The organism is Candidatus Enterococcus moelleringii, from assembly GCF_017377575.1.
Lineage (GTDB): Bacteria > Bacillota > Bacilli > Lactobacillales > Enterococcaceae > Enterococcus_A > Enterococcus_A moelleringii.
This window is the reverse complement of the sequence record NZ_JAFREM010000020.1, coordinates 1-95,673: the sequence shown is the minus strand read 5'-3', so window position 1 is coordinate 95,673 and position 95,673 is coordinate 1. Positions and strand designations below refer to the sequence as shown.

103 protein-coding genes, 1 pseudogene and 1 CRISPR repeat array are annotated in these 95,673 nt (G+C 43.0%); of the genes and pseudogenes, 82 read left to right on the top strand and 22 right to left on the bottom strand.

Annotated features, from left to right (window positions below):
• A pseudogene (locus tag JZO70_RS13765) lies at positions 1-585 on the bottom strand (hypothetical protein); the annotation flags it as partial.
• 1,080 nt (positions 586-1,665) lie between these two features.
• Between JZO70_RS13765 and JZO70_RS13760 the strand changes: the two are divergent.
• Entirely contained in the window at positions 1,666-2,778 is a 1,113-nt protein-coding gene (locus JZO70_RS13760) for a helix-turn-helix domain-containing protein (RefSeq protein WP_207674165.1), read from the top strand.
• A 53-nt stretch (positions 2,779-2,831) separates the two neighbouring features.
• Positions 2,832-3,665 carry an alpha/beta fold hydrolase gene (locus JZO70_RS13755; protein WP_207674164.1) on the top strand — a complete coding sequence of 278 codons (834 nt, stop codon included), beginning with the start codon at positions 2,832-2,834 and terminating at the stop codon, positions 3,663-3,665.
• 72 nt (positions 3,666-3,737) lie between these two features.
• On the opposite strand, the gene JZO70_RS13750 is transcribed toward JZO70_RS13755, so the two are convergent.
• A complete protein-coding gene (locus JZO70_RS13750; RefSeq protein WP_207674163.1) occupies positions 3,738-4,028 on the bottom strand; it encodes a type II toxin-antitoxin system HicB family antitoxin in 291 nt (96 codons plus the stop codon).
• A gap of 19 nt (positions 4,029-4,047) precedes the next feature.
• Positions 4,048-4,845, bottom strand: a complete 798-nt coding sequence (locus JZO70_RS13745; protein ID WP_207674162.1) for an alpha/beta hydrolase — start codon at positions 4,843-4,845, stop codon at positions 4,048-4,050.
• 585 nt (positions 4,846-5,430) lie between these two features.
• Here JZO70_RS13745 and lepB point away from each other — a divergent pair.
• The 7 genes from lepB to JZO70_RS13710 all read left to right on the top strand — a co-directional run bounded on the left by lepB (position 5,431) and on the right by JZO70_RS13710 (position 14,640).
• The gene (lepB, locus tag JZO70_RS13740; RefSeq protein ID WP_207674161.1) at positions 5,431-5,973 is read left to right on the top strand and encodes a signal peptidase I; all 543 of its coding nucleotides are present in this window, start codon (positions 5,431-5,433) and stop codon (positions 5,971-5,973) included.
• A 62-nt stretch (positions 5,974-6,035) separates the two neighbouring features.
• Positions 6,036-7,250 carry a DUF7601 domain-containing protein gene (locus tag JZO70_RS13735; RefSeq protein ID WP_207674160.1) on the top strand — a complete coding sequence of 405 codons (1,215 nt, stop codon included), beginning with the start codon at positions 6,036-6,038 and terminating at the stop codon, positions 7,248-7,250.
• Between the two features lie 24 nt (positions 7,251-7,274).
• Positions 7,275-8,228 (top strand): class B sortase, encoded by a 954-nt coding sequence (gene srtB / locus JZO70_RS13730; RefSeq protein ID WP_278252612.1) that lies wholly within the window; start codon positions 7,275-7,277, stop codon positions 8,226-8,228.
• Complete coding sequence (locus tag JZO70_RS13725) at positions 8,212-8,934, top strand: hypothetical protein (RefSeq protein WP_207674158.1); 723 nt, start codon at positions 8,212-8,214, stop codon at positions 8,932-8,934. The genes srtB and JZO70_RS13725 overlap by 17 nt, the downstream gene beginning before the upstream one ends.
• Positions 8,927-13,159: a DUF7601 domain-containing protein gene (locus JZO70_RS13720; protein ID WP_207674157.1), complete on the top strand. Its 4,233-nt coding sequence runs from the start codon at positions 8,927-8,929 to the stop codon at positions 13,157-13,159. Before JZO70_RS13725 ends, JZO70_RS13720 begins: the two co-directional genes overlap by 8 nt.
• A 153-nt stretch (positions 13,160-13,312) precedes the next feature.
• The gene (locus tag JZO70_RS13715; RefSeq protein WP_207674156.1) at positions 13,313-13,762 is read left to right on the top strand and encodes a GNAT family N-acetyltransferase; all 450 of its coding nucleotides are present in this window, start codon (positions 13,313-13,315) and stop codon (positions 13,760-13,762) included.
• Between the two features lie 83 nt (positions 13,763-13,845).
• Positions 13,846-14,640, top strand: a complete 795-nt coding sequence (locus JZO70_RS13710) for a DUF4931 domain-containing protein (RefSeq protein WP_207674155.1) — start codon at positions 13,846-13,848, stop codon at positions 14,638-14,640.
• Positions 14,641-14,726: 86 nt separating this feature from the next.
• Here the strand turns inward: JZO70_RS13710 and JZO70_RS13705 are convergent, their stop codons facing one another.
• Entirely contained in the window at positions 14,727-15,785 is a 1,059-nt protein-coding gene (locus JZO70_RS13705) for a helix-turn-helix transcriptional regulator (RefSeq protein WP_207674154.1), read from the bottom strand.
• 174 nt (positions 15,786-15,959) lie between these two features.
• Between JZO70_RS13705 and JZO70_RS13700 the strand changes: the two genes are divergently transcribed.
• Complete coding sequence (locus JZO70_RS13700; protein ID WP_207674153.1) at positions 15,960-16,334, top strand: ASCH domain-containing protein; 375 nt, start codon at positions 15,960-15,962, stop codon at positions 16,332-16,334.
• A gap of 75 nt (positions 16,335-16,409) precedes the next feature.
• Positions 16,410-16,631 carry a hypothetical protein gene (locus JZO70_RS13695; RefSeq protein WP_207674152.1) on the top strand — a complete coding sequence of 74 codons (222 nt, stop codon included), beginning with the start codon at positions 16,410-16,412 and terminating at the stop codon, positions 16,629-16,631.
• A gap of 89 nt (positions 16,632-16,720) precedes the next feature.
• Here the strand turns inward: JZO70_RS13695 and JZO70_RS13690 are convergent, their stop codons facing one another.
• Positions 16,721-17,350, bottom strand: coding sequence for a DUF998 domain-containing protein (locus JZO70_RS13690; protein WP_207674151.1), 630 nt, complete (start codon positions 17,348-17,350; stop codon positions 16,721-16,723).
• A 336-nt stretch (positions 17,351-17,686) separates the two neighbouring features.
• Here JZO70_RS13690 and serC point away from each other — a divergent pair, with 336 nt between their 5' ends.
• The 6 genes from serC (at position 17,687) to JZO70_RS13660 (ending at position 23,356) form a co-directional block, all read left to right on the top strand.
• Positions 17,687-18,769 carry a 3-phosphoserine/phosphohydroxythreonine transaminase gene (gene serC / locus JZO70_RS13685; protein ID WP_207674150.1) on the top strand — a complete coding sequence of 361 codons (1,083 nt, stop codon included), beginning with the start codon at positions 17,687-17,689 and terminating at the stop codon, positions 18,767-18,769.
• Complete coding sequence (locus JZO70_RS13680; protein WP_207674149.1) at positions 18,770-19,954, top strand: 3-phosphoglycerate dehydrogenase family protein; 1,185 nt, start codon at positions 18,770-18,772, stop codon at positions 19,952-19,954.
• Positions 19,954-21,180, top strand: coding sequence for a DUF1015 domain-containing protein (locus JZO70_RS13675; protein ID WP_207674148.1), 1,227 nt, complete (start codon positions 19,954-19,956; stop codon positions 21,178-21,180). The genes JZO70_RS13680 and JZO70_RS13675 overlap by 1 nt, the downstream gene beginning before the upstream one ends.
• Before the next feature lie 186 nt (positions 21,181-21,366).
• Positions 21,367-22,248, top strand: coding sequence for a DUF362 domain-containing protein (locus JZO70_RS13670; protein WP_207674147.1), 882 nt, complete (start codon positions 21,367-21,369; stop codon positions 22,246-22,248).
• A 9-nt stretch (positions 22,249-22,257) separates the two neighbouring features.
• Positions 22,258-22,791: an ECF transporter S component gene (locus JZO70_RS13665; protein WP_207674146.1), complete on the top strand. Its 534-nt coding sequence runs from the start codon at positions 22,258-22,260 to the stop codon at positions 22,789-22,791.
• 1 nt (position 22,792) lies between these two features.
• Entirely contained in the window at positions 22,793-23,356 is a 564-nt protein-coding gene (locus tag JZO70_RS13660; protein WP_207674145.1) for a uridine kinase family protein, read from the top strand.
• Between the two features lie 210 nt (positions 23,357-23,566).
• Here the strand turns inward: JZO70_RS13660 and JZO70_RS13655 are convergent, their stop codons facing one another.
• Positions 23,567-24,076, bottom strand: coding sequence for a DNA-3-methyladenine glycosylase I (locus JZO70_RS13655; protein WP_207674144.1), 510 nt, complete (start codon positions 24,074-24,076; stop codon positions 23,567-23,569).
• A gap of 120 nt (positions 24,077-24,196) precedes the next feature.
• Between JZO70_RS13655 and JZO70_RS13650 the strand changes: the two genes are divergently transcribed.
• Complete coding sequence (locus tag JZO70_RS13650; protein WP_207674143.1) at positions 24,197-24,532, top strand: PadR family transcriptional regulator; 336 nt, start codon at positions 24,197-24,199, stop codon at positions 24,530-24,532.
• Positions 24,533-24,534: 2 nt separating this feature from the next.
• The gene (locus JZO70_RS13645; RefSeq protein WP_207674142.1) at positions 24,535-25,566 is read left to right on the top strand and encodes an HAAS signaling domain-containing protein; all 1,032 of its coding nucleotides are present in this window, start codon (positions 24,535-24,537) and stop codon (positions 25,564-25,566) included.
• Positions 25,567-25,612: 46 nt separating this feature from the next.
• Here JZO70_RS13645 and JZO70_RS13640 read toward each other — a convergent pair whose 3' ends face one another.
• Positions 25,613-26,410: an MBL fold metallo-hydrolase gene (locus tag JZO70_RS13640; protein ID WP_207674141.1), complete on the bottom strand. Its 798-nt coding sequence runs from the start codon at positions 26,408-26,410 to the stop codon at positions 25,613-25,615.
• A gap of 132 nt (positions 26,411-26,542) precedes the next feature.
• Between JZO70_RS13640 and JZO70_RS13635 the strand changes: the two genes are divergently transcribed.
• The 14 genes from JZO70_RS13635 to JZO70_RS13570 all read left to right on the top strand — a co-directional run bounded on the left by JZO70_RS13635 (position 26,543) and on the right by JZO70_RS13570 (position 39,210).
• Entirely contained in the window at positions 26,543-27,436 is an 894-nt protein-coding gene (locus tag JZO70_RS13635; RefSeq protein WP_207674168.1) for a MurR/RpiR family transcriptional regulator, read from the top strand.
• A gap of 215 nt (positions 27,437-27,651) precedes the next feature.
• Positions 27,652-29,496: a beta-glucoside-specific PTS transporter subunit IIABC gene (locus JZO70_RS13630; RefSeq protein WP_207674140.1), complete on the top strand. Its 1,845-nt coding sequence runs from the start codon at positions 27,652-27,654 to the stop codon at positions 29,494-29,496.
• A gap of 24 nt (positions 29,497-29,520) precedes the next feature.
• Positions 29,521-30,975, top strand: coding sequence for a 6-phospho-beta-glucosidase (locus JZO70_RS13625; RefSeq protein WP_207674139.1), 1,455 nt, complete (start codon positions 29,521-29,523; stop codon positions 30,973-30,975).
• A gap of 64 nt (positions 30,976-31,039) precedes the next feature.
• Entirely contained in the window at positions 31,040-31,642 is a 603-nt protein-coding gene (locus JZO70_RS13620; protein ID WP_207674138.1) for a histidine phosphatase family protein, read from the top strand.
• A gap of 5 nt (positions 31,643-31,647) precedes the next feature.
• Positions 31,648-32,628 carry an aldo/keto reductase gene (locus JZO70_RS13615; protein ID WP_207674137.1) on the top strand — a complete coding sequence of 327 codons (981 nt, stop codon included), beginning with the start codon at positions 31,648-31,650 and terminating at the stop codon, positions 32,626-32,628.
• 272 nt (positions 32,629-32,900) lie between these two features.
• Positions 32,901-33,347, top strand: coding sequence for a hypothetical protein (locus JZO70_RS13610; protein WP_207674136.1), 447 nt, complete (start codon positions 32,901-32,903; stop codon positions 33,345-33,347).
• Between the two features lie 29 nt (positions 33,348-33,376).
• On the top strand, positions 33,377-33,835 hold the full coding sequence (locus JZO70_RS13605) for a hypothetical protein (protein WP_207674135.1): 459 nt from the start codon (positions 33,377-33,379) through the stop codon (positions 33,833-33,835).
• Between the two features lie 27 nt (positions 33,836-33,862).
• On the top strand, positions 33,863-34,345 hold the full coding sequence (locus JZO70_RS13600) for a hypothetical protein (protein WP_207674134.1): 483 nt from the start codon (positions 33,863-33,865) through the stop codon (positions 34,343-34,345).
• Between the two features lie 19 nt (positions 34,346-34,364).
• The gene (locus JZO70_RS13595) at positions 34,365-34,823 is read left to right on the top strand and encodes a hypothetical protein (protein ID WP_207674133.1); all 459 of its coding nucleotides are present in this window, start codon (positions 34,365-34,367) and stop codon (positions 34,821-34,823) included.
• A 36-nt stretch (positions 34,824-34,859) separates the two neighbouring features.
• On the top strand, positions 34,860-35,306 hold the full coding sequence (locus JZO70_RS13590) for a hypothetical protein (RefSeq protein ID WP_207674132.1): 447 nt from the start codon (positions 34,860-34,862) through the stop codon (positions 35,304-35,306).
• A 170-nt stretch (positions 35,307-35,476) separates the two neighbouring features.
• Positions 35,477-36,493, top strand: a complete 1,017-nt coding sequence (locus JZO70_RS13585; protein ID WP_207674131.1) for a cyclophilin-like fold protein — start codon at positions 35,477-35,479, stop codon at positions 36,491-36,493.
• A 206-nt stretch (positions 36,494-36,699) separates the two neighbouring features.
• Positions 36,700-37,908, top strand: coding sequence for a GHKL domain-containing protein (locus tag JZO70_RS22715; protein WP_207674130.1), 1,209 nt, complete (start codon positions 36,700-36,702; stop codon positions 37,906-37,908).
• Positions 37,909-37,910: 2 nt separating this feature from the next.
• Positions 37,911-38,642: a LytTR family transcriptional regulator DNA-binding domain-containing protein gene (locus JZO70_RS22710; protein ID WP_207674129.1), complete on the top strand. Its 732-nt coding sequence runs from the start codon at positions 37,911-37,913 to the stop codon at positions 38,640-38,642.
• Positions 38,643-38,802: 160 nt separating this feature from the next.
• Entirely contained in the window at positions 38,803-39,210 is a 408-nt protein-coding gene (locus tag JZO70_RS13570; protein ID WP_207674128.1) for a hypothetical protein, read from the top strand.
• Here JZO70_RS13570 and JZO70_RS13565 read toward each other — a convergent pair.
• Positions 39,167-40,045, bottom strand: a complete 879-nt coding sequence (locus tag JZO70_RS13565; RefSeq protein WP_242703942.1) for an IS3 family transposase — start codon at positions 40,043-40,045, stop codon at positions 39,167-39,169. The two genes, JZO70_RS13570 and JZO70_RS13565, sit on opposite strands and share 44 nt — an antisense overlap.
• Positions 40,046-40,062: 17 nt before the next feature.
• Positions 40,063-40,503: an HTH domain-containing protein gene (locus tag JZO70_RS22450; protein WP_242703941.1), complete on the bottom strand. Its 441-nt coding sequence runs from the start codon at positions 40,501-40,503 to the stop codon at positions 40,063-40,065.
• A gap of 285 nt (positions 40,504-40,788) precedes the next feature.
• On the opposite strand from JZO70_RS22450, the gene JZO70_RS13560 reads away from it, so the two are divergent.
• Genes JZO70_RS13560 through JZO70_RS13550 form a run of 3 tightly spaced genes read left to right on the top strand, consistent with a single transcriptional unit; the run spans position 40,789 to position 43,060 of the window.
• Entirely contained in the window at positions 40,789-41,700 is a 912-nt protein-coding gene (locus JZO70_RS13560) for an ATP-binding cassette domain-containing protein (RefSeq protein WP_207674127.1), read from the top strand.
• A 1-nt stretch (position 41,701) separates the two neighbouring features.
• A complete protein-coding gene (locus tag JZO70_RS13555; RefSeq protein ID WP_207674126.1) occupies positions 41,702-42,406 on the top strand; it encodes an ABC transporter permease in 705 nt (234 codons plus the stop codon).
• Positions 42,407-42,418: 12 nt separating this feature from the next.
• Positions 42,419-43,060, top strand: a complete 642-nt coding sequence (locus JZO70_RS13550) for a DUF4097 family beta strand repeat-containing protein (protein ID WP_207674125.1) — start codon at positions 42,419-42,421, stop codon at positions 43,058-43,060.
• Between the two features lie 176 nt (positions 43,061-43,236).
• On the opposite strand, the gene JZO70_RS13545 is transcribed toward JZO70_RS13550, so the two are convergent.
• Positions 43,237-44,379 (bottom strand): hypothetical protein, encoded by a 1,143-nt coding sequence (locus tag JZO70_RS13545; protein ID WP_207674124.1) that lies wholly within the window; start codon positions 44,377-44,379, stop codon positions 43,237-43,239.
• A gap of 444 nt (positions 44,380-44,823) precedes the next feature.
• Between JZO70_RS13545 and JZO70_RS13540 the strand changes: the two genes are divergently transcribed.
• From JZO70_RS13540 to JZO70_RS13530, 3 genes are all read left to right on the top strand, one after another.
• Positions 44,824-45,402 carry a TetR/AcrR family transcriptional regulator gene (locus JZO70_RS13540; RefSeq protein WP_207674123.1) on the top strand — a complete coding sequence of 193 codons (579 nt, stop codon included), beginning with the start codon at positions 44,824-44,826 and terminating at the stop codon, positions 45,400-45,402.
• Between the two features lie 137 nt (positions 45,403-45,539).
• The gene (locus JZO70_RS13535; RefSeq protein ID WP_207674122.1) at positions 45,540-45,878 is read left to right on the top strand and encodes a GNAT family N-acetyltransferase; all 339 of its coding nucleotides are present in this window, start codon (positions 45,540-45,542) and stop codon (positions 45,876-45,878) included.
• Positions 45,879-45,905: 27 nt separating this feature from the next.
• A complete protein-coding gene (locus JZO70_RS13530; protein WP_207674121.1) occupies positions 45,906-46,064 on the top strand; it encodes a hypothetical protein in 159 nt (52 codons plus the stop codon).
• A gap of 99 nt (positions 46,065-46,163) precedes the next feature.
• On the opposite strand, the gene JZO70_RS13525 is transcribed toward JZO70_RS13530, so the two are convergent.
• Entirely contained in the window at positions 46,164-46,772 is a 609-nt protein-coding gene (locus JZO70_RS13525) for a histidine phosphatase family protein (protein WP_207674120.1), read from the bottom strand.
• A gap of 111 nt (positions 46,773-46,883) precedes the next feature.
• On the opposite strand from JZO70_RS13525, the gene JZO70_RS13520 reads away from it, so the two are divergent.
• From JZO70_RS13520 to JZO70_RS13505, 4 genes are all read left to right on the top strand, one after another.
• Positions 46,884-47,762, top strand: coding sequence for a LysR family transcriptional regulator (locus tag JZO70_RS13520; RefSeq protein ID WP_207674119.1), 879 nt, complete (start codon positions 46,884-46,886; stop codon positions 47,760-47,762).
• 99 nt (positions 47,763-47,861) lie between these two features.
• Entirely contained in the window at positions 47,862-48,212 is a 351-nt protein-coding gene (locus JZO70_RS13515) for a MerR family transcriptional regulator (RefSeq protein ID WP_207674118.1), read from the top strand.
• 28 nt (positions 48,213-48,240) lie between these two features.
• Positions 48,241-49,203 carry an aldo/keto reductase gene (locus JZO70_RS13510; protein WP_207674117.1) on the top strand — a complete coding sequence of 321 codons (963 nt, stop codon included), beginning with the start codon at positions 48,241-48,243 and terminating at the stop codon, positions 49,201-49,203.
• A 33-nt stretch (positions 49,204-49,236) separates the two neighbouring features.
• Complete coding sequence (locus JZO70_RS13505) at positions 49,237-49,611, top strand: MerR family transcriptional regulator (protein ID WP_207674116.1); 375 nt, start codon at positions 49,237-49,239, stop codon at positions 49,609-49,611.
• 261 nt (positions 49,612-49,872) lie between these two features.
• On the opposite strand, the gene JZO70_RS13500 is transcribed toward JZO70_RS13505, so the two are convergent.
• The gene (locus JZO70_RS13500; RefSeq protein WP_207674115.1) at positions 49,873-50,064 is read right to left on the bottom strand and encodes a hypothetical protein; all 192 of its coding nucleotides are present in this window, start codon (positions 50,062-50,064) and stop codon (positions 49,873-49,875) included.
• A 204-nt stretch (positions 50,065-50,268) separates the two neighbouring features.
• Here JZO70_RS13500 and JZO70_RS13495 point away from each other — a divergent pair, with 204 nt between their 5' ends.
• The 5 genes from JZO70_RS13495 (at position 50,269) to JZO70_RS13475 (ending at position 55,155) form a co-directional block, all read left to right on the top strand.
• Positions 50,269-51,438 carry a trans-sulfuration enzyme family protein gene (locus JZO70_RS13495; RefSeq protein ID WP_207674114.1) on the top strand — a complete coding sequence of 390 codons (1,170 nt, stop codon included), beginning with the start codon at positions 50,269-50,271 and terminating at the stop codon, positions 51,436-51,438.
• 144 nt (positions 51,439-51,582) lie between these two features.
• Positions 51,583-52,209: a hypothetical protein gene (locus JZO70_RS13490; RefSeq protein WP_207674113.1), complete on the top strand. Its 627-nt coding sequence runs from the start codon at positions 51,583-51,585 to the stop codon at positions 52,207-52,209.
• A gap of 146 nt (positions 52,210-52,355) precedes the next feature.
• The gene (locus tag JZO70_RS13485; RefSeq protein WP_207674112.1) at positions 52,356-53,099 is read left to right on the top strand and encodes a LytR/AlgR family response regulator transcription factor; all 744 of its coding nucleotides are present in this window, start codon (positions 52,356-52,358) and stop codon (positions 53,097-53,099) included.
• Positions 53,092-54,390 carry a sensor histidine kinase gene (locus tag JZO70_RS13480; protein WP_207674111.1) on the top strand — a complete coding sequence of 433 codons (1,299 nt, stop codon included), beginning with the start codon at positions 53,092-53,094 and terminating at the stop codon, positions 54,388-54,390. Before JZO70_RS13485 ends, JZO70_RS13480 begins: the two co-directional genes overlap by 8 nt.
• Before the next feature lie 84 nt (positions 54,391-54,474).
• A complete protein-coding gene (locus JZO70_RS13475; RefSeq protein ID WP_207674110.1) occupies positions 54,475-55,155 on the top strand; it encodes a hypothetical protein in 681 nt (226 codons plus the stop codon).
• Positions 55,156-55,431: 276 nt separating this feature from the next.
• Here the strand turns inward: JZO70_RS13475 and JZO70_RS13470 are convergent, their stop codons facing one another.
• Complete coding sequence (locus JZO70_RS13470; RefSeq protein ID WP_207674109.1) at positions 55,432-56,202, bottom strand: ABC transporter permease; 771 nt, start codon at positions 56,200-56,202, stop codon at positions 55,432-55,434.
• Positions 56,195-57,130, bottom strand: a complete 936-nt coding sequence (locus JZO70_RS13465; protein ID WP_207674108.1) for an ABC transporter ATP-binding protein — start codon at positions 57,128-57,130, stop codon at positions 56,195-56,197. The genes JZO70_RS13470 and JZO70_RS13465 overlap by 8 nt, the downstream gene beginning before the upstream one ends.
• 324 nt (positions 57,131-57,454) lie before the next feature.
• On the opposite strand from JZO70_RS13465, the gene JZO70_RS13460 reads away from it, so the two are divergent.
• The 6 genes from JZO70_RS13460 (at position 57,455) to JZO70_RS13435 (ending at position 60,573) form a co-directional block, all read left to right on the top strand.
• Positions 57,455-57,658: a hypothetical protein gene (locus JZO70_RS13460; protein WP_207674107.1), complete on the top strand. Its 204-nt coding sequence runs from the start codon at positions 57,455-57,457 to the stop codon at positions 57,656-57,658.
• 169 nt (positions 57,659-57,827) lie between these two features.
• Positions 57,828-58,316 carry a helix-turn-helix transcriptional regulator gene (locus tag JZO70_RS13455; protein ID WP_207674106.1) on the top strand — a complete coding sequence of 163 codons (489 nt, stop codon included), beginning with the start codon at positions 57,828-57,830 and terminating at the stop codon, positions 58,314-58,316.
• A gap of 113 nt (positions 58,317-58,429) precedes the next feature.
• A complete protein-coding gene (locus tag JZO70_RS13450) occupies positions 58,430-58,582 on the top strand; it encodes a hypothetical protein (RefSeq protein ID WP_207674105.1) in 153 nt (50 codons plus the stop codon).
• 12 nt (positions 58,583-58,594) lie between these two features.
• Positions 58,595-58,735 (top strand): hypothetical protein, encoded by a 141-nt coding sequence (locus tag JZO70_RS13445; RefSeq protein ID WP_207674104.1) that lies wholly within the window; start codon positions 58,595-58,597, stop codon positions 58,733-58,735.
• Between the two features lie 211 nt (positions 58,736-58,946).
• Entirely contained in the window at positions 58,947-60,059 is a 1,113-nt protein-coding gene (locus JZO70_RS13440; protein WP_207674103.1) for an NADH-dependent flavin oxidoreductase, read from the top strand.
• Positions 60,060-60,186: 127 nt separating this feature from the next.
• Positions 60,187-60,573: a type II toxin-antitoxin system HicB family antitoxin gene (locus JZO70_RS13435; protein WP_207674102.1), complete on the top strand. Its 387-nt coding sequence runs from the start codon at positions 60,187-60,189 to the stop codon at positions 60,571-60,573.
• Between the two features lie 156 nt (positions 60,574-60,729).
• Here the strand turns inward: JZO70_RS13435 and JZO70_RS13430 are convergent, their stop codons facing one another.
• Positions 60,730-61,614, bottom strand: a complete 885-nt coding sequence (locus JZO70_RS13430; RefSeq protein ID WP_207674101.1) for an AraC family transcriptional regulator — start codon at positions 61,612-61,614, stop codon at positions 60,730-60,732.
• 75 nt (positions 61,615-61,689) lie between these two features.
• Here JZO70_RS13430 and JZO70_RS13425 point away from each other — a divergent pair, with 75 nt between their 5' ends.
• From JZO70_RS13425 to JZO70_RS13345, 17 genes are all read left to right on the top strand, one after another.
• Entirely contained in the window at positions 61,690-62,466 is a 777-nt protein-coding gene (locus JZO70_RS13425) for a Cof-type HAD-IIB family hydrolase (protein ID WP_207674100.1), read from the top strand.
• 16 nt (positions 62,467-62,482) lie between these two features.
• A complete protein-coding gene (locus JZO70_RS13420) occupies positions 62,483-63,703 on the top strand; it encodes an MFS transporter (RefSeq protein WP_207674099.1) in 1,221 nt (406 codons plus the stop codon).
• Positions 63,700-64,317 carry a sugar O-acetyltransferase gene (locus tag JZO70_RS13415; RefSeq protein WP_207674098.1) on the top strand — a complete coding sequence of 206 codons (618 nt, stop codon included), beginning with the start codon at positions 63,700-63,702 and terminating at the stop codon, positions 64,315-64,317. The genes JZO70_RS13420 and JZO70_RS13415 overlap by 4 nt, the downstream gene beginning before the upstream one ends.
• A 19-nt stretch (positions 64,318-64,336) precedes the next feature.
• On the top strand, positions 64,337-65,158 hold the full coding sequence (locus JZO70_RS13410) for a histidinol-phosphatase HisJ family protein (protein WP_207674097.1): 822 nt from the start codon (positions 64,337-64,339) through the stop codon (positions 65,156-65,158).
• Between the two features lie 359 nt (positions 65,159-65,517).
• Positions 65,518-65,784, top strand: a complete 267-nt coding sequence (locus JZO70_RS22635) for a type II toxin-antitoxin system Phd/YefM family antitoxin (RefSeq protein ID WP_207674096.1) — start codon at positions 65,518-65,520, stop codon at positions 65,782-65,784.
• Complete coding sequence (locus JZO70_RS13400) at positions 65,781-66,038, top strand: Txe/YoeB family addiction module toxin (RefSeq protein WP_207674095.1); 258 nt, start codon at positions 65,781-65,783, stop codon at positions 66,036-66,038. Before JZO70_RS22635 ends, JZO70_RS13400 begins: the two co-directional genes overlap by 4 nt.
• 518 nt (positions 66,039-66,556) lie before the next feature.
• Complete coding sequence (locus JZO70_RS13395) at positions 66,557-67,297, top strand: flavodoxin (protein WP_242703940.1); 741 nt, start codon at positions 66,557-66,559, stop codon at positions 67,295-67,297.
• Between the two features lie 66 nt (positions 67,298-67,363).
• On the top strand, positions 67,364-67,783 hold the full coding sequence (locus JZO70_RS13390) for a MerR family transcriptional regulator (protein ID WP_207674093.1): 420 nt from the start codon (positions 67,364-67,366) through the stop codon (positions 67,781-67,783).
• A gap of 222 nt (positions 67,784-68,005) precedes the next feature.
• Complete coding sequence (locus tag JZO70_RS13385; RefSeq protein WP_207674092.1) at positions 68,006-68,701, top strand: response regulator transcription factor; 696 nt, start codon at positions 68,006-68,008, stop codon at positions 68,699-68,701.
• 2 nt (positions 68,702-68,703) lie between these two features.
• Positions 68,704-69,606, top strand: a complete 903-nt coding sequence (locus tag JZO70_RS13380) for a sensor histidine kinase (protein ID WP_207674091.1) — start codon at positions 68,704-68,706, stop codon at positions 69,604-69,606.
• 68 nt (positions 69,607-69,674) lie between these two features.
• On the top strand, positions 69,675-70,601 hold the full coding sequence (locus JZO70_RS13375) for an ABC transporter ATP-binding protein (RefSeq protein ID WP_207674090.1): 927 nt from the start codon (positions 69,675-69,677) through the stop codon (positions 70,599-70,601).
• Positions 70,594-71,319 (top strand): ABC transporter permease, encoded by a 726-nt coding sequence (locus JZO70_RS13370; protein ID WP_207674089.1) that lies wholly within the window; start codon positions 70,594-70,596, stop codon positions 71,317-71,319. Before JZO70_RS13375 ends, JZO70_RS13370 begins: the two co-directional genes overlap by 8 nt.
• Before the next feature lie 217 nt (positions 71,320-71,536).
• Positions 71,537-73,321 (top strand): penicillin-binding transpeptidase domain-containing protein, encoded by a 1,785-nt coding sequence (locus tag JZO70_RS13365; RefSeq protein ID WP_207674088.1) that lies wholly within the window; start codon positions 71,537-71,539, stop codon positions 73,319-73,321.
• 57 nt (positions 73,322-73,378) lie between these two features.
• Positions 73,379-74,074, top strand: coding sequence for a flavodoxin (locus JZO70_RS13360; protein WP_207674087.1), 696 nt, complete (start codon positions 73,379-73,381; stop codon positions 74,072-74,074).
• Between the two features lie 138 nt (positions 74,075-74,212).
• Positions 74,213-74,929 carry a dihydrofolate reductase family protein gene (locus JZO70_RS13355; RefSeq protein WP_207674086.1) on the top strand — a complete coding sequence of 239 codons (717 nt, stop codon included), beginning with the start codon at positions 74,213-74,215 and terminating at the stop codon, positions 74,927-74,929.
• Positions 74,930-75,024: 95 nt separating this feature from the next.
• Positions 75,025-76,374 carry an MFS transporter gene (locus tag JZO70_RS13350; protein ID WP_207674085.1) on the top strand — a complete coding sequence of 450 codons (1,350 nt, stop codon included), beginning with the start codon at positions 75,025-75,027 and terminating at the stop codon, positions 76,372-76,374.
• 472 nt (positions 76,375-76,846) lie between these two features.
• A complete protein-coding gene (locus JZO70_RS13345) occupies positions 76,847-77,113 on the top strand; it encodes a hypothetical protein (RefSeq protein ID WP_207674084.1) in 267 nt (88 codons plus the stop codon).
• A 243-nt stretch (positions 77,114-77,356) separates the two neighbouring features.
• Here the strand turns inward: JZO70_RS13345 and JZO70_RS13340 are convergent, their stop codons facing one another.
• Positions 77,357-78,220, bottom strand: coding sequence for an aldo/keto reductase (locus JZO70_RS13340; protein ID WP_207674083.1), 864 nt, complete (start codon positions 78,218-78,220; stop codon positions 77,357-77,359).
• Positions 78,221-78,266: 46 nt separating this feature from the next.
• Positions 78,267-78,701 (bottom strand): MerR family transcriptional regulator, encoded by a 435-nt coding sequence (locus JZO70_RS13335; RefSeq protein ID WP_207674167.1) that lies wholly within the window; start codon positions 78,699-78,701, stop codon positions 78,267-78,269.
• Between the two features lie 360 nt (positions 78,702-79,061).
• Between JZO70_RS13335 and JZO70_RS13330 the strand changes: the two genes are divergently transcribed.
• Genes JZO70_RS13330 through JZO70_RS13320 form a run of 3 tightly spaced genes read left to right on the top strand, consistent with a single transcriptional unit; the run spans position 79,062 to position 81,253 of the window.
• Positions 79,062-79,769, top strand: coding sequence for a DUF4405 domain-containing protein (locus JZO70_RS13330; RefSeq protein WP_207674082.1), 708 nt, complete (start codon positions 79,062-79,064; stop codon positions 79,767-79,769).
• 41 nt (positions 79,770-79,810) lie between these two features.
• Positions 79,811-80,227: a hypothetical protein gene (locus tag JZO70_RS13325; protein WP_207674081.1), complete on the top strand. Its 417-nt coding sequence runs from the start codon at positions 79,811-79,813 to the stop codon at positions 80,225-80,227.
• 15 nt (positions 80,228-80,242) lie between these two features.
• Positions 80,243-81,253, top strand: a complete 1,011-nt coding sequence (locus JZO70_RS13320) for an alpha/beta hydrolase (RefSeq protein WP_207674080.1) — start codon at positions 80,243-80,245, stop codon at positions 81,251-81,253.
• Between the two features lie 139 nt (positions 81,254-81,392).
• Here the strand turns inward: JZO70_RS13320 and JZO70_RS13315 are convergent, their stop codons facing one another.
• Positions 81,393-82,445 (bottom strand): alpha/beta hydrolase, encoded by a 1,053-nt coding sequence (locus JZO70_RS13315; RefSeq protein ID WP_207674079.1) that lies wholly within the window; start codon positions 82,443-82,445, stop codon positions 81,393-81,395.
• Between the two features lie 553 nt (positions 82,446-82,998).
• On the opposite strand from JZO70_RS13315, the gene JZO70_RS13310 reads away from it, so the two are divergent.
• Positions 82,999-84,300, top strand: a complete 1,302-nt coding sequence (locus JZO70_RS13310; protein WP_207674078.1) for a DUF1576 domain-containing protein — start codon at positions 82,999-83,001, stop codon at positions 84,298-84,300.
• 16 nt (positions 84,301-84,316) lie between these two features.
• Here JZO70_RS13310 and JZO70_RS13305 read toward each other — a convergent pair whose 3' ends face one another.
• Positions 84,317-84,973: a CPBP family intramembrane glutamic endopeptidase gene (locus JZO70_RS13305; RefSeq protein ID WP_207674077.1), complete on the bottom strand. Its 657-nt coding sequence runs from the start codon at positions 84,971-84,973 to the stop codon at positions 84,317-84,319.
• A gap of 143 nt (positions 84,974-85,116) precedes the next feature.
• Here JZO70_RS13305 and JZO70_RS13300 point away from each other — a divergent pair, with 143 nt between their 5' ends.
• Entirely contained in the window at positions 85,117-85,968 is an 852-nt protein-coding gene (locus JZO70_RS13300) for an arginase family protein (protein WP_207674076.1), read from the top strand.
• A 53-nt stretch (positions 85,969-86,021) separates the two neighbouring features.
• Here the strand turns inward: JZO70_RS13300 and JZO70_RS13295 are convergent, their stop codons facing one another.
• The gene (locus JZO70_RS13295; protein WP_207674075.1) at positions 86,022-86,696 is read right to left on the bottom strand and encodes a CPBP family intramembrane glutamic endopeptidase; all 675 of its coding nucleotides are present in this window, start codon (positions 86,694-86,696) and stop codon (positions 86,022-86,024) included.
• Between the two features lie 170 nt (positions 86,697-86,866).
• Here JZO70_RS13295 and JZO70_RS13290 point away from each other — a divergent pair, with 170 nt between their 5' ends.
• The 5 genes from JZO70_RS13290 to JZO70_RS13270 all read left to right on the top strand — a co-directional run bounded on the left by JZO70_RS13290 (position 86,867) and on the right by JZO70_RS13270 (position 91,444).
• A complete protein-coding gene (locus JZO70_RS13290; protein ID WP_207674074.1) occupies positions 86,867-87,787 on the top strand; it encodes an ABC transporter ATP-binding protein in 921 nt (306 codons plus the stop codon).
• A complete protein-coding gene (locus JZO70_RS13285; protein ID WP_207674073.1) occupies positions 87,771-89,378 on the top strand; it encodes an ABC transporter permease in 1,608 nt (535 codons plus the stop codon). The genes JZO70_RS13290 and JZO70_RS13285 overlap by 17 nt, the downstream gene beginning before the upstream one ends.
• A gap of 1 nt (position 89,379) precedes the next feature.
• The gene (locus JZO70_RS13280; protein WP_207674072.1) at positions 89,380-90,018 is read left to right on the top strand and encodes a TetR family transcriptional regulator; all 639 of its coding nucleotides are present in this window, start codon (positions 89,380-89,382) and stop codon (positions 90,016-90,018) included.
• Positions 90,019-90,194: 176 nt separating this feature from the next.
• Positions 90,195-90,881: a hypothetical protein gene (locus JZO70_RS13275; protein WP_207674071.1), complete on the top strand. Its 687-nt coding sequence runs from the start codon at positions 90,195-90,197 to the stop codon at positions 90,879-90,881.
• A 197-nt stretch (positions 90,882-91,078) separates the two neighbouring features.
• Positions 91,079-91,444 (top strand): hypothetical protein, encoded by a 366-nt coding sequence (locus JZO70_RS13270; RefSeq protein WP_207674070.1) that lies wholly within the window; start codon positions 91,079-91,081, stop codon positions 91,442-91,444.
• Positions 91,445-91,489: 45 nt separating this feature from the next.
• Here JZO70_RS13270 and JZO70_RS13265 read toward each other — a convergent pair whose 3' ends face one another.
• Together JZO70_RS13265 and JZO70_RS13260 are read right to left on the bottom strand one after the other, a co-directional pair.
• Positions 91,490-93,178 (bottom strand): putative polysaccharide biosynthesis protein, encoded by a 1,689-nt coding sequence (locus JZO70_RS13265; RefSeq protein ID WP_430748899.1) that lies wholly within the window; start codon positions 93,176-93,178, stop codon positions 91,490-91,492.
• A 221-nt stretch (positions 93,179-93,399) separates the two neighbouring features.
• On the bottom strand, positions 93,400-94,095 hold the full coding sequence (locus tag JZO70_RS13260; RefSeq protein WP_207674069.1) for a TIGR00266 family protein: 696 nt from the start codon (positions 94,093-94,095) through the stop codon (positions 93,400-93,402).
• A 94-nt stretch (positions 94,096-94,189) separates the two neighbouring features.
• On the opposite strand from JZO70_RS13260, the gene JZO70_RS13255 reads away from it, so the two are divergent.
• Positions 94,190-94,972 carry an ABC transporter ATP-binding protein gene (locus JZO70_RS13255; protein ID WP_207674068.1) on the top strand — a complete coding sequence of 261 codons (783 nt, stop codon included), beginning with the start codon at positions 94,190-94,192 and terminating at the stop codon, positions 94,970-94,972.
• 226 nt (positions 94,973-95,198) lie between these two features.
• Positions 95,199-95,617: direct repeats of the CRISPR family, unit length 29 nt; unit sequence GTCTTAATCTAAAAGAGTGGAATGTAAAT.
• Positions 95,618-95,673 lie beyond the last annotated feature (56 nt).

Here is a 95,673-nt window from a genome sequence, read left to right as displayed (position 1 = left end):
TTCCGTAAAACGCCGCACGCCGTCTTTTTCAAAAATTGTTAACGTTGTCAAAATAGATAAAAGCTCAGTGGTTTCTTCGGTGGTGTAGCAAGGATCGACATCCTTAAAGGTAAAGCGGTGTTTTTTGCCGTTGGCATCTTTATAAACTGTGGCAATGTTCATCAGCTCTTCAGGCTGGCGCGCGCCACAGTGGAGTATTTTATGTAAGTGATCGGCTGTTTTTTGGGTGGAGGCAGTAACTGCTAAAAATTCCTTTTGGTTCTTGAATAGCCGGGCAATGACCTTCGCCCAATCTGCTTCAGAAAAATAATGCTTAAAGTAGACGCAAAGATGGCGTACTGGGGCCAAAGCTTTGACGTCGCCCTCCAACAATAGTCTGCAAATCAGATCTTTAGCCATGTTGGAATAATCAAGAGGAGACAGGGCGTTTTTCACCAGCACCATCACTGCACATTGCAGCAAATAGGCCACGTCCTGAACCTCTTCAAAGTGATTTTGGAATCGTTTGGCCATGCCAGCTGGTTTTAGGGAAGTAAGTTGAGTGAATTTAAGGGTGGATACTTTTGTTTTTGTTGACGGTTTCATTTTAGCAGCTCCTTGTCTATATGTGTAATCGATAATCATAATATATAGTAAGAGATAATCATAATCAAGTGGTAATTTAGAAAAAAACAAGCTGTTTTTATAACCGTAATTGGTGAAATAAAATAATATGCTATTTTAAAATGGTCGGTTGAAAAGAGCAAACGGTTGAGCAGTACCGAGATAGACACGAAAACAGAATTGGCGTCCCCTTCCATTGGTGTTATCTTAATATTCAAAAGGGGCTGGTGCTTCATAACAAAATAATTTGATCTGTCTTCTTCTTGAAATGCATGTTGTGATGACTATGCTGCGCACCAATTCATGTGTTGTTAAAGAATAAAAAAATTTACTTCGTTGATTTTGTTAATAAGTAAACTGTCTGAATCGTTAATCAAGTTGTTTTTTTACATAGAATCGTTATGATGTACCAATCTGGGCTGGATTTACTTTAGAATGCTTAAAAATTAAAGTGACTTCCAAATAAATTAATAGATAACAACTTGATTATCTACTCCTAAGTAAGTAAATCTACTTCTTTTGGGGCGACAGTCGGCTGAAAAAATACGCATAAAAAAAGGCGCAGCTAAACACTGCGTCTTTCGTGCGTCAAAAAAAATAAACTAAATCAATAGTTTCTCCCAATTCAAACTCATTTTGACAAAAGCTCCAAAAATCCCGCACGATAGCGGTATGGAGATGCTACCTTCAGCATTGGAATGAGCGACCTCCGCGATTTGATCGACACTTAAAATACCATCCACATCCAAGGTATTCTGCTGGTCATTCTGATCTCTTTCAGTTTCCGAGAGGTTTCCTTTTGATACTTCAAGATATTGTTGGCTGGAAGAGTGAAATGTAATATTTCTGAGTAAATTTCAATTTTTTTGAAATTCGTCATCATGTATTTCAGCGGTATCAACAGCACTAAGTTCGTAAACGACAGGACGATACGTACTGAAATTGCACCATCCATTCAGTTAAAGTATCGCAAAAGTTGATTTTGTTTTACCTAAGTTAACCATCACTCCATTGATTGATCTGCAAGTCATCGCTACAATGAAGATGAAAGGACGTGAGCACATGCGTATGAATCTTGGTTTAGTAATTAGTGAAAAACGCAAAGCCAAAAAAATTACCCAACAGGAGCTGGCGGATTTTATGAATGTCTCCAAAGCATCGGTATCTAAATGGGAAACGGGGCAAACGTATCCGGATATTACTTTACTGCCATTGCTGGCGGCTTATTTTGATATCAGTATCGATGAATTGTTGAATTACGAGCCGCAACTGAGCAATAAAGAGATTCAACACATTTATACTTCGCTGAAGAAATCTTTTGAAACGAAAGCGCCGGAAGAGGTGTTGGCTTCGATCCACAGCTTTGTTCGCCGCTATTATTCCTGCTATCCGTTTGTTTTGCAGATGGGCATGCTGATTATTAATCATCTGGATCTTTTTCCTGGGGAGGATCTGCAAGAGAAAATGCAAAAATATTTGAAGGAAGCTTTGGAGTTATTCGTTCATGTGCGAAGACATGCTAAGGAACCGGATTTGATTCTTCAAGCATCGCGTTTGGAAGCCTATGTCCTGCTGCAGCTGAAGGAAGCCGATCAGGTGTTGGGAATTTTAGGGGAGCAGGTGCCGGTGTGCTATCCGATTGAAAGTATGATAGCGGCCGCTTTTCAGTTGAAGGGTCAAAATGATCGTTCGGTGGCGATTTTGCAAAGTGCCTTGTATCAAAATGTGGCAGTGGTGATGAGTTTATTCACTAATTATTTGCATTATTTAATCAAGCAACCGGAAAAATTCGACGAAACCGTCAAACGGGGAACTGCGTTTGCTGAACTATTTGATTTGGATCGATTGAATCCGATGAATTTGATGAACTTCCAACTGTCGGCCGTTTTCTGTTTGGCTCAGCAGCATAGAGAAACGAAAGCATTGGAGATGCTGGAGGAATTTGTCACGGTATTTGAACAGACGGAATTTCCGATTGAGCTGCATGGGGATGACTATTTTGATCAAGTGGATTCGTGGTTTGAGACGCTGGAAACTGGCAATCAGCTGCCGCGGGAGTCAAAGATAATGAAGGAAAATTTGATTGCAATGGTCTTGGAGAGCTCCTTTTTAACAGCTTTCAAGAATCAAGAGCGAGTTCAGCAGATTTATCAACGTTTGGAGGACTTATCCTAAAAAGCAAGAAGGTATAGTATACTGAAATAAATCGAGAAACACCGGGAGAAAAAATGAAGACACCAGGGAAACTAGTCACTGTCAATCAGCACCAGATGCATGTGTATTATCATGAAGCAAATACGGATCGACCCACAATTGTTTTGCTGGCGGGCTCAGGAACCGCTTGTCCAACTTATGATTTCAAGCCTTTGTGGCGGCTGCTGGAAGGTCACTATTCTTTTGCTGTAGTTGAACGTCCTGGTTATGGCTGGAGTGAGATCACTGATCGGCCACGGGATGTTGATACGATGCTGGAGGAAACCCGGGAAGCCTTGAATCAAGCGGGAATTAGTGGTCCCTTTATCCCAACCGCCCATTCCATGTCTGGCTTAGAGGCCATTTGTTGGGGGCAAAAATATCCCAAGGAAGTTTCGGCGATTATTGGTCTGGACATGGCCGTTCCGGCAGCTTATGAAGAAGTCGCACTGCCGAAAGCTTTTGCGCTGATGATTGGGATTGCTCATTTGCTGAAACGACCGATCGCAAATGCAAGAGTAAAAAGCCATCCGGCAGTGAAGCAAGGGCTGTTAACCAAGGAAGAAGTAGCAGCAATGAAACAGATTACCGCTCAACAACTTCTAAGCCAAAACATAGTCGATGAAACGAAGTTCGTATATAAAAATGCCAAAAAAGTTGCGGCGGGCAATTGTCCACAGGTTCCGGTTTTATGTATTCTGGCTAATGATAAAGGCGTACTTAAGAATACGCCCAGCTGGGGGAAGGTTCACCAGGAATATTTTGCTGATAATCGACAAACCGAATTTCTTGAGTTGGACTGCGGGCATTATGTTCATTGCGAAGAGCCTGAGAAGGTGGCGAAGGCGATGAAAGAATTTATACATTAGAAAGCTGACTAGATGGGGATTAGCCATTTAGTCAGCTTTTTAGTATGCGATTGTTTTCGTTTGAATTGGATATCAACTGCTTGGAGGAGAAATTTTTATCTCAATTAATCGAACAAAAGAACCTTTGTCATACAGCACGTTATCCATAGCTGTCGGCACTGGCAAGCTCTCGCCATGATCCAGCATGTCAGCTAAAACCATTTGCAGTACTTCCTCGGCCATAGCAACTCCTTGAGGTATATCGGAGTCGTTAATCCCTGTATAAGCACCAGGTATATCAGGGAATTCAATCATAAAACCGCCATTTTCCTCCGAGTGAAATATTGCCGGATAGGCGAAAGTTCCAGGGACTATTTTATTCATCCTTTCTCAATAAAATCGCCTAACGTTCCAATCGTCTTTCCATCCACTCCACACACAACGGCAACCATTTCGCAACTGGTGGATTAAGGTGCTGAGCTTTTTCTGATTCGGCTGAAGCACGGGTGGCTAAGGACAAGCCGTGTTTGCCGCTTTCGAACAGATGACACTCAAAAGGAATCGCTTCTTTGGTTAATCCTTCGCAATATTTCAAGCTGTTTAGTACCGGAACGCCGCGGTCGTTGGCGGTGTGCCAGATAAAGGTATCCGGTGTTTCCGAATTGACTAAAGCAGAGGTGTCGTAATCTTTTAAGCTGCTTGGATCTAAGACATCTCGTGCTGGCCAGCCATAATTAAAGCTGATAACCGGGTAGCAAAGAATAGTTCCTAAAGGTTTTGAGCAAAGCGGGCTATTTGTTTGAATGGTTGTTTGCCATTTGTTGGCATACAAGGAAGCCATATGGCCGCCCGCTGAACAACCCAGTAAAAAGATCGCTTTCGGGTCCATTTCCCACTGGTCGTGATGGGTCTCAATTTGTTTGAAAATTTCTGCCAGCAGACGGGTATTAGTATCCAGATAATCCGGCGTTACTTGAGAAGTATCTGGCAACACCGGGTAGTCCACGACAATTGCGTGGTAACCATGAGACAAAAAGGCTAAAGCGATAGGCTCGGATTCACGACCGGAGACCATGCGATACCCGCCGCCGGGACAAATCACGACAACCGGCAACTCCTTCCGGTCAGTAGACACATTTTCCCGCAGGTAAAGCTTGTAAGATGCGGCAAATTCTGGTAATTGAATTGTTTCTAGTTTCATTTTTTCACTCCTTTTTTTGGTTGTTCAACGATAAATGATTGGGTCAGTTTTGGCAGAGATTTTGTCTGCCTCTTTGTTAAAAGTATAAATCATTCTGGGCGTTGGAACAAATGGTGTAGAGAGTTTTATTTTAGAATAATTGTTAGTGAAAAGGGTCACAGCTCATTGAAAGCGTGGTCAGATTGAGTTAAAATAATTAATATAATAGTATAAAAATAAATTAGTGTTGCGAGGTTCGAAAACTGTTACATAAGTGTTGTCGTGCTAAGGGAAATCTCAATTTTTTCTCTCTTATACAACTTATCTAAGAACAAAAAATTGCTCTATTGTTGGACGTGGAAATTATAAATACAATATTTTGCAGACTGTTTTCTTTGAGAAATTCTAACAATTTATTCGCAGAAGCATGTCGATACACTCTATAAAATAATTATTACCGCAATAAGGGCAATAATTTTCAAAATATTCCTGATCAATCGTGTCATAATTCGACTTATGGCAGGCTTGTTTTGAGGTTTTCTAGACGATTTTGGACATGATGAGGCAGTACTAATAATCAAAATAACAGGAACAGGAAATGAGCTTATGGACAAAGAGGTACACGAGCAAGAGCCACCAAAGGAGAAAAAAACACTGCAGCCTAGTTTGCTGCAGGATATTCTGGCATTGTTGATTAAGATATTTGCGATTTTGACTGTTTTGTCGCTGATATTTATTTTTATTTTTGGAGTATTTACTTCAAACGATCTGACTATGCAGCCGGCGGTACAGGCTTCAGACATAGTCATTTATTACCGTTTGGCAAATGAGTACAAAGAGTCGGATTTAGTTGTATTGGAGTACGAGGATAAGCCGCATATACGCAGAATTGTTGCCGTTGCAGGTGATACCGTGGATATCACGGAAGAAGGACTATTTATCAATGATCACCTGGTCATTGACCAAAACAATCAGGAAACGCTGCTCTACACAGATGGCGTTGAATTTCCGTTGACGGTACCAGAAGATCATGTGTTTGTGTTGGGAGACAATCGGATGGAGACAATAGACAGTCGGATGTATGGAACGGTTGCTATTGAAGATGTACGGGGGAAGGTGTCTACGTTGATTCGCCATAGGGATTTATAGTATCTGAGTAGGATTTATTGGGGGAAGTTGAGTTCAGAGAAAAGAAAGGGATGTGTTGAAGAATGAGAAGAATGATGAGGCAATTGGCAAAAGGAGTCGGAGTTTTTGGTTTGATGGTAGTGGCGATGGTGGCGTTTGCGGGGACGGCGTTTGCGGCGAATCCACCAATCGGATTGATTCCGGGAGAGGATCCTGGAACTCCAGCAGCACCTGCAGAACCAAAAATCACAAAACGGGTAAGAGTTGCTGAAGGACTTAATGTTCCAGCCAACACCTATAAATTCACGCTTACGCGGGAAATAATAGAGGATAGCGAGACCAATGAAATGTCACCGATTGTCAATAACCCAATTGAAATAAATATGTCAGCAAGTGCTCCAGGTACAGTTAAGGATGCGGATGGTTATGTTTATAAAGAAGCAACTTCAGATAACGTTTTAAAGGATATAACATTTCCGCATGCTGGCATTTATTCTTATTTGGTGAGAGAGGGTACAGGCAGTAATCCGATAAATGAAGGCACCATGACATATTCTAGTGAGTCCTACAGGATGCGGGTATATGTAGACAACGAACCTAGTACGAGCAATGTATATGTTAAATATGTAACGTTCCATTTAGTAACTAGGGTAAATGGCATTACTACTGAAACGAAAGCTGACCCAGTGTTTACGAATACGTATACAAAAAAAACTACTTTCGAAATTAAAAAAATGGTTGCCGGAGATTATGCAGATAAGAAAAAGGATTTTACGTATACCTTAACACTATCCAAAGTACCAGGAGTTTCCGGAAATCAAAGTTATATAGCCCAGTATTATTTAGCTAACGGGACAAAAGGCCGACAAGGACAATTTACTGTAGACAGACCAGTCACTTTCACTTTGAAACATGGAGAATCAATAGTATTTGAGGATAATATAGAGGTCGGTACAAAATATAAACTCGAAGAAAATCCATACGCAAATTACAAAGCTGAAGTTGTTGTCTCTAATGCAGACGGCGAAATTGGAACTGAAGTAGGTGCCGACAAAAATACTGCTGTTACGATCGGTGATCCGATAGCATCAAATACCAATTTGCAAGCACCAATTCTTTTAACTGAAAAGAGTGCGAGTGCTACCAACAAAGCTGAATGGACAAATACCTATGCTGAGCCGCCAACACCAACGGGTATCTTCTTGAACAACTTACCGTTCATCCTGATGATCGTCATCGCAATCTCTGGTTTTACTGGCTATATCGTGATGAAACGTAGAAGTCGCAGGACTGAATAAAGCATTTGGTTAGGATAATGCATAATGGAGAACAATAAGAAATCCATAGTAGCGGGGCAATGGATCGTAAAGGGTCTGAATAGCTCGATCAATTTGGTAATGCTGAGCGCATGTTTGATTCTTTTGCTTTTCGGCAGCTTTGTGCTGTTTCTGTCGGATTCGGTTTATCGGCAGGCGGATGCCAGTGCTTATAACATGTATAAGCCAGTTGCCGGAGAACCAGATGGCGGACCGTCATTTTCGGAACTTCAGAGTATTAATCCGGATATTTCAGCATGGCTGACCGTCTATGGTACCCATATTGATTATCCGGTGGCCCACGCTGACAACAATGACAAGTATATAAATACTGATCCGTTGGGAGAGTATTCTCTGTCGGGCAGTTTATTTTTGGACTATAACAATGCGCCGGGATTTACTGATTTCAGTAATATCATCTATGGGCATCATATGGAAAAAAACAAGATGTTCGGCGAGTTGGCGTCTTTTCTGGATCAAGAATATTTCAATGCTCGTGAGTATGGGGAGCTTTTTTACGAAGGCGAAAACCACGGCATCAGATTTTTCGCAGCTTTGGAAGCAGATGCTTATGACGATACGATCTATCGGACAGATGTTCCGGCGGGTGAGGAAGAAGCCTATGTTTCGCATTTGATTGCGGTCAGCAAAAACAGCAGAAGAGTAGAGATCAAACCAAACGATCGCCTTGTTCTGCTTAGTACCTGCACCACCGGCAGCAGTTCGGAACGACATATCTTGGCAGGAGTAATTACTGATGACACTTATGGCAATCCGTTTGCTGCAGGTGAAACGGGTGGCACTTCGACGAATAAACATCAGGTGGACCATCGAAAAAGTGGTTTGCTTGGTGGAATCGACTGGCAGCTACTGGTATCACCAATCATTCTGGTTCTGTTAATTGTGCTTTACTGGCTTTGCGGTAGGGTGAGGAGAGGCCGATATGAAAATAATGAATAATTTAATAAGGCTGTTCTTCTGTCTATGTGTGTTTGGAGGCACCAGTATTTACTGCTATGCAGAAGAGTTAACGGCAGTGACCTTGACAATGGATCAGAGTTTTGTCGATTTGGATGGCGCAAGCTACCCAGCAGAGGCTGAGGTGACTTATCTATTGACGGCTGACACACCGGATTCACCGATGCCCGTGGGCAGTGTGGGTGGACAGTATCGCTTTAATCTTAAAGGGAATTCCAGCGGTGTTACAGCGCCGATTCTATTCGAACATGCTGGTATCTTTTCTTATCAGCTTCAGGCATCAATCCCGGATTCTTTTCCATATCAAGGAACTCCACCGGTGTACTATATTCAAGTGTATGTGAAGAATGATGGCAACAGTTTGATGAGTGTCTACAATCAGGAGCGAACTAAAGTGTCGGCGATGTCGGCTGTGTATACCTCTCCTACCAGAAGGGTGATTGCTGATCAGAATGTTCGTGAAGACAACAGGAGAATCCCCGACACACGAATACTTTCTGGAAATGTGCCAGCGAATCAAGCAACGTCGCGTCGCTCTCTACCTAGAACTGGAGACAGCAGTCAGACAATCATCTGGCGGGTATTGGGAATTATTTGCTTAATGGGTGTACTAATTGTGCAGGTAAAAAAAGAAAGCAGATCACAGACTATGCTTATACAAAATAGAAAGAAGGGGAGCGATGAATAAGAAGAGATTATTTGCCAAAGTACTAAGTATTATGCTCGTTTTCTCGTCAATCTTATCCTCTCCAGGCTGCGTTTTAGCTATTCAGAGTGAAAACACAGTGTCTAGTAGTGAACAAGAAATAGCGCCATTACTTCAGGATGAGATACCGATTTTGTCGGAGGAGACTAACGAGCCCGAGTATGTTGACGCCAATGTCAGTGAGAGCGCAGCATCTAGCGAGCAGGAAGTAGAGCCATCAGTGCAGGAAGAAACGCCGATTTTTTCAGAGGAGAAAGTCGAGAACGAGGACGATGAGCTGTTGGAGGAGACAAGTCAGACAACAACTCAGAGTGAAGAGGTTTCTGAGGGCAGAGTTCCAGAAGCTGCGGATTTTGCACTGTCGAGATCGAATCGAGCGACTGGAAATGGTCTGACAGTACAAGTTACCGGTCCGAGAGATGATGATGCTACAAAGGATGGTATTCAGACTAAAATGCGGACATTTGTCGATGGGAATAGTACTCAGGTACCTGATTTTATTCTTGGTTTGCAAGTTACTAATAGTAATGATGAGAGTCTGAATGGTACCTATATAGATATTCCGTTGGACTGTGTTCCTGATGGAGTGACCGCACCATATGAAACTTATACTGATAGTGATGTCCCAATCTATATTTTCGATGAGGCTGGAAGCACTCTGACTGATGTTATTAAAGAGTGTGAAACAATATTGGACAATGGCACACCAGAAACTTTGCGCCTGCATATCAAAGAAGATGCAAATCAAGGAGTTTACCACCTGTTTCTTAACTTTAAGTTAAATGAAGAATATTACGGCAGGATTCCTCCAGGAGGGATGTCTTGGATTGTGAAACCATCATATCACGATAGTGTTAATGATGAGAGTCTAACGATTGTTGAGATTCTTACCACGGCGAATCCGATTGAGTCAGTAGAATTTGAACGACAATCACCGACCGGTAATGAGTTTTCTGGTACATCAGTAGTGACGCTTCTTACCCTTAACAATCGTAATCAGTATGAAGCTTTGCTGAAACCTGGAAGTTATTCCTATGTTAAAGTTCCAGCTGAATTTTCAGTGTCAGGCTCAATCACGACAAGCGGAGCAAAAGTGCCATTGCCGGCGCTGGGTTATGTGGGGCGGGAAGAAGAAACGATTGATGGAATCCTATATCACGTGTATAAAAAGCAACATGGAAACACCCAGGATACCTGGACTAACTGGAACCATAACTCTGTTGCGGGGTACACGTTCAACAGACTGTATCTTGATATAACTGTACCTTCAACTTACGCAGTGGGTAATAAATTCAACGTGTACTTTGGAGCAGAATTGACACGGGAAAATGGTGTTAAGAAGAAGCTGGAAGAGGTAGTTGATTATAAGAAAATAGAAGCATTATCGTGGTCATTGGAAACGAATCGATATCACGCACATAGTAGCGGATTGCCATCAAGCTGTGGAATTGAAGATACTGCTGTTGGAACAAAGGCACTAAACAGTGATTGGATTTATGCTGGTTACGGATCGTATAACCATAACTCCTCAACCAGAAACATGGGAATGGGGACCGCACAGGGTACACGTCTGGAGCTATATAGTACGAGTAACGGCCCAGCTCGTCTGAACTATAATCAGGTAGAAGTAGTCGTTGCTACGGGGCCATATCCCAATCGGGCTAGCGGGCCGGAGACTGGAAAACCATGCTGGTTTAAAGTCGAGTTCATGATTGGAAATGAAAATGGAACGCCTGATAGGAAATCTAATGTCATAAAAAGCGATAACAAGACATTTACAGTATCGCCGGATGAAATGCCTGAATTGCAATCAGGAGAATATATCAGTAAAGTAATCGTGACGCCAATGGGAGCGAATGGTACCCAAGAGGGTGAGTGGCTACCTGGTAATCTTATCTCATTGAAATACCAGCCCAAAGCCTGGCCGAATCAAACATGGCCAGATGGGACACGGGTACCTGACAGGCCATCAACGGTTACGATGATGTGGACCTTGCATTCGGATAATAAGACGACGCCGGAACAAAGTGGCCGCGCTAGAACGGTGACCTATCTTCCGCAGAATACAGTTTCCGCAAGAGCACAAATGATTAGTACCGATTCGACAGACCGGGGACCAGGAGATACGGTTACCTACAATCTGAATGGATACAATAATCTTGCTCAAATCGGTAATTCCTGGATAGATCCGTATTTGATCATCGCTGTACCAAAAGTCCTGAAACTTAAAGACCCGGGGTTGCCTAAAATTTACGAAGATTTGGTGAAAAATGGTAATGCACCAACAGAAGTATTTGTTAAAAAGATGTCTCAGAGCAGCAACAATGCAAAATATGATTTTTATGAAATTGACATGAGTGGAATCACCCAGGCACCATGGCGTAATGATCCGGCATTTAGGATACCACTTCAGTTTCAAGTTGCAGAAGCGGCGCCGGATGGAACTTACCAGATTCCTTTTGTTGTCGTGTCTCAGAAGAATAAAGGTGCATTTTCTCAAGTAGGTTTTGATCTCAATAATCTGGAGCCGAATCTAGCAGGAGTTAGTGCGGCGGGTCTTGGCTTCCACGATGCAGATAAATACACCGCGATTAAGAGCGGGCATACAGATTTGACGATCAGCCACCGGACGGGGATATCCGCAAATATTAATATAAAATCAGATACCTTAGATTGGTCGAATCTGAGGACGGTTTCTGTTTCACCCGGTGAGCAGGTAGAGATGAAGCTTACGCTGAAAAACACCGGAAATGTTAACTTGAATGGGATAAAATTGTATAACATATTGCCTTATGATAGTGACGGAAGAGGAAGCACAGGTAATGTTATTTTCAAGGGTATCGATGCGCCAGGCTCTGCGAAGGTTTGGTACAGTACCAAACCAGTAGCAAACCTGCCTCCCTACGATTCGATAGAACTTTCTGCATTTAACCCAAGCGGTAATCCATCTTGGTCAGAAACAGCACCATCAGATTTGAATGATGTTACTGCGTTTTATATTAATTTTGAAGACAGTATGATTAAACCAGGTGAAGAGTTTGCTCCGATTATCAAATTCGAAATCCCTAATGGCACTGAGGCATGCACAGCTTACAATCAATTCAAGTATATCGTTTATGACGAGACTACGAATAAAAAAGTTTTAGAAGCTAGCTGTCCTAGTAAAGGTTTTAGCACAGAGGCATTAAATCTCGAATTTACTACTGGTGTGGATGAATCGATTACGGTGAATAATATGCCGGCTAATGTTTCTAAACTGCGGGAACATACACCGGAAGATATTGTTATTCCGTCAGGGCCGGAAAACACACCAACCAGAACGGGATATACATTCAAAGGATGGGAAGATGGCTCCGACCAGTTATTTGAACCTGGAGGGACGATTCCCTTTGGAAAAGACGTTAACAAGATTATACTGAAAGCGCAATGGACACCGATAACAATTAAGGTGTCCTATGATGTCAATGGCGGGCAGCCGTTTGATCCTCCGTTAAGTTCGCTTCCATATCAATATGATCAGGTGCTCGAGGCAACAGATCTACCGACTGCCCCGGTTTGGGAAGGATATCGGTTTAAAGGATGGAGTACAAACTATGTATCGGAGACTGCGGACTTTGGTGTAGGCACTAAGATAAATTTTACAACTGATACGACAGTTTTTGCCGTCTGGGAAGAACTCTATACGCTTACGGTTAGTCAGCAAACAGCTGGGGCATTCGCAGATAAAACGCTGGTGTTTGATTATACGGTGAAATTTAGCAATGCTGATGGCAGTCCGTATACTAAAGAATTAAAATATAAAAGAGCAAACGGAGGTACAGAGGTGTTCCCTCTGGATAACGATGGGAAAGGAACTTTTTCACTCGGCGAAGGCGAAAGCATCAGCTTCCAGTACTTTGCGGAAGAGAATGGTGTTCAGTATGAAATTGTGCAGACTAAGAAAGATCTTTATCAGCCTTATGTCAATGCCACGATTGATTCTGAGGGGAATGTGGTCGGGGGTTCGGCAACCAACATAGCTAAAGGAACAATCGGAGATGACAAGAAACATGATGCGGAAAAGTTCATCAACGAAAGAGCCGATGTTCCAATCACCGGAGTTGATATTGATGACATTTCAAGCCAGATGATGGTTTGGATATCTATTTTGGGCTTGTTGTTGTTTGGTTGGCATCTTCAACGAAAAAAAGCAGATCGTAAAGATTAAGCATAAATCACGAGTTACGCTGATCAATCAGCGTGCTCGTGATTTTTTTGTGCTTCAAGAGAAGTCACGGATAAACGTGCTGCTCAGCTAATTTTTGCCGATTATTCCTGTGCTATAATTTACTAAACTGCTTAATTGAGGAGCGCAATTCAAATGGAAATAAAACTGATTGAATCCAATAAGAAGGATTTTCTTGATCTGTTGCTTTTAGCGGATGAGGAAGAAAAGATGATTGACAAGTATTTGGAGCGTGGGGATCTTTTTGCTTTGTACGACGATGATTTGAAAAGTACTTGTGTGGTGACGGCTGAAGGCGGGGGTGTTTTCGAGCTGCAAAGTTTGGCGACCTATCCGGCATTTCAAGGGCAAGGGTACGGCAAGCGGATCGTGAGTTATGTCGTGGATTATTATTGGGACAAAGGGAAAACGATGATTCTTGGGACAGGAGATGTGCCAGGGATTTTGGGCTTTTATGAAAGCTGCGGCTTTGTGATTTCTCACAAAGTGGAGAATTTCTTTGTTGAGCACTACGAGGAGCCGATCTTTGAAGAGGGGATTCAGCTGAAGGATAAGGTATATCTTACGATGGATCTTGGCGAATGATGGGTTATTTCAGCACAAAGCGCTTGATGGTGGGATCGATCAAGTATATGATGGTAAAAACAGGGAGAAAGGAACATCGATAAATGACCAAACCAAATCAGCAGCAGCCGTTGATTTTTTCTCATGTGGCCGCCCAAGGTAAGCCGCAGCACATGACGGCGGAGAAAAATGGCTGCCCATTTTGCAATTATGCCGATACCGAAAATATATTAACTGAAGCCGGGGACTTCACCTGGGTGCTGAACAAATACGCTACCTTGGAGAATACGCTGCAGACGATTATTATTGAAACGAAGGACCACGATGCCGATATCACCACCTACAGTCGTCAGTACAATCGGGACTTGATGCGTTTTGCCATTGATTGTTGGCAAGAGGTGAAGCATGATCCCAAGTATCAATCGGTGCTGTTTTATAAAAATCACGGACCGTTATCCGGCGGCAGCTTGAAGCATGCTCATATGCAAGTGGTGGGCTTAGAGGAACTGGACGGAGAAGAAAATCTGGTGGCGGAGAATTTTACTGGGATTGAAGTCTTTCAGCGGGGAAATTTGAGCATCAACTTTTCTACTGAGCCGGTGATGGGCTTTTTGGAAATTAACCTGATAGTGCCGGACAACAATGTAGAAGAATTGGATCACTTGGCGGATGGAATTCAAGATACGGTGCAATTTATTTTGAATGAATACTATCGCGGCCGCTGCGACAGCTTCAACCTGTTTTTATATGAGCGGGAAGGGCAGTTGATTGCCAAAATTACGCCGCGATTTATGACATCGCCGTATTATGTAGGCTACAAGCTGTCTCAAACTTTTACCAACGAACATTTGGAAGGAATTGGCGAGGAGTTTCGGGCTTTTTTGGAAACTAAAGATTAACAATCACAATTCTTCGGTTTGTCTATTTGATGAGTTGATTAAAGTGGAGTTCTCTCGCTTTGAGAGAACCATCCACTTTTTTTGTTTTAAAGTCTGTTTTTCATTTCCAACAGCAGCATCTGAAAATCAGGGGAATCCTTTACTAAGTCGTAGTCGTTCAGTGACGAATTTTCTAAGTCCTCTACCAGTTTTCTCAAGAGCGTTTTGCCCAAAAGCGGGTCCATCTCCTTATTGGGAAGATGGCGGTAGAGGTGTGACTGGTCGAAAGACCAAGGAGTTGTTAACAGCTGAAGCATATCCTGCAGAGTTTTTAGCAAGGTTGCTTGATCCTTCAAATAGATCGCTTGTTTAAGACGAAGGCCGAAAGAAGTCAGGGCTGGCGAATCCAGCAGTTTTTCCAATTGCTGACTAGTTTTGACCAGGTGGTCGACTGCTTCAGGTTGATCTTCGAGAATCGCTGTTTCTGCTAAGAGTGTCAAATAACTTTGGAGGTGCGCGGAATACTGCAAAATACTTGCCTCAGTCAGTTTGGCGGCCTCTTTCCACTTTTCTTGTTTTATATATAAGGTTGCTTGAATGTATGAACGATCAAAGCTTGGCTCTAAAGGGAGAATGTCTAGCAGATCTTGTGCTTTGTCGAATTCGGATCGCTCCATGTATTTATTGATTAGGCAGGCGTTTGCCTGATTACGGATCGCAGGATCATCGCTTTGTGCTGCCCGCAAGTACCAGTCTTCGATCTTTGTTAAGCTAGCGGCAGCAGTCTCTGATTCATACATATAGTACAGGCCGTTCATAATGATCGCGACATTAAGCAGCAATAAATGACAGGTTGGGTATTGCTGGATCATTTTCTCGGCCTGTTGAAATGCTTGTTCAGCACCAGACGTTGCGGCAATTTGGCTTAGCTGGTTCACAAAGTCAGCCACTTCTTGCCGGGATAATTCTTCATGAAAGGACAAGAGCGTGTTCACATCAATTCTAAGTAAGCGGGCTAAAGCAGGCAGAAGCGTGATGTCAGGATAGGACAAGCCGTTTGCCCATTTACTGACGGCGGCAGTGGTGACGCCTAGTCTTTCGGCGACGTCTTTTTGTTTTAAGTTTTGTTCGGACATTTTTTTGCGTAGAATTTGATCGATTTTCATGTTGATCCGCCTTCCTTATGTTTTGGTGGGGCTCCTATACTAAGTTTACAGCGTGATTCGCGGGTCTGACAAGGGAGGGATGATTAAGTTTCAGTGGAATTTATTAACTGGAGGTTGAACGTTGTTTTGAAGAAGGAACTGGACTAAAATGATGAAAAAGGAAGGGTGAATCCAGTGAAGGTGCTAATGTCCATTAAACCAGAATTCGTGGCTGAGATTGCGAAGGGCGTTAAAAAAGTCGAGTATCGCAAAACGATTTTTCGGCGTTCGGATATTTCCGTTGTGGTTGTTTATGCTACGAAGCCTTGCGGGAAAGTTGTCGGGGAGTTTACGATTGAAAAGATTATTGAAGATCATCCGGCTAAAATTTGGCAAGAGACGAAGGAGTTTTCGGCCGGAACGAAGGAAGCTTTTGACGAATATTTTAAAGGACGATCAAAGGGTGCGGCGATTATGATCAAGGATTTTGTCAGTTATGAGCAACCGCTGGAGCTGAGCGACTTGAATCTTAAGGCAGCGCCGCAGTCCTTTTGCTATATTGAAGAATAGGGAGCAAATAAATGTTGCAGCCGCTCACCAGATACTCTAGTATAAGAAGTGACTAAAGACAAAGGACCGATTTTGATGAAAAATTTTATACTCTCCCACGATATGCTGCTGTTAGTGATTTTGGCTGGCTTTGTGCTGGCAATGGTAGTCTTTGCAATTCTGGCAATTATTTCTTTTTTTAAAGATAGAAGTAAAGAAGATGGCTTGTTTTTCACTTTACTAGTGGTATTGCTGGTTTTTATGCTGGTTTCCCTGTATCTTAATTCCACCTTTCAGGAGCTGCCGCCGCCAATTTGAGTCGCGTTTCTTCTATTATATATACGCCGGTTTTCTTATCAGAAGACGGGCTTTTTTGGTGTGGATTGAAATAAGAAAAGTGAATGCGATCAGCTAAGTAAATTTTTTACAGCGATAAAAGCTAGCGGCAGGTACATAAATAGTAGATTTAGTCGTTGCCAGAGGCCCTCGCTGGCAATCATTGTTTCTTGAAATTGAGGTTTCTCAGCCATGATAAACAGGACAAAAAAGACCAGCGACAAAATGAATGAAACTACAGCAATTACTCCGGTGGTTCGATCTGCTGATTTGAAGGAAAGAATCGCCAAAAACAAAGGGACGAAAAGCAACAGCATAAAACCAATCACAGAACCGAAGCCATGAACGACGGAAGCAGTCGTAATTACATCTTTTGTTTCGTTAACACTGAAAAAACAGGTGAAGATACATGCACCCACTGCGAAGATACCGATAAACATCACGGTTGCGATGCTTAGTGGCTTGGAAACGCCGCGATAAAGTCGGTAAATACTAGGTGTCGCTAGTAAAAGCAAGACACCAGCTGTCAGCATCCATAAATTGAATGGAAGTCGAACCGGGCTGTTGGGATTGCCTAACGAACTGATGGCCATGGTTTTAGAATCATACCCGGGATAAAAGGGCGCAAGGATTAAGGGAACAAGCATTTCACCGATCACTGCAATCAACAAAAACAACCAACCTTTTGATAAAACCTTCATTTTATTTTCTCCTCCCAGCATTTAGCTCTATTTTATTATAGAAACAAAAGGATTAGTCAGCAGTATGAAGATTTTGTGTCAAAAGGCCTTTTTTTATTTTGTCAGGCTAGAATTTCGGGATTTTACCAGCCTAATGAAAGAGAAAGTGAAAATTTTCGGGATTTATACAAATTATATCGAGATGTCAGTAAAATTAGGCTTTTATCATTTTGCAACATCTGTTATAATTGTCTTCACATCTTGCGATAGATGCCAGTTTTCTCACATGGAGAAAATGACGGCGAAACGTGAGATGAATAGTTACCAATTTCAAAAAAGAAGAAGGAGAGAACAAAAATGACAATTTACAATTTTTCTGCTGGACCAGCCGTGTTACCGAAAGCCGTGTTGGAGAAAGCCCAATCCGAGCTGCTTGACTATAAAGGCAGTGGCATGTCGGTGATGGAGTTGAGTCATCGTTCCTCCTGGTTTGAAGATATAATCAAGGACGCCGAAAATTTGTTAAGAGAATTAATGGCGATCCCTGACAACTACAAGGTGTTGTTTTTACAAGGCGGCGCAAGCTTGCAATTTACCATGGTGCCGTTAAACTTGGCGCAAGGCAAAAAAGCGTTGTATGTAAGTACTGGTTCTTGGGCGAAAAAGGCCATCAGTGCAGCGAAGGCTTTGGATAACGTGGAAGTTGAAGTTATCGCTGCTTGTGAAAATGATAACTTTAACTACATTCCTGAATTACCGAAGGAAGTTGATCCGTCAGCGGCCTATGTGCACATTACGACTAACAACACGATTGAAGGAACGGCTTTCCAAACGATTCCGGATTACGGCGATGTGCCGATCGTGGCCGACATGTCATCGAACATTTTAGCTAATGACTATAAAGTAGAAGATTTCGGTGTGATTTACGCTGGGGCGCAAAAAAATATCGGGCCAGCTGGTTTGACGGTTGTGATTATCCGTGAAGATTTAATCGGCGATGCCAAAATTGCGGCACCAATGCTGGATTACAAAATCCAAGCCGACAACAATTCGCTTTACAATACACCACCAACTTTCGCGATTTACATGGCGAAGTTAGTCTTTGAATGGGTGAAAGAGCAAGGCGGCGTGGCTGGGATCACGAAAAAAGATCAAGAAAAAGCGGGTCGTTTATACGATGCTATCGACAACTCAGACATGTTCCAAAGTCCTGTAGCTAAGGATGCTCGTTCAATTACCAATATTCCATTTGTGACCGGCGATGCGGACTTAGACAAGAAATTCAACGCCGAAGCTTTGGCGGCTGGTTTTGAAAACTTGAAGGGTCACCGTTCTGTGGGCGGCATGCGGGCGAGCCTGTACAATGCATTCCCAGCAGAAGGCGTCGAAGCATTAGTTGACTTTATGGCAAAATTCGAACAAGAAAACGGAGGGAAATAAATGTTTCATATTAAGACATTTAACGCGATCGCACCTGAAGGTATGGAGCGTTTTGATAAAGAAAATTACCGCATCAACGAAAGCGATACGCCAGACGGTATTATTTTACGCAGCCAGAAATTGCACGATTACGAGTTTCCTGAATCTGTTTTAGCCGTTGCTCGGGCGGGTGCTGGAACCAACAACATTCCTGTCAAAGAGTGTACGGAAAAAGGCATCGTCGTTTTCAATACCCCAGGGGCAAACGCCAATGCGGTGAAAGAATTAGTGATTGCCAGCTTATTATTGTCGGTTCGCCCGATGATCCAAGGGATTCAATGGGTACAAACCTTGAGCGGCGACGATGTGGAAGAACAAGCGGAAGCGCAAAAGAAACAATTTGCCGGCACGGAATTAGAAGGCAAAAAATTAGGAGTGATCGGTCTTGGTGCCATTGGGGCTATGATCGCTAACGATGCTTACCGTTTAGGGATGGAAGTAACAGGTTATGATCCGTTTGTTTCTGTGGATACTGCTTGGAGCATTTCTCGTCGGGTGCGTCGTGCCAACGATATCAAAGAAATTTTTACCAATTGTGATTTTATTACCGTTCATGTGCCTTTGATGGATTCAACCAAGCATTTGATCGGGGCGGACGAATTGATCCAAATGAAGGACACGGCGAAATTGTTTAATTTCTCTCGTGGGGAAATTGTCGATACCGATGCAGTATTAGCAGCGGTTAACGAGGGCAAAATTGCTGGCTTCACTACTGACTTTGCGGAAGAAAAATTGCTGCACAATGATAAGATTACTGTTTTGCCGCATTTAGGCGCCTCAACTGAGGAAGCGGAAATCAACTGTGCTAAAATGGCGGCCCGCGGATTGAAGCGTTTCTTGGAAACCGGCATTATCAAACGTTCGGTCAATTTCCCAACCGTGGAAATGGCTTTCCATGCGCCTTACCGCATTACGATTATTAACAAAAATGTACCGAACATGCTGGGGCAGATTGCTTCAGACATTGCTTCACTAGATATTAACATTGCCAACATGGTGAATCGCGGACAAGATGAGCACGCGTATACCTTGGTAGATGTGGATGAAACTGATCCGGAGAAAATTCAGGCGATTGCTGACAAATTGATGGAAAATGACGGGATCGTTCGCGTACGCACCATCAAGAATCAGGAGGTGGGCTATTAATGGTTGAGGTTCATCCTTTTAAGGCCATCCGTCCGGCTGAAGCGCTGGCGGATCAAGTCGCTGAGCTTCCTTATGACGTGGTCAATTCAGCGGAGGCCAAAGAGTTAGCTCAAGGCAATCCTCACAGCTTTTTCCATATTGATAAAGCGGAGATTGATTTGCCAGAAGAGTTGTCACCTTATGATCCGCAAGTTTATCAAAAAGCTGCCGACAATTTAGCGGCTTTCTTAAAAGAAGGCTGGTTGAAAAAAGAAGACAGCAATTACTATTATTTGTACGAACTAATCATGGATGGCCGCAGCCAAACTGGATTAGTGGCTTGTACTTCGATTGATGATTATGTGTCTGGCAAGATCAAGAAGCATGAATTTACCCGTCCGGAAAAAGAAGTGGACCGGATTAATCACATCAAAGCTTGTGATGCCAACACCAGTCCGATCTTTTTAAGCTATCGCTCTGATGCGACGGTGCAAGGGTTGTTAGCTGAGTGGAAAGCAGCTCATGCACCAGTTTATGATTTTAAGAGCTATCATGAAGTGACTCATCGAGTATGGGTGATTGACGATGCGACGGTGATCGATCAATTGGAAGAAGCTTTCAAACTAGTGGATGCTTTGTATATCGCAGACGGCCATCACCGGACGGAATCAGCGGTGAAGGTTGGTTTGGAAAAACGCGAAAACGGCCAAGAAAGTCCCGAAAGCAGCAACTTCTTATCGATTATTTTCCCTGACGATGAATTAGCGATTTGGGAATACAATCGGGTGCTGAAGGTTGCGCCGCCAGCAGATTTCTTTGACCAATTAGCAGAAAACTACACGGTTGAAAAAAGCGGCGTGAAAAAACCAGCAGCTGTCGGTCAAGTTCAAATGTATCTTGGAAAAGACTGGTACACCTTGACTGTGAAACCTGACAAGGTTAACAACGACCCGGTGGAAAGCTTGGATGTTTCCTTGCTGCAAAATTACGTATTCGATCAAATTTTTGATATTAAAGATGTACGGACTGATAAACGGATTGATTTTATTGGCGGAATTCGCGGCACGGATGAATTGGAAAAACTGGTGGATTCAGGGGATTGGCAACTGGCCTTCTCGATGTATCCAACAGCGATCACTGATTTGTTGTCAGTCGCCGATGCCGGCAAAATAATGCCGCCAAAATCGACCTGGTTCGAGCCAAAATTATTAAGCGGCTTGTTCATGCATGATTTAGAAACGAAATAAAATTAGACCACCTGCAGGATGACGGAGATGTCGGAATGTGGGTGGTTTTTCTGTCATAAAATTGGTAAAAGGCTATTGACTTAAACCTTGCTTTAGGTGGTAGGCTTAATAATAAGTTCTAATGCGGCAATGATGGAATTTACACGGGATAATTGTTTCAAAAAATGAAGAAAGCGAGTGGTTCGTATGGAAAAAGATCAAGAAAAGGCTACAGTTTATATGACCAGCGATTTATCATCGGATGGATTGATGAAGGTTTACCAGGCGTTAAATTGGGAACCAGCTGGCAAAGTTGCAGTGAAAGTAAGCACTGGTGAAGCGGGGAATACCCACTATTTAAATCCAGAGTTAATTAAAGAATTGGTTCAATCAGTGGATGGGACCATTATCGAATGCAATACTGCTTACGGCGGCAAGCGGGCCAGCACGGAGGATCATTTGCAGGTAGCCAAAGATCACGGCTTTACGGCGATTGCCGATGTGGACATTATGGATGCGGAAGGATCCTTGTCGTTGCCGGTTCCTGATGGGCAACGTATCAATGAAAATTTGGTGGGTAAAAACTTAGCCAATTACGGTTCGGTGTTAGTTTTGTCTCACTTCAAGGGACACGCGATGGGGGGCTTTGGCGGAGCGGTGAAAAATATCTCCATCGGTATCGCTTCACGAGACGGGAAAATCTGGCTTCACAGCGGAGGCACCAGCAAAACACATGCGTGGGATGGGGAACAGGACGCTTTCCTGGAATCAATGGCGGAAGCAGCTAAGTCAGTTTCGGATTATTTCGATAATGGAGAGAAAATGACTTATATCAATGTGATGAATCATTTATCGGTGGATTGCGATTGTGACGGCAATCCGGCTGAACCGGATATGCACGATATTGGAATTTTGGCTTCTCATGATCCGGTGGCGCTGGATAAAGCCTGCGTGGATTTGATTTATGCTGCCGAAGATGGAGCTTCTTTGATTGAACGAATGGAAACTAGAAACGGCATCCATACGCTGGATCATGCTGTAGAGATGGGATTGGGCCAACAGGAATACGAATTGGTTTCAGTCGATTAGGAGGAAGTTATGTTGAATACGAAAAAATTGGTATTGGCCGCTCTATTTTTAGCGATGGGGATGGTCCTGCCATTTATTACCGGACAAATTCCGCAAATTGGCAGTATGCTGCTGCCGATGCATATTCCAGTGATTCTTTGCGGATTTGTTTGTGGTTGGCAGTATGGCTTATTCGTGGGCTTTGTTTCGCCTTTGCTGCGGTTTGTGCTCTTTGGGATGCCGCCGTTATTTCCAGTAGGGATCGCTATGGCTTTTGAGCTGGCGGCCTATGGTGTGTTAGTTGGACTGGTGTATCACAAATTGAAGCAAACGGATGTTAAAGGAATGTATCTTTCTTTGATCGTCGCGATGCTAGGTGGTCGAGTGGTTTGGGGATTAGTGATGGTCTTGTTAACCAGTGTTGCTGGTGGCATTTTCACTTGGCAAGTGTTCATGGCAGGTGCTTTTATCAATGCACTGCCGGGAATTATTTTGCAGTTGGTGATTATTCCAATGATTATGCTGGCCTTGGAGCGGACCCACTTAATTGAGTCGAAGGCGTAATATGGATAGTTTTGAAAATATCTGCCAGCTTATCAATGAAAAACTGAAGCAAAAGCAGCCGCTGTTTGTGGCGATTGATGGTCGCTGTGCTTCTGGGAAAACTACTTTGGCTAAGAAGCTGCAGGCGCACTTTAGTTGTCCCGTGATTGCGATGGATGATTTTTTTCTCCAGCCGCAGCAGCGGACAGAAGAAAGATTGGCGCAGCCGGGAGGCAATGTGGATCGCGAGCGTTTTTTTCAGGAGGTGTTAAAGCCCTTGAAGGAAAAACAGGAAGCTTGCTATCGACCTTATGACTGCCAGAGTCAAAGTTTTTTGCCGGCGATTGCTGTTGAAAAATCGGATTTGTATCTGGTGGAGGGCTCTTATGCTTGCCATCCGGAGATAGCAACTGAGTATGATTTGAAGCTGTTTTTAACGACAACTGTTGAAAAGCAATTGGCACGTTTAGAAAAGCGGAATCCGCAAAAGCTAAAACAGTTTCAGGAGCGCTGGATTCCATTAGAGGAGAGCTATTTTTCTGCCTATCCGATTGAGAAAGCGGCGGATTTGGTGGTTACAACTTAATATTTTAGGGAAAAGCAAAGTTCGCGGAGGACTTTGCTTTTTTGCTTGGGTAGGATTTGAAATAATATAAGTCAACTTAGTATAAGTTCATTTATACTAAGTTGACTTATACTATTTTTGGGATACCTTTTTTTTGTTTACCTCTTATAAAGATGAACTAGCCAAAATAAAATGATGATGCTGATTGGATAAATTGGGATCCTCGTTGTGCTACCGATCCAACACCTGATCTTGAATAATTCCCGCCGCCTTCAGAAACATGCAAGTCACCACTGGTCCCACAAAAGTAAAGCCGCGTTTCTTCATGTCTTTGGCGATAGTGGTGGCTTCCGGAAGGGTATTGGTGACTTCGTCAGAGGTTTCGTATTGTTTAACCACCGGCACACCGCCGACGAAATCCCACAAATAATCGGCAAAACTATCGTAATCCTCCAACAAACCAACAATCGCTCGGGCATTTTGTACGACGGCTTTGATTTTACGAGGATTGCGGATCATTTCCGGGTCTTTACAAATGCGTTCGACATCATCCGGGAAAAAGGCGGCAACTTTGCGAAAATCCATCCCGCAAAAATTCTTCATGAACACCTCTTTTTTGCCAGCCGCGGCTTTCCAGCTTAAACCAACTTGAAAAACGCCGACTGTTAATAGTAGAAAAAGCAGTTGATCGTCTTTAGTTGGTTGGCCCCAACGATCGCTGTACCACTGATATTTTTTCATGTGAACACCTTTCTTCAACGAAATCTCTTACTTTAATTGTATCATAGTGGAAAAACAAATGATGTGCTATTGACTATATTGTGTGACGTACAGTATAATTATAAGTGAAGAGGTGATGATATGCCAGAGAAGGATCTTGTTCAAAGTTACATCACTGAAATGAAGCGGGGCAGTTTGGTGCTGGCAGTTTTAGGGAGTTTACGGGAGCCCTATTACGGCTACGCTTTGCTGCAGCAGATGCAGGAGGCTGGCATCGAAATTGAAGCCAATACGTTGTATCCATTATTGCGCAGGTTGGAAAAGCAGGGATTATTGACCAGCGATTGGGACACCACTGAGAGTCGCCCTAGAAAGTATTATACGGTTAGTCAAAAGGGGATCGAAATCGGTAACGAATTGTTGCAGGAATGGGTGAGGATGCAAAAAAGCATCGCTCGGATTTATTTGGAGGAGTAATTATGAATAATTGGATCGATCGATATGTGGCAGCCGTTGTGGGACGTTTGCCGGAAGAAGAACGGGCAGAGGTTGAACGGGAATTGAAAAGCAGTATTTACGATATGTTGTCGGAAAATCCGACTGAAGCTGAGGTGAAACTGGTATTACAAGAGATGGGCTCACCGGCTGAGTTGGCAGAGGAATATCGTCAGAATCCTCGTTACTTGATTTCACCACGGGTTTACGATGATTATATACGGATGCTGAAGATACTGGTGCCTATCATCGCTGGGATTGCGGCGGTTATCGGTGCAGTTAGCGGAGGAATTGAAGCCTTTCAGACCAGCGGCATTCAAATCTCGGAAGTCTTTCAGCTGATCATTGGTGATGGCATCAGCAGCGGTGTCTCTGGGGCGATGCAGGCGTTGATCTGGATCACGATCGGCTATGTGATTGCTGAACGTACCGGCATGATTGGCGATAAGAAGAAAGAAGAGTGGAAGCTGGAGGATTTGCCGAAGCCTCAAGAAGGAGAGTTGATTCCACTTTCTGATCCGATTGGTGAATTGATTGCGGCCTTTTTCTTTTGCGGCTGGTTGGCCTTAATCGGGCTCGGACTTGCGCCGTTTGTGGCCTTTACCAATGATCAATCGGTGGAGGGCGTGGCGTTGTTTAGCGACAGCTTCGCCATGAAATTAGTGCCGATTATGGTGGTCATAATTCTGCTGACAGTGATTTCTAGTCTGAAAAAAATCACGCAGCGCCGCTGGACCAGCCAGGTTTGTTTCTGGGTGATCGTCGATAATTTAGTGTCGGCTTTGTTGTGGATCTTTTTGTTCATGCAGCGGGATATTTTCAGCGCTGAGCTGATTAATAAAATGCAGGAGCAGGAGTGGTCAAGCGGCGATGTGCTGCATTATATTTCGACGGGCAACACGACGAATATTCAACTGATTATTTGCGGGATTATCGCGCTGGTGACTCTGATTGAAATCGGATCGGCTATTTTTAAAACAGCGAAGAATAATTCGGTTCAGGCGACTGTGGCATAGAAAAAGGAATCCAAAGCGTGAAGTCGCTGAGGATTCCTTTTTGTCTTTAATGTTTGTTTAAGCGGAAAGGCTCGCCAGCCGCCAAAACACGAATGCGTTCTGGATTGACCACTTTGTCGTAAAGATCTTCAGGATCGCCGTTGAACACGTCCTTGTCGGGTGCATCCACCGTGCCCCAGTGAGACAAGAGCAGGTCGGCCTTAGGATAGGTGTTGGCCAACAAGATGGCGTTGTCCAAACCGATGTGCCATTCGTTGTCGGAAAAATCGTATAAAATTGCATCCGGTTGGGGCATTTCCAACTGCTCCGGCAACAGTTTAGAATCGCCTGGAATCCATAGGGTGCCGTCTGGTGTTTCGATCCAAAAGCCGCAGTAGTCTTCCATTTTGTAAACACGGTCGGGCTTGCTGCGGGCATTTTGCCACAAGTGATCCGCCGGCGTCAGGGTGACGGTGATGTCTCCGTCTTGGAAGGTTTCGTGGATCGCATGACCGGTTGCCGGATAATCAAAGGTTTCCTTCATTAAATCAGCCACAAAAATCGGTGCGTGGGCGGTCTTAGTCACTGGCAGGATTTTTTTCAAGGTATCCAGGCTGTAATGATCGTTGTCTGAATGGGTAATCAGTAAATTATCCAGATGAGGCACTTCGTCAGCTGGGATGGGCAGATCGATCAATAGTGGCAGGTCAAAGCCTTCCAGTACGGGGTCGGCCATCATGCAATAGCCGCGGCTGTTCATTAGGATGCCGGAATTGCCTAGCCAGCGAATTTCAGTGGTTTCAATTGGTTCAAAGGCTTCTTTGCCAAAGGGAATGGTTGTTGGTGGGGTTGCTTGTTTTTTCATGTTATCGAACTCCTTTTTAATTAGTATACCTCTTGATGTGAGCTTTAAGTCAAACTTTTTTAGTCTATGTTTTCCAGAGTCTGACTGGTACAATTAAAGGGAAGAATGAGTTCAGGTGAAAGGGTGAAGGACATGTATTTATTCCAACGAATTGAGGAGGCGGCCTTTAAGCAAAGTGATGCCCGCCGCACGATTGGTGAATTTATTTTGGAGCATCGGGATCAGCTGTCGGAACTAACGATGGAGGAAATTGCCAAGCAGACCTTTACCTCTAAGCCGACGCTGGTGCGCTTTGCCAAGTATTTCGGCTATTCCGGCTGGAAGGAGTTTATGTATGCCTTCAACCATGAGGTGGCCTATCACGATGATACGGCTTATGCCGATGTCGATCCGAACTTTCCTTTTGAGGCTGAGTCGGATACGCTGGAAATTGTCGAGAGTCTGGTTAATTTGAAAATGCAGAGCATCAAGGACACGGTGTCACTGATTGCGGTGGAGGATTTGAACAAGGCAGCTCAGCTGATCCAACGGGCGGAAAACGTGGTGATTTACGGCAACAGTCCCAACTATTTTTATGGCGAGCTGTTTAAACGGAATTTATTGACGATTCGCAAAAAGGCCTTTATGGCTAAGTCGGGGGAGTGCGGGATTACTTCCCATTCTTTAACCGAGAAGGATTGTGCGCTGATTATTTCTTATTCCGGTAATAGCCCGGACGAGAATCCTACCAGCAATGTGAAAATTCTGATGCGGAACAATGTGCCGATTATCAGCATCACCAGCGGCGGCGACAATTATTTGCGGGATTATTCGGATGTGGTGCTGAACATTTCCAGCAAGGAGAAGCTTTATTCAAAGATTTCCAACTTTGCCACCCAGGAATCGGTCATGATGATTTTAGATGCCTTGTTTGGGAAGGTGTTTGCCTTTGATTACGAAGCCAATCGCGAGAATAAAATTGCCAGTGCTAAAGTTTTGGAATCGAAGCGGCAGGCAACCTTCAAGGATTTGGAGGAGCAGTTTTAAAGGAAAAAGGCAGTTAAGGGTCATTTTTCTACAAATTCATAAAACGCATTTCACAAAACAGCTTGATTTTCCAAGTTTTGTGAAATGCGTTTCGTCTTGTCCTAAAGCTATTGGAAACGCTGCCTGAGCGTGGTAAAGTTCTATTACAGACAAGCGACGAATACACCGGTGAGATTCAAAAACAATCTGCTTGATCCAGTGAAAGGGGTAACAACATGAGTAAAAAATATCAATCGTTGGCTCGGGACATTGTTAAAAAACTTGGAGGCAAGGCCAACATTACTGAAGCCTACCATTGTCAAACGCGCCTGCGCTTTAAATTAGTCGATGAAACGAAAGTGGATGTGGCAGGTTTAGAAGATTTAGATGGTGTGACCAAATACATTTTCAACGCTGGGGTACATCAAGTTGTTATCGGCACCCACGTAAAGGATGTTTTTGAAGAGATTGAAAAAAATGTCGATACCGCTTCTTCCGGCGAACCAACCGGTGAGAAAAAAGGTATTATGACGACGATTATTGAGTTTGTGGCGGGAACCTTCCAGCCAGTTATTCCAGCCTTATCCGGCGCCGGAATGGTGAAGGCAGTCTTGGCCTTGCTGATGGTGTTCGAAGTAATTTCGGCCGATTCGCAAACTTACTACCTATTAAATATGTTCGCAGATGGCGTGTTCTACTTCCTGCCAATGATTTTGGCCTTTACGGTAGCACAAAAATTACGCTGTAATCCGATTTTAGCAGTTTCAGTCGCGGCGATTATGCTGCATCCAAACTGGGGCGCATTGGTAGCAGCCGGAGATCCTGTTCAATTTTTTGATATTATTCCATTCACCTTAGCAACTTACACAGGTTCCGTTATTCCGATTCTGCTGGTTATTTTCGCTCAATCCTACGTGGAAAAATTCTTGAATCGCGTGATTCCGAAATCAGTGGAATTAGTCTTTGTTCCGATGCTGACTTTCTTGATTATGGGTACTTTGGCACTAGCGGTCTTAGGTCCAATTGGTACGATTATCGGTGGTTACTTGGCAGACTTCTTTATCTTCTTAAGTGTCAATGCCAGCTGGGTACCGGCCGTCTTAATCGGTGGTTTCCTGCCAATTATGGTTATGTTCGGTCTCCACAATGGTGTGGCGCCGCTGGGTGTTATGCAAATGGCTGAGCTTGGCTACGATAGTATTTTCGGTCCTGGTTGTGTGTGTTCCAATATTGCTCAGGCAACGGCTGCAGCAGTAGTAGCGTTCCGCACAAAAGATAAAAAAATGAAACAATTGGCAACTTCTGGTTCCATTACAGCTTACATGGGGATTACTGAACCGGCTTTATACGGGGTCAACTTGCCGAAGAAATACCCATTAATCGCCGCAATGATCGGTGGGGGTTCTGGTGGATTGTTTGCTGGCTTAACCAATACGCACCGTTTTGCGACAGGTTCTTCTGGGATTCCGGCCATTCTGTTGTACATTGGCGATGACACCATGCGCTTTTTCTGGAACATCGTAATTGCCTTGATTATCTCAGTCGTAGTTACCGGCGCGTTAACTTACGTATTAAGCTTCAAATTTGAAAACGATGAAATTCCTGAAGTAAAAGAATTGATTTTAGAAGACACTCGCGTAATCAGCCCAATGAAGGGTCAAATTATTCCGTTGAGTCAAGTACAAGATGAAGCATTTGCCTCTGAAGCATTAGGAAAAGGCTTTGCGATTGATCCAACCGATGGACAAGTAGTGGCACCGTTTGACGGCAAGATTGCGGCAATTTTCCCAACCAAGCATGCGATTGGCTTAGTGTCCAACACTGGCGTAGAAATTCTAATCCATGTGGGCTTAAACACCGTCGAGTTGAAGGGTCAATACTTTGAAGTCCTAGTTGAAGCCGATCAAGAAGTGAAAAAAGGTCAGCCGCTATTGAATGTGGATCTGGAAAGTATTAAGGCTGCCGGCTACGTAACTCAAGTACCAGTGGTGGTGACGAACAGTCCGCAATATTCTTCAATTGAAACAATCGTCAGCGGACCAACCGATTGCCAGGAAGATATTTTGGCAGTAAGAGTTTAAAAACTAACCGAGGAGATGCTAATTATGGCTTTAGATAAAAACTTTTTATGGGGCGGCGCAACTGCCGCCAACCAAGTGGAAGGCGGGGTGTTGGAAGGCGGACGCAAGCTTTCCAACATCGATGTCCTACCCTGCGGCGAAGATCGCAAAGCAGTTGGTTTTGGCGAGATGGAAATGCTGGAATGGAAGGAAGGTTATTACTATCCAGCCAAAGAAGCAATTGATATGTACCATCGCTACATGGATGACATCCAATTGTTCGCGGAAATGGGCTTTAAGGCTTACCGCATGTCTCTTTCTTGGTCGCGGATTTTCCCTAACGGCGACGATGCGGAACCCAATGAAGAAGGTTTGGCTTTTTACGAAGGTATCTTTAAAGAATTGAAAAAGCACAACATCGAGCCTTTAGTAACCATCGCTCATTTTGATGTGCCGATTCACTTGATCAAGGAATACGGCGGCTGGCGCAGTCGCAAGCTGGTGGACTTTTACAGCCGCTATGCAGAAACCGTGCTGAAGCGTTTCAAGGGCTATGTGAAATATTGGCTGACGATTAATGAAATTAACATTTTACTGCATCAACCATTTGTAGGCGGCGGCATTATCTTTAAAGAAGGCGACAATAAGGAAGAGATCAAGTATCAAGCGGCTCACTACCAATTATTGGCTAGTGCCAAGGCGACAAAAATCGCTCATGAAGTTGATCCGGAAATCCAAGTCGGTTGTATGTTAGCAGGCGGCAGTCATTATCCGTACACTTGTCGGCCGGAGGATTATCAAGAAGCCATCAAACGGGATAGGGAAGGTTATTTCTTCATTGATGTCCAGGCTCGTGGTAAATATCCAAATTATGCATTGAAGAAATTCGAGCAAGAAGGCTTGAATATTGTGATGGAGGATGGCGATGCCGAGATTTTAGCATCTGCGCCAGTGGATTTTGTGTCCTTCTCTTATTACTGCTCACGGACTGTTAGTGCGCATCCTGAGGATTATCAACAGGCGACAGGGAACTTATTTGCTTCTATTAAAAACGACAACCTGCCATCCACTGAATGGGGCTGGCAAATTGATCCACTAGGCTTGCGGAATTCCTTGAACCAGCTGTACGATCGCTACCAAAAACCATTGTTTATCGTAGAAAATGGCTTGGGAGCAATTGATCAGCCAGACGAAAACGGCTTTGTGGATGATGAATACCGAATTGATTATTTACGCAAACACGTGGAGGCCTTCAAGGCAGCAGTAGAAGTGGATGGCGTTGAGCTGTTAGGCTACACCACTTGGGGCTGTATTGACTTAGTGGCAGCCAGCACTGGCCAAATGAGCAAACGCTACGGCTTCATCTATGTGGATCGCGATGATGAAGGCAATGGTACCTTGAACCGCAGCAAGAAAAAATCTTTTGACTGGTACAAACAAGTAATCGCCACAAACGGCGAAAACTTAGCTAGTCCAGTTGTCGCAACCGCATCAGTTTAATTTATTTGCCAAAAAGAATGGTTCGGCCATTCTTTTTGGTGTTTCTATAAGAGGAGCAGATGGAATGGAAAAAACCTTATATTTAGTGCGTCACGGCCAGACGCTGTTTAATGTTCAGCACAAAATTCAAGGCTGGTGTGATTCAGCTTTGACGGAGCAGGGAATCCACGAAGCTCAGACGGTTCGCCAGTATTTTCAATCGAAGGGGATTCGCTTTGATCAAGCCTACTGCTCCACCTCGGAACGAACCTCCGATACCTTGGAGTTAATTACCGATCAGCCTTATACCCGCTTAAAAGGTTTAAAGGAATGGCACTTTGGCCGACTGGAAGGGGAAAATGATGTCATTAATCCTCCGCTGCCTTTCCGAGATTTCTTTGTGGAATACGGTGGGGAAGAGGAGAAGGCTTTTCAAAAACGAGCGGCGGAAACCTGTCTTGGTTTGATGGAAGGTGAAGCCCAAACTGTTTTAGCAGTTACTCACGGCGCCTTCTGCGGACAATTTCGTAAATTTTGGGATCACACCAGCAAAGAAGCCGATCGCTTAAACGGCCGCAGCGCCCAAATCGGCAATTGCTGCATTTTTAAATACCGCTACAGCGAAGGGAATTTTTATTTAGATGATATAATTAATCATGAGGAACAAATCAAACGCATGGAGGGATAAGTAAAATGGACTACGTAAAATTAGGCAACACCGGAATGGACGTCTCTCGCATCTGTCTTGGCAGTATGAGCTTTGGCGATCCCAAAAACTGGATACATAAGTGGGTACTGGAGGAAGACGAAAGCCGGCCGTTGATTCAGCGGGCGTTGGATTTAGGGATCAACTTTTTTGACACCGCCAATGTATATTCGTTAGGCCGCAGTGAAGAAATCTTGGGCAAGGCCTTGAAAGATTTTGCCAAGCGCGACGAGATCGTGCTGGCAACTAAAGTTCATCAAAAAATGTTCGATGGCCCTAATGGTCAAGGACTTTCTCGCAAAGCCATCATGTCGCAAATCGATCAAAGCCTGCAACGGCTGCAGACGGATTATGTGGATTTGTACGTGATTCATCGCTGGGACCCGTTTACCCCGATTGAAGAAACGATGGAGGCCTTGCATGATGTGGTGAAAGCCGGAAAAGCTCGCTACATCGGGGCATCAGCTATGTATGCCTACCAGTTCCAAAAAGCCAACAATGTCGCTGAGAAAAACGGCTGGACCAAGTTTGTTTCCATGCAAAATCACTTAAATCTGATTTATCGGGAAGAAGAACGGGAAATGATCCCTTACTGCCTGTCAGAAAAAATCGCTTTAACGCCTTACAGCCCAATGGCATCTGGTCGTTTGGTGCGAGATTCTTCCACCGCAACTTCTCGCAGCACCACCGATCAGGCCCAAAAGGCCAAGTACGACGAAACCGCCGAAATGGATCAAGTCATTATTGATCGTGTGGCTGAGCTAGCGGAAAAATACGAAACTAGCCGTGTGAACATCGCTCTAGGCTGGCTGCTGCAAAAAGAACCAGTTGCCGCGCCAGTGGTGGGTGCGACTAAGATGAGTCACATCGAAAGTGCGGTGGCAGCTGTGGACTTCAAGCTGGCGCCGGAAGACGTACTTTATTTAGAAGAACCGTATATTCCCCACAAAATTGTCGGACATACTTAAACTTAAAATCAACCTCTTTGCATCGATGACAGGATGCAAAGGGGTTTTTCTAATAGTCATAAATAGCGACTTTTTTGTGGAGACAAACCCACTTTTTTATAATGAAACTTAGATTCAACAAAATGATCCTGGTATTGGTAAAAAACTAACTAAAATATCGAAAAATAGCATGACAGCCGCGCCGCTTTTTTGTATGATATCAGAGTAAGCACTATCAAAATGCTGGATAAGAAGTAAAATCCAGCAGGTTGCAGCATCGGAGGGATGAGAAAATGCAAGCGCTATTCACAATAAAACGCTCAGGGGCCGCCAGAGTTGGCGAAGTATTTAAGTATGATGGCAAGCTGTTTGTAATCACCCACATGGTGAAAATCCTGGCATGCGACCGCGAAGGGCACCTGCAGCTGGAGGTGGTAGCCCAGCAGTATGGACTTCCAGCAGAATATGACGATGTTGGACGTTTTTATCAGTACGAAAAACGCTATCTCGAAGGAAAAGACCGCCGAGGCAAGACCTATGACGAAGCGGGGCAAGCCTATCCCATCTCCAAAGAAAAGTGCGGCTTCGTTAGTCAGATTCTATTTGTCAAACCGGAGCAGGAGGAACTTACGGTGCACTACTCACTTCAACGCTTTGTCCCTTGGAGTGAGGAAGAGATGAAACGAGCAGTCAAAAAAGAACGTCTAGCCACCTTTAAAGTGATCGACGGGCAAGGCTGAGAATCTAGTTTTGTGAAAGGATGGGGAACATGCAGGAGATAATCACACTCTATCGAAAAACCGCCGCCTTTACCGGCGAAGTAGTGGAACATGATGGGAAGCAGTTTGTCATCACCCATATTTTCTTGATGGAAGAATCGACGGATTATCCCGATTTTTTAGAAATTGATGCCGTTTGCCAAATGGTGGGGGCTGCGTCAGATTACGATGATTACGAACCGGTATTTACCTTTGTGGAACGCTATGATCTATCAAAGGTAACTGACCCGCTGGTGTTTGAACGAATTGGCGAGGTCTATAATGATGAAGGTTTATGCGGGATGATCACGAATATTTTGGATATAAAATACGAAGAAGGGGACTTGATTATGGTAATCGAAGCCACGTTAATCAAGCCTTGGAGTCAGGAGCAAATGCAGCGCTTTGTAAAACACAATCGCGTGGGGAAATTTGATGTAATTGAAGGAAGTTCAGCATCCGATAGTTAAATAAAGGATTTAAGCAGGAGAGGACAGTTGGTTATGCAAAAAGTGTTTATTTTAGAACGAACAGGCTACATAGAAATCGGTGAGACCATAGAATCTGATGGCAAGCTGTACGTAATCACCAATGTGGTGAATCTAGTTGAATATATGTCTGAAGACCGAATGAAAGTACGAGTGATCGCTCAGGAGTATGGCACAAAGTCGGTACTTCATAAGTTTGATCCTTGGTATGGCGAATGGGACAGGTATCAACGGCGCTACCCAGGAGGAGTGGAAACCGAGGAGAATCCTTTCCTTCAAGTTGGCGATGTCGTGCTGCTATCGTTTGAACAGGATGGTTTGTTAGGGTACATATCAAAAATTGTCTCGGTTACCTACACTGGTCATAATTATCAGGATTTAATTATGACCTGCAGTGTCCAGATTTTTCCGGTTTGGAGTGACGAGGACATGCGGCGGGCAGCCAAAAAGAAACGCTTAACAACCTTTAAATTAATTGGCAAAAACAGCTGATAGCAGGTGGGTGAGAAGGATGCAAGAGCAAGTGGTAATTTATATAAGTGGTGACCTTTCTGTGGGGGATACCTTGACCTTGGATGATGGCAGGCTGGGAGTGGTTACCCGCATTTTGGAAATCCGAAAATGTAAGAATGAAGATTACCAGCTATGGATGGAACTGATTGTTCAAATCGTCGGAACGGTGGCGGATTATGATGCAGAGGAGGATCCGGTAACGACTGTTGAGATGGATTACCTAAACTGTCGAACAACCGGAGAATATTTTTTGAAGCTAGGCGAGACGATTGTAGGGGATGATGGAATAACTTTCATCCAGACGAATATTTTATCGCTTAGCTGCAAGCAGGGGGATTTGTTTATGGAATGTGAGGATTTCGATCTGCCACCTTGGAGTCAAGAAGAGATGGAAGCGGCGGTTAAAAAGGACCGGCTCAGTACCTTCGATGTGATCGACGGCGCGGCCAATGAATAAAGCGTAAAATGTTAAGATAGAAATGAGGGCGCAGGTATGCAGGATATTATTACGATTTATTTTAGAGGAAATATCAAGATCGGCAGCTTCGTCGATGATAGAAATGATGGCGGCGTATGGGTAATTACCGATATTTTGAGTATTAAAAAAAGTAATCACGAAAGACTTCCGATGGAGATGAGGGCAGTTGTTCAAAAAATGAATACACCCTCGGATTTTGATGAGTACGATCCTGAAAGCCGGTTTGAAGATTATTTTGAAGATTGTGATGAAATCAAGGACCATGATTTTACCTATATGGGTGAGATTGAAGAGGAGGATGCAGTCAGCACATGTGTCACTAATCTCATCTCCATCAGCTGTGAAAAAGGCCTCATGTTGATTGAAGGGGAGTCAAAAATACTGGTTCCTTGGAGTGATCGGGAAATGGAAGAGGCGGTTAAAGAGGAAAAAATCCGTCGCCGTAAGTTGAATGTGATTTAGGAAAAATAGTGGATGGAGAAGCCGAAACGAGGGCTTCTCTATTTTTTTGTCTAATTTTTTTAGAAATGCTAAATCATTAAGAAATCCTTACGAAGGAAAAATTGCCGTTGAGTTCACCTTCAGGTTAAGGCATATGCTACATTCAATCGATAAAGAAAGCAGGAATGTGCATGAAAAAGAATTTACGAAGTTTATTAATAGTAGCAGCAAGCCTAATGCTGGTGGTTTTTCTGGCCGGCTGTTCCAACAATGAAGAAGCCGTTGAGACAGACAACAGTCTGCCGGCAACCGGGAACAGTGCGTTAAATCCAGACGACACACTAGTGGTGTATTATTCGCTAACTAACAATACTCATGAGTTGGCGGAGCTGATTGGTTCTTCTGGCAATTTGGAATTAGCACGCATTGATGCCGCCAACGCTTATCCGGAGGACGACAATTCAGGAATCAACGATCGGGTGGCAGAGCAGCAAGCCAACAACCAATTCGATGAATTAACCAATGTGCCAGAAAATGTGGCGGACTACCAAACGATTTTAGTCGGCTTTCCGATTTGGAGCGATGAGGCTGCGTATCCGATCCAGTCCTTCTTGGCGCAGCATGCAGATGAGTTGGCAGGAAAAAATATCATTCCTTTCAGCACCAGTGCAGTAGTAGATGAAGACGTAATTGCTGGAATTCAAACGCAATTGGCTGAGCAGGTGCCAGAATCCAACATTCTACCGGGGTTGAATTTGACTTCAAGCCAAATAGAGGCTGAAGCTGTTGAAACTTTCCTGCAGGATATTTCGCTGGATGGTTCGTCGACTGCCAACGAGGAAGGCACACCGATTCAAGTGCAAGTAGGCGAGAATACCTTTGCCGGTTTTATCAACGATACTGTAACCGGTCAGGATTTTTTGACCCATTTGCCACAAACCTTGACCTTCCAAACCTTCATGGATGGCTATCCGGAGAAATATACCGAGCTGGATTATGAATTGGCGATCGACGGAATGCCCGGTGATACACCAGTAAGCGGCGCTCTTGATTATAATTCCGACAGCCAAAGTCTGTTTGTTTACTACGGCGAAGTCGGTACCTATGATGAGCTGCACCGTCTTGGCCAAATCACCGATCCTGCCTTTGAAGCATTTGTCAGTCAGCAGGAGGAAGATTTCGACATGGAGATTCGGTTGGCGGAGTAAAATCTAATACAACAACACCTCACCCTCGCAAACTTAGTAATTTGTTTGCAGGGGTGGGGTGTTGTCATTTTCCGTATGCTATACTTAAGAAAACCTTCTGAAGGGAGTTTGGCAACATTTATACTCTGATTGTATCGATTCAAATTATCAGCTTCTTTCTGATTCTAAAAAAAGTATCGAATTATTCCTTTAGCAAGTGGGAGTTAGTGGCTTATCCCTTGGTAATGGTCATTTTTGGGTTACTGTTTAGCAGCCGCTTCGGGGTGTGGAGCGCCGGCTTCTTTTTTGCGTTATTCATTCTGATTGGCTTCATCAAAGAGAAAAAGTTTACGATGGTGAGTGTCTTTTATGCGTTGTACGCTTTGTCGATGAATTCTTTTTTAGGTTATTTAGTCGCCCAACCCTTGGAGTATTTATTTGCTCAGCTGCCCTTGGTTCCGCAAGATTTTTTGTATCTGACGGTGGCACTGACACCACCTTTAGTGAATTATTTACTGATAAACGCGCTGGAACACTGGCTGCCGGATTATGCGCTGAAATCACTGCGGCAGGTCAGCAATGTTTCGATGGGGATTTTAACTGTGATTTTGGCTTCAGTCACTGGTCTGCTTTATGTCATCTTGACCTATGAAAACCAGCAGCAGACCCATGGCTGGTGGAATAATTTACTAATTTTGAGTTTGTTTATGCTGGTGATTTTTTCTTTGCTTCTATTAAATACCTATTATCAGCGGCAAAGAAGACAAGAGATCCAAGCGTTAAAAGATGTCCAATTGGCCCAGCTGCAGGAATATACCAATCATGTAGAGGCATTGTATGAAGAAGTAAATCATTTCAAGCACGATTACATCAACATTTTAATTAGTTTAGATGAAGCGATTAAGGAAGAAAACATCGGGAAAATCCAGCAAATCTATCATTCGGTGATTCAACCAACCCAGCAGACCTTTCAAACCAACCAATTTATGATTGCTCGCCTCAGCAATATTTTAGTACCAGAAATCAAAAGCCTGCTGGCAGCCAAGCTGTTAATTGCCAAGCAAAAGAAGATTGATCTGCAGGTGGAAGTAGTGGCGCCGATCACGCAGTTCAATACGGACTTGCTGCTGCTGGTTCGGGTATTGTCGATCTTGTTGGACAATGGGATTGAAGCAGCGGAGCTGACGGAAGATCCATGGTTGCAGCTGGCGATCTTTCAAGAAAAGGATACGCAGATTATTATGATTGAAAACAGCACGACGGGTCTCGTGAACATAAAAGGACTTGCTGAAAAAGGCTACTCTTCAAAGGGAACCGGTCGCGGGATCGGCTTATACAATGTCCAGCAATTGTTGGAGAACACCCCAAATGTTTGGCTGGAAACCAGTAGTGAAGCGGGGAAATTTTCGCAAGTGTTGAAAATAATGGAGGAATAGGCGTGAACATATTTATTTTAGAAGATGATTTGCTGCAGCAGCAACGCTTGAAGCAAACCATTGAAGAAATTTGCCAACAGGAAAAAATTCAGTACCAGCATCTGATTGCGACAGCCAGGCCGGAGGTTTTATTGGAAAAAATGAATTTAGCCAGTCGCCATAATCTTTACTTTTTGGATATCGAAATTGATCAGATTGAAAAAACCGGACTGGAGGTAGCTCAAAGCATTCGCCAAGAAGATCCCTTTGGTACGATTGTTTTTATTACGACTCACTCTGAAATGGCCCCTTTGACTTTTGCTTATAAAGTCTCAGCCTTGGATTTTATTGAAAAGGACCAGGATGAGGTGCTGATCCGCGAAGAGATCAAAACTTGCCTGATGCTAGCCGCCGAAAAGACGGGGCAAAGCGTCAGTGATGATGCCTTTATTTTCCAAAACAAATACACCAACCTGCAAATCCCTTATTCTGATATTTACTATTTTGAAACTACTGGCACCTCTCATAAATTGCGCTTAGTAGCTGCTAAAAAAGTGCTGGAGTTTTACGGTGAGTTAAAAGAAATCGAAACGATGGATGAACGGCTGCTGCGATGTCATAGAGCATTTGTCATCAATCTAGACAATATTGTCAGCATCGATCGCACCAATAAAACCGTTCGTTTCCCCAACGGTGATGAATGTCTAATATCCCGCCGCCTAATTAAAGAAGTTACCAATAAAATCAACCAGTGAAGGTTAATAATGTGGACCCCATGTCAAGGACAATAAATAAAAAACCGTGTGAAAAACAATAAAAATCCTCTAAGCTCAAAGCAAGGAGGAGTGATGACAGTGAAAAGGCCCTCCAAAATGGAGTGGCCTTTTGTCATACATTACTAGCATGAGTCAACGAATGAAACGATTTTATCTATTCTACACCAAGCATCTTAGAAAGGAATATCCAAACTGTATGTGCCGTTACTTCGATGAGTTGACCACCCAAGAACAATTTGATTATTTCTTGCGCTTCTCAGAAGCGGCTAGTGGCCTGGGGAGCGAAAAAAACTTAGTGAGTCAATCGAAATGGCTGCTGAAAAATTATCCATTGGAATTAGAATACGGCTTGTATATCCAATTAGTTATTGGTGACGATTATAACGATCTTGCACAAGCTGTTTCGGATGAACTATTTGATGAGTGGCACGCCAAATATAGCGAACGCTTTTATCAAGAGTATGAAGGTCCTATGCTGGTACAACAAGAGTACCACACACGACTTACGCCTCCAGCCGATTGGCTAAAGGATGATCTCCTGTTTTAAGGTAACGCTCGTATTGATTGGGGGATAGTTTTTCTAATTTCCATTGGTAACGCTCTTCATTGTAGTAATGCATGTACGTATCAATGAGCGCGTGCAGCTCCGCGAAGCGATCACAAGAGCCCAGATCAGGCAGTTCATCTTTCATGTGGCCGAAAAACGATTCCTGTGGGGCATTGTCCCAGCAGTTCCCCCGTCGGGACATAGATTGGCGTAGTTTTTTATCTTTTAATAGTGATTGGAATTTTATGGATGTATAGTGGACACCCTGATCCGAATGGATGAGGGTCTTTTGGTTCTTTGGAATCACGTGATTGGTAAGCAATTGTTCCACCGTCTCAAGGACAAAATCAACCATTAAAGATTCACTAAGGACATATGCCAAAATTTGATGGGTGCAGCTGTCCTTTATCGTGGAAAGGTACGCAAATTTCCCCCGACCGTAGCGAAGATACGTGATATCTGTTAATAGGACTGTTTTAGGTGTGGTCACATCAAATTGACGATCGACTAAATTGGGTTTTGTCGCATGTTCTTTTTTCGCTTTCGCCATTCGCTTGTAGGGATTTGGTTTTCGAATGGGACAAACCAGTTGGTATTTTCGCATCAGTCGTTGAATCTTTTTACGATTCATTATGATTCCCGTATGCATGAGGCGCATGTGAATGCTTCTTGAGCCTTTAGCGTAACCGCGAAAATGATACACTTCCAGGATAAGGGCGTAGTCCGCTTGATCCTGGGCTTCTTTTTGATTGCGTTGGTCTTTGCGATTAAGCCAAGCATAGTAACCCGAACGAGAAACTTGTGTCGCTTCGCAAAGCCATGAAATGTTTAACAAGTTATTGTCACGGCAGGTCATTCGTTGGATGAGGGCGAATTTCTCTTGCGTTTCGTTTCCGCTTTGTGATGGATAAAATTCGTTTTTTTTAGCACTTCGATTTGTTGGTCTCGTACCTTCAGCTGGTGACGAAGAAAGGCGAGTTCTTCTTGAGTGGTTCGTTCTACGTGTCGAGGCCGCCCTGAATGAGTAGCGCGTTGATCTTCAAAGCCCTCCGCTCGTTGTGACATCTTTCGAACACGTTTAGCAAAACCATCAATTCTAACCTGACCTAAAGCAACAGGATCAAACCCTGCCTCTCTAAAAATTTGTGTTGGTTGTTTTCCAAGTGCATACTCGACACAGAAATGTTCTTTGAACGCTTCAGAGTAAGTAATAGCTTTCGAACTTACCTTCTTTACGAAAGGATTCATCTCTAGTTGCTTTCTTTGTTCGTCCGTAAAATGATGTACTGACATTTTAATCGCCCCAATCGATCTAGTGTGTCCATTGTATGCCAGATAGCCTGCAAACTGCAAATGGACCCTGTAAATTTATACACGGTCTTTTTTCCGTGTACTATTTACAGGGTCCATTTTATAACAACTTTCACTGGTTTTTTTGTGGTGTGTTCTAAAGCTGAACAGTTCACCAAGCTTTTCAGGTCTTTCAAGCAAGTTAAATGACCATTCACGCAATCGCCTATTTTCTGCCGGCTAATCCAGCTAAGCTGTAATTAAGGAAAGAACATAGGAGGAACAAACATGTCAAACATCATCGAAATCAAACAAGTCAGTAAGACTTTTAAAGGTCAAGAAGTCGTATCCAATGTCACCATGAACATCAGAAAAAATGAAATTTATGGTTTTCTCGGACCAAACGGCGCCGGGAAAACGACCATTATGAAAATGATCTTAAACCTAGTCAAACCAACTGAAGGGGAAATTCACGTAGAAGATAAATGGATTCAAAAGAAATCTTACAGCTATCTCAAAAAAATCGGCAACATGATTGAAACACCGGTTTTTTATCAAAAGCTGACGGCTAAAGAAAATTTAGTCTTGCACGGGGAATACATGGGAGAAAACAATCCTGCCAGAATTCTGGAAGTGTTAAGAATTGTTGGACTGGAAACTGTCGGTGAACAATTAGTTACGGAATTCTCCTTAGGGATGCGGCAACGGTTAGGAATTGCCCGAGCGATTTTGACTAATCCAGAAATCTTGATTTTAGATGAGCCTATAAATGGCTTAGATCCGATTGGGATTAAGGAAATCCGGGAGCTGCTAGTTCAGCTAAAGGAAGATTTTGGGATGACTATTCTGATTTCCAGCCACATCGTTTCAGAAATTGAGTGGATTGCCGACACTATTGGGGTAATTAATCAGGGGAAATTAGTAAAAGAGGTTCAACTTTCGGAAATTAAAGAACGAAGCAGCTCCCGACTGATGATTGAAGTGGATGCTCCAGCTAGAGCGGTCAATCTCCTGCAAACGGAGTTGTCTTTGAGAAACGTTCAGCAAACAAACAACCTGATTTACGTATACGACAAACAGGCTGATCAAGCCTTAGTGACCCAAGTTTTAGTTCAAGGGGAAATAAAAGTCTCGAAAATTGAGCGCCAACAAGAAACTTTAGAAGAGTATTTTTTAAACATAATTAAGGGAGATGCGTAACATGATGAGAATAATGAAACTAGAATGGAAAAAGAATCGTTTAGCAGGCTATATCAAAAACACAATCATCAGCACGATCCTCATTTTTGCCATTACAGCCTTGATGGCCGTTGTCTCCAGGCAGCAAGGTGAAAATATGTTCCTGGATTTCACCAGCTTTATGTCGTTTGTCACTATTATCATTCGCGTCGTCTTCGTGATTTTCGCAGCCATCCTGCTGTCACGTTTAGTGGTAGATGAATACAAAAATAAAACGATCCAAGTACTGTTCACTTATCCAGTCAATCGGAAAACCGTCTTGCTAAGCAAACTGTTGCTAATCGTCGGCTTTTGTTTTTTCAGTACTGTCTTTGCTACGCTGGTGATTAGCGGGCTGACCTTGTTGCTAAATCCTGTTCTGGAATTATTTCCTTCAGCTATGACCAGCCACGAAATCATCGCCAGTTTACCTGGTGTGGTGATCAATGCATTAATGACGGCTTGTCTGAGTTTGATCCCTTTGTATTTTGGCATGAAGAAACAATCCAGTTCCACCACCATTACTTGGGGCGTGATTATCGGATTGTTAGTCAATGGGACGGTTTCTGATGGAAGTACGACGATTAATCTGGCACAAATGCTGGTGGTACCGATTATTTTGGCCGGCATTGGCCTATTGATTGGCTACTTGTCCATTCGCCGAGTCGACAGCAGCGATCTAGTATAGGAGGAAATATAAATGAAGAAAACAATTTTAGTTATTAGTGTAGCGTTAATGATTGCAGCGGGGGTTTTTGCTTGGAATCAGGTGTCTTCCTCGGAAGAAAAGCAAGATTATTCGCTGGAGGAGGTTGAAAGCATCGTAGTCAATACCGACGAGTGGGATGTGAACATTCGGCAAAACAACAGCCGGCAAATTAAAATATCAGCAGAAAACCTCAATCACGGGGATGGCGCCAAAGCGAAATTGATTGATGGTGTTTTAACGATTGAGCAAGGAGAAGCCAAAAGCGATTTGTTCGGGGGGTTTAGCTTTAAGGACAATAGTAAATTGGAGATTGAACTTCCCGCAGACTATGCCAAAAAGACTCAGGTCAACACTGAGTCTGGCGATGTTACTCTAAACGAAGTGAAGCTGGATAATTTCTCTGTCAAAAGTATCACCGGCGATATTTATCTAAACCAAGTCACCGCAAATAAGTCCGCCAAAATCCAAACAACCAAAGGAGACATCGATTTATCTTTTGAAACGGAGCCCACCAATTTACACATCAACACTTCTGCGAAAGCCATTGATAGTGAGTCAGCAACTAGTGAGTACGGAAAAGGGGAACACCGACTGGATTTGGCTTGTCCTCAAGGCACACTGTCACGCTACTAAAAAGACAGTTAAGCTTTGATGGGCATCGGAAATAATAGTCGGGAGATCAATTCCAGACCAAATAAATTATCGGCGATTGTCGCACTTGCCCATTTTGAAAGCTGTACCTCAAAATGATGAATGCACAAAACAGGTGTATTCGTCATTTTTTTGCGGCAGGGCAGGCGCAGCTATTTTCATTTTTTCCGCTTGCCATTTTTCCCTTTTTTGCCGCCGCCTTTGCCTTTTCGCCGCAGGGCTTTATCGATCTTATCCTTCTCCTGTTTTTCCTGGCGCTGTCGTCGGATTTCTTCCAGACGAGCTTCTTGACTGGCTTTTTTCTCAGGGGTTTCTTTCTTAAGTGTGTGTTTTTCCCTCAAACGCGCTTCCCAATCTTTTAAAAGCTGATCCAGGATTTCCCCGGGATTCTCTTCTGGAGTAAACTTCGCCTTAGCTTCTTTGACCGGGATACCTTCCAGCATTGCGGTGGCAGTCCGACTGAGCTTCGCGTGTTCTGACAATTTTTTGATATTAACTCCTTCAAACAGAAAGTCCTGCAGCTGGTCTCGGGTTTTTCCTTTCAAGCTGTCGTGGGCATGATAATGTTTAGGAACATTCTGGTTATCCGCTTTCATTTCGGACGCAGATCCCGGCGCATCTTCCTGCTGAAATAGATCATTTATTACCCACGGTTTTACTTGTGGTTCAACTGGCACCTCTTCATTGGCACAATCGTAGTCATCCTCGTAGGTGACAAAGCGGGACTTGGCCAATTTGGTAAAACGGCGCACGCCATCCTTTTCAAAGATAGTCAGCATGCCTAAAATGGACAAAGCAGCACAGTTTTCTTGAGTCGTATAGCTGCGGTGAACATTCTTGATGGTACAGCGGTGCTTTTTCCCGGCTGCATCAAAGAAAGTTAAGGCTAAGTTCTTAGGAGTCTCCACTTCACACTTGCCTGCGTGCAGCATTGGGAGGATGTGTTCGGTATGTAAACGCGCGTTGGCGGTAACTTGTAAATATTCGTCGTGATCAGTAAATAAGCTGTCGATGATTCCGGCCCATTCTTCTTCGGTGAAATAAGCTTCAAAATAGATGCATAGATGACGCACGGAGACTAATTCAGCGGAATGATCGAGAAATAATTCGCGAATAAAATCGCGAGCCATGAAGGAAAAGTTATCAATGGAGAAAAAATTGCGCACCATAACTAAGACCGCGGCTTGGATTATATAGGCTGCGTCCTTAACTTTGTGGTTATAATTATCTTTGAAGCGCCCTTTAAGGGAACCCGGTTGGAGTGTTAGTAACTGTTTTAGCTCAAGATATTTTATATTCATTTTCATCTCTCCTAACATGTTATTACTTATTTGAAATGATTATAATATAAAAGAGACGAAAAGAAAACGCTTTTTTTAAAAATTCTGAAAAAGTTCAACCTGACCTGTCAAGACACCTTTTGTAAGAATCGAGTTTCTAATAACGCTAAGAAACCAAAAAGTTGATTGCAGCCAGTTTACTAAAATATGGAGGACAGTTGGTTATTCTATGAAACGGACAAACTTAGTATTATTATTATAATAACAAGATGGAAAAGGAATAAAGGTTAGAGGGATACGTAAATTTTCTGAAATGCACCACATTATTTTAAACGGAAAAATGATTCTGCGTTTTAATTTAGCTATAATAGATAAATCCCGTAGCGCTGCGTTGAAATAAAAAAATTCAGCTACAAGAAAAATGAATGATTGACAATAAACGAATGATCGTTTAATATAGAAAACATGAGAAAGAAAGATTTTACTAAACGTGATAATATCATCCAAGCGGCGATGGACTTAATCAACGAGCGGGGTTTCTCCGATACGCCCATGTCGCAAATAGCCAAAAAAGCTAATGTGTCAGCAGCAACGATTTATGTCTACTTTGATAACAAGGAGGATTTAATCAATAAGCTGTATTTTCATTCGAAAAAGAAAATGCGTGATTACGTAATGTCTAACTATGATGAAAATGCGACTGTTGAGGAACGTTATAAGCAGTATTTGCGGAAATTCATTCAATTTTTAGTGAACAATCAGCAGGAGTTCCTGTTTATTGATCAGTTTCAAAGTTCACCGTTGTTGAATGAGGAAGTCAGCGAAAGTATTTCGCAGCTATTCCAGCAATTCCACTCGATTTATGACGAAGGCAAGGAGACGAACGTCTTCAAAAATGTAGACACGACGATCATTGCCGGCTTTACCATCAATCCAGCGATGCAATTTGTGCGGGACTATCATGCCAAAACCTTGTCGTTGACCGAGTCGATGATTGATGACATTATCCAAATGAGTTGGGATGCCGTGAAATATAAGGACTAGCAAGAGCGATTTTCTTGCTTAGAAATGATAAACGAATGTACGTTTAACTTAGCTTCCGAACGTTTCAGCTTACAAAAAAGATCTTTTACTCTATAATAAACGAACAAACATTTAAGAAATCAGATGGGAGGAATTTTATGGTCCACATTCACATTAGTACCCCTTACAGCAAAGAATTTTTCGAAGCAATCAACCTAAGAAAGCAATTATTGGACAGTAAAATCGACTATCGCAAGGAACGCCGCTACGTTACACTGGTTGCGATTCACAATCACAAGCTGATAGGAACCGCGTCCATCCAACTATTTACCCCATCGGTGGGCAGAATCAAAGAAATTGCCGTTCTCCCAGAACACGCCGATAAAAATGTCGAGGTCAAACTCATTCGTTTTGCTGAAAAATACCTCAACAACCGCAGCAAAACTAAATCCATTCTCTTTGGCAAAAAAGCCAAAACTTCAAGCACTGCCGCTTAAAATAACAACAAAAACAGGAGGGAACTTATGCAAAACAATCACGCACAATCGATTCAAGAATTAGAACAGCTGAAAATTGAACTAGAAATGAAGCAAAATTATTTCGGCGCCTTTACCACAAGCGTTTTATCCAACGATCTAAGAGAACACTTCGAAGACCAAAAAGAACAAACCTGCCGAGATTAACTCGCCATTACCTCAGGAGTAAGCAGCACATCTGCTTATCAGTATCTTTAAAACCTAAAATTTCATAGCCAAAAAAATAAGAGCCTGAAATTCGGGCTCTTATTTGTTATCCAATGAATGATCATGCTGGGCCATTTCTTCTGTGGGATTCACTGTTTCCAAATAAGTAAACTTCCCTTGCTCAAAAGAAAACTTCAAAAACCCGCCATTCGCCAGGTGAAGCGGCAGCTCCGATTCTTCCGGCAAAACCTGTTGCAGAAAATAAAAAATCGCGCCGTTGTGGGAAACCACTAACGCCGAATCTTCAACTTCGTTTGCCATAATATCAGTCAGTTCAGCCATCATTCGTTGCCGAACTTCTTCGCCGCTTTCGCCGCCGAAAGCTACATAAAAACTTTCGTAACTTTCCGGTCCTTTCGGCTGCAAATAAGTACTTGCTCCTTCAAATTGGCCAAAATGCATCTCCTTCAGGTTTTTGCGGCGGCTGTATTTTTGCGAATCGATCACCAGCTCCAGTGTATCGCAGGCCCGTTCCTGGGTAGATGCGTAGCAATGATCAAAGTGAATCTCGTTTTGCTGGAAATATTTTCTAGCAGCCAGCGCTTGTTCCTTCCCAGTTTCCGTTAAAGGGGAATCGCACCAGCCTTGGACTTTGTGTTGGGCATTAAACAGGGTTTCCCCGTGGCGCATTAAATAGAGTGATTTCATTTGGATACCTCCTATCAAAATAATTTTACCACTTAAACTGAACTTGAAGTCAAGAGTGGTGTAAAATGGATAGTAAAGCAATTGGCTTAAGGGAAGAGTGGAGGAAGACAGATGGAATTACGGGTCTTGAATTACTTTTTAATGGTAGCAAGAGAAGAAAATATCACCCGAGCGGCCCAACTGCTGCACGTGACGCAACCAACCTTATCTCGGCAGCTGGCTCAGCTGGAAGAAGAGCTGGGAGTAAAATTATTTGAACGAAAAAGCCACAATATCGTTTTAACCGAAGAAGGCTTGTTGCTGCGGCGTCGAGCGCTGGAAATGCGGCTGTTGGCAGACAAAATAAAAAACGATTTTTCCGGAGATAATCAAAATTTAACGGGAGAAATCAGCATTGGCGCCGGGGAGCTGATGAGCGTAAATGAGCTGGCAAAGCTGATCGCTGCCTTCAGAACACATCATCCACTAGTTCAATTTGACTTAATGAGCGGAAATTCCGAAGAAATCAGAGATCGCATGGACCAAGGGCTTCTGGAGGTAGGCTTGTTAATTGAACCAGTGGCAATTGATAAATATAGTTTTGTGCGGATGCCGCAAAAAGAGCGCTGGGGTGTGCTGGTTCCTGCTGAGTCGCCTTTGGCCCAGTTGGCAACGATCACTCCAGCCGACCTGATTCAACACCCGCTGCTGATTGCCCAAAGCAATCCAATCCAAAATGAGCTGTCCAGCTGGTTTGGTCCTCTGGCGCAGCAAGTGAACGTGGTGGGAACCTATACCCTTTTGTACAATGCGGCCGCGATGGTTCGCCAGGGGAGTGGGATCGCCCTGTGTTTGGAGCTGGCAGCTGATTATGCTGGAACCACCTTTATTCCTTTATCGCCGGAGTTGAATTTAACCTCGGTGCTGGTGTGGAAAGCCAATCAAGCATTTTCTACCACCACTTCGGCCTTTATCCGTTTTGCAGAGAAATACCTCAAAGGCATATCATAACCTAACTATTTAGGTATTAGACATTTCATTGATTCGATTGCATACTGTAGTTGTACCCAAGAGGGACAGCTACTTTTTTTATTTAAAGGAGATTTTTCAATGAATCAAGCAGAAGTTAGCCAACGTTATGATATTCCCGTGTCAATTTTAAAAGAATATGAATCATGGGGCCTATGTGATGTTGTTAAGATCGTTATGGGAGAGTGGCAGTATGATGATCAAGATATCGAACGCTTGAGCACCATCATGGCGCTGCATGATTTGGATTTTAGCCATGACGATATTGAAAGCTATATGCGGCTGTTGCTGGAAGATAAAAATGGCGAGGAAGCCTGCATGAATTTGTTAACCAGTCAGCGGCAGAAAAAATTGGCTGCCATCCATTTAGAAGAGAAAAAATTGGAACGAATTGATTACTTGCGGCATGTCATTAAGAACAGCCACAACTAGCAAATTCGCAAAAAGGAGCGAAATACTAATGAACGAACTAGAAAAAAATTTAAACATACCAAAAATTGCATTAGGTGTCTGGGCTTGGGGCTCAGGAGCAGTGGGCGGCGATCAAGTCTTTGGCAATCACATGGGGGCAGATGAGTTGCGACCCGTTTTCCAAAAGGCGTTAGATGAAGGCCTGAATTTGTGGGATACAGCGGCAGTGTATGGCATGGGCGCTTCGGAAACCATGCTGGGGGATTTTGTCAAAGATGTTCCTCGGGAAAGTCTGCTTCTATCTACTAAATTCACCCCGCAAATTGCTGAAGAAGTGGAAAATCCAGGCGAAAAGATGATCGCCGGCAGCTTTGAACGACTGCACACCGACGTAATCGATATTTATTGGATTCACAATCCCGCCGACGTAGCAAAATGGACGCCGGAGCTGATTCCGTTAGCCAAAAGCGGCAAAGTAAAATATATCGGCGTTTCCAATCACAATTTGGCAGAAATTCAGCTGGCTAATCAGATTTTAGCCGAAGAAGGCTTGAAGGTTTCGGCTTTGCAAAATCATTACAGCCTGTTGCATCGTTCCTCAGAGGATGCAGGAATTTTAGAATTTGCCAAAGAAAACGGAATGACCTTCTTCAGTTATATGGTGCTTGAACAAGGAGCATTATCCGGCAATTACGATACTGCTCATCCTTTCCCAACAGGCAGCGACCGGGCCGAGGCCTATAACAACAGCCTGCCGCAATTGGAGACGCTGATCCAAGCAATGGCCGATATGGCTAAAAAATACCAAGGCACTGTGGCTCAAATTGCGATTGCTTGGGCAATTGCTAAGGGCACGGTTCCGATTGTAGGTGTGACGAAGGTAAACCAAGTGGAGGATGCGGCTCACGCGGCAACAATTAATTTGACATCAGAAGAAATCACTCAGCTGGAAAAACTGGCTGACCAAACCAAGGTGAATACCCTGCGAAACTGGGAAAAACCGATGGCTTAAATCATTAAAAAAACCAACAAGGAGTGACGGAACGTGAACATTTCTCAAGCAGCTAAAAAATTAGAACTAACTTCAGCAACTTTGCGCTATTACGAAAAAATTGGTTTAATTCCGCCGATTGAAAGAACCTCCGGGGGCATTCGCAATTACAGCGAAGCCAATCTTGACTGGATTCACACCATCAAATGCATGCGGGAAGCCGGTCTGTCCATCGAATCCTTGATCGAATACAATGCCCTTTATAAAGCCGGGGAGCAGACCTTCGAAGAGCGCAAGCAGATTTTGCTGGAGGAACGTTTAAACCTGCTGACTAAAATTGCTGAGCTGGAAAGAACGTTAGGAAAGCTGGATTACAAACTGGAGCATTTTTATGGCACAAAAGAAAGCACGCTTTGCCAAGGAGCGTAAATTTTTCAACATTCACGTCTAAGAAGACCGTCAGATTGAATTCTGGCGGTCCTTTTTTGCATTTAACTAAAAAAAACTAGCCGGCGGGGGACCGGCTAGAAAAGGAAAAAGGATTTGAAAAAAGAAAAATTAAGGTTGTTTGTTAACACTTTTAATACTAAAGCAAAAGTATGACCGATTTGTGAAATTGCCATTGTAAAAAAGTGAAAATTACTTGACTAAGAATAGACAGGTCTCTGGGCAGACTGTAAGAAATGAGATTTACGGCCCAAAAATATTACGCAGGTTTGCCAGTTGATGAAGTGTTTCCACTTGATTGTAGTACTCCATTTCAAGAAATGTTTCCTTATCCACATTGGGCTTCGGAGTGATTTCTTGAATGCTGTGGCTTTTTTCTACGATAACTGAGTCTTTCGTGAGGTAGACTTTGCCTACCGGATTTTTGAAATACATCGTTTATTCCTCCTTCACCATCAATATACGCAAAACAAGCGATTTTGTTTTTTATTTGCGAATTTTTCTTCTAAGAATTCTTTAAGCAAGCTATGAGAGTCTGCTAAGTTCTTGATCACATTATAGGAAAGCGTTTTCCCGAAGTGGTAGAATTGTGGTGAAGAATGACAAACGCTTTTGAGTATGAAACAGGAGGCAGATAAAATGAAAGACAATACTAAATTAATCCACGGCTATTCCGTTTTTGATGGGGAAACTGGCGCATCCTCGATCCCGATTTACCAATGCTCCACCTTTAAACAGGATTCCATCAAGGAAGGGCAGCCTTACACCTATTCTCGTTTCGGCAACCCCACGCGCCACGCGCTGGAAGAGGGGATCGCGGCGATAGAAGGGGGACGTTTTGCGACGGCTTTTTCTTCGGGGATGGCAGCTATTTCGGCAGTCCTGTTGAGTTTTAGCCAAGGCGATCATATCGTCATGTGCAAGAGCATTTACGGCGGCACCTTCCAGCTGGTGAATGAAGTGATGAGCCGCTACGGCATCGAAGTAACTTTTGTGGATGAAACCAACTTGAACGAATGGGCGCAGGCAATCCGTCCTAACACAAAGGCCTTTTATTTGGAATCACCCTCAAATCCTTTATTGAGCATCACCGATATTGTCGGTGTGGTGTCGATTGCCCGAGAACATCACTTGCATACAATTATCGACAATACTTTTATGACGCCGTTGTATCAGCATCCGTTGGAATTAGGGGTGGACGTGGTGATTCACAGCGCCACCAAATTTATCAACGGCCATAGTGATGTGGTGGCTGGCCTCGTCATCACCAACGACGAAGAATGGGCGCAGCAAATCGTCCTGCAGCAAAAAGTTCTTGGTAGTATTCTTAGCGTGGAGGATTGCTGGCTGATCATGCGGGGCATGAAAACGATGGGACTTAGAATGGAACAAAGTGTCAAAAGCGCTGAACAAATCAGTCGGCTTCTGGAAGAGCATCCGGCAGTGAAAAAGGTCCATTATCCAGGATTACCAAGTCATCCCGGCTTTGATATTCATCGCCGTCAGGCATCTTGCGGTGGAGCAGTGCTGTCCTTTGAACTAGAAAATCAAGAAGCTGTGTATACTTTTGCTGATGCTTTGAAAATTCCGATCGCCGCGGTTAGCTTAGGTGGAGTAGAATCAATCTTGTCTTACCCGGTCACCATGAGCCATGCTTGTGTACCGAAGGAAGAACGGGAAAAACAAGGCGTGACCGAAGGCTTGTTGCGGCTGTCAGTGGGAATTGAAGATACCGAAGACTTGCTGGCAGATTTGGAGCAAGCGTTGGAGCAAGTTCTGACGCAAAAAGAAGAATTGGTTACTAAATAGCAAAAGCTATCCTTGAGGTTCGAAATTTTGAGCTTCAAGGATTTTTTTGTCGAGAACATTTAGGACAAAAACTGCACCGTTTAGGAAATTTCCCAATGAATCGCGGTTATCCTGTTACACTAAAATAAAAACAGGAGGCCACCCATGACGAAAAAAAGAACCCCCACAGAAGAACTGACTTATTTGGCTAAAATGGAATTTATCAATATGGTTGTTATTCTGTTGATGTACTTCCTCTATACTGCGCTATTTTATGTAAATTTAGATTTGTTTGGCGCCTTCGCCGATGGTCAAGCTAGTTTGGCGGAGCTTTTACCGTATCGCTTGAATTGGTTGACCTTTTATCCCGTTTTGCTGCTGTGCCTTGTTTTGCTGGAGGGCTCGCTTTATTGGTTCAATTTTTTACAACGTGTCCGCCGGAAAAAAGCCTTATCCAAAAAGCAAATCGGCAGAATATTTACTAAGGTAAAGGTAGTAACGCTGATTTTATACGCCTTGTATGTACCGATTTTCCTGCTAAACATGGGGCAAACCAGCCTATTAGCCTGCGTCGTCGCTGTGTGTATCTACTTATTTGCGATCATCGAATACGTCAACTATTTCCACATTCGCTTGTCATTTTACACGAAGGACTATCAAGGACTGCTGGTAGCAAAGCCGCTGCGCATTATTTTCCAAAAAGAAGCCGGCAATCCTTCCAAGCTGGCGCAAGAGATTGCTTATTTTAAGAAAGGCGATAACGTGAGTGTCCAAAAAAAGCTAGAAAAATAAAGAAATGAACGGCGCTCTATTAAGTAGGCAGTGAAAAACTGATGCAGGACCTGCTATTTTCGTGGGTCTTTTTGTCGTATAATTGGTTGAGAAGCAGATAGCTATCAAACGTTTTTGGTGGATGATTGCCAGCAGGAGGGATTTAATTGATCAGAATATATATATGTGATGATGAAAAAAGAGTGGCTGAAGAAATCCATCATTACGTTACAGGTTATTTTATCGCCCAACCAACCGAATATGAGGTCGTTGAATTTTATCGCGGGGAAGATTTATTGAGCCGGGCAAAAAAAGAGCGAGCTGAATTAATTTTTTTAGATATAGATTTGAAAGACAGCCATGGCATTCAAATTGCTCAGGCAATCAGGCAGTTTGATAAAAAGGTAAAAATTGTTTTTATTACCAATCATACAAATTATAAAGGACAAGCCTTTTCTGTTCATGCGTTTGGTTATATTGATAAGCCGGTTGATCGGGCAGGAATCTACGAACAATTAGATGAAGTTAAGAACTATCTATTAGATGAAAAGAACGATGTGATCTTCAAATTCGATACAACAGAAGGCTTAATCGAATTAGAACTCAAGGACATTCTGTATTTTGTGAATGAGAATCGCAAAGTTTCAATCGTTACCTTATCCGGTCAGTATGCCATGAAGCAGAAAATTTCAACCTTGGAGAAACAACTGCTGGATTATCACTTTAAAAGTCCCCATGCTAGTTTTTTAGTTAATCTGGATTATGTAACGGACATTAAGAATTATAATGTCTATATGATCGAGGGGATCGAAATCCCGCTTTCGCAGCGCAAGTCAATTGAATTTCGTAAAGCGGTTAGTGAGTATTTAGCCCAAATTATTCGGTTATGCAAGGAGGTAAGTTATGATTGATTACGCAATTCCGCTAGTTAAAGTCATCCTAACCTCGTTTATTTCCACCTTTATCATTTTTAATTTTATCGATCGACTTTTTATGCGCAGATATTCAGAAAAAGCGAAGTATGCGGGGGCTTTTTTTCTCAGCTGGTGCTTGTTCATCGCAAGTGCTTTTTTTGCTAACGGTCTTATCAGTATAATTATTACGATTTCTGTGACCTTTCTAACAGCTCTTGGTCTATATCATGCTAGCAAAAGCTCTGACGTGTTGAAGCTTTGTCTGTTCTTGCTATTTATTATGCTAACAGAAATTATTGGCCAAATTGTTGTGTCACTAGCCGGTGGCGATTTCGTGAGCATTTCCCATGGGGATATTTTGCAGTCCTCAATAACTTTTATTTGCTATCAATTTATCATGTACACGGTGACCAAAAATAAGAGCGGGTTTGATCATGCAGGAAATCTGATTACACTAATTGTAATTCCGGCAATATCACTTTTTCAACTGGTTGTCTTAGTTTACTTATTAAAAGGCCAAACCAATAGCACCAACAAAATGCTAGTCTTAAGTGCTTGCTTATTGGTTTTTGCCATTAACCTGATTATCTATGTATTGTTCCAGCGCATCGCAACCTTGAATTATGAGAAATCGCAATACCAATTGCTGGAACAGCAACGCCAATCACAATATAAATACTTTAATGAGTTGGAACTAAATTACGAGGAGGCGCGAAAGTTTCTTCATGATATTAAAAATCATCTCAACATGATTGAAGAACTGTACAAGGAAGATACTTCATCAACTAATGAGTATGCCCAAATGGTAAAAAGCGAAATGAAGCGAATCGATGTAGCCGCGCCTTCAACCAATCGAATTATCAATATTTTGATTTATAAGTGGACTGCGGAAGCGAAGCGATTAGGTATTGCTTTCAATTGCCGGTGTGAAGATGTTGATCTTAGTTTTATGCCAGATAAAGATTTGGTCACCATTCTTTCAAATCTGCTGGATAATGCCTTTGAAGAATGCTCCACCAACAAACTCGAAAGCAATTCGATCGATTTTACCTTGTGTAAGCTGAATCAGTTCATCGTCATTCATCTGTCAAATAGCAGCGAATCTGTTCTAAGCTATGCCGGTGAACAATTGCGCTCCAGCAAAGAGAATCATCTAGGTTTGGGACTTGCTAATGTCCAAACAATTGCAGAAAAGTATCATGGGATGATGGACATTTCGCAGCAAGATCAAGTATTTACCGTGCAATTGACGTTCTTTGGACAAGGTGATGCTTGCAATTTTACCTAAAAAGCCATACATTTTGCACAAATTAAAAATCCTCTTATTTTCTGACTATACTTGAAGTATGAAAAGAAAAAGGAGGATTTTGTTATGTTAAAATCGATTTTATTCCTGTTTGCAGCAAATGAGAGCTGGCAGTTTTGGGGCAACGTAGCGAAGCTGCTGATTATTCTACTTTGCATGGTGGTTATTGTAGTGATTACCTGGCGCAAGAACAACAATACTTTCTGTAAAACATGTCAGCGCAGAGTTAAAAAGTTCAATAAGTATTGTGACTATTGTGGTACCGAAATGACTGCTAATAATAAAGCGGTAATTATCGGTATCAACAAAAAACACAAAATAACCAGTGCTATAGCCATTTGTGTGTTAAGTGGAGCTCTAGTGTTTAGTGTTTTTCAAGCAATTAACCGGTTTGAGTTCTCTGATTATGCAACCGGAATGTATTCGGGGTATGAACAGATCTATACGAATGATGACGACACATGGAGAATTGAATGTAAAAAAGCCTTGTCTAAGGGGAGTTTTCACCAAACAATTCGAATGAAAAAAGATTCCGCCAAAACCTTGTACATTGACGCGAAATCCAGCTTTGGAACACTGATTCTAAACGTTACACAGGCTGACAAAACGGAACAAGTTGATATTAGTAATACTAATGGGCCTTTTGAATTGGATTTGTCTGAATTCGACACCAGCAGCGAAATCAACTTGGACGTCCAGCATACAAAAGTAGAAGACGTCCATTTTACGATTTCTTGCGGGAGCTAAGGCATCATGACGCAATAAGGATTTTCAAATGTCCGGTGCTAAGAGGAGAAGTCGATAATCTTAGGGCAGTAAACTTCGAGTTCAACAGATAGGCCTGATGAAGACGTTAGAACAATTACTTACCTAATCATTATCCGATAGAACTGCTAGTGACAAGAAAGACAACAAAGCTTTTGATACGAAAAATGCCCCCTTCTCAGAAAATACTTTTCCGAAAAGGGGGCATAATTGTTGCAGATTTTATCGGCTGTGAGAGCATAACTCTTGTTTAGTTGTCTAGCTTCTCAACCCTCGACCTTTATCAATCAAATGCCAGCAGACACCGTAAAGCACTGCGATAAACATAACCAAAATCGATACTGAAACAATAATCGGCACGTCTGTTACTCCCAAAAAGCCGTAACGGAAGCCGGAAATCATGTAAACAATCGGATTGATCTTGGAAACTGCTTGCCAAAATGGCGGCAGCATGGAAATCGCGTAAAAGACCCCGCCTAAATAAGTCAGCGGCTGCAACACAAAGGTTGGCACGATTGACACATCATCAAAGGATTGAGCGAAAATACCGTTTAACAATCCTGCCAATGAGAATAAAATCGCCGTCATCAGTAAAGTCATAATAATAATGATCCAAGAATGCACATGCAGCGGCACGAAAAACAGTGAAATGACGGTAACCAGCGTGCTGACCAGGATGCTGCGGCCTAATCCGCCGAAGACAAAGCCCCAAATGATGATATGAGTCGGCACTGGCGCAATCAATATTTCCTCAATATTTTTCTGGAATTTTTGCGAGAAAAAGGATGAAGAAACATTGGAATAGGAGCTGGTAATAGCAGACATCATAATCAGCCCCGGCACGATAAATTCCATGTAAGAAAATCCTGCCATGTCGCCGATCCGTCCGCCGATCAAATTACCGAAAATAATAAAGTACAGTGACGTTGTAATAACTGGCGGCACCAAAGTTTGCACCCAAATCCGCAGGTAACGGTGAGTTTCTTTGACAGCCAGACTTTTTAAAGCCGTTAAATATAAACTAAGCATTGATATCCTCCGTGTGACGTTTTTCTTCCGTGAGCTTCAAGAACAGCTCTTCTAGGCGGTTGGATTTGTTCCGCATGGACAGCACTTTGACCCCTTGTGCAGTCAGTTGGGTGAAGACTTCGTTGATACCTTGATTCCGCTCAACTTCCACTTCAAGAGTTTGCTCATCCTCCAGGTTGTAGGAATAACCAGTAATTACCGGCGCTTTTTCCACCGGTGCTAAATCAAAAATGAAGGTTTCAAACTGTAATTTTGACAGCAGCGATTTCATGCTGGTGTTTTCAATCAGATCGCCGGATTGAATGATGCCGATATTGCGACACAGCATTTCCGCTTCTTCTAAATAGTGGGTAGTTAAAATAATCGTGGTCCCGGCATTGTTCAAATCTCGCAGAAATTCCCACATATCCCGCCGTAATTCGATATCCACCCCAGCCGTTGGTTCATCCAAAATCAACAAGCGCGGTTCATGCATCAAAGCTCGAGCGATCATCAAACGACGCTTCATCCCGCCAGAAAGCATGCGGGCTCGAACGTTGCGTTTTTCCCATAAATTGGATTGTTTCAAATATTTTTCGCTGCGCTCCATCGCTTCTTTACGAGGCACACCGTAATATCCAGCTTGGTTCACCACGATTTGTTGGACCGTTTCAAACGGATTAAAGTTGAATTCCTGTGGAACGAGGCCAATTTGCTGCTTGGCGATGACTAAATCTTTGTCAATGTCATAGCCGAAAACCTTCACTTGGCCAGAGGTTTTATTTACTAAGGAAGTAATAATCCCGATGGTTGTCGATTTCCCAGCGCCATTTGGTCCTAAGAGCGCGTAAAAATCGCCTTCTTCAACCGCCAAATCGATCCCCCGCAAGGCCGTAACGCCTGAGGCATAGACTTTTTTCAGCTGGTTTATTTCTAATGCATAAGTCATAAAATTGCTAACTCCTTCGTTAAGTATGATTCTCTATTCTAACACTAATTTGTCAGGGAACAAGGTGTTTGAGCATTATTCTGATTAGAACACAAAAAAGAACGGGAAAACACCCGTCCAGCATGCTTTATTTAAATAAATTGGTTCACGACAGCAAAACTAGCATTTGATATCCCCACATTCTATCGAAACAAATGTGTTAAAGGTCAAGGCTTTTCGGTCATTTAGGACACAAAAAGAACCGTTTAGGCTAAATCACCATACAGAGGATGGGTTTCTTCTATACTATAGTCATACCAAACAAACATACAGGAGGGTTACAAAATGACACTAGCAAAAAGAAGAAAACTTATTTCCGGGATTTGGATGACCTGTGCCTATGCTTGCGCTATTATTTCACTGATTTTTGATAACGCTGGGAAAGTCAGCTTCGCATTAGCAATCGTCGGAGTAACCTTTTTACTAATCGGCGCCCTTCAGGAAATCGTCGAATACAAAAAGAACAAGAAAATGGAACTGGACAAATAAATACAGTAGGCAGAAAAGGTGGAAGTTCACTTTTTCTGCTTTTTTTGATTTGATGTCTAAAAAACTGCCAAATCAGCCTTCTTACAGGAAAATTTGTCCATGTAAAGCAAATTTGATAGCTTTTTACGCTTCGGCGGGTTACTTTTGAACAAAGAAACGAGGTGGACACATGCAACTAGGTGAGAAAATCAAAACCTACCGAATCCAATACCAGCTCTCTCAGGAAGACTTGGCGGAGCTTTTGGATACCTCCCGCCAAACCATCTCCAGCTGGGAAAATGACAAAACCTACCCGGGGATGCTGGCGGTAGTATCCCTCAGCGAAATTTTTCAAATACCGGTAGAGACGCTGATCAAAGAGGACGTGGTAGAAATGAAAGAAATTTTAGACAATAAAGCTGAAAGAATCCAACGCAACAAAGATCGCGACATGATGAATCGGATGGCCGCCCTGCGAACGGGTACAGTATTTATTGGCGGAGTGAGTGCCTATCCCGTTTATCGTTATCACGGCTGGCTGTATGCCTTGATCCCCATCCTGATTTTGGCAATGGGGATGCTTACGACAATTCCGATTGAGCATTATTTACGAAAATACAACCTAAAGAAATACCAAGATATTGTCACTTTTTTTGACGAAAAATATGATCGGCTATAAGTTTTTAGTCATTTACGCCAGCTTTTTGACTGTTTAAGAAATTTCCTGCTTTCAATTACGTTTGTTTGCTACAATTGCCTTAACAAATAAACCAGCAGAAAGAGGGAAAAGCGATGAAATTCAAACATATCGTTCTTTACACGATTAGAGAGTTTAACAAAAACAAGGAAAAAGAAGGCTATCTTCCACAGGACGGGACCGTGATTAATGTCGTCATGCCGGATATTATCGCCGGCAGTTATGTTGCGGTAGGGTTTGAGAAATAGGGGGAGCTGTCAATGAAAGAAGGAATTGGCTTAGGCAGCGTCATCGCCTTTATCATTTCTTACCGCAAATGGCACAGTATTTTGTGGGCATTATTGCACGGATGTTTTGGCTGGTGGTATGTATTGTATTATGTTTTTGCTTATGCAAAGTAAAATTGAATTGAGAAGTGGATAAATACTGAAAAACGTGTTTGTCCATTTCTTAGTACATCAAAATTACCATTGACAATAAACGAACGTTCATTTAATATAGAGGAGCAGTAGAAACAGATTATCGAACGAACGGCTTCTCAAGAAGAGAAGTTTTTATTTTGATGTTAAATAAACGAACGTTCATTTAACTAAAAAGGAAGAAGGAATTTACATGTCAAACTTAGCTAAACAAATTACATTAAACAATGGAGCTGTACTGAAAAACAGTGTGGTGATGGCCCCTATGACCACTTGGGCCAGCAATGACGATTATACCGTATCAGAGGGAGAACTCGCCTATTACCACTACCGCAACACCGGCGCCGGAATGATGATCACCGGCTGTACCCATATCCAAGAAAACGACATCGGCTTTGCCAATGAATTTGCTGCTTACGACGACAAATTTTTGCCTGGTCTAAAGCAGTTGGCAGCAGCTATCAAGGAAAATGGTGCCAAGGCCATTCTGCAAATCAATCATGCCGGAAACAAAGCCTTACCGGATTTGTTCGAAGGAGAAGTAGTCAGTTCTAGTTCGGTGGAAACAAAGGCCACTGATTTTGCGCCAGCCTTGAAACCAAAAGAATTAACGGAAGAAGAAATAGCAGCAATCATTCGCGACTTTGGCGAAACGACTCGCCGTGCAATCGAAGCCGGCTTTGACGGAGTTGAAATTCATGGCGCTCACGGTTTCCTGCTGCAAAACTTTGTATCACCTTTCTTTAATAAGCGTCAAGATAAATGGGGCGGAAGCTTAGAAAATCGCCTGCGATTCCCTGTGGCAGTTGTTACCGAAATCAAGCGAGTTATCAATGAATATGCTAAGGAAGATTTCATTTTAGGCTATCGAGTTTCGCCAGATGAACCAATGGAGGGTGCTTTGCGGATGACCGATACTTATGCCTTGGTTGATCGGCTGATTGATATGGGTGTCACCTATATCCACGCATCTTTACCAGATGCCTTGCATGCAAAACCGGTGGATGCGACGGATGACGTGACTTATTTGGAAGCCTTGAGTCAGTATATCAATCAGCGCGTCTTGATGGTTGCTGCTGGAATGATTCAAACGCCGCAGCAAGCTGAAGCTGTCCTGGAAAAAGGCGCCTTGCCAGCGATCGGACATGGATTTGTCACAGAACCTCTATGGATGGAAAAAGCCGAAGCTGGTCGGGGCGATGATATTCGTTTAAGCATTAAGACAACTGATGTAGCCGATTTGCACCTGCCAGAAAAAATGTGGACGGCCATTCAAAACTCAGGAGATTGGTTTACTATAGAATAGAAAATAAACAGATCTGGGAGCATTCTTGGCGGATGTTTTTAGCTATTATAATAGAAGAAGAATTTTCCAGTTCAATTTGACAATACGCCCGATGCGCATTAAGATGGATTCGAGAGGGGTGTAAGTGATGAACAAAGTCTACCCAGCAATATTTGAACTCGATCCGGTTGGTTACGGTATTTATTTTCCCGACGTGGAAGGGGCAGTCACTCAAGGTGCCACCGTCCCTGAAGGATTAACGATGGCAGCCGATGCCTTAGGAATTATGCTGGCGGATCTAATCGCCAACGAAGAGACCTTGCCCGAACCAACACCAATTAACGAAATCGACTACGACAAAGAAACGCAATTCGTGACACTGGTGGCAGTAAACTTGGCTGATTATTTAAAAGAAGCAAAACTGGACAAGAAAAACGTCAGTATTCCTCATTGGCTGAATGTCCGGGCCGAAAAAGCCGGCGTTAATTTCTCAAAAACACTAACCGAAGCTTTAATGGAAAAACTAAATGTCTAAACAAACAGACTTGGAATGCTCTTCTAACGGAGAATTCCAAGTCTGTTTTTCAATATTCTCACCAAGATCGTAGTTTCTAACAAGTTCTCAATAGCATCAGATAAGAATCCCAATCACGGAGCCGCTATAATTAAGCATAGCTTATCATGAAAGAAATTATTCGTTTTCTACGGTCAGCAGCTGGCGATACTGCCGCGGACTAACACCCAGTTTGCTTTTAAACAATCGATTAAAGCTGGAAGGATTGGCAAAGCCCACCTTCAGGGCAATTTCGGTGATCGGTTCATCCGAGTATTTCAAGTGCTCCTCGGCCTTCTTGATGCGGACCGATTGCACGTAATCCATGCAGCTCATACCGAAGTTTTTACGAAAGAAGGCCATGAAATGTGACTGGCTATAATTCACGAAGTCAGCCAGATCTGAGATTTGCAGCTTTTTCTCCAGATTTTGTTCAATGTAGCTGAGCAGCTCTTTGATTTTCTGATTCTCCTGCGCTTTTCCAGCCGGAAGAGCCTCAAAGGTTAAAAATTCAGAAACAAAAGCTTCTTTGAGAAAACCCAATAGGGCACTTTTCAAGGTTAACTGGAAGTAAGGCTCTTGCTCACGCACATTGCTGGAAATTATCTGAACCAGTTCAAGCATCGTTTCGTAATTGGGACTAGCTTGATCAATCCGATAATTACTTTGGACCCGACCATTTTGCAAAGGCTCCAAATAATTGATCGCTGAATAGTCGTTGGTTTCCAGCCCGATAAAATTCAGGTGAAAAACAAAAGTTTCCGACTGCTGCTGGATGCGACTAACAGAATGCAGCGTATTCGGCGGAATAAACAAAATGTCGCCAGCCTGACTGACAAAATGCTCACCATCAATCAGATAATGAGCGGCACCCTCTTTGACAAAGGTAATTTCAGCCCCGCTGTGCCAATGAAGCAAGACTTCGTCGTTTGGGTATTTCGCTTGCGGCGGATAGTATTCAAAAGGAATCATGCGATTGCCTTCGTCGTACCATCGCAGCGAGTCTTTCAATTGATTACTCATGGGAGGCTCCTTTTACAAAAAACGAATAGTATAATAATTAGTATATACGAAAAAACCAAACAAGGAGCGAAAAAAATGATGAATGGCATAGTCTTTTTTGATCTAGACGGCACGTTGTTGGACAAAAAATCACGTTTAACGGAACAAAATAAAGAGGCGCTAGGTCAGCTGCAGAAAAACGGTTATATCCCGGTGGTAGTCAGCGGTCGGGCGCCGTGGGAAATCGAAGAACTGGTGGCTGGCAGCGGAATTGACGCTTACGTTGGCTTAAATGGTCAAATTGTTTTTAATCAGAAAATTATTTATCAAGCCAGTATTCAACAAGATATTATTGAACAAGTGGTTTTACTTACAGAAAAGCTGAAGCATTCGCTGGCTTTTTACGGAAGCCAAGAAAACAAAATTACCTTTGTAGATGAGGCTGCGACTAAGTTGTATCAGCTGGATAATGCCGAAATTCCCGAAGTGAAGCCGGATTATTATCGGACCACCGATATCATGATGCTGTATCTTTTTTCTGAGGAAGTGGAAAAAGATCAAATGTATCATCAGCTTTTCCAAGATTATTTGACGATTGTGCGGGACAGTCCCTTTTCGTTGGCGATGACCGCTTTAGGCAATTCTAAAAAGACCGGGATTGAGCATTTCATGAATAGCCTGTCTTTAGAAAAGAAAATTCCCACCTATGCGTTTGGCGATGGCAATAACGATTTGCCAATGTTTGAGGCGGCCGACTACAGCGTGGCGATGGCAAATGGGACTGACGAAATCAAGGCGGCGGCGGATTTTATTACCAAAGCCCATGATGATGAAGGAATCGTTTACGGACTGAAACACTTAAAATTGATTTAACCAAAGGAGCAAGGATATGCGCAGCTGGAATCAGGAGATCAGCCAACAGGAAAAACAAGTAACCTATGAGACAGGGTTCTTCAAAGGAGCCTTGCTGAGTATTTCGCTCTTAACCGGTTCGGCAACCGCGATTACCAGCATGCTGCCGTTGTTGTTCAATCAATATGCACAGCTTTCCCAAAGTTTAGTGGAGAGCTTAGTGACGGTGACCAGCTTAACCACTTGTTTATTTACCTTGTTGAGTCATGTAGTTACCCAGAAAATCGGTCGTAAGAGGACGGTTCAGCTGGGAATCGTTTTGACGGTCGCGGCCGGAATCCTGCCATTCTTTTTCCAGCAATTTGCACTGGTAATGGTCAGCCGCTTAATCTTAGGCGCAGGGATTGGTTTGTTTACGCCGCTAGCTATCAGTATGATCAGCATGTTTTTCACCGGAAAACAGCGAGCGGTCCTGCTAGGTTATCAGGTTGGGGTCACGGCTTTAGGCAATTCGCTGCTGATTTTAATTAGCGGCGGGTTGATGAATGTGCAGTGGAACTGGGGCTTTTTAGTTTATCTGGCAGCTTTGCCGATCCTGCTGCTTTTTTCCAAAGTAGTACCCGAACCGCCGAATGACTCTATTAGTCGGAAAAATACTTCCGGCGCTAAAGCAACAACTATCAGCAATCAAGTCCTGCTATACATCATTTTGTGCTTCTTCACCTTTTTAATCATTTGGGCGGTTCAAATTAAGCTGCCGGAATTATTTGTACAAAAAGGGTTAGGGAATACACAAGCGGCTAGTTGGGTCTTAAGTTTAATGAATATGGGTGGATTATTAGCTGGCTTATCATTTGGCCGACTATTCGTTCGGATGCAGGCTCGTCTGCTGCCCATCAGCTATCTTTGTGCCGGAGTCTTAGTGGTGGTGCTCAGCTTTGCCCAGCAATTTTGGGTGGCGGCGACCGCGGCGGTGCTGTTTAACTTCGTGTATTCCTTTACCGGCCCTTATATTATAACCAAGGTGAATGAACTCGCGACAGCGCAACAACTAATTTTATCCACCGCGCTGATCTCAGTTTCAATGACTTTGAGTCAATTTGCTACACCTTTTTTCTGGAATACTGCCGGAGCACTGATCAACGATCAAAGTGCAGCTGCAATCACACGCTTGGCTGGGATATTTGCCCTGTTAATCGGTGCGGGTCTGGCAATAAAAATAAATAGAAGAAACCATTGGAGGAAACAATCAAAATGAAAACCCAAAAAGAACGAATGTTAGCAGAAGAGCTGTACTCACCGGATGATGCAGAGTTAAGAGAGGATTGTCGAAGGTCCCGACAATTGATGCGGCTGTTTAACCAAACCACCGAAGAACAGCATGACTATCGCCAAGTATTATTGAAGCAATTATTTGCGAAAACCGGCGAAAAAATCTACATCGAACCGCCGTTCCGCTGCGACTACGGCAGCAACACCATCATCGGTGAAAATTTTTACGCTAATTTTGACTGTGTAGTCCTCGATGTGGCTAAGGTGACGATTGGCAAAAATGTCATGTTCGGTCCACGAGTTGGCATTTATACTCCAGGTCATCCGATTGATCCCGGCGTTCGCGTGCGTGGACTGGAATTCGGTACGGCTGTGACCATCGGCGACAATGTTTGGATCGGGGCCAACGCCACCATCAATCCTGGCGTAACTATCGGATCGAATGTGGTCATCGGTTCAGGAGCGGTCGTCACTAAAGATGTTCCCGACAATGTGGTAGCTGCCGGAAATCCCTGCCGCGTGATCAGAGCGATCACCGCTGAAGATACTGCCTATTGGGAAAAATTGGAAAAAGCTTATCACGCTGATTTTGGTGAATAAAAGGAGTGGAAGAAAAACAATGCTGTGCGATTACCACGTTCATACTTATTATAGCGACGATTCTGATTATCCAATGGAGCAGGTAGTAAAGGACGCCATCCAACAAGGAATTAGCGAGCTTTGCTTTACCGATCACGTAGATTACGGCGTGAAGCTGGATCACCACGCAGCCGGTGCCGACGATCCAGCAAACAGATTGAACGTCGATTATCCAGCCTATTTCAAGGAATTCACCAAATTACAGGAGCAATACCAAAAAGAAATTCGTTTGCGTTTTGGGTTGGAGTTCGGCATTCAAACCGGGACGATTCCCAAGTTTGAACAGCTGTTCTCCGCTTATCCCTTTGACTTTGTTTTGCTCTCGATTCATCAAGTCAACAATCAAGAATTTTGGCTGGGCGACTTTCAGCAAGGAAAAACGGAGGAAGAATGCTACCAGGAATATTATCATGAACTGCTGTCAGTAGTAAAAAATTATCACCACTACAGCTGTCTAGCTCATTTGGATTTGATCCGCCGGTATGTCAATAAGGAAGAAAATACCTTCGAGGCCAATAAAGAGATTTTAACCGAAATCCTCCAATATATTATCGCGGATGGCAAGGGGATTGAAGTGAATACATCCTCTGTTCGCTATCAGATCCCAGATACGACGCCTTCAAAAGATATTTTGCGCCTGTACCGCCAGTTAGGTGGCAAAATTATTACTATCGGCAGTGACAGCCACAAGCCGGACGAACTAGGAGCTCACATCGAAGAAAGCCGCAAGCTGCTTAAGGAGCTGGGATTCCAGCACTACTGTACCTTCCAGGAGATGAAGCCAGTTTTTCATCCATTATAAGAGCGCAAACCAGCAAAAACGGTATCCGAACTGAGGATATCGTTTTTTGTATGGTTCTATTCTGCGCTTTCCCGACTTTTCACCAAACCCACACAATACTTTGCAGAAAGTTCACAATATACTTCTTGCCTTGAAATGCACCCCATAGTTTAGAATTCAAAGTGTAGAATGGTCATTGTCTATGAAAGTCGTGTTAATGGGAGTATCAAAAGATCGATGGTACAAGTCTTTTTATTTGAGTATGAGAAAAAAGGCAAGGATAGTTAAAGCCGTGTACTATTCTTGGTTATCTGCTGAATATTGATACAAAAAGCCAATAATTGTACAATAGTATTGTACAACCGGATGGAGGGTTTATCATGGAAGCTGTAACTTACAGTTATTTTAGGCAAAATCTCAGAGTGTTGATGCGGAAAATTAATGATGATGCAGAGAGATTAGTTGTTACTACTAACGATAATACTGATGTTGTAGTGTTAAGCAAAGCAGATTACGATACTTGGCAGGAGACCTTTTACTTGATGCAATCAAAACTAAATAGGACTCGCTTAGATGATGCAATAACTGATGTAGAAAATTCTTTATCCAATCTCAAAGAATTCGATTTTGACGAGGAAATTGAATGAAAATTTTATGGCACGAAAAAGCACGGGAAGATTTTGAGTATTGGTTAGATCAAGACAAAAGGGTAGTAAAGAAAATACGAAGACTTGTGAAAGAAATCAAGAGAGACCCCTTTGAAGGGATTGGAAAACCTGTACCACTAAAAAATGTTTGGTCCGGTTATTGGTCGAGACGTATCACAGACGAGCATAGACTTGTTTACAAAATACAGGATGATTTTCTGATTATCGTTCAAGCAAGATACCATTATGACTGATACGTAACTAGTAGCAGCTGTTCACGGTAATCAATTATCTTAATAATTAGACGCCCTCGCGTTTTGTCAGGTTCCTTAGAAGTTCGACTTCTATGGAGCAGAGCGAAACAGAAGGGCTTTTTTTAGCTAATCAATTTTCGGTGTACTGTAGCGAATACCTACTTACTTGGCTAAGGCATGATCGTTGCCTCAGCAGAATTCAGGATATTCGCTAAGACTCTGCGGCGATTCATCGTTAGAAACCTCTGATTCCTGTGGTTAAGTGTCCGCGCTGAAAAAGTCGGCGTCAATTTTTCAAAAACACTAACTGAAGCTCTAATTGATAAATTGAAGGTCTAAATAAGTGACATTTATTACCAATATTGACAAATCTGCCAGCTTTTCACCAAATCCACACAATACTTTGCAGAAAGTTCACAATATACTTCTTGCCTTGAAGTGCACTCCATAGTTTAGAATTCAATGTGTAGTAAGACGACCAATGAATAAAAATTATGCAGCAGAAAGAAGGAAGAAAGATGAAAAATATTATGAAATTAGGCTTTTTAGGAGCCGCATTATTCAGCTTAGCAGCATGTTCGGGAGGAAACGAATCAGGCGGAAGTGCAGGCAGCAGTTCAGCCGCAGAAAGCAGTTCAGCAACAGATACCAGCAATGCTCAACCCTCGGCAGCTCCAAAAACTGAGTTATCCGACAAGTTTGGCAAATCACTGGTGGTTTATTTCTCTCAACCAGAAACAGACGATCCTGACAACATGTCTACTGAAGAAGACAACAGTGCCATAGTTGTGGACGGCGAAGTTTTAGGAAATGTGCAATATGTAGGGATGAACATCCAGGAAAACGTTGGTGCTGATATTTTCCGCATCGAGCCTGAAGAACCTTACACCACCGATCACGATGAATTAGTGGACATCGCTTCTGCTGAACAAGAAGAAAATGCTCGTCCAGCCCTAGCTGCGACGGTAGAAAATCTTGACCAATACGACACAATCTTCCTAGGCTACCCAAACTGGTGGGGTGATATGCCAATGGTTCTGTACACTTTCTTAGATGAACATGACTTGTCAGGCAAAACCATCATTCCATTCAACGTTCATGGCGGCAGTGGATTTTCCAGCACTATCAGCACCATCGCTGACGAAGAGCCCGACGCAACAGTTGTAGAAGATGGCTACTCAGTAAGCCGTAATAACGTAGAAGACAGCGTAACTGAAGTGGTTGATTGGTTGAACAATTTGCCAGCAACCAGCAACTAATCCTGCGACCAATCTGGTACAATTAAGGTAGACAAAAAGTGAACGGTACAGTAAGGAGAATGGCTCATGAATATTGCAACAGTTAGTAAAAAATTTGGCATTACCACAGACACTATTCGTTACTATGAGAAAACTGGCTTAATTCCACCTATCACACGGGACGAAAAAGGCTATCGCGTGTTTTCTGAGAACGATTTAAACTGGGTGTACTTTGCCAAAGTGATGCGCAATGCTGGAGTTTCAGTTGAAGCCATTGTGGAGTATGTTTCCTTATTCCTGCAAGGGCGGGAAGAAACCATGGACGCCCGCAAGGAACTGTTGATCCAACAGCGGGAGGTTTTGGAAAACAAAGTCAAAGACATTAACGAAACGTTGCAATATCTAAGTTACAAAATCGACGACAACCAAAAGCATTTGCTTAATTTTGAGAAATTGCTGGAAGACGGCTATTTAGCTGAAAGTGATGAGAAGGTTCATCAAGAATAAACGATCGGTCCCTGAGAAATCGGGGGGCTTTTTTTTTTGCGCCAGATTAAGAGAGAACGCAGAGGTCAACTCGAAGTTCATTGCCAAAATTCTTAACTTAAATAAACCATTCACAATGACCGCGTTGATATTCATCATTGGTACGACTATAATTAATAAACATATTCTTAGAGACCGCGCCTATTGTTAAACAAATCAAGGCGGGAAGGGAACAGCCTAATCATGCAAAATAAAGTATTAATTATTGATGATGATCAAGACCTGTGTCTGCTGCTGGCAAGAAAGCTGAAGCAGGAAGACTTCAAAGTCACTGTCTGTCACGATGGTAAAACAGGAATCGAGACTTTTTTAAAAGAGGATTTTCAGCTAGTCGTTTTGGATGTCATGCTGCCGATCATGAATGGATTCGAGCTGCTGACTAAGATCCGCAAAGACCACAATGTACCAGTTCTGATGCTGACCGCGAAGGATTCTGAAGTGGATAAGGTATCGGGGTTTAGACTGGGAGCGGACGATTATTTAACTAAACCATTTTTAATGAGTGAATTCATCGCCAGAGTTCAATCGCTGATCCGTCGATATACAGTCTTTAATGGTGAGAAAACGGAAGAAAAAATTTTAACTTTTAAGGAAATGACTATTGATCCATCACTAAGATCGGTCACGATCAATGATGTTCCGATTCAATTAACGGCAAAAGAATTCGATCTGCTTTACTTTTTGGCAGCCAATCAAGGGAAAGTGTTTACCAAAGAACAGATATATGTCCATGTCTGGCAGGAAGAGTATTCTTTTGATGACAGAAATATCATGTCCTTTATCAGCAAGTTGAGAAAGAAAATAAATGCAGGTCCATCAGGTGTGGACTATATCCAAACAATCCATAGCATCGGCTATCGCTTCAATTTGGAGGTTTAAGGATGCTTATATTCGTAATCATCGTATTGTGTTGTATCATCGTCGGCCAATTTATTTATATCCGAAGCAATAAAAAGAAAGTACAAGAAGTTTCTAATATCCTTGACGAAGTAGCTGATGGAAATTTAGACCGTAGGCTGTTAGCTGATGAAGATACTGCTATCAGCGAACTGGTTTATAAAATAAATGATATTATCATCCAGGATAAAAACCGACTGGTGGCAGCCAACAAATCCGAAAAAGCCTATAAAGAACTAGTCACCAGCTTGTCCCATGACCTTCGTACACCATTGGCCTCATTAGTTGGCTATTTAGAGGAATTGGAAAACGATCCCGACGAAAAAGAGCTTTTTTTGCGTACCGCAAAAAATAAGGCCTTGGATCTAAGCGACTACATTCAGTCCCTATTTGAATGGTTAAAATTAGAATCTGGGGAATGGGTCTATCATTTTGAAAGCGAGAATATTGGCGAAGTTACTCGAATCATTTTAGCTGATTGGGTGGTTAAACTGGAGAAATGCGGGATCGCCTTTCAATTTGATATTCCAGAGGACTCCATCCAACTAATTACCGACAAACGGGCCTGGGAACGCATCCTCAACAATTTATTATCAAATATCCTCAAACATAGCCAAGCAGATTTTTTAGCAATTACCTTAACTTATGATTCATCGGAAGTTTTGATTACGATCTCTGATAACGGCATCGGAATACCTGAACAAGATCTTCCGTTTATTTTTGACCGCTTATATAAAGGTGATCGCTCTAGGTCGGAAAACAGCAATGGTCTAGGTTTAGCAATTGTAAAAGAACTTTTGACCGCATTAGGAGGAACTATTTCGGTTCAAAGTGAAATCGACGAGGGAACGACCTTTCAATTACAACTACCACACAAACATGAATAAAGAATACTGACGGCAAGGTTTCGGCAAGGTTTATCTGGTAATTTGTAATAAAGCGAAAGGAGAGACCTATGCAAAACGAGATTATTTTAAGCACCGAAGAGCTGACGAAAAAATACGGCAATCAAACCTCTGTAAATCAAGTGAGTTTGAATGTAAGAAAGGGTCGTATCTATGGCCTGCTGGGAAGAAATGGTGCTGGAAAAACCACTATCATGAAAATGATTTTGGGACTGACTTCGGTTTCTGAAGGAAGAATAAGTGTTTTTAGCCAACCCTTAAAAGGGAATGCCCGCAAAATTTACCCCCGAATTGGTTCGATTATTGAAACTCCTGGCTTTTACTCTAATCTGACAGGGACCGAGAACCTGCAAGTATTTGCCAGACTTCGAGGCACCATCAATAAAACAGCGATCCAAAATGCCTTATCGGTGGTTGGCCTGCCTTACAAGGATCACAAGACTTTTTCTTCTTACTCACTGGGAATGAAGCAGCGGTTGGGGATTGCTAATGCCATTCTAAATGATCCGGAAATGCTAATCCTAGATGAGCCCACAAACGGACTCGATCCCATCGGTATTGCTGAAATCAGAATTTTTTTGAAGAAACTGTGCCACGAACAAGGAAAGACCATCCTTATTTCCAGTCATATTCTTTCTGAAATTGCTCTGTTGGCTGATGACATCGGAATTATTCACGAAGGTTTATTACTGGAAGAAAGTACTCTGGATCAATTGAAAAAGAAATCGGAGCAATATATTCTAATTCAAGCTCCCGATACAGCGAAAGCGAGTTATCATTTAGAAAATGAATTAGGTATTACCAATTACTCAGTGGAGGACGATCAGTTCATTCGGATTTATGATTTGCAGAAAGAGGTTTCGGCGATTGGGCAATCGTTTTTCCATGCTGGCATCCATCTTACCCATCTTGAACTATGCATTGACAACCTGGAAGATTACTTCAAAAAAATTACCGGGGGTGTAGGCATTGCTTAATATTTTGGCAAACGAACGAATGAAGCTGAAACGAAACAAATTACTGCCAGCCTGCAGCCTGATTGCTTTGCTTATTCCGGTTTTGATGGTCCTAGCCGACTTGCGAGAGCAAGAATCGATCACTGAAATGATGAGTGGTATCGAGTGGCTGCGGCGATTAATTATTCCGATACAAATCATTGTTTATCCGGTTTTAAGCGGATTTGTGCTGACTTTTCTCGTGCAAAAAGAATATGTCGAACACACCATGATCAATACCTTAACCGCACCAATCAATCGGGTGAAATTTTTGCTGGGAAAATATTTAGTATGGACGATGTGGTTCCTGCTGATTAGCATAGGATTCACAATAGTTGCCTGCGGAGGCTACGCTATATTATTCGGCACTAGTGAACTGAACTCCTCGCTAGGTGAAATTATTGAGCTGTGCCTCAAAACCGGACTGCTTAGTTTATTGTCCATGAGTCCCATGCTGATTGTCTGTGTTTTGCAGCGAAGCACCTTTTATCCCAGCTTACTATTTAGCTGCGGGGTATCAGGAGTCGGCTTTATTGGACTATACTGGTCCGAAAATATTCGCAATTTGATTCCTTGGTCCGCGGTCACTTCTGTCACGCTATTAGATGCACATGGCTTGCTGCCGTATATTACGATTTTTGTTTGTTATGTTGTAGGATTGCTTGGAAGCTCCTATTGTTTTAGCAGGCAGAATTTATAGTAATTTTCCCTCAACAGGTAGTGGTGGTAATTAACCATTGTCTGTAGAGGGATTTTTTATTGAAAATCAATCAGTAAAAACGAACTCTGGCTAATCAAAGAAATCTAAAAACTATCCCGTAAGCCTTTCTTCATTCTCGCAAACCTCTCACAAAATCAACACACGAAGCCGCTATACTTGAATTAATAAATCTTTCACAAAGTAAGTGGTGAATTTCATGGAAAAAATCAAACAATTTCTGTGCCAGAAGAATGAAAGTGCTAATGAGAATCGCCGGCGGGTAGGCTTCTTTATGATTGCTTGTTCGTTAGTCGTCTTTTTCGCCTGTGCCATTCGAATTTCTTATGTCATTCTTGCCGGTCGAGTGGCGGGGGTTTCTTTGGCGGAGCGGACCGAGGCCCTTTACAACGGGTCACAAATTCTTTACGCCAATCGGGGTGAAATTTTTGACCGTTCAGGACGACCGCTGGTAATCAACGGGCAGCAATTTGATATGATTGCGGTGCTTTCTCCTGACTACACAGATGGCGGTGAACCGTTATATCTTCCGCAGGAGGATTTCCCACGGGCGGCAGCGATCATCAGCCAGCATATTGACAGCACCTCGGAAGAAATTCAAGCAATGCTGGAAACGGGGATTACTGAAGAAGGGGAGACGCTTTTTCAAGTCGAGCTGGGCAGCGCGGCTAAAGCTCTCAGCCAGGAACAACGCAACGCAATTGAAACAGAATTAGAAGCAGAAAACATTCATGGTATTTTGTTTAACCCTACCAATAATCGAACCTATGTCAATGGCAGTATGGCTGCTCACTCGTTGGGCTATACCACTAACCAGGATGGGAAAGTTGTCGGAGGAGGTGGTCTGGAAAAAGCATATAATGACTTACTCCAAGGAACCGATGGTCAAATCGTATACGAACGCAACGCCCAAGGAACGCCGGTGCCGGGTACGATCGAGACTACGAGACCAATGATTCATGGGGAAAATCTGACTACGACCCTGTCTGAACCCTTGCAAATGCAGCTGGAGACGCTGTTAAGCCGCGCCAACGAAACGGCTCAAGCGGAAAATATGACCGGTGTGGTGATGAAGGCTGATACCGGAGAAATTTTGGCGATGGCCCAGCGGCCTACTTTTAATCCAGAAACGATGGAAGGCACCGAAGCCGACAATTTTGTCTGGCGCAATTTATTCGTCGAAGAGCAATACGAACCTGGTTCCACCATGAAAATCGGAACGGTAGCCACCGCCATTGATAATGGGTCCTTCGATGCCGCAGAAGTCATACCGGCTGGCCGAATCGAGGTCAACGGCATCGAGATTAATGACCATGATCGGGGACGAAAAGGACCTTTGACTATGCGTCAAGCCTTCTCCTGGTCCAGTAATGTCGGGATGGTGGAGCTTTTCAATAAAATGGGGGACGATCGTTGGCGGGAATCCATTGGACGTTTGGGATTTGATAAGCCCATTAATGCCGGCTTGCCGGGGGAAGTAGTCGGCTCGCTGCCGGATGATAATCTAGTGGATCTAGCCATGAGCACTTACGGTCAGGCAGTCAGCGTAAATCAGCTGCAAATGCTGCGGATGTTCAGTGCTATTGCCAACGAAGGGATTCCCGTTCAGCCGAAAATAGTGGTTAACGAAGAGAACACGCTGGAAAATGAACGAATGTTTTCCGCCAGGGCTAGTCGTCAGGTGTTGGATTACATGCGGGATGTAGTGGAGGACGAAGAATATGGCACCGCCTATGATCTGTATCATTTAGATGATGAGAATGTATCGGCTAAAACTGGTACCGCACAAATTGCGGCCGAAGATGGCAGCGGCTATTTAAGAGGCGCCAACGATTACATTTATTCGGTGGCTTTGATTTACCCTTCCGATGAACCGCAGTACATTTTGTATCTAACCATGAAGCGGCCGCAAAATTATTCCCAGAATATTCTCCCTACCATTGCCAATCCGCTAATGGCCAGTTCTGTTCAGCGCAGTGAATAAGAACCTGTTCACTGAGGATTTTGATATAGATAAAATCAAAACATAAAGGAGAAGCTTATGAAAAAATGCTTATTAGCACTTTTCAGTGCCGTCGCTTTAGTCACACTAACTGCCTGTACTGGCAACGATGACGGAGCCAGTACCAATTCTGACGGAAGCGGTACGGAAGCAACCGGTGGGAATGCAGCAAACACGACTACTCAAACCGATAGCAACGTCTTAGTCGCCTATTTCTCTATGGCCGAAAACGTGCCGACGCCGGTGACTGATGCCGATACTTCGGCCAGCACCTTAATTTCCGACGGTGAAGTCTACGGTGCCACGGCTTATGTAGCCAGCACGATTCAAACTGCTGCGAATGCGGATATCCATTCAATCTTAGTGGAGGAGCCTTATCCTGACGATTACGATGCCACCACCGATCAAAATCGCGAAGAGCAGGCTGACGGTTTCTTACCGCCGCTTCAAGCCAGTGATCTGGATGTTTCATCCTACGATACCGTATTTATCGGTTATCCGGTTTGGGCAACGGGTACCCCACAGGCCATTTTCTCCTTTATTGAGGAAAACGACCTAAGCGACAAACGAGTAATTCCCTTCTGCACCCATGCCGGTTACGGCAGCGGCAGCAGCTATTCTGAAATCGGCGAAGCCGTGGGTCAGTCAAATCTGAGTGGCTTAGACCTGGAAGCCGAAGAAATCCCTGAGTCAGAAGAAGCCATTCAAGAATGGGTTGCATCGTTAGAACTATAATATAATAGAAGAAACACGTAGTAAGCCTCGGAAATTTGAGGCTGTTGCGTGTTTTTTCAAATTCTACCAAAATCTCATTGACCTGAAGTTCACTCCAAGGAGTAGAATAATAGAAAAGCTCTTCAGAAAGGAAAATCTATGAAACGACCATATATCATTTGCCACATTTTGAGCAGTCTCGACGGAAAAATCAACGGGAATTTTATGAAAGCCCCGCTAACTGAAAAATATCTCAAACAATACGCCGCAATTCGGACTGATTTTCAAGCCGATGCTTGGGCGTACGGCAGCCGCACCGTCAAAGAATTTTTAAATAATCGCAAGTTAAAGCTAAGCCAACCGATGTCGGTGGTGCCAGCCGGGGATTTTGTGGCCAAAACCAATGCCCAACAATACTTTGTCGCCATCGATACGGAAGGAGAAATCCCTTGGACTGAGGGTACCTATAAAAAGGCCGGCCGTCCGAATGCCCATGTGATTGAAATCGTTACTGAGGGAACCCCGAAGGAATATTTGTCTCACTTACGAGCAATTGGCGTTTCTTATGTAATTGCCGGTCAAGAATGTCTAGATTGCCAGCTGGCGATGGAGAAGCTCGATCAATTATTCGGAATTGAAAAACTTCTTGTTTGCGGTGGGGGAAGGATCAACTGGACCTTCCTACAACAAGGCTGTATTGATGAACTAAGCTTGGTAGTCGTTCCCATCACCGACGGCAGCACTGAATCCGTAACGATTTTTGAGCAGTCACCCCATTGGCCTTCCGAAGACATGGTGGGATTTACCCTGAAAAATCACCAAATCATTGAAGAGAATGGCTTTTGGCTGACATATCAGGTGAACAATGCGAAATAATTTTTACTTTCATGAAAATTTCTGATTTATCCCTTGCCTTAGAGTGGACTCCATGCTGTATGCTTGCTTTTGTAATCAATAAGGAGGCAATACAAATGGAAAATACCCACACAAGCCTAAAGAAAAATGGGATGGTACTCCCCATTATCTTATTAAGCTATTTTATGATTTTACTAGATAACTCGATTATTTTTACCGGTACCGTAAAAATTGCGCAGGACTTAGGATTGAATCAAGCCCAGCTATCTTGGGTAAGCAATGCCTACTCGCTAACCTTTGGCGGGCTGCTGCTATTAGGAGGTCGATCTGGCGATATCTTTGGACGCAAGAAAATGTACAACATCGGCTTGATTATTTTCGCAATCGGTTCGCTGTTGGTCGGCTTGGCTGGCGGTTCCACTTCGATTATCTTAGCCCGGGCCTTCCAAGGAATTGGCTCAGCTATTCTAGCCCCCACCACTTTAGCCATTTTAATGGATAATTTCGAAGGGGAGCAACGGACTAAAGCAGTTGCTGCCTATGGTGCCACTGCTGGTATTGGCTCTTCGGTGGGCTTGATCATTGGCGGCGTCTTAGCCAGTCAGTTTTCATGGCGGGACGGCTTCTTCATCAATGTGCCCATCAGTCTAGTGATGATTGTTCTATCCACGATCTTCATTCAAGAACGGGAAACGATTGAAGGAAAAATCGACATCGTTGGTTCAGTAACTTCGGTGATTGGAATGCTGGCACTGGTCTACAGTATCGTAGGGGAAAGCAATAATCTGTTGGCACTAGTCATTGCAGTCGTATTCATTGGCCTGTTCATTCGCCAAGAAGCGAAAACTGCTTCGCCAATTATGCCGTTAAGTCTGTTTAAGAATAAGGAACGGCTGGGCGCGTATATTGCCCGTTTTACTTTCTTGGGAGCCATGCTGAGTCTGTGGTTTTTGACCCCGCAAATGATGCAAAATTATTTAGGCTACTCACCGTTGACGTCTGGTTTAGCCTTCTTCCCATTAAGCATTACAATTTTCTTATCGTCATTATTGGTTTCTCGTTTAACCAAACGCTTAGGCAACGCCAAGCTGATGGTAATTGGATTGGTCATTGTAACGATTGGCTTTATCGGCTTAAGCTTATTTAACGAAAATAGTAATTATTGGCTGGGTATCGCACTTCCTATGGCAATCGCTGGAGTAGGCCAAGGCTTCTCACTAAGTCCATTGACCGCTTCAGGAATCGCCAACACCACCGCCAATGAAGCAGGTGCTGCATCTGGCGTGGTTAACATGGTACACCAAATCGGCGGCTCGATTGGCTTGTCTGTTGTAATTGCTTTATCGGCGTCAATCGCTGATCCCGTTGAAGGTTTTCATGTACAAATGATGATTGCTACGGTTCTGATTGTTATTTCGTTAGTTGTAGCCGTTGTGTTTATCCTGCCGCAACAAAAAAGTAAATAGATTGAAGAACCGGGAATCGCCTAAGAGTTAAGGTGATTTCCGGTTTTTTTGACATTAAAGAAATTATAGCGCTTTTGACCTTTTTATCAGCTTCTATCATTCACTAGTTGAACGATCTAAAAAATTGAAATTAGCACGTACAAAAAATCTAGGAAAGAAACCTGCTCTAAGATAACAGCTGATGTAATCAGAGGCAAAATGTATTGGCTTAAGTGTTTCTTACTACTGAGAAGGCTGTTTGTTCCATTTATTTGTAATGAGAACAATTTATTGCGCGAAAAGCATTGCTTTCGTTTTTTTTACGTGATAAGGTTAATTTGTAGTAAAGAACAGTTGAAGGAAGTATTTGGAATTGTGGTAATCCTAGTAGGAGTTTCTAAAGTCAGAGGAACTTTCACTTTCTGCAGTGATGCTAATTTTACTTCTTTCAAATTGAACAAATCTTACTAAAACGATTGGAAGGGTGAAAAGTATGAAGGATAATTATTCAAAGCGCTATAATAACTTACTCTGCTTTGTTGCGATTTCTAGTGGTATCTATCGTTTAGGATATGGATACTTTTTTGAAGAAAATATGATTATCAGTTTATTCATTCAGGTTTTAGTGCCCCTTGGTATATCGATTTATCTTCTATATTTGTTTGTTCCAACAAAGCAAACAAAGAAAAGCAGTGTAATTTGGTTAGTATTAATTATTCTGCTACTTATAGCGCTTGCTTATACTAAGTTTATTTCTTGATCCACTCTATTGAGGAATCCTTGAAGTGATTGTCGTAAATGGATTTAAGACACAGACTAGCTGCAGCTGTCGTGTTTATCCTGCTGCCAAATAAATAGATTGAAGAACCGGAATTTTCCTTAAAGTATAAAGGTGATTTCCGGTTTTTTGTTGCTTGATAATCTCATATGTCAAAGATATCCAAAGCTCTAAGCAACGAAAAAACTCCCCCAAGTTTTCACCTGGAGGAGAGAGAACATCCGATTAAACACCCATGTGACGGCTAGCCATCCATTTGATCATTTGCGGATCAGCATGAGAGAAGAATTGGCTTTCACCAACATTCAAGGTAGCGATTTTTTCTTTGTCTTCGTCAGTTAATGAGAAGTCAAAGACATCCATGTTTTGAGCCATGCGGTCTGGGTTGACAGATTTAGTCAAAACAATCACGTCTTGTTCCACTAACCAGCGTACAATCACTTGGGCGACAGATTTGCCGTATTTGTTACCAATTTCAGTTAGGACTTCATTTTGGAAAATGCCGTTTTTACCTTCCGCAAATGGTGCCCAAGCTTCTACGGCAATTCCTTCTTCTTTCAATGCAGCGATGTTAGCTGTTTGTTGTTGGAAAGGATTGATTTCGATTTGGTTGACTTGAGGTGTCACCTTGTTAAACTCGGCCAAGTCCACTGCACGATCTACCGCAAAGTTAGAAATTCCGATAGCGCGAACTTTGCCTTCTTCTTGTAATTCTTCCATTGCCCGCCATGCGCCATAAACATCGTTATATGGTTGGTGCAACAATAACAAATCCACATAGTCTAAACCTAAACGATCCAATGAACGTTGAACAGAATCTTTGGCTTTGTCATAAGAAGTGTTTTCTACCCAAACTTTTGTGGTAACGAACAAGTCTTCACGAGCAACGCCAGTTTCAGCTAGGCCTTTTGCGATTCCTTTGCCGACCGCTTCTTCATTTAAATATGATTGGGCAGTATCAATGTGACGGTAGCCAGCTTTAATTGCTTCAATAACTGATTGTTCGGCTTGCTCTGGATCAGTAATTTGGTAAGTACCAAAGCCTAAAATAGGAACTTCGACACCGTTGTTTAGTTTAATTGTTTGCATGTTTGTTGCCTCCAGTAAGATTTTAGTTAATTATCAGATGATCGGATTACTTGTTGCTTTTGCTTCGGAAATACTCCATTGTCCAAAGCTCGTCAATGTTGTCTTCGGTCATTTCGCCGGCGTTGAACTTGGCGATATGCTCGTCATAAGTATCAATTTTGTAGGCCAATAGATCGCGGGTTTTGTGCATCTCTTCGATTTTTTCATCCAGTTCCTTCAGTTGCTCCCGCAAAATATCTTTTTGAGCCAAACGTTCGTCGCCTTCAAGCTGCGACAAGGTGGCAAATTCCACCAGCGATTCGATGGACAAACCGGCTTTTCGCAAGTTCTTGACTAAGTAGACCCAGTTCAGGTCTCGTTTTGTAAAAACGCGGTAGCCTTTTTCGTCTCGGGTAATTGGCGGGATGACACCGATTCTCTCATAGTAGCGAATCGTATCAACAGTCAAGTCAAACATATCAGCGACTTCTTTGATGTTCATTATCTTCATGTTCGCCTCCTTCTACCAAAATGAATGGCTAGGCTCGGTCACTCATTCAGTAACTAAAGTATAAGGTATGGAGTTGACTCCAAGGCAAGCGGAAAGTTTATTTTTTTGAAAACTTTTTTGCGGCACTGCATATACGGGCAGGAACTTGAGGTTTAGTTGCTCCAACTTTTCGGTTTACCTGTCTAAACTATTGGGATTTGCCATAATTTTTCAGCGAAAAAACTTTTTTCTTCCATATTACACAAAAAGTGCTTGCCTTGGTGTGGACTTTAAGCTGTACACTAGGGATATGAAGAATACTAGCTGAATGCTTTAGAGGATTCAGCAGTTAAACTAATTGGAGGAAAGAAGATGAGCAACCGCAGAAAATTTCAAATTTTGATTGATATGGCAATGACGGTGATGCTGCCGGTATTGATGGCCTATTCGTTAGTGGGGGAGGAGCCTCATGAATGGGTAGGGGTGGCGATGTTTACCGCCTTTGTGATCCACAATGTGCTGAATCGCCAGTGGCACAAAGGCTTAACCCGTGGAAAATACAATGCAGTTAGAAAAACACAGGTAGTAGTGAATTTGGCGTTATTTGTTTTAATAATGGCCATGATGCTGAGCGGGATCGCCATGTCGCGGCACGTATTCACCTTTTTACCCTTTGATTTTAGTATCAGTTTGGCTCGCTTGGTCCATTTAGCGGCGGCTTACTGGTTTTATGTCATGACCTCGGTACATTTAGGGCTGCATTGGACGACCATGATGGGCATTCCTAAGAAAATGTTTAAGCTGAAAAGATCGCAGACGCGAAAAAACGTGTTGCGGGTGATTGCTTTGGTGATTGCCGGCATCGGTTTGTATGAATTTGTGACGAGAAACTTCCTATTATATATGTTTTTACGCACGGAATTTGTTTTTATCGACTTTTCAGAACCGTTGTGGCATTTCTTCTTATCCTATTTCGCCATTATGGGCTTGTTTGTGGCAGTGGGGCATTATGGCTTGTTGCTGATTAAAAAAATTCCTAACAAAAAAAGAAAACCTGCAGCCAGAAAAGTTGTTGATTAACCAGAATTTCAAGAGTCTAAACAGAAGGGAGGGAAAAAGACATGCACGAGAAAACATGGAAGGTGACAAACGCCCAGATGTTCTTTCAAATCGGCGACACGCTAAACGAAGTGATGATCGAACCGGATTTTTTTGAAAAAAAGCTGAAGCATTGTTGTATAAAGAGTCCGCTGATCTTTAACAAGGACGAAGAAAATCATTACTATTTTTCAGAATCGCTGGAGCTGAGGATTGAAGCTGAAGCGAAGTGTTACTCGTCGGTGGGAGATATTTGCTACTTTCCAGATTGGCAATGTTTGGGGATTAACTTAGAGGATGAGGATTGTACCTTATGCATTCCTCGTTATAAAATCGGTAAAATCAAAGGTAATTTTTGCCAAATCCAATCTCTGACTCCTGAAGAAGAAGGGCACTTGTACTGGCAATATACACTTGAGCCGCCGGATCGAAAGAATTAAATGAGGAGGAATTGCATGAAAAGAAAGCTTATTGGATTAGCCACGGGATTTGTAGTGATGATTGGTTTAGTGATTCTTTTCTTGAATCAGCAATCAGCCAGTGAAGAAGCAGCAACTGCGAATCCAACGACGCCTTCTCAGCAGAATATAAATGGATCGGCGGAACGGAAACAGGAAGAACTTAATGAAGGTCAAGTAGGGATGCTTGAAACGATTCAATATCAGACTGAGTATGAGAATACCGTTTATGATAAAATGGCCCAAATTTATTTACCGGCAGGTTATAAGGAAAATCCTAATCAGCAATATGATGTGTTGTATTTAATGCACGGTCATACGATGGATTACGCGGATTTTCTAACGGATCGCGGGACTGGTGAAGCGTCTGCTATCAAAGAACTACTGGATCAGCTGATTGCGGCGGGAAAAATTGAACCTTTGATCGTGGTCTCGCCAACCTATTATCCAGATCGTAGTGTGATCGAGAGCAGCTGGAGTGCCGATGATCCCTTGAATTTACGCTTTGCTAACGAAGAACTGCCTAACGATCTGATCCCTGCTGTTGAGGGGACGTATCGTACATATGCAAACTCAGTCAGTGCAGTTGATCTGGCAGCCTCGCGAGAACAACGTGCTTTCGCAGGTTTTTCCATGGGCGCAATCACTACATGGTATGTCTTTGAACATCAGTTGAATCTTTTTGCTAAATTTCTACCGATGGCTGGCGACAGCTGGACGGTCCAGTCTAGCGGCGGAAGCTCAGCGCCTGAGGAAACTGCTGAAAAGCTAGCCCAATCTGTTCGTGAAAGCAACTTTACACCAGATGACTTTCAAATTTACGCCTCTGTGGGCGGTGCCGATGGAACGAAATACTCGATGGACGAGATGATCTACGAAATGTGGGACACGGATAGTTTTACCAACGATAATTTAGTTTATACTATGGATGAAGATGGCGGTCATGATCTGGAGTCGGTGAGAAATCAACTTGATGGTGGGTTGAGGGAATTGTTTGGGGTGGAGTAATTGACTGTGTATAGTGACTTAAAAATGCAAGTGTTTGAAGTCTTTGCAATTTATCATTCTTTTGTGCTTTTATCATTTGAAATGATAAATCCTACTCAAAATGTAAAAAAAGACAAATCAATCGAGATTTGTCTTTTTCCTATAGTACTTCTCGCAACGCACCCTGTAATAACTTACCAAACTGTCCTGGTATAAAAGGAATGTGCCCGGCATTTTCGATGGTAATAAACTCTTTTTTCGGAGCAATTAGCTGATCAAAGTATTCTCGCGATTTTTGATAGGGGGTGATCCAGTCACAGTCGCCGGCGATAATAATCACCGGAACTTTGAATGCCGTGTAGTTATAAGAAGACAGCCCTTTTTGAGAATAAAGTGAGCGATAAAGATCATTCTGGAGCTCGATATATTTCTCGAAATTAACGATTGGGGCAAAGAACCATTTGACATCATTGAAGGTCAGATAGGGTGAAAACACTCGGTCAGAAAAAGACGTATTTTCGCCTTCTGGTAAAAACTTTCCAGTAAGCTGCCGCAAGGATAAAACATCCCGCATATCTAATCTTTCACTGGAACGTACCAGCTGGAACTGTTCCTGAATTTTCTTAGCCGTGTCCAGTTTACCAGCAGCTTTTGCCAAAAGCGCCGCTTCCTCAGCAGCAAATTCTTCACTTTGCCAAACATCATTGAATTGACCGACACCAACATAGGCAGCTACTTTTTCAGGATGTTGTCCGGCATAAATTCCGCCTAACAAGGTGCCCCACGAATGCCCCATGATAATCACTTTTTCCTGGCCATATTCCCCGCAAATCGAATTCACCAGTGCGTCCAAATCACTTAAAAGCAGATCAAAGGTCGGTTTAGTGGCGGCTTTATTCTGGAAATAAGTATTCCCGCACCCTCGCTGATCCCAGTGAACGATGGTATAGTCCGACTCTAAATCCGCCTGCCAGGCATAAGAATAGTAACCCATATTATTTCCCGGGCCGCCATGAAGGACGATAATTACCGGATTGGAACGATCTTGCCCGCGAATTTGCACAAACTGCTGGATGCCGCCTAATCGAACATAAGAACTTTTTTGAACCCCGGAAGGTGACTGAATTTTATATTTTTGGGCGTTGTTATATCTTGTTATCCCCCAAATCAAAAAGAGTATCACCAGCAAACCAATGAACACAAATAGAATCATTTCAAAAACTCCCAACTATTCTTCTCTCTACTACTACTTTACTATGTATCTCCAGCTATAACAATAGGACCTGTGGTGTAGAGCATTTTTCTAGCATTTCGTCTGAGTTGTAATGGATGCCAAGCGACCTTCAAATTCAGCTATTGTTGTTTTTTGGATATATAGAGCCTTTTTGCAGGTACTAATCCGATTATTATACTAGATTGATGTTCTTTTATTGTTCTTTCTCGCTTTTCGGCATGAAAACGCTATATTCCCAGTGTACTTTTTCTTTTCGACCTTTTATAATTAAAAAAAGAGTATTATGCTCAACATCGTCATGGAAGCTTTAGACCATGATAAAGCAATAACCCCCGTGCAGTCGTAAGCAAATGGCTGCGAGAAAATCTAATCGTCTGGTAACAAATGTCCTTGGTGACAAGGTGTTGTAATGTTGCCTTCTTTTATCTAGTACATTTCCGATTTCCATCAGTTGAAAAATTTAATGAGTTGACAAAAAGTATAAGTTGTTGATGTCGTTTGGTTGCCTCTTTGAATTAGAAAAGGAGACAAAATGAAAAATATTAGTCTGATTAAGAAAAATGACACCGAAGAATGGGTGCAGCAGCAGGGGTATCTTTTCCTTTTCTGCTTAAGTGTGTGTTTTATTGGCATTAGCCTAGCCATTAGTTCGCCTAAAGAAATGGCCACCGGCTTGAAATCCATCCTGTTTTCTCCGGCGGTATTGCTGACCGATTATTCTGTCGTGGGCTGCAATGGCAGCGCCTTTTTTAATAGTGGCTTTTTGATGCTGTTTTGCACATCCCTGTTGAAAATTCATCAGAGAAAGTTTTGCGAAGAAATGATTTCCGCTGTTTTTGCCTTAGGCGGCTATGCCTTTTTCGGAAAAAATATTTATTGCCTGCTGCCGATTATGTTAGGGACCTTTTTGTATGCAAAAATCAGGAGGGAACCTTTTTCAAAGTATATTTTAGTAGGGTGTTTTGGCGGGGCGCTGTCGCCGGTAATTGGTCATGTTTCTTTTTCTTTAGGAATTGAGGCCCCATATAATATCATGCTGGCCTATTTGCTGGGGGCGATGATTGGCTTCGTTTTACCGCCTCTTACCACGCACTTTTTCCATTTTCACAAGGGGAAAAGTCTATATTCGGTGGGGTTTGCTTCAGGAATTGTGGGCATTATTTTGTTGAATATCTTTAAAGTATTTAGTGTAGAACCGACAGCCAATCCTATTACTCTAGTGGCTGACAGCCGCTTTTTCCAGCTGTGTATGCTGGCTGTTTTGTCTCTGATTTTAATAGTAGGGTTGATTATTGAAGGATTTGATCTTTCCGAGATCAAAAAGTTTTCTCGGGAGAATGGCCATCGGTTGACCAATCAGCTGACCCATTGCGGCTTTGGCATGATTTTGCTGAATATGGCTTTTGTGGGATTTCTTTTAGTTGGGGTGCTGGCTGTGATGAACATACCGATTAATGGTATTTTGTTTGGAACGATCATGGCAGTAGTGGGCTATAGTGCGCGAGGAATGAACGTAAAAAGCATTGTGCCGATTTTGTTAGGGGCCAGCTTGATCTTGTTTTTGGTGCCAGATTATTCCGTCAATCGAATTGAAGTGATCATGGCGCTGCTGTTTAGCATCGGCTTGTCTCCCATCACCACCAATCACGGCTGCATTTGGGGATTTGTTGCGGGCATGTTCCATCTGATTGTTGCCCCAGCAATTTGCGGGTTTCATGGTGGATTGAGCTTGTACAATTCCGGTCTAGCCAGTGGCTTGATTGCCGGGTTCCTATCGCCCTTAATCGAACTCGCCCAACAAAAAAATATCGTAAGAAAAAGCCCCTTGGAATAATTCCAAGGGGTAATTTTTACATAAAAAACACCATTACAAGTGCTGGTAAAAAGTTATTCAAGGCATGGGTCAACATCGACATTTCGATTCGGCGAGTTTTGTAATAAACAAAGGCCATCGTTAATGCCAAGCTGGCATAAGTGAAAAAGCTGATAAAATCAGTCGGCACATGCACCACGGTAAAGAGCACAGAAGAGAAAACAAAAGCCAGAATTGGATATTTGCGGAAAAAGAATTTAAAGAAAAATCCGCGAAAAACCAACTCTTCCAAGACCGGTGCCATCACTACCATCGCAAAGAACATTAAAACCGGTGAAGCTTGTGTCGATAAAGTTTGCAGTGCCTGGTCATTCTCGGTGGCCTGCAGGTTAGCAAATAAGGCCAACAACATCACGAAAACCCGCAGGAAAACTCCGCCGCCAACTGCCCAACCAATAGAAGGGCCTAATTTTTTCGTTTGACCTAAAAAAGAGTGCTCATTTGTGGTTAAAATCTCACTCTTCTTAGCAATAAACACAAAAAACGCCAGCAATACCAACAAAACAATTCCACCCACAACTGCATGCTCAGTTCCAGCAAGCATCACAACCGTCATCGGCATCGTCGCAAGGATCATCAACACTATCCAAAGAACAATTCGGATAAATAAATTCAACTGTTTTTTTTCTTCCAAAATTTCGACACTCCTCTCTATTATTTAGTATAACATAGAGAGGGAATTGAATTTCTCGCTGAATCAACCTTTGCAGCTAAACTCTGTGATAAAATTTAAGTAACAGGAGAAGTTCATTATTTGAGTAAAGGAGATGTAAAATTATGACCAAAACAATCCGTTTAAAAATCCCGCAATGGCAGGGAGGAAATAATCCGACATATTCGCTAGGTTCAGAATTATTATCCTGGCTGGCTCCGAAAAATGATCAACAAAAAGAGATTGAAGTACCGATTCCTGTATTTGAAGGTCCGTTAGAAAAAGAAAATGGTGTTACCGCTCAAAGTATTGTTGCCGCAAATGTCGATCGGACTGCTGAGGTGATTGCCGAAGAAACTCCTGATAAGATCATTACGTTGGGCGGCGACTGTTTAGTTTCTCAGGCGCCTTTTGATTATTTGCACGGCAAGTATGGTTCTGATCTGGGGATCATCTGGATTGATGCTCATCCCGATATTTCCACACCGGCTATTTTTCACAACGAGCATGCGATGGTCTTAGGAAATTTGTTGGGGCAGGGTGATCCGGTGCTTGCAGAAAAAGTGCAGCATCCCTTTAACGCCAAATCAATTTTGTATGTTGGATTGCAGCAGCCATCACCAGATGAGATAGTTATTCTGGATGAGCTGGGAATTAACTACCAAGTGCAGACGGAGAAAATGATTAGCCCTGCTGAAGTAAAAACTTGGTTGAAGGAAAACGAATTTAGTAAAGTCGTGGTCCATTTTGACTTGGACGTTTTGGACCCGAAAGAGTTTCGCATGCTGTATTTCGCGGAACCGGGAGTTGAGGAGTACGGAGCAGCCGGCGGAAAAATGACTTTGGCAGAAGTTAAGGAAATCATGCTGGCGATTGCGGAACAAAGTGAAGTAGTCGGTTTGACGGTTGCTGAGCTGTTGCCGTGGGATGTACAGAATTTGCAAAAGCTGTTTAGCGATTTTGAGATTTTTTTCTAATTACAATAAAAGAAAATCCTCCCAAACGTGTGTGGGAGGATTTTTAACGTTAATTACATCAAACCAAAACCTACAAAAATAGCTGGCAATAGATTGTTGATAAAATGAGTCAGTATCGACATTTCGATCCGGCGTGTTTTGAAGTAAACCAAGCCCATCACTAAAGCCAAGCTGCCATAAGTTACAAAGCTGATTAAATCTGTTGGCATATGAATCAGTGTAAACAACAGGGATGACAAAAAGTAGGCAAGAATTGGTGTTTTCCGGAAAAAGAATTTAAAGATGAGTCCGCGAAAGACGATTTCTTCAATAACTGGAGCCATGATTCCCATCGCAAAAAACATCAAAAGTCCAGAGGTTTCACCAGCTATAGATTGAATCGCCTGATCGTTAGCGGTGTTTATCGGAATAATCATATTTAATACGACGACCCATACCCGCAAGAAAATTCCGGCACCGACCGCAATTCCGATAGAAGTAGATAGTTTCATCCCTCTTCCCATAAATGAGCGTCCATTATTCGTCAAAATGTTACTTTTTGCGGCAATAAAAACGACTAAGGCTAATAAAGCTAGTTGAACTACTGCTCCCACCAACACACCGGGAGTCCCTTCGATCAAACTGGCAAACACGACAATTGTTGAAGGCATCAGAGCTAAAAATAGCATAATCACCCATAACACGATGCGAATAAATAAGTTCAGTTGTTTCGTTTCTGTTCTTTCCATGAGTCAACACCTCGTTCTTTCTGATTTTATTATAGGTAAAAAGACAGCATAAGTGAGTCGTTTTTCATGAAAGGTCACTTTTTCGTCCTAAACGGTCAAAACACATTGACTCGCCAGTCAATAACGCGGTATACTTTTATTGACCAACGAGTCAACGAGGGGCGATTAAGATGCAACAACCAATTATTCAATTAAAACAAGTAAAAAAACGCTTTGGTAAATTTGAGGCACTGAAGAATGTCAGCTTTGAATTAAACAAAGGTGAAGTGATGGGGTTCATCGGACCAAACGGTGCTGGCAAATCAACCACGATCCGGGTATTGTTAGGAATGTTGAAAAGCAACGGCGGAGATGCGAAAATTTTCGGCAAGGATGTTTGGCAGGATGCTGTGGAGATTCATCGTCAAGTGGCCTATGTACCGGGGGACGTAAATTTGTGGCCGAACTTGACTGGCGGCGAAATGATCGACTTACTTTTACGCTTGAACCAGCAGCAGCGTAATCAGGAGACGGAGCGGTTAATTGATATATTTCAGTTGGACACTAGTAAAAAATCGCGGAATTATTCTAAAGGGAATCGCCAGAAGGTAGCCTTGATTGCGGCGCTGTCACAAACAGCTGAACTGTATATTTTTGATGAACCAACTTCCGGTTTAGATCCATTGAATGAACGAACTTTCCAAAAAGAAGTGCTGCGTTTGCGGGAAGCAGGAAAAAGTGTGCTGCTGTCCAGCCATATTTTGTCGGAAGTGGAGAAAATGTGTGACCAAATTGCGATTATTCGCGAAGGGGAGATTATCGAGCAGGGGAGCTTGAAAGAGCTGAGGCATCTGACTCGACTAGAATTGACCGTGGAAACGGCGGAACAATTATCAGATTTAGCACAACGGGGAACTGTTTACGATTTGAAATTCGAAAATACTGCGGAAACGAAGGCGACTTTTACCTTAGATCAAGAAGAGTTGGCAGAGTTAATGATCTGGCTAAGCCAAAAGCAGCTGGTTTCGATTGTCAGCACACCGCCAACCTTAGAGGATTTGTTCCTGCATTACTATGGCAAGGAGGGGAGCGAAGATGCACAAAGCAACTAGCTTTCTCTTTTTCTCAAATTTGAAACAGAATCGAGTTTTATTGTTGGCTTGGACAATTATGTTAGTGGGATTATTTGCCAGTATGGCTTTTTATTTCAATGATTTATTTGGCACCCAGGCGGAGATTGATTCTATCGGTGAGACGATGCGTTCGCCAGCAATGGTGAGCATGTTTGGCGCTTTTGAATCGGAACAGATGGAGACAACGGCTGGTTTGCTGGCGGCAATGTTGACCGTATTTATGGGAATTTTTATGATTATTTTGAATATTCAGTTGGCAGTGAATGGCAGTCGGAAGCAAGAAGACAGTGGACTACTAGAGCTGGTGCGTTCGCGCGCAGTTGGCCGCAATGTGCCGGCAGTCGCAAATGTCTTATTGATTTTCTGCGTCAATCTGGTTCTGGGGATTTGCTATTTTGTGGCGCTGCGATTGGCCGGGCTGAATGATAGTAATTTAGCTGGAGATGCAGTTTTTGCAGCGTTGCTGGCTAGTGTCGGGTGGATGTTCGGTTGCATCACTTTGCTGATGGCGCAAATTGCCAACGATACTCGTCAGACCTATATGTTGAGTTACGTGATTTTTGCCGCAAGCTACTTGGCCCGCATGATGACCGATATGACGAATCCGGACTATTCATGGTTTTCGCCGATGGGTTGGTTAACTAAGTCTGACATATATAATGGAAACAACTGGTTGCCGATTGGGCTGATGATGATAGTTGCGGTGGTTTGCACCGGGCTGGCTTTGGTTTTATCTGGTAGTCGTGATTTAGATCGTGGGCTGCTGCCGCAAAGGAATGGACGGCACACAGCTGGCAGATTTTTGAGCACGCCCTTTGGTTTAGTTTTACGTTTAGAACGAAATTTGATTATCGGTTGGGTAGTCGGCACATTTATCTTGGGGGCTGCCTATGGCTCGGTGTTTAATAGTATTGCTGACATTTTGAAGCTTAATCCTACCTATGAACAGGTTTTAGGAGTCGATGCAATGAACACTGCCAGCCGGACAATTGTGCTGAACTATGTAAATTTATTGGCAGTGATTTTTAGTGGAACGGCAGTCATCTGCGGCGGTATGATTTTATACAATTTGAAAAAGCATGAAGAAAAGGGCTATCTGGAAATTTTACACGCCAAGGCACTTTCCCGTACAAAGCTGTTCGTCAGTTATTATGCCGTTGCGGTCTTTGCTGCCTTGCTTTGTTTGGCCGGCTCGGTTTTAGGGACGGCAATCGCTGGGAATTTAACGTTGGAAGAGAGCTTAGATGCCGGATATTTTTGGCAAACCTTTGGGGTGAATAGTTTAGTTGTTCTAACTTTTCTGGGATTGGCCGCTTGTTTAGTCGGAAGTTTGCCCAAGCTGAACGCATTTTTGTGGGGGTACCTGATGATTGGTTTTGTCAGCTGCTACTTTTTACCGTTGCTAGATTTTTCTGACAAATGGGGACAGATCTCACCTCTCGGCTGGACCGACACGGTGCCAGTTGGTTCGCTTCCGACACACTGGCTGATTACCATGATTATTCTCAGTATTGCCTTAACATTGCTGGGGGTAATTGGGTATAATAAACGTGACGTGCAGGGGGGATAACGTGAAGGAAATTGTCAAAGATCCAAAAAAAGAGCAGGCGATGATCGATGCCAGCATGAAGCTGTTTGGCGCAAAAGATTTTTTAGGAACCAAAATGGAAGAGATTGCTAAAGAAGCCGGCGTATCCAAAGGCCTGCTGTTCCATTATTTCGGCAGCAAAATAAATTTATACTTAGCGACTTACGATTACACGCGTAACTTCTTTTACCGCAACGCTGAACTAGAGGTGTGGACCACTGCCAGTGATTTCATCGAAATGGTAGCTCGGTCCACTCGCCACAAATTAGGCCTGCAAATCCAATACCCGACCGAGTTTAATTTTTTGTTTGGCTGTTTAAGAGAGCATAAGCAATTACCTGACGAGGTAGTCAAAGCGCTGGATGAAAAGCTGCAGGGGGAGTACCAATTTACCATGGAGCTGGTGGAACCGGTGCTGGATCGGATGGAAATCAAGGAGCCTTATACAAAACAAGATGTTTTGCGGGTGCTGTATTACGTAGTACAGGGAGAAACCGAAGCCATTCAGGCGATTATGAGTCAGCATCCTGAGTGGACCACCATGGATCAACTGGAACCGTTAATTGAGCAAATGAAAAACTCTTTATCTATGGTTCAGACGGGATTTTTGAAGAAGAAGTAAAATCAGGCTATGAATTTTTGAGTTAAGGCGGAACCGGAAAGCGGAGGAAGTTTGATGAAAAAGTTAGTCATTCAAGTGTTGGTCTTATTAAGTCTTTTGATTGGTTTTGTCGGTTATCAATGGTATCAATACCAAACTATCAGCTGAAATTCCGGTTACCGTGGATACCCGTAGCGGTGTATTTGATTTTACTGCTGCTATTTTGGTGGGTGTTGAATCGCTTTGTATCAGCTAAAATGAAAACGGGGTTAGGAATTATTTGCCTTGCCATGGCTGCCTTTTTGTTGTATCAAGGATTCCATGAGCAACAAAAATTGATCTATTCACGTTCACCGCAGGAAGATGAATCTCTGCTGTTAAGGTTGGAGGACCAGCAGCTTGACTATTATGTTCCTCATCAGCGACTTTGGATGTATGAAAGAGATCCTCTTAACACAGAGGTGACGGAAGTCGGGGAGATTATTTGGCTGAATAATTGTGTTCCAGTAGTCAGCTACACGACAAAAGACGGTCAATTATGGACCTTCACCAAATCGACTGGCCCTTCCAACGATATTTCCTTTGAACAATTCAGTAAAGGTGTTTGGCGGAATGAGAATTTTGAGGTCAGTAATCGCAACGGAAAATGGGAAGTCATCGAAAAAGATCAGCGCCATCTAATTGATTCTTCCATCAACAGAGGAACTCTTGCCACGGTTTTAAACGATAGCCAGAATAATCAGCAGTTTGTCGTCACCTTAAATGATGTCCTCAAAGTCGCCAACGGGGCATTGGAAAATCCCGAGGAGACAGAGTTATTATTAGCCAAGCCAAGCTTGGAGGGACCCACAATTGAAAAGTTGAATTTTGCGGGCAAAGAATGATCTGAAAAATACTTTGAAACGAATAGCACAAAGCAGTTGATCCATAATAAGGGTCAGCTGTTTTTTTGTAAAAACTGCATTTGATAGGAGCTGCTAAATTCTGATATACTAAAACTATAGAAAACGTTATCAAAAAAATCGAAATGATGTAAATAGAAGCAGCTGTCGAAGAATTAAAAATTATAGGAGGGATTAGGATGTTACGAGCCATTTTCTTTTTACTGTATATGCTCTGTGTAGTTGGCTTAAACCGAAAGGCAAAATTTGGAAAAGCCGTCATTGTTATCGCCGGAATTTTGATGCTGAGCTTTCTTGCTCTTTATTCGTTTTACTTCCAGAATAATCTAACGAGCACGGTCATTTCTCAAATTTACCCATGGGTCCTGTTTTTATCTGTAGCCTTCTTCCTACCTATTGTATATGGCAGTTCAAGTATGGTGATAAGAGCTTCCGGAAATCAAAACCATAAGCTGCTGATTTCAGTAGTCTATCTTTTAGCAGCATTTGTCGTTTTTTATATGTGGCATGTAGCCGTTGTTGGTCTGACAGTTGGCTTAGTTTAATTAAAAAAACTCCTTGATCACAAAATCGATCAAGGAGTTTCAAAATTACCGCATCCGCAAACGTCGGCGAATGCCAGCTACCCGTGCGCCCAATAATTTATCGGCGATGCGGGTTTTTAGTGCTAACACCATATAAGTAAAGCCACCAAATGCTGCGACAATCAAAATAATCAGCAGCGCTTGTGTTTTAGAATCAGGGTTTAAGAAAATTTGACAGCCCCATTTCACAACCGTAGCCACAATGCCCATCACGATTGCCATACCAGCAATTTTTAAAATTGATTTGACCGTTGCTCGCATCGGAAATCCGGTCACGCCATGTATTCGATCCAAAATAAACAAATTCGCTACTAACAAGCCAATGAAGGTTGCCAGCAAAGGACCATACGCTTTAAACAAGAAAGTAAGCGGCAGTTGAGCCACAACCTTCACCACAATCCCAATCAACAAGAAGCTGACGGCTTGTTTGTTGCCGTCCAGACCCTGCAGCATCGTAGAACACACCATGAACAATCCCATGATAATCCCCACAAAGCAAGAAGCAGCCAAAAGTCGAGCGGCCAACGCATTCGGTTGATAGAACAAGGTGTTTAAAGGATAAGCTACCACCATCATACCGACAGTTGCCGGCATCATCGCAAAAAAGAACAGCTGAAAGTTATTGGAAGCCAAACTGGCTAATCCAGGAAAATCCTTTTTAGTAAAACGCTCCGTAATCAGCGGCAAACCAGCTGTTGCCAGCGCAGTTCCCAGGGCGATTACCACCATCGTCAGTTTATCAGGGTTAGGGGAGATGTAAGCAAAAAGCTCCGCATTCCGCTCAGCTGAATTATTGGTGACCCAGGCCATAATACTCTCAAAAGAATATTGGTCGATCAGTTTAAAGATACTGATCCCACTACCAACAATGATAAAAGGAATCGCCTGCATCACCATCTGAGTCACCAGCTGACGACCAGAAAAACTGATAGCATTCTTGCTTTCTCGTTCCAGCTCGCGATACATTGTCCGCTGTTTAAACAGTGAAAACAACAGCACCGACATCGCCGCAATGACGCCAATAAAGGCCGCAAAGGTGGAATGAACTACCGCTGTTTTGTAGCTGCCTTGATTGATTTGCATAATCAAGTAGGCCGAAGCCAGCATGTAGAATACCCTGGCAATTTGCTCGATAATTTGTGACAACGCGTAAGGCTTCATGTCGCTGTTCCCTTGGAAGAAACCGCGAATCACACTCATCATTGGGAAAATCAACAGCACTACACTAAGGGAACGCATCACTGGAATCAGATCCGGATCGCCTTGCGCCAAGAGCGGCGCACCAAAGTACATGACTCCCGCAAAAATAATTCCGCCAACCAACATGATTCGCAAAGTATAGAGTAACAAGCGCTTGCTTGTTTTGAATTCATTCATGGAATTGTAGCGCGCCGTTTGTTTAGCCACTGCTGCGGGAATCCCCGCCGTTGAAATCATCAGAAACAACGCATATACGTTGTAGCCCTTGCCATATAATACATTGGCCGCATCACCATGAGGCTGCATCCACATATACCAAGGAATGACATAGACAGCACCCAGTAACCGGGAAAAAATATTGCCGATGGTCAACCAAACCGTGCTTTGGACCATTTTTTCCTGCGTCGTGGACTGCTTTTTCTGCGGTCTAGGAGCTTCCGGCTGAGGGGCTTTTTGAGCTGGCTGCTTCAATTCTTCTTTATGATATTTAGCCATCCGTGAAACCAGCGGCTTGCCTTTGTAAATTCTCGTTTCTAAATCGTTGTAATCATTTTTTTCAGTCATTCTAACCAGCCTTCTCCAAACAGATTCTTTCATATTTTACCTGTTATTGCAGATAGATACAATGCTCAAAAGAAATCTTAACGGAATTGCCAAGAAATCGGTTACTTTACTAAAAAAAACCTTGCAGCACCGAAGTGTCACAAGGCTGCAAGTTAGCTTTTCGCAGAAAATCCATTAATTTGATTCGCAAAGGTTTCTACGTTGCGGGTTTGAATATAAATTTCTCCCACACCTGTAAATTCATTCACCAGACCTTCGCCGGTTTTGAAGCCAAACATGCCAGAAGCTACTTTGATGTTATAGTCCAATGAGCTGGTCCAAGCGATGACGTGTTGATTGTCAACAATCGCTGGTTCAGAGCCGTCTAAAATAATTTTTTCGACATCTCCAAAAGCAGAGACCAGCAAATCACCAGTGCCGGCTGTTTCCATGACGAACAATCCACCCGTTCCGCCAAGCAAAGCGCCCGACAGTTTCTGGCGTTTCATTTGGTAAGTGACCGTTTGATCGCTGGCTAGAAATGCGCCAGTATTTAAACGCCAATGTTCCTGGCCAACATCTAATTTGAAAATAATTCCCGGTGCTCCCGGTGCAATCGCAATCACGGCACCTTCAGACAAGCCAGTCGCTGTGCTGATAAAAAAGCTTTCGCCGCTGGAAACTGAACGACCCAGTGCACTAATCGCACCGCCGAAGCCCTTTTTCCCGTTCGCGTTCATGTGACCTTCAAGCTCTATTTTTCCTTGTTCATAAACCATCGCACCTGGTTCGATCCGAATTTGTTCATTTAAAGCTAATTGAATCTTAGCGATGGGTGCAAAAACACTCTCTGTAATTTCAACCTTCATTTTTCAACCTTCTTTCTTGGCAAAATTATACCATTATATTGATCCAAGAAGGAGATTTTTTGGTATGATAAATGAAAGGTAGGAGGAATGATCTATGGCAATTTTAACATTCGAAAATATTTCATTAATCCGGCAGAAAAAAATTTTGCTGGATACGATTAACTGGCAAATTGAAGAAGGGGAAGACTGGGCATTACTTGGTCTAAACGGGGCAGGCAAGACGTTGCTGCTGCAAATGATCTCCGGCAATATGTGGCCAAGCAAAGGCAAGCTGACCGTTTTAGGCGAAGTCTTCGGCAAAACCTCAATTCCCGATTTAACCAAACGCATCGGCTGGGTCAGTAATCTTCTGCAATACCGCTTCCAGCAAAGCGAAACCGCAGAGCGTATCGTGCTGTCCGGCAAATTTGCCAGCATTGGGATTTATCAAGAGTATACCGAAGAAGAAATGCAGCAAGCCAAAGATATTTTAAGCTCACTAAGCGGCAAAAATTTAGTTGGTAAACCGTACCAGGTTCTCTCGCAAGGGGAACGCCAGGTGGTTTTGATCGCCCGCGCCCTGATGGCGGAACCTGAACTATTAATATTAGACGAACCATGCACCGGACTGGACTTATTTGCCCGCGAAGATTTATTGGAACGCATCCAACAAATCAAACAAGGTGAAAACCCGCCAAGTCTTTTGTATGTTACCCATCACACCGAAGAAATCTTGCCATTAATCAGCCACGTTCTGATGGTCAGAGACGGCAAAATCTTCAAGCAAGGGACCCGTGAAGAATTGATCACCGAAGAAAACCTGACCCAATTCTACACCCGACCAATCGATATCCACGAACTAACCGCGGACCGCTTGATGGTCATGCCTAAGAAGTAAATTCAGAAAAATGACGAGTTTCTTCCTATTTAAATAGCGCAAATTATCAATCTGTCGACCGTCAATAACACTAAAACACCCCAGTTACGACAGCTGCCGAAAAGCTTGTTAGAGAAGGATTTTTGAGAAATCAGATGTTATCTTTGGTAAATGACGAGCTGGAATTTGAGCGGTCGACAGAAATGGTTGTTTTCGCCTTGATTTGACGAGGCTAATTAGATGCGGGGTCTTAATCTAAAACAGTGGAATGTAAATCTCGTAGTTCAGCTTCAAGGCACTCATGGTCAAATTGTCTTAATCTAAAAGAGTGGAATGTAAATTGATACTAGCATAGTTGACACCTCCTTAGTACCTGAGTCTTAATCTAAAAGAGTGGAATGTAAATTTCAATTCACAGGATATGAACTATCACTTATTCGACGTCTTAATCTAAAAGAGTGGAATGTAAATTCTAACCGAGAAAGCAAGTATCTTAGGCAGGCAGCTGTCTTAATCTAAAAGAGTGGAATGTAAATCTCGACAAATCCCGTCATGTTTTCAATCCGTGTTATTGTCTTAATCTAAAAGAGTGGAATGTAAATATGGGCATCCTTGTGAGCGGCGGCGTGTCTGCTGAGTCTTAATCTAAAAGAGTGGAATGTAAATCCCGTCTGGGTTGCCTATCAAGTGATTCATACAACGCGTCTTAATCTAAAAGAGTG

Bases quoted from the DNA above. Each gene is read 5' to 3' on its own strand.
- JZO70_RS13760 (WP_207674165.1), top strand. From the start codon at position 1,666: ATGCGTATGAATCTTGGTTTAGTAATTAGTGAAAAACGCAAAGCCAAA.
- JZO70_RS13755 (WP_207674164.1), top strand. From the start codon at position 2,832: ATGAAGACACCAGGGAAACTAGTCACTGTCAATCAGCACCAGATGCAT.
- JZO70_RS13750 (WP_207674163.1), bottom strand. From the start codon at position 4,028: ATGAATAAAATAGTCCCTGGAACTTTCGCCTATCCGGCAATATTTCAC.
- JZO70_RS13745 (WP_207674162.1), bottom strand. From the start codon at position 4,845: ATGAAACTAGAAACAATTCAATTACCAGAATTTGCCGCATCTTACAAG.
- lepB (WP_207674161.1), top strand. From the start codon at position 5,431: ATGGACAAAGAGGTACACGAGCAAGAGCCACCAAAGGAGAAAAAAACA.
- JZO70_RS13735 (WP_207674160.1), top strand. From the start codon at position 6,036: ATGAGAAGAATGATGAGGCAATTGGCAAAAGGAGTCGGAGTTTTTGGT.
- srtB (WP_278252612.1), top strand. From the start codon at position 7,275: ATGGAGAACAATAAGAAATCCATAGTAGCGGGGCAATGGATCGTAAAG.
- JZO70_RS13725 (WP_207674158.1), top strand. From the start codon at position 8,212: ATGAAAATAATGAATAATTTAATAAGGCTGTTCTTCTGTCTATGTGTG.
- JZO70_RS13720 (WP_207674157.1), top strand. From the start codon at position 8,927: ATGAATAAGAAGAGATTATTTGCCAAAGTACTAAGTATTATGCTCGTT.
- JZO70_RS13715 (WP_207674156.1), top strand. From the start codon at position 13,313: ATGGAAATAAAACTGATTGAATCCAATAAGAAGGATTTTCTTGATCTG.
- JZO70_RS13710 (WP_207674155.1), top strand. From the start codon at position 13,846: ATGACCAAACCAAATCAGCAGCAGCCGTTGATTTTTTCTCATGTGGCC.
- JZO70_RS13705 (WP_207674154.1), bottom strand. From the start codon at position 15,785: ATGAAAATCGATCAAATTCTACGCAAAAAAATGTCCGAACAAAACTTA.
- JZO70_RS13695 (WP_207674152.1), top strand. From the start codon at position 16,410: ATGAAAAATTTTATACTCTCCCACGATATGCTGCTGTTAGTGATTTTG.
- JZO70_RS13690 (WP_207674151.1), bottom strand. From the start codon at position 17,350: ATGAAGGTTTTATCAAAAGGTTGGTTGTTTTTGTTGATTGCAGTGATC.
- serC (WP_207674150.1), top strand. From the start codon at position 17,687: ATGACAATTTACAATTTTTCTGCTGGACCAGCCGTGTTACCGAAAGCC.
- JZO70_RS13680 (WP_207674149.1), top strand. From the start codon at position 18,770: ATGTTTCATATTAAGACATTTAACGCGATCGCACCTGAAGGTATGGAG.
- JZO70_RS13675 (WP_207674148.1), top strand. From the start codon at position 19,954: ATGGTTGAGGTTCATCCTTTTAAGGCCATCCGTCCGGCTGAAGCGCTG.
- JZO70_RS13670 (WP_207674147.1), top strand. From the start codon at position 21,367: ATGGAAAAAGATCAAGAAAAGGCTACAGTTTATATGACCAGCGATTTA.
- JZO70_RS13665 (WP_207674146.1), top strand. From the start codon at position 22,258: ATGTTGAATACGAAAAAATTGGTATTGGCCGCTCTATTTTTAGCGATG.
- JZO70_RS13660 (WP_207674145.1), top strand. From the start codon at position 22,793: ATGGATAGTTTTGAAAATATCTGCCAGCTTATCAATGAAAAACTGAAG.
- JZO70_RS13655 (WP_207674144.1), bottom strand. From the start codon at position 24,076: ATGAAAAAATATCAGTGGTACAGCGATCGTTGGGGCCAACCAACTAAA.
- JZO70_RS13650 (WP_207674143.1), top strand. From the start codon at position 24,197: ATGCCAGAGAAGGATCTTGTTCAAAGTTACATCACTGAAATGAAGCGG.
- JZO70_RS13645 (WP_207674142.1), top strand. From the start codon at position 24,535: ATGAATAATTGGATCGATCGATATGTGGCAGCCGTTGTGGGACGTTTG.
- JZO70_RS13640 (WP_207674141.1), bottom strand. From the start codon at position 26,410: ATGAAAAAACAAGCAACCCCACCAACAACCATTCCCTTTGGCAAAGAA.
- JZO70_RS13635 (WP_207674168.1), top strand. From the start codon at position 26,543: ATGTATTTATTCCAACGAATTGAGGAGGCGGCCTTTAAGCAAAGTGAT.
- JZO70_RS13630 (WP_207674140.1), top strand. From the start codon at position 27,652: ATGAGTAAAAAATATCAATCGTTGGCTCGGGACATTGTTAAAAAACTT.
- JZO70_RS13625 (WP_207674139.1), top strand. From the start codon at position 29,521: ATGGCTTTAGATAAAAACTTTTTATGGGGCGGCGCAACTGCCGCCAAC.
- JZO70_RS13620 (WP_207674138.1), top strand. From the start codon at position 31,040: ATGGAAAAAACCTTATATTTAGTGCGTCACGGCCAGACGCTGTTTAAT.
- JZO70_RS13615 (WP_207674137.1), top strand. From the start codon at position 31,648: ATGGACTACGTAAAATTAGGCAACACCGGAATGGACGTCTCTCGCATC.
- JZO70_RS13610 (WP_207674136.1), top strand. From the start codon at position 32,901: ATGCAAGCGCTATTCACAATAAAACGCTCAGGGGCCGCCAGAGTTGGC.
- JZO70_RS13605 (WP_207674135.1), top strand. From the start codon at position 33,377: ATGCAGGAGATAATCACACTCTATCGAAAAACCGCCGCCTTTACCGGC.
- JZO70_RS13595 (WP_207674133.1), top strand. From the start codon at position 34,365: ATGCAAGAGCAAGTGGTAATTTATATAAGTGGTGACCTTTCTGTGGGG.
- JZO70_RS13590 (WP_207674132.1), top strand. From the start codon at position 34,860: ATGCAGGATATTATTACGATTTATTTTAGAGGAAATATCAAGATCGGC.
- JZO70_RS13585 (WP_207674131.1), top strand. From the start codon at position 35,477: ATGAAAAAGAATTTACGAAGTTTATTAATAGTAGCAGCAAGCCTAATG.
- JZO70_RS13570 (WP_207674128.1), top strand. From the start codon at position 38,803: ATGAAACGATTTTATCTATTCTACACCAAGCATCTTAGAAAGGAATAT.
- JZO70_RS22450 (WP_242703941.1), bottom strand. From the start codon at position 40,503: ATGTCAGTACATCATTTTACGGACGAACAAAGAAAGCAACTAGAGATG.
- JZO70_RS13560 (WP_207674127.1), top strand. From the start codon at position 40,789: ATGTCAAACATCATCGAAATCAAACAAGTCAGTAAGACTTTTAAAGGT.
- JZO70_RS13555 (WP_207674126.1), top strand. From the start codon at position 41,702: ATGATGAGAATAATGAAACTAGAATGGAAAAAGAATCGTTTAGCAGGC.
- JZO70_RS13550 (WP_207674125.1), top strand. From the start codon at position 42,419: ATGAAGAAAACAATTTTAGTTATTAGTGTAGCGTTAATGATTGCAGCG.
- JZO70_RS13545 (WP_207674124.1), bottom strand. From the start codon at position 44,379: ATGAATATAAAATATCTTGAGCTAAAACAGTTACTAACACTCCAACCG.
- JZO70_RS13540 (WP_207674123.1), top strand. From the start codon at position 44,824: ATGAGAAAGAAAGATTTTACTAAACGTGATAATATCATCCAAGCGGCG.
- JZO70_RS13535 (WP_207674122.1), top strand. From the start codon at position 45,540: ATGGTCCACATTCACATTAGTACCCCTTACAGCAAAGAATTTTTCGAA.
- JZO70_RS13530 (WP_207674121.1), top strand. From the start codon at position 45,906: ATGCAAAACAATCACGCACAATCGATTCAAGAATTAGAACAGCTGAAA.
- JZO70_RS13525 (WP_207674120.1), bottom strand. From the start codon at position 46,772: ATGAAATCACTCTATTTAATGCGCCACGGGGAAACCCTGTTTAATGCC.
- JZO70_RS13520 (WP_207674119.1), top strand. From the start codon at position 46,884: ATGGAATTACGGGTCTTGAATTACTTTTTAATGGTAGCAAGAGAAGAA.
- JZO70_RS13515 (WP_207674118.1), top strand. From the start codon at position 47,862: ATGAATCAAGCAGAAGTTAGCCAACGTTATGATATTCCCGTGTCAATT.
- JZO70_RS13510 (WP_207674117.1), top strand. From the start codon at position 48,241: ATGAACGAACTAGAAAAAAATTTAAACATACCAAAAATTGCATTAGGT.
- JZO70_RS13500 (WP_207674115.1), bottom strand. From the start codon at position 50,064: ATGTATTTCAAAAATCCGGTAGGCAAAGTCTACCTCACGAAAGACTCA.
- JZO70_RS13495 (WP_207674114.1), top strand. From the start codon at position 50,269: ATGAAAGACAATACTAAATTAATCCACGGCTATTCCGTTTTTGATGGG.
- JZO70_RS13490 (WP_207674113.1), top strand. From the start codon at position 51,583: ATGACGAAAAAAAGAACCCCCACAGAAGAACTGACTTATTTGGCTAAA.
- JZO70_RS13480 (WP_207674111.1), top strand. From the start codon at position 53,092: ATGATTGATTACGCAATTCCGCTAGTTAAAGTCATCCTAACCTCGTTT.
- JZO70_RS13475 (WP_207674110.1), top strand. From the start codon at position 54,475: ATGTTAAAATCGATTTTATTCCTGTTTGCAGCAAATGAGAGCTGGCAG.
- JZO70_RS13470 (WP_207674109.1), bottom strand. From the start codon at position 56,202: ATGCTTAGTTTATATTTAACGGCTTTAAAAAGTCTGGCTGTCAAAGAA.
- JZO70_RS13465 (WP_207674108.1), bottom strand. From the start codon at position 57,130: ATGACTTATGCATTAGAAATAAACCAGCTGAAAAAAGTCTATGCCTCA.
- JZO70_RS13460 (WP_207674107.1), top strand. From the start codon at position 57,455: ATGACACTAGCAAAAAGAAGAAAACTTATTTCCGGGATTTGGATGACC.
- JZO70_RS13455 (WP_207674106.1), top strand. From the start codon at position 57,828: ATGCAACTAGGTGAGAAAATCAAAACCTACCGAATCCAATACCAGCTC.
- JZO70_RS13450 (WP_207674105.1), top strand. From the start codon at position 58,430: ATGAAATTCAAACATATCGTTCTTTACACGATTAGAGAGTTTAACAAA.
- JZO70_RS13445 (WP_207674104.1), top strand. From the start codon at position 58,595: ATGAAAGAAGGAATTGGCTTAGGCAGCGTCATCGCCTTTATCATTTCT.
- JZO70_RS13440 (WP_207674103.1), top strand. From the start codon at position 58,947: ATGTCAAACTTAGCTAAACAAATTACATTAAACAATGGAGCTGTACTG.
- JZO70_RS13435 (WP_207674102.1), top strand. From the start codon at position 60,187: ATGAACAAAGTCTACCCAGCAATATTTGAACTCGATCCGGTTGGTTAC.
- JZO70_RS13430 (WP_207674101.1), bottom strand. From the start codon at position 61,614: ATGAGTAATCAATTGAAAGACTCGCTGCGATGGTACGACGAAGGCAAT.
- JZO70_RS13425 (WP_207674100.1), top strand. From the start codon at position 61,690: ATGATGAATGGCATAGTCTTTTTTGATCTAGACGGCACGTTGTTGGAC.
- JZO70_RS13420 (WP_207674099.1), top strand. From the start codon at position 62,483: ATGCGCAGCTGGAATCAGGAGATCAGCCAACAGGAAAAACAAGTAACC.
- JZO70_RS13415 (WP_207674098.1), top strand. From the start codon at position 63,700: ATGAAAACCCAAAAAGAACGAATGTTAGCAGAAGAGCTGTACTCACCG.
- JZO70_RS13410 (WP_207674097.1), top strand. From the start codon at position 64,337: ATGCTGTGCGATTACCACGTTCATACTTATTATAGCGACGATTCTGAT.
- JZO70_RS22635 (WP_207674096.1), top strand. From the start codon at position 65,518: ATGGAAGCTGTAACTTACAGTTATTTTAGGCAAAATCTCAGAGTGTTG.
- JZO70_RS13400 (WP_207674095.1), top strand. From the start codon at position 65,781: ATGAAAATTTTATGGCACGAAAAAGCACGGGAAGATTTTGAGTATTGG.
- JZO70_RS13395 (WP_242703940.1), top strand. From the start codon at position 66,557: ATGAAAAATATTATGAAATTAGGCTTTTTAGGAGCCGCATTATTCAGC.
- JZO70_RS13390 (WP_207674093.1), top strand. From the start codon at position 67,364: ATGAATATTGCAACAGTTAGTAAAAAATTTGGCATTACCACAGACACT.
- JZO70_RS13385 (WP_207674092.1), top strand. From the start codon at position 68,006: ATGCAAAATAAAGTATTAATTATTGATGATGATCAAGACCTGTGTCTG.
- JZO70_RS13380 (WP_207674091.1), top strand. From the start codon at position 68,704: ATGCTTATATTCGTAATCATCGTATTGTGTTGTATCATCGTCGGCCAA.
- JZO70_RS13375 (WP_207674090.1), top strand. From the start codon at position 69,675: ATGCAAAACGAGATTATTTTAAGCACCGAAGAGCTGACGAAAAAATAC.
- JZO70_RS13365 (WP_207674088.1), top strand. From the start codon at position 71,537: ATGGAAAAAATCAAACAATTTCTGTGCCAGAAGAATGAAAGTGCTAAT.
- JZO70_RS13360 (WP_207674087.1), top strand. From the start codon at position 73,379: ATGAAAAAATGCTTATTAGCACTTTTCAGTGCCGTCGCTTTAGTCACA.
- JZO70_RS13355 (WP_207674086.1), top strand. From the start codon at position 74,213: ATGAAACGACCATATATCATTTGCCACATTTTGAGCAGTCTCGACGGA.
- JZO70_RS13350 (WP_207674085.1), top strand. From the start codon at position 75,025: ATGGAAAATACCCACACAAGCCTAAAGAAAAATGGGATGGTACTCCCC.
- JZO70_RS13345 (WP_207674084.1), top strand. From the start codon at position 76,847: ATGAAGGATAATTATTCAAAGCGCTATAATAACTTACTCTGCTTTGTT.
- JZO70_RS13340 (WP_207674083.1), bottom strand. From the start codon at position 78,220: ATGCAAACAATTAAACTAAACAACGGTGTCGAAGTTCCTATTTTAGGC.
- JZO70_RS13335 (WP_207674167.1), bottom strand. From the start codon at position 78,701: ATGAACATCAAAGAAGTCGCTGATATGTTTGACTTGACTGTTGATACG.
- JZO70_RS13330 (WP_207674082.1), top strand. From the start codon at position 79,062: ATGAGCAACCGCAGAAAATTTCAAATTTTGATTGATATGGCAATGACG.
- JZO70_RS13325 (WP_207674081.1), top strand. From the start codon at position 79,811: ATGCACGAGAAAACATGGAAGGTGACAAACGCCCAGATGTTCTTTCAA.
- JZO70_RS13320 (WP_207674080.1), top strand. From the start codon at position 80,243: ATGAAAAGAAAGCTTATTGGATTAGCCACGGGATTTGTAGTGATGATT.
- JZO70_RS13315 (WP_207674079.1), bottom strand. From the start codon at position 82,445: ATGATTCTATTTGTGTTCATTGGTTTGCTGGTGATACTCTTTTTGATT.
- JZO70_RS13310 (WP_207674078.1), top strand. From the start codon at position 82,999: ATGAAAAATATTAGTCTGATTAAGAAAAATGACACCGAAGAATGGGTG.
- JZO70_RS13300 (WP_207674076.1), top strand. From the start codon at position 85,117: ATGACCAAAACAATCCGTTTAAAAATCCCGCAATGGCAGGGAGGAAAT.
- JZO70_RS13295 (WP_207674075.1), bottom strand. From the start codon at position 86,696: ATGGAAAGAACAGAAACGAAACAACTGAACTTATTTATTCGCATCGTG.
- JZO70_RS13290 (WP_207674074.1), top strand. From the start codon at position 86,867: ATGCAACAACCAATTATTCAATTAAAACAAGTAAAAAAACGCTTTGGT.
- JZO70_RS13285 (WP_207674073.1), top strand. From the start codon at position 87,771: ATGCACAAAGCAACTAGCTTTCTCTTTTTCTCAAATTTGAAACAGAAT.
- JZO70_RS13270 (WP_207674070.1), top strand. From the start codon at position 91,079: ATGTTACGAGCCATTTTCTTTTTACTGTATATGCTCTGTGTAGTTGGC.
- JZO70_RS13265 (WP_430748899.1), bottom strand. From the start codon at position 93,178: ATGGCTAAATATCATAAAGAAGAATTGAAGCAGCCAGCTCAAAAAGCC.
- JZO70_RS13260 (WP_207674069.1), bottom strand. From the start codon at position 94,095: ATGAAGGTTGAAATTACAGAGAGTGTTTTTGCACCCATCGCTAAGATT.
- JZO70_RS13255 (WP_207674068.1), top strand. From the start codon at position 94,190: ATGGCAATTTTAACATTCGAAAATATTTCATTAATCCGGCAGAAAAAA.